A 114,424-nucleotide genomic window follows, 5' to 3' on the forward strand; every position below is an offset into this window, starting at 1 on the left:
ATCGTTGTTCCCTTTCCTTTGGTAGATATCGCTAGATTCAAACGAAAAACTCGTGAGCGCTTGAGATTTCCTGCAATCCTCAGCGAGTTCAAATGATGCCGCTGGCGTCAGCGACTGTTAATGGGCCAATGCCCAAAATGAATGAACTCATGACACTGAGTCGATGCAGATGCGCTGAGCGGCACGCTTGCAGAGTCTTCGCAAAGAAGAGCTTGATGTCGGCTGGAGAAAGCGACAATGAACCTGGTGCGTCTACGCCAATCCCAAGCAAATGTGGCGGAGCAATTCAACTGTCGTGGACACGTGCGGAGGCGACGGTCGCATTGTCAATGGTCTGGCACGCAGCCTGGATCGCAGCCACGGAGCCGATGAGTAGGGAGTGTGTGTTGAGCGTCAATCTGTCAAAAAGGACGCCACGCCTGCAAACCGTCAGGCGGAGGCGAAACACCTGGAATGTTTCGCTTGACGGGAATTAGTTCACATTCCACTCGCGCATGATCAAGGCGAGTTCAACATCGTTTTTTGCACCGAGCTTCTTCATGCCGGCGTTCTTTTGATTGCTCACTGTCTTTGGACTACGCCTCAAACGCCTTGCCACCTCTCTAATCGACATTCCGTCGCAGATCATCCTCACGACGGTTGATTCCCGTTCGGACAGGACTCCGGGGTGGCTGCCGGTTTCCTTCGGGCGCCCCGTCGTGGCCAGCATCTTGCTCGCGAGCGACTCGGACAGGTAAATGCCTTCGCTTTTCACGACACGAATGGCACCGGCCAGATTCAGGAAGTCCGGCCCTCTCTTGCTAATGAAACCGGCCGCCCCGGCGCCGAGGGCCGCAGAAACGATATACACGGACGAATGAGAACTCAGGAAAATCACCCGGGTCAGCGGCGCCATGCGCCGAATCCGGTCGAGCAGAATCAGACCATCCGCATAGGAATCGTCTTCGAATTCGTAATCGCAAAGAAGGACGTCAACGGGAGTATCGACTAGCTGGACAAGCAAATGACCGATACTCTCGCTTTTAAAACAGATCTCTATGTCTGCGAGGGACAGAAGATAGTGCTCAAGTCCCCGCAGAGTCAGTGGATGATCATCCGCGATACCTATCCTGATTTTTCTCATACGTTCCATGCAAGCAAAGCCGGACAAATATTGCGCGCGCTGAAACGCGCTGTACGCTGCCACGGAACGACGCTCTTTCAGGTCCTTCAGGTGACACACGATCACTTCGATCTCTGCGCCAACCGATTTGCATACGACAGATTTTCTATCCAGAATCGGCAAAATGCAGACGCGTAAATAGTCTTCCGGTAACGGGGCGATACCCGATCCAGACCCACCTGCGGAATAGATCAATGCAGATGTAACTTTTTACTATAGTTCTTTCTCACCGTGTGCTTTGGGAAGAGAAATTGAGGAATTTTCTGACCAGTCTCACTCGTTCCCCTAATGAGGACATTGCGGTATTTGCAAAGAAATGGCGCAGATCTCATCGACACTCCGACGACTTCGCGGCCGAGGGAAATTCTGTCAGAACTATCCGGCGTGAATTGATCGATTGCTATGCTTCGCTGGCGTGATGCACTCAAATAATGGTTGTTCTGTCATCCAACCAGCTTGTGATCATGATCTGCCCACAGTCTGGATTTTTTTCAATATTTCAGGTCTTTGAACAAAAAATTGACTATAACGAGATAAGGATTTCCAGAGCGTTGCCGCAATACCATTCATGGTAGCCGGATGCCAAAGAAGCCGGCGTTATCGTTCACTCCGGAGGTCGTCGTGAAAGTTCGAATGCGGCAAAGGATCCGTCTCGCTCGCATGGCGGGACTGATCGCTCTGGCAAGCGGGTATGCAGTCCCTGGGTATTCCCAACCCGGGGGAACTATCACCTTTACCGGTGCGATCGTCGCTCCCGCGTTCGAGATCGCGGTAGCACAAGCTCGCGCGGCAACCCCGACGACGAGCCTCGCGTACGATTCAAGCGGAGAAGCAGGCCCAACCGTCAGGTTGACTGCGCCATACGGCAGCACACCCGTCGCCGATATCGCATTGGTGGCTGCCAATCCCGCGCGGCAGAACAACGCGGGCGTTGCCCGAGGGGTTGATGTCAAACTCACGAACCAGGCGGGCAGACAGATCGCCGCCGATGCGACTGGGCATTACAGGCTCGATGGGCAAGGCGCGGTGATGGCCCTAAGGCCGATGCACGAGTCCGGCTCACCAAAGGACAAGCTGCTTGTCGTCGTGCTGAGCTACAACTGACGGCGTTTCCGGATCACTCGCCGCGGCACTGTCACCTTGCTGACCGTCTGAAGAGAAAAGCATCGCACCGTCACGCATTACGTCATGCTCCTACCTTTTGAATGAAACCTTTTCAGCGCTCTCGTCGAGACCACCCCACTCCGCAATGAATCTTCTGCGCCGTTGCGGCGAGCAAACAAGAAATTCATTGAGCGACGAGAGAAATATCCCTCGATTCTTTTGCGTCAGTCCGGCAAAGCCAAGAAGCAGTTCGCACACGGTCAACTCGACAAGGAGTCCTTCGAGCGACGGCACAGCGAGATCCCGCTCCGACTGCATGCCTTCGACGTTCTTTTCCATCATCAGCGTGTCCCCTTAACAACTCGTTGAACCGCATCCAGACTGATATGAGGTATTTTGCGGACCCCGATGCGGTAGGGACATTCGACCAGTCAGATAATTAAGTCAGACTTGCCCGAAGATTGGCTCAACGCAACCGGCTCGGGAGGTCAACGAACTAAGTCAGGGCACGCACGTCTGCAGCGAACGCCGCAAATTCGGCCAGGTCTATCTGATCGGCGCGCTGCTTTTCTATCGAGAGTTCAAAACGCTCGCATCGCCGCGCAAGTTCTTGCGCCCTGAACACCCCAAGCATCCCCCTGAGCGCGTGCAACTCGGCCAGCAGGCGTTCCATCTCGCCACATCGCAGTACCTTTTCGATCGCAGCCAACGACGCCCCGCTCGCTTCCCGGAACGCCTCCACCAGATGCGCCGGCAACGGCCGGCCGCCCAGTACGCCCGCCGCTTCGTCAGACGCGTGGGGCGCCGCCAGACCGCCCCCGGCGACATCCTCCAGCACCGCCCGCAACGCGCCCAGCGACAGCGGCTTTGTCACCATCCGCGCCAGCCCCGCCGTCTCGCAGCGCTGACGCTCCTCCAGCGTCGCCTGCGCGGTTACCGCTACCACCGGCATCTCCCCGTGTCGCGCGTGGATTCGTGCTGCCAGTTCATAACCGCTCATACCGGGCATATGCAGGTCCGTCAGCACCACGTCCCAGTGCCGGTCGCCCAATGCCTTCAGCGCTGCCTCGCCGCTACCCACCACTCGCGCGTCGCATCCCAGCAACGCCAGTTGCTCCACAAACAGTTCGCGGTTCACCACGTTGTCCTCCGCCACCAGCACCGACAGCGAACACGAAAAACCCTGCGTCACGGACGAAGCCTGCGGCACGCCCGGCGTCCCGACCTCGCCCAGCACGGCCATGCGCATTGCGCGCGCCAGCGCCACGATCGAGTAGCCCGTCACGTCGATCACCCGACCAAAACGCCGCGGCTCCCACGGCCCTTCCGCGCTGGCCGTCACCACCCACAGGCCCGACTCCACCAGCCGGTTCTCCGCCTGTGCCGCGTCGCCCGTTGCACCTTCACCGCACAGCACGATGCCGCACGCCGATTCGACCACCTGCGGCTCCACCTCCCGCGCCTGCCTGTACGCCCGGACGCCCAGCCCCCACGCCCGCAGATGCGGCACCACCGCCTCATGCCACTCGCACTCCCCCGACACGAAGATCACCGGGCGACTCTCGTGCGCAAACGTCCTTTCCGCAAACCGCTGCGGCTGACCGGCGGCCAGGTGCAGCGTGAAGCGGCTACCCGCGCCATGCTCGCTTTCGACGCCGATACGCCCGCCCATCGCCTGCGCTAGGCGCTGGCATAGCGCAAGGCCCAGCCCCGTGCCGCCGAAGCGCCGACTGATCGTGCGGTCCGCCTGCGCGAATGCCTGAAAGAGGCCCGCCTGCTGCTCCTCCGTCAGACCGATGCCCGTGTCCTCCACCGACACCACCAGATCGCCATCGGCCATCGACGCCCGCAGCGTTACCTTGCCCGCCGCGGTGAACTTGATTGCGTTGCCCAGCAGGTTGTTCACGATCTGGCCGAGGCGCGTCGGGTCGCCCATCACCGTCTGACCCGGCTCGCAGGCCAGCACCGCATGGAGCCTGAGCCCCTTCGCGCGCGCCATCGGGGCGAACAGTCCCAGCGCACGCTCCAGCACCGGCACCACCTCGAACACCAGGCGCTCCAGTGCCATCTCCCCAGCTTCGATCTTCGAAAAGTCCAGCACGTCGCTGATCACCGCCAGCAGGCCCTCCGAAGACTGCCGGATCGTCGACAGGCGATCGTGCTGCTTCGCGCTCAGCCCCGAGTGGCCCAGCAGTTCCAGGTTGCCCATCACCGCGTTCAGCGGCGTGCGGATCTCGTGACTCATCGTCGCGAGAAACGCCGACTTCGCTGCGTTCGCCTCGTCGGCCGCCTGCCTTGCCTCGCGCAGACGCCGCTCGAGATGCTTGCGCGCCGTCACGTCCGTGAACGCCGTCACCAGCACCGCGCGCCCCTGATAGCGCGCCTGCGCCATGCTCACCGAGAGGTCTACCGCCGGATCTTGCGCCGTGTTCACCGACAGATCGAACTGCACCACGCCCTGCTGCGCCTGCCGGTCATGCAGGCGCACCAGTTCGGCGGCCAGCGTAGTGCCCTCGAACTGCGCCTGCGACGCCATCGACTCCATCAGAGGACTACTGAGCAGCGGCCTGGCATCGTCGTGCGTAATCAGCCCAAGCCCGACGGGCGCCATCTCGATCAGCGTGCGGCTCAGTTGCTCGCTGTCGAACACCCGCTGCGACTGCTCGTACACCGGCCGGAACACGCGGCGGTTGAACAGCAAAAGCGTGACCCATAGCGCAGCAATGGTCGCGAGGGCCGCGACCGTGGCAGTCAGGAGTTGCGTAGCCAAACCCGACAGCACGTCGTACCAGGAGAACGCGAAGACGAGCGTCCAGCCCGTGTCGCCGAGCTTGTCGCCGATCACGAAAATACCCGGGCTGCCTTTGAGCAACCCGGGGCGCACGGAGACGTCGGACTTCGGATACTCCGCCACGCGAAGGATCCGCTCGACCACTGCACCATCGACATCGCCGCCCTCCCGCACCGCCAAAACACTGCGATCGTCCGACAGAATCAGAAAAGAACCGTTCATCGCGTTGAGCGCAACGGGCAACAGCAAGGACTGCGGCGTGTATTCGGTTACGAAGACGGCGAACGGATCGTTGCCGTCCAGCGCCGCCGCCGCGAGGCGCACGACGGGCTGCCCGCTCAACGGGCTCGTGGAAGGCGCAAGCCAGCGCAGCACAGGCGCATCGGGGTGGCTGGAAGTGCTCAGTCGCTCGGGCTCGATCCCGGCTTCGAGCGCACGGATCAGCGCATCGCGATCGGACAATACGGAGCGCGTCCGCGCATCGGCACGTTCCGGCGCGGGAGTCAGCGCGGCAAAATCACGGCGCGCACTATAGTAGTAGCCGGTCAGAGTCTCTCCGCGCAACAGCGAACTTTCCTTGGTCGTATGGGCGAGTTGCGCTGCTATGCCGAGATAGCGCCGGATCTCGCTATCGGTGGCATGAGAATGTCCAGTCACGAACACGAACTGAGGCGTGAGCGCCCGACTGGGCTGAAAGGTCATCTCCCCGCCACTCGCGCGAAACCGCGCGACGTCGGCGCGATCGATCTCCACCTTTTCCTGCCACGCGAGCTCCGCGCTCACTACCGCGTGACGCAGCGCCGCCTCTCTCGAACCGATCTCGCCCAGCACGAGGCTCTTGTCGACGATGAAGTCTTTCTGCCGCTCGAGCAACGCCGCGCGCACCTGCGAGCGCACTTCGAGCTGCAGCGCGAACAGGATCAACACCGTGATCGCCACGCCCGCGCCATAGGCCAGCAGGCGCTGATAGCGCCTGAAGCGAATGAGCAGGGTCTCGTGGAGAAACGGCATGAAATGCGGAAGTCCGGACTGGAGGCAAGAGTCCATCCGGACAGAACGCAATTCGCCCGGATCGGAAAACAACGAGGCGGATTATCGTCAGACCATGTCGGCCGGTGTGAAGAAGCACTGATTTTTCAGACAAGTCATATAGATGAGAGAGCTCTTTATGACGAATCTGATCATCGACGGCATGCGGCCCCATGTTTGCCTTGCTATTCAGGCTGCATCGAAAGCGAGCGGGGTGCCGCGCCATGCCCGCGCACTGCGGATTCGGACTAGTAAGACCCATATTGCCCAGTATCCGCACCAATCCGATTTTGAATAAGGATAAATCCCATAGAATCGACAGCGCTTCCCGACCATCAGGCTCGCTGAGGAAAGGACACGCGAAAGGACACGCAGCCATGGCCATAGCAAAAATCAACGTGGTGCTCGTGGACGATCACCCGCTGCTGCTCAGCGGCATCAAGCACGAAATTGCCAATGTGGGGACCATTAAACTGGTGGGCATGACGCACAATTCGACCGAACTGATGGACATTCTGGACAGCATACGGATCGATGTGCTCGTGACCGACTACGCCATGCCCGGCGGCGAATATGGCGACGGCATGCACCTGCTTTCGTTTCTGCGCAGGCGCTATCCGGACCTGAAGATCATCGTGTTCACCGCCATCACGAATCCCGCCATCGCCAACGAAATGATGCGGATTGGCGTGCGCTCCGTGCTGAACAAGATCGACGATGCCGGGCGACTGATTTCCGCCATTCATGCCGTCTACACAGGCGCAAAATACATTTCGCCAAGCTACGACCTCGCTTCGAGAGTGCTGCTTCAGCAGAACAAGGAGGCCGCTTGCATCGGCGCACTTGATTCGCTGTCGAAGCGCGAAGCGGAGGTTGTCCGGCTCTATATTTCGGGGATGTGCATCGACAGCATCGCGGCCCACCTCCACCGCACGAAGCAGACCGTGAGCGCGCAAAAGATGTCGGCGCTGCGCAAGCTCGGTGTCGAGCGCGACGCGCAACTTTTTCAATGGGCGTTCGAGATGGGCCTCGGCACGCAGAACGCGGACTCGCCCGAGGTATCCGCGAGCAATCCGCAGTGAGCGGAGCAATCGTCCTGGTGGTGCGATCTGCGTGTCCCAGCCACGGCGCAACCCTGAAACGCCGGGACGCGCACAAGCGGGGAGCCTTGCAAAGGCTGGCCCCGCTCGTCGTAGTAGATGCCTGCCCAACTGGAGTCACCGATCACAACCTTGGCGATCGTGTGCGCGGATCGCTTTGGAGTACCCAGAATTTCCAAGTTAGATCTTGACGCCAGGCGATTGAGCGTCTTTCTCAGGAGCAGGCGCCACCGCCGGTGCGGGAGTCCGCACCGGCGCGCCAGCAGGTTCGAACACGAGAACCGGGCCGCCGCTCACTGCCCATGCGGGTGTCGCGAACATCACCGGCAGCGGCGCGGGAATAACCGTCCCGCCCGCCAGCGCGGCCTGTTGCAAGTGCTGGATCTGCGCCTGTGCCATACGCATCTGCGTTTGCATCAACTGCATCTGCGACTGCATCGCCAGCATCTGATGCTGCGCCCACCCGGGCTGCGCACCGCCCGTGCTGCTCGTCATCTGCACACTGGCACTGCCATCGGGACTATGCCAGCTCCAGCTACTGACGCGCGCCGGGCCTGCCGCCGTCTGGACGATATGGGTGCTCTCCTGAACCGGAATGCGCTGTCCGTTGACGCGCACCATGACGGGCTGGTCGGCCATCGCCAGCGCCGGGGCCAGCGCAATGGCGCCAGCGGTGAAAACCGTGCGGAATCGCATGTGCTTACCTCCTTTGATCCATCTCGCTTCGAAAGGACGTGACTCGCAACGGAGTCAAGCCTTACTGTGGCAAACGACACTTAAACGACCCTTAAAGGCCGGAAATCGGGCTCACTTGCACACTTCAGGTGTCCTCCTCTTCGTCGTGCGGCGCATGTGCCAGCAGCCACCAGACAGAGACAAGACAGAGGCCAGAACGAGCCAGAAAAAATGAGTCCCCATGCTTGCTGCCCACCTGCAGATTCGTGGGTCTAGCGTAACCAGCTTCATACCGCGTCAGGTTTCCGGTTTGTTTCGATTTTTTTCGACAAGCGGCAGCCGGGTTCTTCTTCGACGGCCCTCTCACGCCGAATAAAGCCCTTCCGGCCCATTGCGCAACGTCCGCGCGAGGTGCTCGAGCCCCTCGCGCAGGGCCTCATCGCTGCGCGCCCCGCTCAAGCTCAGGCGCACCGCATGCGGCGCCGATCCGCGCCCGATCACGAAGCTGTCCGCCGTCTTCACGAGCACGCCCGCGTGCCGCAAGGCCGTCGCGAATTCCGCCGCGCGCCAGGGCTCGGCGAGCGGCAGCCAGAGGTGCGGGCTGGCCGGATCGCTGCGATATGCCACCCCTCCCAGCACCTCGGCGGCCACGGCCTGACGGGCGTCGATACTCGTACGCTGCTGCGCGATCAGCCGGTCGATCTCGCCGCCCGCAATCCAGCGCGCGGCAATTTCCGCCGAAAGCGGCGCCGTCATCCAGCAGTCGCTGCGAATCACCGCGAGGATCTTGCCCACCCAGTCCTGCGGCGCCTGCACGTAGCCGATGCGCAACCCCGGAGCAACGGCCTTCGAAAGACTGCTGATCACGATGCCCTGCTCCGGCAGACGCGCCGCGACAGGCACGGGCGGCGCATCGAGCAGCGCGGCCGGCACGAGATCCTCGATCACCACGAGGTTATGACGCACGGCGATATCGGCAATCGCCACGCGGCGCGCCTCCGAAAGCGTCGCCGTGGTGGGGTTATGCAGCGTCGGCACGCAAAAGAGCGCGCGCGGCGCGAGCAACTGGCACGCACGTTCCAGCGCCGCCGGCACGATCCCTTCGTCGTCGATCTCGATGCCCACCAGATTCAGCCGCAATTGCCGCGCAAGCGCGACGATACCCGGGTAGCTGAGCGCCTCGGCAAAGATCGTATCGCCCGGGCGCAGCACGGCGCGCAGCACGCAGGCCAGTCCATGCTGGGCGCCCTGCGTGACGAGCACACGCTCGGCCGGCCCGGGCGCTCCCATGCGCGCGAGCCAGCGCGCACCGGCTTCGCGATGCGAACGCCGGCCGCCCTCGGGCTGGTAAAGCAGCAATTCGCCCGAGAGACGCTCGTCCGCCGCGAGATCGCGCAAGGTGGCGCTCAGCAAACGGGCCTCGTCGGTGGGAATCGGCACGTTCTGGCCGAGGTCGATCGGCCGGCTCGCGAGCATCACGCCTGCCACGTTCGCGGCGGTGCCGTTGCCCGCGGCGGCCGTCACCGCTTCCGGCCGGGGCGCGGCGAGGCGGCCCGGTTCGCCGGCGAGGCCGAGGCCGAGGCTTGCCCCGTCGGCATCGGGCTCCGCCACGTAGGTGCCGTCGCCCACGCGCGCGACCACCATGCCGCAGCGTTCGAGTTCCGCATAAGCGCGGCTGACCGTTCCCGTCGTGACCCTCAACTTCTTCGCCAGCAGCCGGTGCGCCGGCAGTTTTTCGCCCGGCAGCATCTGCCCGCCGCGGATGGCCTGCGCGTAGGCCTGCGCAATCGCCCGGTATTTGGGTGCGTTGCTGCGAGGCAAGGTGGGTAGCCAGCCGTTCATGGTGTTTTCCCGGAGTCTCGGAGGCGCCGCGCTCGCGCGCGCCAATGCCATCCATTATCGCGCCCAATCCGCGGAATTGAAGGCTGTCATTTACTTCAATTGACTTCATTGAGCCCCGCCAATCGACCCTCTAGCATGCCGTAACGCCTTGACCGGCCGTGGAGACATGGAGACAGATACGCAGTCCGGCGCACCCCAGCGCCAGGCCTGCGGCACACAATCATGACGAACCGCATCGCCCGCATCACCGTCAGCCATCACCGCCTGCCGCTCGTGCCGCCGTTCCCGGCCTCGTGGGACAGCCGCCCCCGCCACGCGTTTCCCGCCACCATCGTGCGCGTCGAAGACACCGAAGGCCGCACAGGCTTCGGCTCCGGCGACGCCATGTACGGCTTCGACGACTATCGCCACCTCTTCATCGGCACCGATCCCCTCGACCTCGCCCGCCACTCGGCCGTGATCGACAACGTGAGCTTTCACGCCGGGCGCCTGTGGCCGCTCGACGTCGCGCTCTGGGATCTCGCGGGCAAGATTCGCGGCGAAGCGTGCTGGCAGATGGCGGGCGGCCGCTCGCAGCGGGTGCGTGCCTATGCATCCTCGGGTGTGCATCGCTCGCTGGAGGGCATGGCGCAGTGGGCCAGGCATTGCGTGGCGCGCGGCTTTCCCGCGCTGAAAGTGCGCTTCGGCCGCCCGAGCCTCGCCGACGATCTCGCCGCGCTTGCCGCCGTGCGCGAAGCCGCGGGCGAGGACATCGAACTGATGGTCGATTGCAACCAGGGCTGGCGCATGCCGTGGGACACCCAGGCGCCCTGGAGCGCCGACGAAGCCCTCACCGTAATCCGCCAGCTCGAGCGCTACCGCGTCCACTGGGTCGAAGAGCCGCTGCACCGCGGCGACTATGCGGGCCACGCGCGCCTGCGCAAGGAAAGCGGCGTGCGCATTGCGGGCGGCGAAATGACACGCGATGCGCACGAGTTCCAGGCGCTGCTGGAACGCGATTGCCTCGACGTCTATCAACCCGACGTGGTGTGCACGCTCGGCATGGAAGGCGCGCGCCGCCTCGCCGCACAGGTGGAAGCCCGCGGCCGGATCTTCACGCCGCACACCTGGGGCAATGGCATCGGCCTCGCGGCGAACCTGCACGTCGTGGCCGGCGCCGCACAAGCGCCCTTCGTCGAATTCCCGTACGACCCGCCCGAGTGGACGCCCGAGCGCCGCGATTTCCCGCTCACGCATCCCATCGATATCGACAGCGATGGCTGGATCGACCTCGGCAGCGCCCCGGGCCTTGGCATCGAGCTGGACGAAGCCGTGCTCGCCGCCACCCTGGCGACCGACAGCCGCTACGACTGACGCCTTTCCCGGGCGCCGCCCGCACGCGGCACGCCCGCCCTTTCCTCGCAGTTGCTTGAGCGCGTGAACGATGAATTCAATAAAACGGAGACATGCAATGAAGACTTTTCATCCACTGAGCCACCTGCTTCGCGCAGCATGCCTTGCTGCGCCGCTGGCCGTGGCCGCCATGCCGGCCCACGCGGCGGGCAACTGGTGCAGCGCGGGCAAGCCCGTCCACTTCGCCGGCATCACGTGGGAAAGCGGCAGCTTCACGAGCGAGGTGCTGCGCTACGTGCTGAAGAACGGCTATGGCTGCCAGACCGACGTCGTGCCGGGCAGCACCGCTGCCACCGAAACGGCGCTCTCGCGCAACGACCTCCAGGTGTGGGCCGAGCAATGGACCGGCCGCTCGGAAATCATCGCGGGCGCCGAGAAGGCCGGCACGGTCAAGCTCGTCGGCGACACGCTGCCGGGCGGCACGAAGGAAGGCTGGTACGTGCCCGACTACGTGATCCACGGCGACCCCAGGCGCGGCATCAAGGCGAGCGCGCCGGACCTGCAGTCCGTGAGCGACCTGCCGAAGTACAAGGCGCTCTTTACCGACGACGAGGAACCGGATCGCGGCCGCTTCCTGAACTGCCCCTCGGGATGGGACTGCGAGCGCGTGAACACGCGCCTCCTGAAGCTGCTCAAGCTCGACGACAGCTACACGAACTTCCGTCCCGGCACGGGCGCGGCGCTCGATGCGGCGATCTCCTCGGCCTACGAGCGCGGCAAGCCGATCCTCACGTACTACTGGGAACCGGCCGCCCTGATGGCCCGGTACAAGTTCGTACAACTGAAGATGCCGCCGTTCAACGAAGCCTGCTGGAAGACGCTGCGCGAAGAGAACAGCCCGCAGCAATGCGCCTCGTCGTATCTGGTCTCGCATCTGAAGATCGGCGTTTCGACGCCGTTCTATCAGGCCGAGCCGGACGTGATGACGTTCTTCTCGAAGGTGAGTTTCCCCATCGACTTCCTCAACACGACCATTCTCGACATGACCGCGCATAAGGTCGATGCGCAGACCGAAGCGACGAAGTTCCTCAAGGAGCACCCGGAAATGTGGAAGTCGTGGGTGCCGGCCGACGTCGCTGCGAAGGTCCAGAAGTCGCTTGGCGCTTGATTCGGCGAGACCCGCTATCCCGTTCATAACCTGAAAAGAGAATGGGGCCGCCCCGTGCGGCCCCGCACAAGGAGACACACGTGAAGAAGAAGATCCTCGCGGCCATGCCGCTGGCCCTCTGCATGGCAGGCGCCCATGCGCAAAGCAGCGTCACGCTGTACGGCATCGTCGACCTGGGCGTGGACTACGCCAACAACGTCGTCAACGGCGCCAACGGCCAGTTCGTGCAGGGCAGCGGCGGCCATCTCGTGCAAATGCAAAGCGGCGTGCCGGCCGGCAGCCGCTGGGGCGTGCGCGGCACGGAAGACCTGGGCGGCGGACTCTCGGCGATCTTCCGGCTCGAAAGCGGCTTCAATGCCGCAACCGGCGGCCTCGGCGGCGGCCTCGCCTTTTCGCGTAACGCCTATGTCGGCCTGAAGTCGGAGCAGTACGGCCAGATCACGCTCGGCAAGCAATGGGACGCCTCCGTCGATCTGATCGAGCCGTATTCGCTGAACGGCAACTACGGCGGCTGGTACTTCTCGCACCCGAACGACATGGACAACCTCGACAACGGGTTCCCGGTCAACAACGCGGTCAAGTACGTGAGCCCCGTGATCGCGGGCCTGCAGGTCGAAGGCCACTATTCGTTCGGCGGCCAGGCCGGCCAGTTCTCGAACAACGCCTCCTATAGCGCGGCGGCCGCCTACACGCTCGGCTCCTTCAGCGCGGGCGTGGGCTACCTGCGCGTGAACGATCCGTTCACATCGGTGGCCGGCTACGGCAGCGGCGGCAGCTACGTCAACGCGGTCTACGGCAACGCGCTTGCGAACGCGCGCTACCAGGGCATCCTCTCGGCGGGCACCTCGTACACGCTCGGCAGCCTGAAGCTGATGTTCGACTACTCGAACGTCGACTTCTCCTCCGGCGACGGCAGCCACGACCTGCACTTCCAGAACTACGAAATCTCGGGTACGTACTTCATCACGCCCACGTTCAACGTGGGTGCCGGCTACACCTTCACGGACGGCCTCGACCACGCGAGCGACCAGTCGCCGAAGTACCATCAGGTCAACCTGATCACGCAATACGCGATCTCGAAGCGTACGTCGGTCTACGCGATGGGTTCGTACCAGCATGCGGCGGGCTCGGCCGAAAATGCGCAGATTGCGGGCTTCAACCCGTCGAGTTCGCAGAACCAGCTCGTTACGCGCGTGGGTATTACGCACTCGTTCTAAGCTCTGCTTCGCTGGCGCGGCAGTCCGCACAGGCTAGCCCTGCCTGTCCCGCCGCGCCGGCGTTTCTTTCGCATTACGAGGTTCCCTCCATGCGCCGCCTTCCGTCGCTCTCGGCCCTGCGTTCATTCGAGGAGGCAAGCCGGACGCTCAGCTTCACGAAAGCCGCCCAGAACCTGCACGTCACGCAGGGTGCGATCAGCCGCCAGATCCGCCTGCTCGAAGACTACCTGGGCACGCCGCTTTTCATGCGTCACCATCACCGGCTCGAAATCACCCCGGCGGGCAAGCGGCTTTTGCCCACGCTGCAAGCCGCGTTCGACAGCATCGCCCACACGCTCGACACGATTCGCTCCGATCCGTCCAACAGCCTCCTGAGCATCAACGCCGCGCCGACACTCGCCACGCGCTGGCTCACGCCGCGCCTGCGCGATTTCCAGGCGCGCCACCCCGACCTGCGCATTTCCGTGACCAACGAATACGGCCCGCTGCACGGCACGGAGCGCAACGAGGACTGCCAGATCCGCTTCGGCATGGAACCGCTGCCGGGCGGCCAGAGCACGCTGCTCATGCGCGAGCGTCATGTGCTGGTAGGCTCGGCGCACCAGTTCGAAGGCCCCGCCGCGGACGAAGCTGCGCTGCGCGCCCTGCTGGCCGCACACCCGTGGCTGTATATCCTCGATATCGACCGGCGCCTGCTGGTATGGGAAGCCTGGCTCGAAGCAGCCGGGTTTGACGTAGCGATGGCGCCCGCCGGGGAGCTCGAATTCAGCACGCTCGACCAGGTGATTCACGCGGCGGTGGCAGGGCTCGGCATCGCGGTGGCGGACCGTAACATGATCGAACAGGAACTGGCAAACGGCACGCTCGTGCAACTGAGCCCCGTCGAGGTGACGGGGCCTTCGGGCTACTGGCTCGATGTGCGGCCGGAGGTACAGGAGACGCTGCGTGTGCGCAACTTCAGCGGCTGGCTGGTCGAGCACCACGCGGTGCGCGCGTGACGGACGGTGCCTGGGCCTATTTCGAAGGCCACGCCAGCAGCCTGAGCCCGGCCACGCCGAACACAACCGCAAGCCCCCCTTCCAGCGCGCGGCGCGTGCGGACGTAGAAGCGGCGTGCCGCGTCCATGGAAAACAGGAGCGCGTAGCCGCCGAACACTAGGCATCCAATCACCGCGCAGCCCGGAATCACGGCGCCGTGAGCCGATCCCGCGCCGTTCGCCGAAAGCGCGACGATCGACACCCACACCAGTATGGCCTTCGGGTTGGTGAGATGCAGCAGCGCGCCTCGCGCGTAAAGGCTCGACAGTTTTTCCGGCTGCACCGCCTTCGCCGCGGCCCCGGCAGCGGTGCCGAGCGCGTTGCGCCCCGACTTGAAAGCGAGCCACAGCAGATACACTCCGCCAAAAATCTTGATCGCCACGAGAAAGTGCGACCAGGCGACGAGCGCGGCCGATACGCCCACCGCCGCGATCACGGCCCAGCACATCGACCCCGAGATGACACCCAGCGCGAAGGCCAGCGCAGCCTTGCGCCCATGCTTCGCGGCAATCGACAGGATGGCGAGATTGCTGGGCCCGGGACTCGCCACGCCGACGAAGTACGCGGTGTAAGCGAGCAGCAGATTGGCCGAGAAAAAAGTATTGATCGACATATCGAACGCCTGAGTGTTCAACGCTGATCCGCTTTCTTCGCCGCTTCGGCCAGCATGGCGTCGCCCATCGCGAAGTTCTCGTTCGCCCTGAGTGCCTCGCCCGCGCCGCGAATGTCGCGTTCCTCCTTGTTCTGGCCCAGCTTGCTTTTGCCGACCAGCCGCGTGATGTCGATTTTCAGACCGACGATCGCCTTCACCATGGTATCGATGTAGTCCTGCGGCGCGTCGCCCATCTTCCACGGCTGGGGTTGCGAAGCCTCGTGCGTGCGGGTCAGGCGGCCCACCACGCCGCGCACGTAGCGTTCGTCGTCGAGTACGGTGATGCGGCCATACGCGTGGACCACGACATAGTTCCACGTGGGCACCTGCCTGTGCTGCTCGTGCTTGCTCGGATACCAGTTCGGCGAAATATAAGCATCGCCCGCGCGAAAAACAACGAGCACCTCGTCCCCATCGGCCACGTCCTCCCACACCGGGTTGGCGCGCGCGACGTGCGCGCGCAGCACGCCCATCTCGCCCTCGTCCGCCGCCAGTTCGAACGGCAGATGATTGGCGTCCAGCCCGCTTTTGCCGTTCGTCACCAGCATGCCGAACGGATGCGCGTTGATGTGCGCGTGCAGGACTTCGGGGCGCGATTCATTGAAGTGGGCGGGGATGTACATATCGGCCTGGGCAGAAAAGGGGACGAGCGGCGCCGGTTCGAATTCCGGATGGATACATTGAGATGCATTGTGACGGAAAACCGGTTTATGCTACAGGTCCAGTTTTCATCATTTTCGCTGAACCGGAATCATGGCAAGAACGGCACGCGATGCACACATTCCATCCATCGGCACGTTGGACCGGGGCGCCGGCAACCTGAGCCGCCAGTTGGCACAGGCGCTGCGGGAGGCCGTGCGCCAGGGCGATATCCAGCCCGGCGACGCGTTGCCGTCCACGCGCGTGCTGGCCGCTTCGCTGCAGATCGCACGCGGCACGGCGATCGAAGCCTACGAGCAACTGATTGCCGAGGGCTTTCTGGAATCGAAGGGGGGCGCCGGAACCCGCGTGGCCCAGGCGCTCGCAGAAGCGCCCGCCCCGGACCGACCCCGTGCCGCGCGCGGGGTTCGTCGGTGGCACGCGACCGAACCCGGCCTGCCCGAGCCCGCCGCGGCTTTCGCGCAGATCGCGCGCGAATTTAGACCCTTGCCGCCGGTGCCGTTCGCGATATCGGTGCCGGCAGGCATGACGGCACCGGGAGAAGCCTGGCGGCGCCTCGGCAATCGCCTGCGCGCGCGGGGCCCCGGGGCGCCCGCCGGGTACGCCGACCCGCTCGGCGCACTGCCGCTGCGCGAAGCGATTGCGGCTTACGTGCGCAAGTCGCGCTCGGTACGGTGCGAACCGGGCCAGGTCATCGTGACGAGCGGCACCCAGCAGGGCCTCTTTCTCGCCTGCCAGGTGCTGCTGGGGCCGCGCGACGAAGCCTGGGTGGAAAATCCCGCCTATCGCGGCGTCACCGCCCTGCTCGAAAGCACGGGACATCGCGATACCATCGCTCGCGTGCCGGTGGACGAAGAAGGCATCGACGTGGAGGCCGGCATCCGCATGGCGCCTCACGCGCGCGCGGCCTTCGTCACGCCATCGCACCAGTATCCGTTAGGCATGCCAATGAGCATGGCGCGGCGCAATGCGCTGCTCGCGTGGGCACGCAAAAGCAATGCATGGATTGTCGAAGACGACTACGACAGCGAACTGCGCTACCAGGGCTATCCGTTTCCCTCGCTACAGGGGCTTGCCCCTGAGCGGGTGGTGTATCTGGGCACCTTCAGCAAGATCCTGTTTCCCTCGTTGCGGCTTGGCTACGTCATCGCCCCGGACGATCTCGTCGATGCCTTTTGCGGCGCACGCGTGCTGATGGACCGCCATCCGCCCAACGCCGACCAGCACGTGCTGGCAGCGTTCATGACGGAGGGTCATCTGGAGCGCCACATCCGCAAGGTCCGCAACGTGTATGCCGACCATCGCGCCCACTTGATGACAACGCTCGACGCCCTGCTCCCCCGCGACCTCGCATGGCTCGAACCCGGCGATCAGGGCATGCACGTCGTGCTCTGGCTGGCCACCGGCATGGACGACCGCGCGCTGGTCGAGCAGGCGGCAAAGGCGGGCGTGGCCGTGCGTGCCGTTTCGCCGATGTATGCCCCCGGAACGGAGCGGCCTGGCTTGATTCTGGGATTCGGAGGCTTCAGCGAAGCGCAAATGACGGAGGCCACCCGGCGGCTCGCGGCCGTTATTGCAGAGGCAGCGAAGCTGCTGAAGCCGCCGAAGCCGCCAAGGCGAAAGCGCGCACTGGAATCCACCTGAGCGGCAAACAAATGCCGCCACGCGAAATCGGCGCGCGCCGTCGTCAATCAGAAGCTATGCCTCAAGCCCGCCATCGCACCCAGTTGCGTGGAACCGTCCGCCGCGCTCACGCCATTGAAGCCCTGCAATTGCGTGCCGATCAAACCGCCCCGATACAGCGAGTAATCGGCTTCGAGATAGACATCGGTGCGGCTCGACAGACCATATCGCGCCGCGCCTGGCGCAGTTATCCGAATTGCGCGCGCGGCGACGCGGCGCACCGGTTGACGGTGGCCTTCCAGGTGGTTATCGGAACGATGATCAATGCGGCACTCAACGACCCAGGCCCGCTCAGCATCGAGGACGATGCAATGACGGAGGCGCTGGCGCAAATGCTGACACTTTATGCCAGTCCTGGTTGACGAATCGCCATCACATCTGCATACCTAACTGATTTCATTCGTCAGGCATTGCCAATAGGTGCGGTGAATCCGCAAAGACACGCGCTATGCGATCGGCCGTCGGTTGGCCGATCGCTCGTACAGCGACCAGACATAGCCGTCGTCTTTCAGCCCCACGCGAATAAAGCCAAGCGACTCGTAGTACGCACAAAGTTTCGTATTTTGAATGGCACAGTCGAGTCGGACAAAACGCCGGTTCAAGTCGTTCGCACGGCCCGCGCACCCATCGAGAATGAAGCTGCCGACGCCCTGCCCGTTAAACCCCTTACGCACACAAAGCCCGTGCACATAAACGGCGATCGGTTCCTGGTGCCCCCAGTGCGGCTCGTCGTCCAGATCGAGTGAAAACGCTCCGACCGGCGTGCCGGCCTGCTCGACGACATACACTTCCTTTTGAGCGACGTTGTTTCGCACCCACTGCCCGGAAAATCCGTCGCCCTCCTTGCCCCACACGTAGTCGCCATATTCCACCTTCTTCGCATGCGCGTCGTTGCGGATCTGCGTGAGAACCGGCACATCCTCGTCCGTTGCCCTGCGAATGCTTTTCGACGTCATTGCACCGGTCTCCGTTGAGGCGTCTGCGTACAAACTGATCAAACCTTGCCGTCTTAATCACGTTACACTACGCGCCGAGAATACTGACCACATTAGATGTCAAATGGGCGAGATCGCAAACCGACCCACCCTGGCAAACAGAATAACTTCCAGATTGCTTGCATCCCGGCCGTTCGCGCATTCATCGTCCCATACCGGCGGCCTGGCCGGGACGGGGATTGCCGCGAATCGCCCAGGCGCGGGCAAACGAGTCAATACGCGCCCGAAACCGGCCTTGCCCGCGTCGCGACGCCTGCCGTTGACGACACTGGTGCTGCTCGGCTGCACGATGCTCACGTCGCGCGCCTTCGCGGCGGATACCGCGTGCGCGGTGACGGGCGGCGATCCCCATCGCCCTTCGATCGGACTCGTGCTTTCGGGCGGCGGCGCGCGGGGCTACGCGCACATCGGGGTGCTGAAGGTCCTGGAAGAAAATCGCATTCCGGTCGATTGCATTGCGGCAACCAGCATGGGCGCCGTCGTAGGCGGTCTGTATGCGAGCGGGATGAACGCGGATGAAATGCTGAACCGGCTCGAATCCGTCAATCTCGCCGATATCGCCTTCGACGTGACGGCGCGCCAGGACCTCCCGCAATCGCGCCGCGAGGACGAACGCCTCTACGTGGGCAGCCTGTCGTTCGGCTTCGGCCAGCACGGCTTCCGGCTTCCGGCCGGACTCGTCCAGGGCAACCGGCTGCAGGCGCTGCTGCAGGAATGGACGTCGGCCGTACCGGTCAGCCAGCCGTTCGACCGGCTCCCCATTCCCTTTCGCGCGATTGCCACCGATCTTCGCACCGGCCAGGAGGTCGTGCTTCAACAGGGCTCGCTGCCGCTGGCCATTCGCGCCAGCATGGCGCTGCCGGGCCTGTTCGCGCCGGCGGAAGTGGATGGCCGCACGCTCGTCGATGGGGGGCTCGTCAGCAACCTGCCGATCGAAACGGCGCGCGACATGGGCGCCAACGTGGTCATTGCCGTGGACATCGGCTCCCCGCTGCGTCCGCTCGATGCCCTCGCCTCGCCCGCGGATGTCGCGCAGCAGATGATCGGCATCCTGATCCACCAGAACGTCGCCCTGCAACGCAAGCAGCTCGAACCGGGCGACGTGCTGATCGAGCCCGCGCTCGGCTCGCTCAGCTTCACCGATTTCGCCAACGCGAATCAGGCGATCGCAGCGGGAGAAGCCGCCGCGCGCGCGGCGCTGCCGGCGCTGCGCCATCTGGCGCTGCCGCCCGACCAGTATGCGGCGTACCGGGCCGCCCACAGCGCGCACGACACGGCGCCGGTTCGCGTTACGCGCATCGTCGTTACGGCGCCGGGGCGCATGCCGGAAAAGCGCATTCTGGACGCGCTGCACGTGCATGCCGGCGACATCTACGATCCGGCCGCGGTGAATCGCGACCTGATGTCGCTCACAACCGCCGGCGACTTCGAAAGCGTCACGCAGCAACTGATCGGCGACGGCGATGCCCACACCCTCGTGATCGATGCGCGGGAGAAGTCGTGGGGGCCGAATTTCCTGCTGTTCGGCCTCGGGCTGTCGAGCAGTTCCGCCGACGAGGGCAACTTCCGCATGCACGTGGGCTATCGCCGCCCCTGGCTGACCGATTCCGGGCTCGAAGGCCGCATCGACAGCACGATCGGCAGCGACCTCATCAGCCTGTACGGCGAACTGCGGCAACCGCTCTCGGACAAGTTTGGCTACTACATCGCGCCGTTCGTCGATTACGAACGCCGCTATGTGAACATCTACCTTCCCGACACCAACTATCGGCTCACGCAGTATCACCTGCAGACGGAGCGCGCCGGCGTCGATCTGGGCGTGCCGCTCTCGCACTACGGCGATTTCCGTGTCGGTGTGGCGTATGAGCACGGTTATGCGTCGCCCGTCTACAACTTCCCGTTCGACGACGGAACCAACCTGTTCGATAGCTTCTACGGGCGGCAGATCAGCGCGCACGCGCGTCTCGTCGTCGACCAGCTCGACGATCCGCTCTTTCCGCGCAAAGGCTATTTCGCCGACCTGCGTGTCGATCGCTCGCTGTTCGCCGGCAGCGACTACTTCACGGAGGTTTATGGCAAGGGGCTCGTTGCGGCCAGTTTCGGCCGGCACACGCTGAGTGCGAGCATCGAGGCCGGCAACGACTTCGGCGGAACCAACTATGTCGATCCGTTCGGCTTCACGCTGGGCGGATTCCAGCATTTGTCGGCCTATGCCGAGGACGAACTGGCCGGCAATACGCTGCTCTACGGCCAGGTCACCTACATGAACCAGCTCGCGACATTCGACGCGTCGGTCATTCACGGCCTTTTTGCCGGCGTCAGCCTTGAAGTGGGCAACGTCTGGAACAGCGATCTGCTGCCTGCCACGAAGGGGCCGCTCAAGCGCAGCATTACCTTCTTCAGCAGCGTGACTACGTCGTTCGGCCCGGTCTATCTCGGCGCGGCATTTGCACCCGGTGGTCGTTACAACCTCTACTTCCAGCTAGGTCACACTTATTGAGCGGCGCTCGCGGCTGGCGCGACGTTACCCCGCTTTTTACCCCATCGGCCAGCTGATTTCGAAGCGGGCCCCGCTTAGCGACGTGGGGTCCATCACGACGATCCGGCCGTTGTGCGCACGCAGGACCTGACGCGTGATCGCAAGCCCGAGCCCATACCCGCCGGTATTGCGGTCGAGCCGCACGAACGCTTCGAAGATGCGCTCCCGCTCGTCGGGCGGCACACCCGGCCCATCGTCCTCGACGAAAATCTGCACGTTCCCATGCCGTATCGCGAGGCCGACCACGATCCGCTCGCGCGCGTACTTGCTGGCATTGCGCAGCAGATTGCGCATGGCGTACGACATCAGGCGCCGGTCCATCGTCACGCGCAAGGTCCGGTCGATCTCGACCGTCGAAACGATGTCGTGGTTCGCGTAGAGCAGCGTCGCGTCCTTCACCTGGCTGTCGAACCATGTGGCGAGCACCGTGGGCTCGAGGTTCGACTGGAGCGAGCTGTATTCGAGCCGCGCATAGGTCAGGCTCATGTCGATCAGTTCGTCCAGTTCCGTGACGTCCTGATCGATGCCGGCAAGCGCGCCTTCATATTCGGTGGCCGAATCAGGCGCGCGCAGAATCTCCAGCGCGAAGCGCACGCGCGCAAGCGGCGTGCGAAGCTCGTGCGAGATGCCGTTGGTCAGTTCGCGCTGCGCCGCAATCAAACGCTCCATTCTTTCGGCCAGCGCATTGAGCGTGCGCGCGAGCGGCCCGATGATGACGCTGTGCGATTCGCGTGCGCGCGTGTTGAAGCGGCCGCCCGTGAAATCAATCGCGCGTTCGCGGACCATCACGAGGTCCAGCCAGATGGGCCTGATCCACGTGTAAGCCGCCAGCGCCGGTATCCCGAACAGGGCCAGCGCGACAAGGAAGAATCCGCCAGGCAGCGCATGGAGTGCGTGCCAGACCGTGTGCGCCCCAAGCGTAAAAGCAATGACCAGCAGCGGCACCGCGACCACCATCAACACGAGCACGAGCAGGCGAAGATAGAAACGCAGATAGAGACGCGACCAGCTTGGCGCCCGGTCTGCGCGTGTGTCGGTCCACGAACGCCTGAAGAGGAGCAGGCGGCGTTTGCAGTAGCGGTAGCAGGTCAGTTTTCGCATGGCTGGCTGGAAGATCGAACACCCTGGCCGACCGGCGTCCCCCGCACGATCGCTACATCGAACCTGCCGGAGCCGGAGCGGACTCGACCCGGGCGGTGGCATCCGCGCATCGCCGTGCAACGAATTCGAGCGTCTGGGCGGCCACGGTGTCGCGCTCGTTGTCGAGCGTAATCATATGATAGCTGTCGGTGAGGCGCACCAAGGTCACGTCGGGCGTGCCGATGTGTTCGCAGATGAATTCGGCGGAACGAATGCTCGTCACTTCGTCGTATTCCGAATGCACCACGAGAGTCGGACAGGCAATCCGGTGCAGCATGTTCTTCACCTTGACACGCATCCGGTCGACCTGGGCGATCGCCGCAAGCGGCACGTACGGGTAGTGCACGGCACTGCCCTTGCCCAGGTGCCGCCGTATCAGGTTGCGGATGCGCGCGTTCTTGATGCCGAACGGCTCGCGCTCGGGCACGCGGATCAGCCGGCGCAGCACGGGAATGCGGTAGAGCAGATGGCGCAGCGGCTGCAAAGGCGAACCGGCCCAGCCGTCAAGGAAGAGCGGCGGGGACAGCAGGATCAGCGAGCCGTTCGTCATCCGCTTGCGCGCGCAGAGCATGAGCGCGAGCAGCGCCCCCATCGAAATACCGGCGACGTCCACGCGGGCATAGCGCCCCGCCAGTTCGCGGTAGGTGCGCTCGAGCGCCTGCATGTAGTCGGCAAGGCTCACGCTGTTCAGTTCGTCCGGCGTGGAGCCGTGGCCCGGCAGCGAAGGCAGGTAGACATCGTAGCCGCTGTCTTCCAGCTTTTTGCCGAGCGATCCGAAGTCGTGGCGCGTGCCGCCGAGGCCGTGGATCATCAGCACTGCATGGCGGTGAGTGGCGTCGGTGGCGATGTGCATGAAACGGGTAACCGCGGCGATAAAGCCCGCATGGTACCCAGCTCATGCGCTGCCGGCTGTCGCGTTTCGGCCGGAAATGTAGCGTTTTGTGCGCGAGAAAAAGCGCTGAGCCGGATCATTGCGTGGCAAAAATCCGACGCCCGCCCTCGGCTCACTCCCAGCCGATCTTGCTGAACTGATATCCCTTGCCGCGCACGGTCTTGATCCGCTGGGGGTGCCCCGCATCATCCTGCAGCTTGCGGCGCAGCTTCGAAATCCCGGCGTCGATCGTGCGGTCCATCCCGTCGAACTCCACGCCGCGGAGCTCGCGCATCAGGTCGTCGCGGCTCACCACTTCGCCGGCGTGACGCGCGAGTATCCAGAGCAGGTCGAACTCGGCCGACGTGAGTTCCGGCACGCTGCCGTCCGGCAAGCTGACCGACCGGCTCGTGCGGTTTATCGCAAACCTTCCGAACGCGTAGCTTTCCGGCGGACTCGAAGTTTCCCCGTTGCGCCCGGTCACGCGGCGCAGTTGCGCCCGGATCCGCGCCAGCAGGATGCGCGGCTCGACGGGCTTGTGCACGTAATCGTCCGCGCCAAATTCCAGACCCAGCAACTCGTCGAACGGCTCGTCGCGCGCCGTCACCATGATGACCACGCCATCGTAGTGCTCGCGCGCTTCGCGGCAGATCTGGAAGCCATCCTTGTCCGGCAGGTTGACGTCGAGAATCACGAGATCCGGCCGGCGCTGCAGGATGGCCGGCACCGCATCGCCGCCGCGCAGCACGACATCGACATCGTAGCCGTGCTTGCGAAGATAGCCCGCTACGAGGGCGGACAGGCGGTTGTCGTCTTCGACGAGCAGGATCCGGGAAGCCATGGGTGAATCGTTCAGCGTTGAGAGGGTTTCGGGCGCGGCGCCTGGGGCGTGCGCAGCCGCCATCATACCCGCTGCGTTGCCCGAATCCATCGCCATGCGATGGGGCCTCCACCGTATCGCCCCGGGAATGCGGCGCCGCGCTACAAAATTGCACAAATCAGCACCGAACTCGACAATCGCCCGCCGTCCCGAGCGCTAGCATCCGGCCCGTTGCAACATTGCAAGGGACGACGCCCCATGACCCAGATCATCGGTAAACTCGGCATACGGCTTCCGTGGCTCGCGGACTTCTTCCTGTCGCTTTCGATGATCCGCCGGGCCGCGCTGACCCTCTATCCGGGCGATACGCTTTTTCATCGATGGCGCCGCACGCGGCTGTGGCTGCGCTCGCTCGTCTGCTGGCACCCTACCATCGTCTGGCTGCGGCGCTGTTCGAATTCGCCGCTGCGGGAGATCGTCATGCGCCATCCGCGCGCGCTCGAACGGCCGCATCGGCCTTTCCTGCACAAAGCCTTCGGTTCGTACGACCGGATTGCCGTGAGTCTCTACCATCAGGCGTGGAGCCTCCGGTACGCGCCCAACATCACGCAACGCATTGCCCGCGAAGGCTCCACGGTGATCGCCCGTTTCGCCGTGGGCGCCGAGCAATGGCAGGTCACGCTCGAATCGCTCGACCAGTTTCAGATGGAAGGCGACTGGACGCTCTGCATACGCGACATGGCGGGGCGGCGCGTGGTGTCCTGCACGTTCAGCGTGGCGTGCCTCGGCGGCAAGATCGAGCGGGCGCGCCTGTGCGTGGGATCGGTCCAGGGGCCGGACTCGCCGTCCAACGGACGCGAACTGTTTCGCGCCCTGACCAAACGCTGGCACGGCTTGCGGCCGAAGGTCCTGGCGGTCTATCTCGCACAATGCGTAGCGGCCGGAATGGGCGCGCACGGGACGGTCATCATCGCGAAGCGCAGCCACATCTACGAAAGCTGGCGCTATTGCCTGCGCAGACGCCGCGTCTCTGCCGACTACGATGCATTGTCCCGCGAATGCGGGGCGGCCGCGCGCTGGAACGGCTGGTTCCTGCTGCCGCGTCCGCCCGCCTATGGCTGGAGCGATAGCGGCAACGCGATACGGCGCCGGCGCAATGCGCTGCGTGCGAGCCTCGCCGCGCAGATTGGCGGCAGCTTTGCGCATTGAGGGCGTTGCACTTGAGTCTGAAAAGCCGGCCAGGTGTGAATGCGGCCTGGCGCTAACCGGGCCCCCTGGTGCACAACGAAAACAAGAGGCTCCGGCGCTCAGCTGGCGCCGCGCTTCGGCGCACCGTGGCGGGCGAGAAACCGGTCGAGTTCGCCAGCGAATGTCTTGCTGTCGCGCGGGCTGAAGGGAGCCGGCCCACCCGTATCGACGCCGGCATTGCGAAGCTGATCCATGACGTCGCGTACCGTCAGGCGCTCCTGGATATTGTCTTTCGTGAGCCAGTTGCCGCGCGGATCGAGCACATGGGCGCCCTTTTCGATTACCGCGGCGGCCAGCGGGATATCCGCGGTAATCACCAGGTCGCCCGACACGGCCAGTTCGACAATGCGGGCATCCGCCACGTCGAAACCCGCCGGCACCTGAATCGACTTGATGAAGGGCGACGGCGGCGTGCGCAAATACTGGTTCGCAACCAGCGTCACCGATACCTCGGTACGCCGCGCGGCCCGAAACAACATGTCCTTGATGACGACGGGGCAAGCATCGGCGTCGACTAGCACTTGCATGGAGGCAATTCCGCTACGTTAAACGGCCATGATATAGGAAGGTCGGCTGGAATCCGGCTTTATCGAACAGCTCGCAGCTGCCGTAGCAATGGTGTGAAGTATGATGCCCACTGCGTTCAATATCCGAAACGAGGCAGCGCAATGACCGCCAATGGAAACGACGGGAACAATCGTACCGCCGCGCAGATGCCCGCCATCGTGCCGGCACGAACCGCGCTGGTCGTCATGCACTACCAGACCGATATACTCGGGCTCTTTCCATCGGTTGCACCGGCCCTGCTCGCCAATACACGCAAGCTCTGCGATGCGGCACGGGACAAGGGCATCGGCGTCTTGTTCGCCAACCTGCGCTTCCGTCCGGGCTATCCGGAAGTCAGCCCGTTGAACAAGAACGGCCAGGGCATCAAGCAACTCGGCCTCTTCACCGATGACCGCGTCGCGCCCGAGTTGGGCCAGCGGGCCGATGAACCGCTGATCGTCGCCCATCGCGCGAGCGTGTTCTTCGGCACCGACCTGGCGGTGCGGCTTTCCGCGCAAGGCATCGATACGCTGATTCTGGTGGGCATTGCCTCGACCGGCGTCGTGCTGTCGTCGGTTGCGTATGCGAGCGATGCCGACTTCCGGCTCTATACGGTCAAGGACTGCTGCTACGACCCGGACCCCGTGGTCCATGAGCATCTGTTCTCTACGGCATTCGATTCGCGCACGACGGTGCTGTCGCTCGCGGAGGCGTTGCGGCTGCTTGCGTAGCAGGCTGCTGAAATACACCTCGCCGGCGCGCGGAGTCGCGTTCCAAAGAACTGCTGCGTCGGTTTGGCCGGTGTCGAATTGATATTGAGCGCCCTTAATTCAGACGGAGGCAATACCGTCTGCTCGCGGATTGGCGAGTTTACGCGGCTCTGGCTGCGAGCGTACGCATGCACAGGAGGTTGTAGGCCGCCTGAATTACTGCTTGACCCGCTCGCGGCCGCGATACATCGCCTGACGAGTCCGGCCGACCGTTTTGCCCCAACCGAAGACCTACTCGATACATTTGCGTTTGCGCTGGCTGCTGGCGTAGCCGGTCCAATTGGGACTGTGATATGACCTCAGCCGTACTGTATCTTTCGACGGGGCAACCCGATCGTAACTGCGCACGATGTATACAGACCGGCATAAACCAAACTGGGAAAAGGCTGCCGGTTCTACACAGGCCCTTCGTTTAACTCACTTCACGATGAAGCGCTCAATCAACTCATGGCGCATAAAATAACCTATAATTCCCTCATTCAAAAATGGAAATTTTGAATTTCTTAATAAATTCCTGGATTATGCTTCTTTAGCCACATTATATAGTCCGCAATTTTCTTGACATCCAGATACAAATCACTGTAATCTATTTTTCAGACATGAACTCAATCGGAATCCGGGATATCCCGATCGAATTGGATTGAGGTCATCTCAATTTTAAATAACAAGGAAAACGCATTTCATAAAAATATATTCCTTCTGGGTTAACAATGAATCAACGACGAAGATTTTTGAAGTCTATTGCTTCTTTTATTGTTTCCGTCTCGGTTGCACCGGTGATTCGCGCAGCACCATTCAAGCCTGAAATTACACGCTCAGACAACCAGTACGTCCTGACAAATGGAAATCGTGCCATGAAGATGCCGGACGGATCGTGGCGATTTTGGATCAGAGTCATCAAGATAGGCGATAGAAAAACCCCTATTTTGATAACTATTCAGCTTGCGACAGACCGCTCATTCTCACAAGTGGTTGACACCATCGACGTCAAGCTAGATGCAAGCCATTCGTTCATCGCTATGCCCCGCTACAAACCGACGCTCCATAGTTCGACTCTCTACTACCGGTATATTTTGGTGCAGAGTTCGTCGAACAGTTTATCGCAACAGATTGTTGGCCCTGTCGCCTCTATATCCCCCTGGAGCAATATCTCTCAGCCGGAGCAATGATGTCTCTCACCGTTGAATTTGCTTTAAAGTGGGTCGAAGATGGTTCGAATAGTATGCAGTTGTATTCGAGCATAATGAGTGAGATTACCGATGGAAAAACATTAAACATAGTTTCCGATACGGGCATCCTGATTGCGACGGTTGTCAACATTACCCCGATGCTGGAACCAATTCGAATACAAGCCAATACGTTCGCCGCAACCTCGATTCTGCTCAAGGTCGTGTCAGATTGGCAAGATCCGAATAAGAAAATTGAGGCAAACGACATAATAAATCTAATCAGCTCTGCTGGAACCCTCGTTGCGACAATTGTTGTCATTGCAGAGATTGCACCTGAGGCCGCAATCGCGGGCATTGCTATCGCACTCGCAGCTGACGTTGCATCTACGATCAATAGTTATCTAGGATATCTGAAAATATTCTGGAATTATCTTTATAAGAGCCTTCTCTCGTTTGAAGTGCCCCTCGCGACCGATACATCATCGCTTTACGTAATAGAAGGAACCAATACCACAAATAGCCATTCCTCATTAGCAACATACGATGAAATAATGGACTTATCAAACAATTTACTTTTTGCCAAATTTTCAGACGGTGCTACATACGGCGCACCGAATACCCTAATACTAGCACCGTCCGCAATTCCCGGGAGCGTTACTCCAGTCGATGACGCATCGTATCTCCAGCATTTCTGCCAGAATGCAGGGGCAGATAAAGCGCAATGCATGTCCAACTACAACTAGTTTAGAAATGTTCCAGCAACCCTTCCGTTTCGTTAAGACTCTGAAAGTTATAAGTGGGATTTTTCTCGCCATTGGTTGCGTCTTTTTGCTTGGTGCCCGAAAGAATGCGATGGCCTGGTTGCTCGGCCCGATCTTCCTGGGCATCGGTGCAGCAACGACATTCTGGGCGGCTGTACTTGAGAGACATCAGCGACGCAAGGATGCTGAGAAACTAGCCGAGTTTCGCGCTCCTGAAGACTAATTGATTTCACCCAACCCTCATCGTAGTTGGGCGCAACTAAGGCAGTCCAGGAGGCTCACTGGATACCGCATGGGTGTCGCTGATCCAGACCACTCTCTCGATTGGCTACAACTGTCCGGCCAGCGCCGGACGGCCGAGCGTGATCCCTTGCTCGCACGATTGACGCGGAAGGCATATCAGGACGCTCGGAATCAATTCAACACGGACCAAACCGACGCAGCGGCACTTTGGGAAAGGGATTTCGCGCGCCGACGAACTGTATTTCAACAGCTTTATAGACTTTCCGTCCCGGCGACTGTGGATACGTCACTCACCGCCCTCAAAACCCGCGCACAAAAAAGCCGCCACGCTTTCGCGCGGCGGCCTCAACCCACTCTGCAACCTTCCAGCAAGACAACGCGATCAGCCAAGACCGCCCATCATCATGTACTTCGTTTCCAGGTATTCGTCGAGCCCGTACTTCGAACCTTCGCGGCCCAGGCCCGATTCTTTGACGCCACCGAATGGCGCGACCTCGGTCGAAATAATGCCCTCGTTGATACCCACCATGCCGCTTTCCAGCGCAGTGGCCACACGCCAGACCCGGCCGATGTCGCGCGCGTAGAAGTACGCGGAGAGACCGAAGTCCGTATCGTTGGCCGCGCGGATCGCTTCCTCTTCCGTTTCGAAGCGGAACACCGCCGCCACCGGACCGAAGGTTTCCTCGTGCGCGAGCATCATGCCGCCATGCGCGCCGGTAATCACCGTGGGCTCGTAGAACGTGCCCCCCAGCGCATGCGGACGGCCGCCGCACACCACCGTGCCGCCCTTGTCCTTCGCGTCGCTCACGTGGGCTTCCACCTTGTGCAGCGCGGCGCGATTGATGAGCGGCCCCTGCGTTGCGCCCGCCTCCATGCCGTTCGAAACGCGCAGTCCCTCCACGGCCTTCACGAGCCTGGCGACGAACGCATCGTGCACCGCCGCCTGCACGTAGAAGCGGTTCACGCACACGCAGGTCTGGCCCGTGTTGCGGAACTTCGAGGCCATCGCGCCCTCCACGGCCGCGTCGAGATCCGCGTCGTCGAACACGATGAACGGCGCATTGCCGCCCAGCTCTAGCGAAACCTTCTTGACGCTGTCCGCCGCCGCGCGCATGAGCAGTTTGCCCACGCGCGTCGAACCCGTGAACGAGATCTTGCGCACGGCCTTCGAAGCCATCAGCGTGTCGCCAATCGCCGGTGCATCGCCCGACACCACGTTGAACACGCCGCGCGCAATGCCGGCACGTTCCGCCAGCACCGCGAGAGCGAAGGCGGAAAGCGGCGTCTCCTCGGAAGGCTTGAGCACCATCGTGCAGCCTGCGGCGAGCGCGGGGCCGGCCTTGCGCGTGACCATTGCAAGCGGGAAATTCCATGGCGTGATCGCGCCGACCACGCCCACGGGCTCCTTCGTCACGACCACGCGGGTGCCCTTCTTCGGCGCCGGAATCACGTCGCCATAGGCGCGCTTCGCTTCTTCGGCAAACCACGTGAGGAAGCTCGCCGCATAGGCCACTTCGCCCAGCGCCTCCGCATAGGGCTTGCCCTGCTCGGCCGTCATGATGCGCGCGAGGTCCTCGCGGTGCTCCAGCATCAGTTCGCCCCAGCGCCGCACCTTCGCGCTGCGTTCGCCAGCGGTAGCATCGCGCCACGCGGGAAACGCGTGCGACGCAGCGGCCACGGCCTGCAGCGTTTCACGCCCGCCCGCGCGGGCAACCTGCGCGAGCGGTTCGCCGTTCGCCGGATCAACCACGGGATAGGTTGCATCGCTGCCGACCCATTCGCCGTCGATAGAGTTCGATGTGCGCCAGAGCGCACTGTCCTTGAGTCCCTGGATCATGCTGCGATCTCCAGACGGCGTGCCGGGCGCGGCACACGCGGTATACGTGCGCTCACGTAGTCGTTGATGACGTCGCACGGCGTGTAGTTGCGCTCGAGTTCGTGCAGTTCGTCGGCGTCGAGCTTCGTCTCCAGTGCGGCGAGCGCGCCTTCGAACTGCGCAACCGTGTCCGCGCCCACCAGCATCGACGAAACGCCGCTGCGCCCCAGCACCCAGGCCTGGGCGATCTGCGCGCTCGACACGCCGCGCGCGTTCGCCACTTCGGCCACCGATCGCGCGATATCGCGCGAGACCTCATCGTCGTACATCTGCACGGTGAAGAAGTCGGTCTGGTTGCGCACGGACTTCGCGTCGCCGGAGAGCAGGCCGCGCGCGAGCGGGCTGAACACCGAAACGCCAATGCCCTGGTCGAGACAGAACGGGATCATTTCGCGCTCTTCTTCGCGGTACGCGCAGTTCAGTTGCAACTGCATGTTGATGGGCCGCGCGAAGCCGTGACGCTCGCAGGCCTGCAGGATCTTCGCGAACTGCCACGTGAACATCGTCGAAACGCCGATATAGCGCGCCTTGCCTGCGCGCACGATGTCGTTCAGCGCATCCATCGTTTCTTCGACGGGCGTGTTCACGTCGAAGTAATGCAGCATGTAGATATCGACGTAGTCCGTCTGCAGGCGGCGCAGCGATCCGTCGATGCCGTCCATGATGTGCTTGCGCGAATGCCCCTGGTTGTTCACGCCGTTGCCGATGGGGTAGCCCACCTTGGTCGTGAGCACGAGTTCGTCGCGCTTCGCGATCCGGCGCACGATGCGCCCGACCACTTCCTCACCCACGCCCGTCGAGTAAAAATCGGCGAGGTCGATGAAGTTCACACCCGCTTCGAGCGCGCGGCGCACGATGGGCTCGCTCTGCTCTTCGTTGTAGATCCACGGCTTCCAGTCCGGCGTGCCCATGTTCATCGTGCCGAGGCACAGACGCGACACTTTCAGGCCGGAGCGTCCCAGTTGTACGTATTGCATGGCGGTCACCTGTCGGGAGGTCTGGGTCAAGCCGCGCGGGCCTTGGGGGTATAGAAAGGATTGCTGATCTGGTCGCGCACTTCGGCCAGCTTGTCGAGCTTCGGCAGGCCGTTCATCGCGGCGTGGATCGCCGTCTTGCAGGCCGTGTAGTTGTTCTCGTACACCGCGTCGAGATCGTCGCAGGCCCAGTTCACCCAGTTCGCCGTGACGATGCACCATTCGTTTTCCGCTTCGGGAGGCAGCGTGCCGTCCAGCATCGCCTCGGTCACGGCCTTCGCGATGGCGGCCTGCGAGGCGCCCCACGTGGCGTTGCCGTGCAGGTCGCCGCGAATGTCCGCCTTGTTCGCGTAGAGCGTGACGGGCTTGACGGGCACGTTGGGCTGCGCGACCACCATGAAAGGTACGTGGCCTTGCGAGGGCGAGGACAGGCTGTTCGTGAACGCCTGGCCCACCGGGCCGTTGCGCGGGCCGATCATGATGTTGATATGGGCAGCGTTTACGCCTGGTCCCGCGAAACCCTCGCCGATATAGACTTCCAAAGCTTTCATGTCTGACTCCGTCTCCTGGAATTGCCGGGTTGTTGTGCACTGCAACGCCTCAGGGGGGAACCACAGAAAGCTGCAGATTCGCCGCTGTGGCGTGCGCGTCGAGACGAATTCCAGCACAAGCGCCACACACACAAAAGCTACGAAATCTCATGGGGGCATGAGGCGCATTCATCGCCGCGGGAGGCGATCTGCGTGGCATGAGAACAGGTAATGCTTCAATGACTATTCGTGGCTTCGCAACCCGAAACCCTGCCGCTAGACTCTGTTCGCGTGAATTGAACGACGGGCTCAGCCAAGACCTGACGACCCGGCGCAAGACATCCGTAACGGAGGAGACAACATGCAAGGTATCAAGCTGGCAGGCGCCCGCCTCGCCGCTGCGCTCGCACTCGCCTGCGCCGCAACCGGCAGTTTTGCCGCCGCGCCCGGTTGGTGCGGCGCAGGCAAGACCGTGAAGCTCGCCCAGATCACCTGGGAAAGCGGCGCGCTGATGACCGAGATGGTCCGCACCGTGCTCGAAAAGGGCTACGGCTGCAAAACCGAGGTCGTGCCGGGCGCCACCGCCGCCACCGAAACCGCACTCGCCAACGGCGACCTGCAAGTCTGGGCCGAACACTGGACCGGCCGCAGCCCCATCATCGCGCGCGGCATGAAAGACGGCAGCGTGAAGCTCGTGGGCGAACTGATCCCCGGCGGCGACCGCGAAGGCTGGTATGTCCCCGACTACGTGATCCACGGCGACCCCGCGCGCGGCATCAAGCCGCTCGCGCCGCAACTGCGCTCGATCTCGCAGTTGCCGGAGTACAAAAACCTCTTCGCCGACGACGAAGAACCGGGCAAGGGCCGCTTCTACAACTGCCCCTCGGGCTGGGACTGCGAGCGCTTCAACAACCGCCTGCTCGACGCCTACAAGCTCGGCGACGACTACACGAACTTCCGCCCCGGCACCGGCGCGGGTCTCGACGCCGCCGTGGCTTCCGCCTACGAGCGCGGCAAGCCCATTCTCTTCTACTACTGGCAGCCCGCGGGCCTGATGGCGAAGTACCATTTCGTGCAACTGGAAGGCGCGCCGTACAGCGACGCCTGCTGGAGCACCATCGCCGATCCGAAGGGCACGCCCTGCGCGTCCGCGTTCAAGGTCTCACACCTCACGGTGGCGGTCTCCACGCCGTTCTACGAAGCGCAGCCCGACGCCGTGGCGTTCTTCGACAAGATCAGCCTGCCGCTCACGCTCGACGAGCAACTCGTCCAGCAGATGCACGACAAGAAGCTCGACGCTTCCACCGTTGCGCGCACCTTCTTCGAGCAGCACCCCGAAATCTGGAAGCAATGGGTGACGCCGGACGTCGCGGCGCGCGTGCAGGCGGGCCTGCGCACCTGACCGACGCTTGCCGGACCACGGCGGCAATCCCGCCACGCGGCACCTGACTTCCGCAGAATGAGGCACACCATGGGATCCCCCTTCCTTCACCTCTCCATCGCCGACTGGGTCAACGACCAGGTCACGACGTTCGTGCAGCAGTACGGCGACGCCTTCCACAACTTCAGCGTGCTGATGCTGCGCTACGTTCTCGTGCCGCTCGAAAGCCTGCTGCGCGCCACGCCCGTCTGGGCCGTGCTGCTCGCCGTCGGGCTGCTCGGCTGGCACGCCTCGCGGCGCATCGGCGTGGCACTCCTGTTCGTGGGCCTGCTCTACCTGATCGGCTGCTTCGGGCTGTGGGACAAGCTCATGCAGACCTTTGCGCTGATGCTCGTTTCCACGCTCATCTCCGTCGCACTGGGGGTTCCCATCGGCATTCTCGCGGCGTCCAGCGGCACGCTGCGGCGCATCCTGCTGCCGGTGCTCGACGTCATGCAAACGCTGCCGAGCTTCGTGTACCTGATCCCGGTGCTGATGCTGTTCGGGCTCGGCAAGGTGCCGGCGATTCTCGCCACGGTCGTCTATGCGCTGCCGCCGCTCATCCGCCTCACCGATCTCGGCATCCGTCATGTAGACGGCGAGATTGTCGAAGCGGCCCGCGCCTTCGGCACCACGCGCGCGCAGTTGCTGTTCCAGGTGCAGTTGCCGCTCGCGCGCCCGAGCATCATGGCCGGTATCAACCAGACCACGATGATGGCGCTCTCAATGGTCGTGATCGCTTCGATGATCGGCTCGCGCGGCCTGGGCGAAGACGTGCTTGCGGGCATCCAGACGCTCGACGTGGGCAAGGGCATGCAGGCCGGCATCGCCATCGTGATTCTCGCCATCGTGATCGACCGCATCAGCCAGGGCTATGGCCAGGGGCGCCGCACGCGGCGTCTCTCGCGCAGCCAGAAGCAGCCGTCGCGCATTCCGTTCCGGCGTGCCCGTGCCGAAAGCACGGACCAAACGAAGAGCGGCGAGCTGAGCGGCCAGCCCGCGAAGTAGGCGACCGTGCAAGCGGCAGAGCGAAATGTGAATGCGTCCGCGCGGGTGCGCACGGCGAAGCAGCGGACCCGCGCAGCACCGACAAAGCATCGAGGTAACGAACATGAGCGGCATCGAAGTCAAACACGTGTACAAGATCTTCGGCACGCGCGAAGCGGGCGAGCAGGCGCTCGCCATGCTGCGCGGCGGCGCCACCAAGGCCGAAGTGCTCGACAAAACGCGCTGCAACGTCGGCCTGAACGACGTGAGCCTGTCCATCGGCTCGGGCCAGATTTTTGTCATCATGGGCCTTTCGGGCTCGGGCAAATCCACGCTCGTGCGCCATTTCAACCGGCTCATCGAGCCGACCGTGGGCGAGATCCTGATCGACGGCAAGGACGTGCTCAAGCTCTCCGAAAGCGGGCTGCGCGAGCTGCGCCGCTATGGCGTGAGCATGGTGTTCCAGAGCTTCGGACTCCTGCCGCACCAGACCGTGCTCAACAATGCGGCCTACGCCCTCGTCACGCGCGGCGAGAAGAAGGACGTCGCGCATGAGAAGGCGCACGCATGGCTCGGCAAGGTGGGACTCGCGGGCTACGCGAACCACTATCCCGACGAGCTTTCGGGCGGCATGCGCCAGCGCGTCGGCCTCGCCCGCGCGCTCGCTGCGGATACCGACGTGCTGCTGATGGACGAGGCTTTTTCGGCGCTCGATCCGCTGATCCGCACGGAAATGCAGGACCAGTTGCTCGAACTGCAGACCACGTTGAAGAAAACGATCGTGTTCATCACGCACGACCTCGACGAGGCACTGCGCATCGGCAACCAGATCGCGATCCTGCGCGACGGCCGCCTGATCCAGTGCGGCACGCCCGACGACATCCTGCATCGCCCTGCCGACGACTACGTGAGCCGCTTCGTCGAACGCCGCGCCGGCGTGCCGCACTAACGCGTCGCGCATGCGGTCGCTGATCGGGCTGCTCAGCGGCTATACGCTCCTGATTTGCGGCAACAGCCTGCTCACCACGCTGGTGTCGTTGAGGATGCTGCACGTCGAGCGTTCCGCGCTCGACGTGGGCCTCGTGCAGTCCTGCTACTACGTCGGCTATATCGGTGGGGCGCTCGGTCTGGGCCCGCTCGTCGCACGCGTCGGGTCGCAGCGCGCATTCATCGGTTTTTCCGCACTCACCGCGCTTGCGGCGCTCGGCTATCTGTCGTTCGATACGCCTGGCGCCTGGGCGGTGCTGCGGCTCGTGACCGGCTTCAGCATGGTGGGCGTATTCACCTCGATCGAAAGCGGCGTGAACGGCGCGGTGCCGAACGCGCGCCGCGGCCAGGCATTCGCGGTCTATCTCGTGCTGACTTATCTGGGCGTGAGCGTCGGGCAGTTCCTGCTCGGGTTGACCACAACGGATGGCACGGGCGCCAGCGATTTCGAACGCATCTTCGTGAACGCCCTTTTCGTGGGGGCGCTCATTCCCGTCGCGCTGATCGGGGACTGGCAGGTGCCAGTCTCGTCGCCCTCCTGCGCACCCACTTCGCCGCTCGCGACGCCCAAGCGGCCCACGCTGCTCCTCGACGGCCTGAGCGAACTCAGGCGCGCCGCCCCGCGCAGCGTACCGGCCTGCATCGGCGCGGGTCTCCTCTCCAGTGCGTTCTACGCGCTCACGCCCGTTTATCTCGAGCGCATCGGGTTTCCGGCCGCCGATATTTCGCACGCCATGGGCATCGTGCTGATCGGCGCACTGCTCTCGCAGTGGCCGGTGGGCAAGCTCTCGGACCGGATGGGCCGGCGTGCCACGCTGGGCCTCGTATCGGCTGCCGCCGCGGTGCTCGCCGCCACGCTGATCGTGGTGCGCGCGCCGCTCCTCGTCGATTGCGTGCTGTTTCTTTACGTGGCGCTCACGTTCACGCTCTACGGCGTGATCGTCTCCGACGTGAACGACCGCGTCGATCAATCCGCGCGCGTAAAAACCAGCGCGACGCTATTGCTTGTTTTCTCCATCGGGGGTGCGGCCGGCCCCACGGTCGGCTCGCTCTTCATGCGCTTTCTGGGCGCGGGTGGCCTCTACGTGTTCGCGCTCGCCGTGACCGTGGGCCTGGCGGCGCTCTCGCGCACCAAAGCGAGCGCCTGAATGGCGCCTCGACCACGCCGTTTTGGGGCCGCGGTGATGCCTGGCTCTGTACCTGGCTCTGTGCCTGCTTCCATGCCTGAGGTGGTGCCTGCGGAGTCGCTTGCTCAGTTGCCTGCGCGTTTGCCTGTGCGTTTGCCTGTGCGTTTGCCTGTGCGTTTGCCTGTGCGTTTGCCTGTGCGTTTGCCTGTGCGTTTGCCTGCGTGTTTGCCTGCGTGTTTGCCTGGTATACTGCGCGCTTCCCACGAAGCGCCGTCTACAGTCGGCGCCATCCGCCGACAGGAGACGAAATTGAAGCGTAAGATGCCCGCGCTGAACGCCCTCAAGGCGTTCGAAGCCGCGGGCACGAGCGGCAGCTTCACCCGCGCCGCGGAACAACTAAACGTGACGCAGAGCGCCGTGAGCCGCCAGGTTCGCCAACTGGAGGAGCAACTGGGCGAAACGCTGCTCGAACGTCACCACCACCGGCTCGAACTGACCGAAGCGGGCCGCGCGCTGCTACGCACGCTCCAGCAGTCATTCGACCGTATCGAACTGACCGTGCGCACGATCCAGCAGAAGAGCGATATCAACCGCCTGCGGGTCAACGTGCCGCCGACCTTCGCGAGCCGCTGGCTGGTACCGCGCCTCGCGAAGCTTCACGCGCGGCACCCCGCGCTGGAATTGAGCGTGACCACCCGTTTGCAGGACAGCCTCGCCGATTCGACCGCGCTCGACTGCGCGATCCGCTTTGGCGACGGCGAATGGGAAGGACTGGAAAGCTCCTTGCTGATGCACGAGGAGCACATCGCGGTATGCGCGCCGGCGCTGCTCGCGCGCGGTCCGCTCGATCTCGCGGCGGAAACGCTGCTGCACGTGCTGGCCGGCGAGAATCAGCGCTATCTGACATGGCGCCACTGGCTGGATGCCGCCCGCATCGAGGGCGTGGATACTTCAGGCGGCTACGAGTTCGATCTGCTCGACCATGCGATCAACGCCGCCATCGAAGGACTGGGCGTGACGATTGCCGACCGCAACATGATCGGCCGCGAACTGGCCGAGGGCAAACTGGCGCCCGTCAACGCAGTGCACGTCGATGGACGCCAGTCGTACTGGTTCGTGGTGCGGCCGGAACAGAGAGCGTCGAAGCCGCTCCAGTTGTTCCGGCGGTGGCTTCAGGACGAAATCGCCGCCGCCCGCTGAGTGCCCGCGCGCACCGGCCGGTGCGAGAACGGGTCTTCACCGTGCCCGGCGTCTTCGAGGATCATCGCCGCGCCCTTTTCCGCCACCATCATCGCCGCCGCATTGGTGTTGCCCGAGGTGATGTTCGGGAAGATCGAAGCGTCCACCACGCGCAGTCCTTCGATGCCGTGCACGCGCAGGCGTGCATCGACCACCGCCGTCTGCGGGTCGGGCCCCATCGCACAGGTTCCGCACAGGTGGTAGATCGAGCCGCTCTGCTCGCGGAAGTATTGCAGCATGCTCGCGTCGTCGGTGACGGCCGCGGCGGGCGATACCTCTTCCACTGTGATGTCCTTGAGCGCCTTCGCCTGCATGAGCTGGCGCACGAGGCGGCCGCCCTGCATGACCTCGTCGCGATCCTTTTGCGTCGAGAGATAGTTGCCGCGAATGAGCGGCGCATCCTCCACACGCGCCGAGGCGATCTCGACCGACCCGCGGCTCGTGGGTCGGCACGGATTGCAGGCAATCAGGAAACCTGAGTAAGGCTCCGGCTCGAGCGAGGCACGGTTCGACTTCGGAATCCGGTACGACAGCGGATTGAAGTAGATCTGCATGTTCGGCTGTGTTTCGTCCGGATTCGTGCGGAAGAAGCCGCCGGACTGGTTCACGCTCATCGAAAGCGGGCCCTTGCGGGTCAGCAGATATTGCAGCCCGAACTGGAGCTTGCCCACCCAGCTACCGAACGCATCGTTGAGCGTCTTCACGCGTGCACGATAGTAGAAGCTCACGCACAGGTGGTCCTGCAGATTCTGCCCGACTGCCGGCAGTTCGTGCACGAGCCCGATGCCGTGCCGGTCCAGCAACGCACGCGGGCCGACGCCCGAGAGTTGCAGCAGCTTCGGCGAATCGACGGCACCCGCCGCAACGATCACTTCGCGGTTCGCATGGAACGTACGCTTCTTGCCCTGCTGCTCGATTTCCACACCCGTCGCGCGGCGCGCCGCGTCGAACAACACGCGCGTAGCCTGCGCATGATGTTCGATCGTGAGATTCGGGCGATGCCCCGCACGATGCAGATAGGCCACGCTGCTCGAATCGCGGCGGCCGTTACGCGTATTCACGTCGTAGATGCCCACGCCTTCCAGGCGCGCGCCGTTGAAGTCCTCGTTGCGTTCGTAGCCCAGTTGCTGCGCGCCTTCGATGAAGGTCTCGCAGATCGGATGCGCACCGTCTTTCATCGGTGTGATGCGCACGGGGCCATCCGCACCGTGCCATTGCGTATCGCCCAGCGGATGCGATTCGAGCTTGCGGAAATACGGCAGCACGTCGCGATACGACCAGCCCGGATTGCCCGCTGCGGCCCAGTCGTCGTAATCGCGCTGGGCGCCGCGCACGTAGATCATCGCGTTGATCGACCCGGAGCCGCCCTGCACCTTGCCGCGCGGGCAATAAATCTTGCGGTCCGCCAGCTCCGGCTCCGGCTCGCTGTAATACATCCAGTTATAGACGGTGTGGTAATACAGCTTCGCGAAGCCGATGGGGATCTTGAACCAGAACGATTTGTCCGGTCCGCCCGCTTCGAGCAGCAGCACGGAGTGCTTGCCCGAGGCCGAAAGCCGCTCGGCGAGAATGCAGCCCGCCGATCCGGCGCCGACGACGATGTAGTCGTAGTTCATCGCTGTGTTCCTTGCTTTAGCCGCGCGCGGGCGAGGTATCGCGCACGTCGGCCGGCCTGTCCGCCATCTGCAGATGCAGGCGCCTGGCCGTATAAGGCGTATGCGCGCGCACCACGTCCATATTGAGTTCGACGCCGAGGCCCGGTGCCTTCGAAGGAATGATGTAGCCCTCTTCCCAGCGGATCGGCTGCTTGAGCACCTGCGCGTGGAAACCGTCCCACGTGCCGATGCTTTCCTGAATCAGGAAGTTCGGCGTGCAGGCCGCAAGCTGGAGACTTGCCGCGGCGCCGACCGGGCCGTTGTAGAGATGCGGCGCGATCTGAGCGTAATGCACCTCGGCAAGGCTCGCGATCTTCTTCGCTTCCAGCAGCCCGCCCACGCGGCCCACGTTCATCTGCAGGATCGAGGCCGCACCCGCAGAGAGCAGTTTGTGGAACTCGTACTTGGTGGTGAGGCGCTCACCGGTTGCAATGGGGATCGACGTGTGACGCGCGACATTGGCCATCGCTTCTTCCTGCCCCGGCGGCACCGGCTCTTCGAACCAGAGCGGGTCGTACTGCTCCAGCCGCTTCGCCAGCCGGATTGCCGCAGACGGCACCATTTGCCCGTGCGTGCCGAACAGCAGGTCGGCCTTGCTGCCCACGGCCTCGCGCACCTTGCCGCAGAACGCTTCGCAGCGGTCAAGCACTTCGAGCGAAAGCTGGTGGCCCGAATAGGCGGTGTAGGGGCCCGCCGGGTCGAACTTCACGGCGGTAAAGCCCAGCTTCACGTTCTGCACCGCGCATTCGGCGGCGAGGTCGGGATCGTCGTAGTCGTACTCGCCCTTCGCGTTCTTCGGATAGAGATAGGTATACGAACGAAGCCGCTCGTTCACCATGCCGCCCAGCAGTTCGTACACCGGCTTGTTGGCCGCCTTGCCAATGATGTCCCAGCAGGCCATTTCGAGGCCGCTCACGACGCCCATCATCGTGAGGTCCGGGCGCTGCGTAAAGCCGCTCGAGTAGGCCTCGCGCCAGAAGCGCTCTACATGATGCGGATCTTTGTTGAGCAGATAGCGCTCGAATACGTCGGCAACGGCGGGCACCATCACGTCCGGGTGGAACGTGGCGGCATAGACTTCGCCCACGCCCTCGATGCCGCAATCGGTCTGCAGCGTGACGAAGATCCAGTACATGCCGCCGATGTGCGGCGGAGGCACCGCGACGACATGCGTTTGCATTGAGACGACTTTCATGGTTCAAACCGTTTTCGAGTGAGTCATGCGCTTGAGCGCGAGGGCTGCCACGCCGCCGAGCGCACCGATGGCCGCCACATAGGCGAAGTAAATCTGATAGCCGAGCATCCCGGCGTAGTGCTGCGTGATATAGCCATTCACGAGCGGCAGGAAAATGTCCGACGAGTAGCCGATCAGCGAGACCATGCCGATGGCGAGGCCCGTGATGCGCATGGGAATCGCACAATGGTCGAGGAGCGTCCAGTAGAGCCCGCGGATTGCGTAGGTCATGAGGCCGATGAAGAGCACGACGGCGCCGAGCAGTGCCATATTGCGCAACGCCGGCAGGAAGATGAGACCGATCAGCCCGAGCACCGCGAGGAACATTGCGACGATCAGCACGCGCACGTTCGAGAGCCGGTCGCCCAGATAGCCGCCGCCGATGCCACCGAGCGGGCGCATCCAGAGCTTGAGCGTGGTGACCATGCCGGCCGCGACGACGCTCATATGCAATTCGCCTTGCTGGAGATAGGCGGAGAAGCTGTAGGTGGCCCAGAAGATCTGGTAGCCGCAGAACACCACGGCTGCGACAAGCCACAGTTGCGGAATCGAAGCGAGCGCGGCGAGGTCGCGCCACGGCGAATTGCGCGTCTCGCCGTCTTGCCCCTGCGCCGCTTCGCTCGCAGCGGTCTGCCCGGCCTGGTCCTTGAAGAAGCTCATCAACGCGCCAAGCGCGATGCAGGTGAACGCATACAGATAGATCACATGACGCAGTGCCGTGGCCTCGCCGCGGCCGCCGCTCGTCGCTGCCGCGAAGAGCGCCAGCGCGATGGTGGCGAGCAGCGCTTCCACGAGTCCGCGACCGCCGTCGAGCAAGCCGAAGAAACGCCCCTGCTCGTGCGCGCCCGCGATCATGCGCACCCGCTTGAGCACCGAAGCCCAGAACGTGAGACCGGTCGTCAGGCCCCAGCAGCAGAAGATCACCATCAGCACCGGGAACGAGGGCGCCGTGGAGTACCACAGACCGAGCGCGCCCGTGCCGATCAGCGAAAAGCAGATCAACAGACGCGGCGCGATACGGTCGGCCAGCCAGCCGCTCGGCAGATAGCAGAGGAAGAACACCATGCCGAGCACCGAATACAGATAGCCCAGTTGCTCGTTGTCGATATGGAAGACATCGAGCATCGTGGTCTGATAGACCTGACGCAGGTAGAGGATCGGGTAGATCGCACCGGCGGCCAGCACCAGCAGAAACAACTGGCCGTAGCGTTGCGCCGCGCTCGCGGCAATGGGGGTGGATGCGGCGGCATCGGCCGCAAAGGGTTTGGCAACGGACTTCTGCAAGATTGTCTCCCTACTGCTCTTGCGGCACCGTCGCAGCGATCGCGTCGCTCTCACGGGCCGGTTTGAAGCTTTTTCTTCGTTTTCAATGACGGGCGCCGTTTCCGCCGGCACCCTTGCGGCTGGCGCGCAACAAGGCAGGTTGAGCGAACGGTCAGAAAGGCATCACGACAAGGCGGGTTTGCGTGAATTCGAGCATGCCGTGCTTACCGTCGTCGCCGCCGAGCCCCGAGCGCTTCCAGCCCGCGTGGAAGCCCTGGTAGGGGTCGGCCGGCGTGCGGTTCACGTAGAGTTCGCCCGCTTCGATCTCGTTGGCCACGCGCATCGCCGTGCGATAGCGTTCGGTGTACAGCACCGAAGAAAGGCCGAACTGGTGATCGTTCGCCATGCGAAGCGCGTCTTCGAGCGTGTCGTAGGCCAGCACCGGCAGCACCGGCCCGAAGATCTCTTCCTGCACGATCTCCATGTCCTGGCGGCAATGGCTCAGCAGCGTAGGCGGATAGAAGTGGCCCGGACCTTCGGGCAGTGTGCCGCCCGTTTCCAGCACGGCGCCCTCTGCCAGCGCGCGCTGCACCATCGCATGCACATTTGTGCGCGCCTGCGCGTTTACGAGCGGGCCCATGCGCGTTTCGTCCACCGCGCGGTCGCCGAAGCGCACGGCCGCCATCTTCTCGCGCAGCAGCGCGACGAAGCGCTCATGCACGTCGCGCTGCACATAGACGCGTTCGATGGCGGTGCAAAGCTGGCCGCAGTGCGTGGTCCTGGAGCGCACGATCGCGGTCGCGGCCGCTTCGAGGTCGGCGTCGGCCTCGATGATCGCGGGCGTCTTGCCGCCCAGTTCCAGCGAGGGCTTTGCGATATTTTCCTTGCAGTAGTCGAGCACCTTGCGGCCCGCGCCGACGCTGCCGGTGAGCGTAATCATGCCCACGCCGCGATGCGTGCACAGCACGGCCGCGGTCTCGTGATCCATCGCGAGGATGTTGACGAGCCCGGCCGGCAACGCGGCATCCACGGCGGCGCGCGCCACTTCGAACGCCGAGCACGGCGTGTTGTTGCTCGGCCGCACGACCACGGCGTTGCCCGCGATGAGCGCCGGCGCAATCTTGCGCAGCAGCGTGTAGATCGGGAAATTGAACGGAATCAGGCAGGCCGCCACGCCGATCGGCTCGCGCATCAGGATCAGGTTTTCGTTCGCGCTGTCGCTCGGGATCACTTCGCCTTCGATGCGGCGCGCCCACTGCGCGTGATAGCGCAGGATTTCGGCGGCATAGCGCGCCTCGGCCATGGCGTCGTTCACGCTCTTGCCCGATTCGAGGGCCAGCACCGCGCCGATGGCCGGCGCGCGCGCTTCGATCGTGTCCGCGAAGCGGTTGAGCACCGCGCCGCGCTCCGCCGCGGGCAGACGGCGCCACGCGCGCTGCGCCGCCGTGGCGGCCTCGACGGCGAGCGCAGCCTCGACCGCGCTCGCCGCGCTCACTTCGCCAACGCGTTCGCCCGTCGCCGGATTGTGGACGGCGATACGCTCGCTGGCTGAGGAAACGAATTGCCCGTCGATGAAGTTGAAATCTGATCGCATGGTGAGACGCCGGTTCGTTGCGTACGCGGCGGCGCTCGCGCCGCCAGAATTACGCGCAGTATCCGGGCGCCTCAAAAGGGCCACAAACGATTAATTGTCGAGCCGAGCATGCGAAAAACGCATGCTGGAAACGGCGTGAAAACGCCGCCTCATAGGGAATGCGGGTTTTCCCGAGGACTATATGGCAGAAGGAGGGAAGGATGGATTCTCTTGCGCGCCCCATTCCACAGTCAGATCGACTTCGTCACGCACCATGCGCCGCACGTGAAACGCTTCGTTCCGATCCATGAGAAAACCCGTCGATGGCCGCTCTTTCCTGTTCATTATTATGGAGTGCTTCTCATTACGTCGAGTGTCGTATCGAAGAACCTGACCGCTGCGCTGCCGATATGCTCGTGCCACTGCGCGCGGTCCACGCCAGCCGCATCGACGCAGGCTTCCGGCCACGTATCCCGGCCGTCCTGGTCGCACTCGTTCACGAAGATCTCGTGGTCAACGGCACCCGCCATGACGTCGAGCTGCGCGTGAAGCGCATAGCGTGCAGCGAATTCCGCATTTTCCGCGGGCGGCGCCTGCGTGTCCCGCGCGCCGACGATCACGTAGGTGGGCACACTCAGTTGCCTCAGGCCGGCTTCGTCCATCCCGAACCCCGGCAGGTCGCCGGGCGCCATCGCGAAGACGGCCTTGATGCGCGCGTCGTGAACATCGAGAGCCGGCGTCGGATCGAGCGGCAACTCCCGGCGCAACGACGCCGGGATCAGCGGATCGTTTTTCCAGCGTTGCAGGTAGGCACGAAACCGCGCCTCGTTGACCTTCGCCCCGCCTATCCACAATGCGGTGAAACCGCCTTGCGAATGGCCCGCCACGCCTATCTTCCGAGGATCGAGATGCGGCCCCCACGCGCTGTCACGCAGCAAGAACGTGATGTCTTTGCTGATATCGAGCGGTCGTTGCCACAGCATGCTCCTCGTGTACAGAACCGTTGCGTCGTAGGTGTTCGCGCGGTAGTGGTACAGCGTGGCTACGACGTACCCCCGCGCGGCCAGGTACTCGGCAAACCAGGCGTAATAGAGGCCGTTGCTGCCATGTCCGTGCGAAAACACGATGAGCGGACGCCGGATACCGTCCTGCACGATTGGCGCGTTCGGGTAGAGATGCAGATTCGTGAAGAACGGCATATGCAGTTCGCGCGCCCCTTCCGGAACCGTGGCCGGATAGAACAGCGTCAGCGCAAGCGTACGCGGCGTGGGGCTCGTGTCTTCGTACTCGAGCTGCGTCATGCCCACGCGATATTGCGGGGCAATGCCCCCACCTTGCGCGAACGCCGTAGATGACGCAACGATCGCGCACAGACCAACCCATCGCAAGATACGAAACATCGCCTCATGCTGTGTACACCGAAACGTATGCATTCTTTACGTCCTCCCGGTTGCCGGCAAGACACCCGATGAAACGAGCGCCCATGTGCGGTAGCACACACAACCTGATCGCTGCGGCCGCTCGGGTGGGTCAGAATGGATTCGAGCAAGCCTTGATCGAGTCTAGGCCGTGGCGCCGATCAACTCAATCCGGATTCGCCGGTATCGCGCCCGGTATCCCCACGAGAGGATTCGAGCCAGCCGGAATGTCCATCGACTTCTGTATCCGCTTACCGTTATCGCGCGTAGTGAAAAACAGGGAGAAGGCATGAAGCGGATCCTTGGCGGCATCCTCTCGATCGTCATTGCGGGCTACACCGTCGCACCGCTTCGCGCGGCTACCGACGCTGCCGAGGCGATTGCAATACGCATCACGCCGGTCGTCGCAAGCATCGACAACCTGCCGATACCCGTGAAAGGCTCCGACGGCCTCTTTCATTTGGTATACGAAGTCAATATCGTCAACGTCACGAACGAAACCGCTACGCTGAACCGCCTCGACGTCGTGGATGCCCGCAGCGGCCACACCCTGGCTTCGCTCGACGCCAGCCAGATCGCCCAGCGCCTGTCCGTCGCCTCGTCGCGGACCTCGACCACGGCAGACCTCGGCCCGTCGCAAATGGGCATTCTCTACCTGCATGTGCTCGTGCATGGCGCGCAGGCCATCCCGGCCAGCCTGAAGCACGAACTCACCGTCACGCTAAAAGGCCAGAGTCTGGCCGAAACGATTGCACCGGCCGCGGTAAGGCCGCCGACGACCCTCGTGCTCGCGCCGCCGCTCAAGGGCCGCCGCTACGTGGCGGGAGACGGCTGCTGCGACTCGATCCGCCATGTCCGCGCCACGTTGCCGATCAACGGCCAGCTCTTCGACGGACAGCGCTTCGCGATCGACTGGGAACAACTCGACGCGCAAGGCCGCATTCGCGTGGGCGACAGCAAAACGCCGGAAAGCTACGTGATTTACGGCCAGCCCGTGTATGCGGCTGCGAACGCCACCGTCGTCGCGGCCGTCGACGGCATGCCCAACAGCCCGCCGGGCGCCCTGCCCGCCAACATGCGCGCCGACGAGGCCGACGGCAATCATGTGGTGCTCGACCTGGGTCACGGCAACTACGCGCTCTACGCGCACCTCGCGCCGCACTCGCTGATGGTGAAGCCGGGTCAGCGCGTACGCGAGGGCCAGATGCTCGGGCGCGTGGGCACCTCGGGCAATTCGTCCGAGCCGCATCTGCATTTTCAGGTGAGCAACGGTCCGCTTCCGCTGGCGTCGAATGGCGTTCCTTATGTGCTCCGGCAGTTCACCGCGTCGCAACGCGTGACCTCGACCGCGGCCTTCGACAAGGCCACCGAGGACGGCCAGCCCATTGCCGTAGAGCCGCTGGACGGTCCATCGCGGCATGCCGATGTGCTGCCGCTCGATCTCTCGATCGTGGACTTTACGCACTGAGCGCGTTTCCCGCCGGGCCGACTACAATTGCGGCAACGCAAGCCGGTACGCGGCACTCGACCGCCGGAAAGCGCATTGCGCAACACACGCCAGCCCGTCCCCGGGGACCCTTTCGACACGAACGTTTTTTGTCGGGCGATACGATGGAAACGGCCAACTCTACGCACGAAACGGCACCGGTCGCACGGATGGCGCACGCGCTTTCGTTCGCCCTCTGGGTGTCCATCTGCTCCGTTGCACCGGAATTTATCTGGCAAGGACTGCTGGCCAATTCCCACAAGCTGGATTGGGCGGGCATCGGCTCCGTGATCGTGACCGGAGGCATCATCGCCTTCTTCGTGGAACCCCTGACCGAACGGCTGCGCGCATTTCGCTTCCGTCTCTCACACCCGCACGCGCCCACCACCCAGGCAACGCTGGTGGCGTTCGGCCTCGCCGTACTCGCCGTGTTCGTGCATGAGGCCATCGCCGCGTTCATCGATCACCCGCCGTCCGACTACGCGGACAAGAACAGCATGGCCTACGCCATTGCCGCCGTGATCCAGTGGGCGTGGATTCCCTTTACCACCACGCTCGCCTGGCTAGGCGCGAGGAAAGCCCTGTGGGCACGCGCGCCCCTGTTCATGATCGCGTTCGCTTCGATCGTGATGGTCGGTCCCGCCTACGATTGGGATTTCGCCGACAGCCTGACAACCGCACTGCCCTGCACGGCCATTCTCATTTACGGCTATCTCGTGGTGCGCAGGTACCGTGCCGAGCCGCCGTTCGTACGCTGTGCGAAGGCCACGGCGCTCGTCGCCGTTGTCTGGCTCGTGGTGGCGGGGTTGCTGCAACTCGTGCTGTCGCGCTTCGGTACGCACGGCTACAGCCTGTATTCGTGGCCCGAATACACGATCGATTTCCGTTTCTACGTGGGATGGGTGATCGGCCTCGCGGTGGCGCCGCAGCCCATTGCGCGTTGAACACACCGAACACGCCGAACCCGCTCAATGCGCTCAATGCGCTTCACCGCGTGCGGGAGCGCACGGTCCTTTCCCGGCATTGTGTTCTCATCCCGTCATGTGCTGCCGGCGCGGCGCGTCCGCGCTGGTACGCGCCATGCTACACAGAGGTGTAAGGGACTGCGGGTTTCCCCGAGGCGTTGCGAGGCGCGGATTTGGCCGTTATAGCAGGCATGCGGGAAAAACGCGTAGCGAACGCAGGAACTGGCTGCGATATCGGTGTCTCATCGAGACATCGCGCCAGGGTCTCGCACCATAGACTGGCTTCGAGACCGGATGACACAACCGGGCGCCACAACCCGGACAGAAGTAATGGGGGCTGCAATGCGAGTGACCAACTGGATCGTTGTACTGGACTGCGCTTACATGGAGTACACAAGCTGGCGCGGCAAGAATGTGTATCGGCGCACCGTAGCGTATGACCGTGTGGTGTGGTGCTGAGGCGCGACGCTGCAGACGCCGGGTTAGCGTGCCGTATCGGCGGGCGCGAACAGGTCTAGCGTTTCGCCGCCTGCGCGCTCTTCGCCGGCCTCTGCTGCGCGCGGCTTGCGCGTGCCTCGCGCGGCGCCTTTTGCGCCCACGCCATTCTTCTTTGTGCCCTTGCCGAACAGATCCTCCGGCGTGAAACCGAATTCGGCAATCGCGGCGCGCGCCGCAGCGAGCGCATCGGCCGCCGCTTCGGCGCGGGCCTCTTCAATTCGGGCGTCGAGTACCCGCTTTTGGGCGAGCAGTTCAAGGTAGGTCGGCATCGGGTAATCGTCGAACGAAACAGCGAACCCGGATTGTACCTGCCCGCTCGCGCTGTGTGCTGCGGCACCGACGCCGGCACGAACGTCCGGACAAACATCGGCCGTTATCGGTCCCGCGGCGAGCAAATACCGCCGCATGAAAATCAGGCCGCACGAAAGCCCGCGCGGGAAACCTGATCAAACCGCCGATCAAACCGATTTGGCAGGACGGCCCGTCTTGACCGTTTCGACTGCAGCGATGGCGGCAAGCAGACGCTTTCCCGAAATCGAATCGAGCAGCAGAAGACCTGCGCGCAGCAGTTCGCTCTTCTTCACCATCACACCGGCGTCGAGACACTTCTTCTTGAGCACCGCGATCTTTTCGTAATCGGCCTTCGGCATCGTGAAGCTGTCGCGCACGACCTTGTCCTTCTTCGCGGCTTCTTTCGCTTCTTTCGCTTCTTTCTTCATGCTGTCTTTTGTTGCCGCGTCCTTCTTCACGCCCGCTTTCTTCGAGCCCGTCGCCTTCGCTTTCTCCGCCACTTCCGCAACGACGGCTTCAGCCTTCTTCATGGTCTGCGCGGACTTCCGAGCAACAGCCGCGCGCTTGCCGCGCGCAGCCTCAGTCGCGGACGCGGTTGCAGCCTCGGCCACCGCCTTCTTCGTGACAGGCTTCGCGACCTTCTTTGCAGGCTTCGCGTTCTTCGCGACTTTCACGCTCTTTACGCTTTTCGCCACACCTTTCGCCGCACCTTTTGCCGCGCTCTTTACCGCGCCTTTTGCTGCTTTACTGGCCCTGGCCGGCGCCGGATCGGCGGGCGCTTCGACGGAAGTCGTCGGGAAATAGAAAGCCCTCTTCGTAGGCTTGCGCAGAGTAGGTTCAGTCATCCTGTTTCTACTAGTCGATCGAAAAAAAACAGTATATACCGTTTCACACACCTTTCCATGACAGCGGCACGCGCGAGGGTTGACCGACGGGCGAAGAAGCCGTTACGATCAATGCCATGCTCCGTTACGCCAACCACACCGCCCTCTCCGTTCGCGCATGTTGTCAAACCATGCCGGGGGGACGGTGCGCCTCGCGCACGCCGTAGCAATCGCATTCGCAAGTCCCACTGGCCGCCCGTTGCAAAACCGGCGGCCTTTTTGTTTTGTCCGCGCTTTTTCTCAACCTTCGTCGCAACGGAACGTTCGATGTCACTCGTCTTGTATGACACCTGGTCGCGCAGCGTGCGCCCCTTCTCCCCCATACAGCCCGGGCACGTCGGCATGTATTGCTGCGGGCCGACCGTCTACGACCACGCGCACATCGGCAATCTGCGCACCTATGTGTTCGAGGACGTCCTGCGCCGCGCACTCGAACTCAACGGCTATGCGGTTCGCCATGTCGTGAACATCACCGACGTGGGCCACCTCACGTCCGATGCCGACGAAGGCGAGGACAAGATGGAAAAAGGCAGCCGCCGCACGGGAGAGTCGGCGTGGGCCCTCGCGGCACGCTACACCGGGGCGTTCATGGACGACTGGCGCGCGCTCAATCTTCTGCCGCCCACGGTATGGTGCCGCGCGACCGATCACATTGCCGAGCAGATCGATTTCGTCGCCGCCATCGAGCGCGCCGGCTACACGTACGCGACCTCGGACGGCGTGTACTTCGACACCAGCAAGCAGGACGACTACGGCTTTCTCGCGCGGCTCGACCGCGCGGGCCTGCAGGCAGGCAAGCGCGTCGCGCTGGGCGAGAAGCGCAGCGCCACCGACTTCGCGCTCTGGAAGTTCAGCCCGCCAGGAGCCAGGCGCCAGATGGAGTGGGACAGCCCCTGGGGACGCGGCTTTCCGGGCTGGCATATCGAATGCTCGGCCATGTCGGCGAGGCACCTCGGCGTGTGGTTCGACATTCATTGCGGCGGCGAGGACCATGTCGCGGTCCACCACAGCAACGAAATCGCGCAGACCGCCGCCGCACACGGCACGCGGCTCGCCAACTTCTGGATGCACGGCCACTTCCTGACGATGGACGCCGCGAAGATGTCGAAGTCGAGCGGCGATTTCGTGCGGCTCGCGACGTTGCGCGAACGGAACGTCGATCCGCTCGCCTACCGCTATCTGTGCCTCACGGCCCACTATCGAAGCAAGCTGCGCTTCGACTGGGACGCGCTCGATGCCGCGCAAACCGCGCTGAACCGGCTGCGTCATCTCTATGTGGCGTGGCCTGCGGGCGGCACCGCGGAACCGGCCTTCGTCGAACGCTTCGAAACGCAGATCAACGACGACCTGAACCTGCCGCGCGCGCTGGCCGTGCTCTGGGCGCTCGTGAAGAGCGGGCTACCGCCGGCGGTGCTGAAGGCAACCGTCGATCGTTTCGACGCGGTGCTGGGCCTCGGGCTGCGCGAATGGCAGCGCCCGGAACAGGCGCTTCCGGAAGACCTCCGCCTGCTCCTTGCCGAACGCGACGAAGCGCGCGCGCAAAAGGACTGGGCCAAGGCCGATGCGATCCGCGAGCAACTGCTCGCGCGCGGCTGGCAGGTGGCGGACGGCAAGAGCCGCTAGCGCGCCTTGATGCCGCACGGCGGCACTGCCGGGCTGCACTGCTGGACCGCATGCTGGGCGGCACTGTTGGGCAGCACTACCCGGCGGCGCTGCCCGGCTCGTGCCTCGCCATGTCGTACGGGTCGCGCAGATGCCGCGCGTACTGCTTGGGCGCCATGCCCGACCAGCGCCGGAACGCCCGGATAAAGGCTTTTTCGGAGGCATAGCCGACGCTTTCCGCAATCTCGATGAGCCGGCGCCGCGTATCGCGCAGCGCGCCGCTGGCGAGATACATGCGGTAGGAAGTGAGATGGCCGATCGGCGTTTCGTCCACGAGTTCGACGAAGCGCGCCGAAAAGCGCGAGCGCGACATGCCCGCGGCCGCCGCAAGCGCCTCCACGGTCCAGTCGCGCTCCGGGTGGCGATGCACGAGCGCGATGGCGCGGCCGATCTGCGGGTCCATCAGGCCGCGCAGCCAGCCAGTGTGGCTGACCGCCGAAGCCAGGTGCGCGCGCAGCAGCTGCACGAACAGCACGTCGGCGAGGCGCGCTGCCGCCACGGCCCAGCCCGGCTGGCAGGCCATGGATTCGCGGATGAACGCCGCCAGCGTGCTCGCGAGCCACGGGCCCACGGCCGGGTCGTTCGCGCGCACGTGGATGAACGGCGGCAGCACGGTGAAGAGCGGGCTGCGCACGGCCTCGCGATAGACCACGATGCCCGTGTAAAGCTCGCTCATCGCCCCGCCGCCGCCCGCCGCGAAGCGCAGCGGCGTATCGAAGCTCGGCTGCAGCCCCAGTTCGGCCACCATGTCGTCGAAGAGCATGGGCTCGACTTCGGGCGCGGAAGCGAGCACATGCGCGTGGCCGTGCGGCAGCAGCACGAAGTCGCCCGCTTCCACCCGCACGGGCGCCATGCCTTCCACCGCGACATAGAACGGTTGGCCGAAACCGGTTCTGAACACCGCACCGTCCACGGCCGGCTTCACGAACGCCCACGGTGCCGTGAGCGAGAAGTGGCCCGTCACGACGGCGTCGGCGCGCAGGTCCGCCAGGGTGTCGCTCAACAGGTCCGTCGCCATGCTTTTCTCCTCATCGACCGCTTCCGCGGTGTGCCTTAGAAGCGCTGCTGTATGCCCACCATCACGCCAAGCTGGTTCGCGCCCGGAGTCACCGTGCCGGCGGCGGCCACCGCATTCGCGGCAAGCGGGCTGTTCAGCATGTAGCCCACCGACGAGTAGAGCGTCGTGCGTTTGGAGAGCGCATAGTTGGCGCGCCCGATCAGCATCGTCGAACTGGACTGCTCGCGCAGTATGTAGCGCAGCGCCTGCGCATCGAACCAGAGCGTGGGCAGCACGTAGTAGTTCGCCCCGAGGAAGAAGATATCCGATTGCGCGTGGACCTGCGCGGCGGTATTGCGGCGAATCCAGCCGCCGCCCACCTTGCCGTTGGGGAATTTCACGTAGCCATCCACGATCACGCGCTTGTCCGTATCGGCACTGCTCACGAGCGGGGCCGAAGCACCCGGGCCGCCGTACATCACGTCGTAGGACGCCGCAGCGCCGCCCCACCCGCCGTCATACGCCGCGAGAGCCGTGTACTGGCGGCACGCCACGGCGTCGCCGGGAATCTGACCCGCGCAGTTCGTGGCCGAGGGCCCCGCGGGGCCGGCCGCGTCGCGCCCGAAGCTGTACGTGCCGCCCAGCGTGAAGCCGTGGAAGTGCCCCATATAGCCGATCGCATTGTCGCTGCGGGCATTCGGCAGGTAGCTGTCGAAGCTCGCCATCGAATGCATCGAGGGGCCGATCACGTCCGCGTTGAGCAGCACGTACATCGACATGTCCATCTGCCGCCCGAGTGTGAGCGTACCGTAGTCGCTGCTGATGCCCACGTTCGCCTGGCGGCCGAACAGGCGGCCGCCGTAATTCAGCGCGCCGGTATTGGGTGCAAAGCCGTTTTCCAGCACGAAGAATGCCTGGTAGCCGTTGCCCAGGTCTTCGGTGCCGCGCAGGCCGAAACGCGAGGGCACCTCGCCCGTGAGCGGCGACATGCCGACGAACGAACCGCCCTTCGCGGCATTGTTGTAGTACTCGACACCCGTATCGACGATGCCGTACAGCGTCACGCTGCTCTGCGCCGATGCCGCAGCGGCCGCGCACAGCATTGCAACGGTCGCGCATAATTTTTTCATGTCCATCTCCAGCCACCTTTATTGTGGAATGCTTATTAAAATGAAATCACGCTGGAGCGCATGTGCGCTCCTTCCTGCCCGCTACGACAGGGCCGCTTCAGTCGGCCTTGCAGCCCGCCAGAATCCACTGCACGACGGTTTTGGCATCGGCGGTGCTAATGGCGTTCGGCGGCATAGGCACGGCGCCCCACACGCCGGAGCTGCCGTTCTGCACGTGCGCGACGAGCGTGGCCGCCGCGCCGGGCTTGCCCGCATAGCGCGCGCCCACGTCGCGCCAGGCCGGGCCCACGAGCTTTTTGTCGATGGCGTGGCAGCCCATGCACGCGTGTTGCGTGGCGAGCTGCTGCGCGTTGCCGGCATCGACTCCGGATGCGGCATGAGCCAATGGAGTCGCGGTGGCCGCCGCGGCGGCGGCGAGAGAAACGATCAGTTTGCGAATCATGGGAACTCTTCTTCGGGTTGAGAAAAAGCGATGAAACATGCTCATGCGAGAGGCTGTTCGAGCGGCATGGTGCGCAGGCGCGTGCCAGTCGCCTGATAGAGCGCTTCGGCCACCGCGGGCGCGACCGGCGGCAGCGCCACCTCGCCGCAGCCCTGCGGGGCGCGGTCGCTCGCCACGATCACCACTTCGATCTTCGGCATTTGCGCGAGGTACAGCAGCGGGTAGTCGGAGAAGTTGGACTGCACCACCGCGCCATCCTTGAACGTGATCTCGCTCTTGAACGTGTTGGTGAGCGCAAAGCCAATCCCGCCCTCCACCATCTGCCGGATCAGCATGGGATTGATCGCGCGCCCGCACTCGATGCCGCACACCACGCGTTCGAGCTTCGCCTGGCCATCAATCACGCGCAGTTCGGCAATCGTCGCGACATAGGTGGTGAACGCGCCGCCGCGCCCCGTGTAGAGACAGTAAGCAAGGCCGCGATACACCCCGGCAGCGGGTTTGCGCGACCAGCCCGCCTTCGCGGCGGTTTCGTCGAGCACGCGCACGGCGAGGGGATCGTCGCGCAGCATCGTGCGCCGGTACTGCAATGCGTCGATATTCGCGGCGCGCGCCAGTTCGTTCACGAAGCTTTCGAGAAAGAACACGCTGGAGGTGCTCCCCACGCTGCGCATGAAACTCACGGGAATCGGCTGCGTCACGTTGACCGAATCGACGAGCAGGTTCGGCACGCGGTAGCAAAGATCGTAGAGACCGTCGAGCATGGTCTCGTCCCAGCCGCCGGCCTTTTCGAAGTAATCGCGCTTGATGGACCAGTAGAGCGACTGCCCCGCCACGCGAATGTGCATGGCCTGCGGATAGCCGTCCTCGCCCAGCACCGCGCGCAGGCGCGCCGAGGCGCAAGGGCGATAGAAGCCGTGGCGGATATCGTCTTCGCGCGAGCGGATCACCTTCACGGGCCGCCCCACCGCCTTCGAGGCCACAGCCGCATGGATCACGAAGTCGGGCACGTACTTGCGCCCGAAGCTGCCGCCCAGAAACGTGGTGTGCACGCTCACCTTCTCGCCGGGCACCTTGAAGATCGCGGCAAGCGTCCAGCGCACCTTGTCCTGCCCCTGGATGGGGCCCCACACGTCGATCTCGTGCTCGCGCACGTGCACCGTCGCGTTGACGGGCTCCATCGTCGCGTGGACGATGTACGGCGTGTGGTAGTCGGCTTCGATCACGGCGTGCGCGGCCGCAAGACGTTCCGCAGCATTGCCGATGCGCGTGGCCACCACCGCCTGCTCCGTCATGAGCGCGGCCTTGCGCTGCGCGAGTATGGCTTCGCTGTCGAACGGGGCCGCGCCGCCATCGTCCCATTGCACATCGAGCGCGTCGCAGCCCTGCTTCGCCTGCCACCACGACGCGGCCACCACGATCACGGCGTCCTTCGCCGGCACCACCTCGACCACGCCCGGCATCCTGCGCACGGCGTCGCGATTGCGCACGGCCACGGGCTTGCCATTGAGCGTGGGCGCCATTTTGATGGCGCCGTACAGCATGCCCGGCACCTTCACGTCCACGCCGAACTCCGCGCGGCCGCTCACCTTGGCGGGCGCGTCGAGCTTGTGCAGCGGCTCGCCGATCAACGTATGCGCGGATTCGGGCTTCAGACGCGGCTGTGGATCGAGCGGCAGCTTCGCGACCTCGGCCAGCAAATCGCCATAAGCGACCGAGCGCCCCGTCTGCCGGTGAATCACCCGGCCGCTCTGCGTCGTGCACTGCGTGGAGCGCACGCCCAGACGAGCGGCACCGGCCTTGAGGAAAGCTTCGCGTGCCTGGGCGCCCGCCGTGCGCAGCCGCGCATAAAACATCGTCACCGACATCGACGCGCCCACGAACTGCTGCGGCATCTCGTTCGCAGCGGAGATGCGATAGGCGTCGCGGCCGGTCACGAATTCCACGCTCACGCGGCGCCAGTCGGCATCCATCTCGTCCGCCAGCACCTGAGGCAGTCCGGTATAGACACCCTGACCCACTTCGCACTGCGAAAGACCCAGGATCGTGCGGCCATCCGGGTCCACGCGTACCCAGTCGTTGATTTCGTGAAAGCCTTCGCCGTCGATGGCGAGGCCGGTGGCGTCGCCTGTCGCATCGCCTGCAGCGTCTCCAGCCGCTTGCGCATGCGTGCTCCACGCGAGCGGCAGCACGAGACTGCCCGCCAGCACGAAGCCCGCCTTGAGGAAATCGCGCCGGCTCTCGCCACCCTGCGCCGGGGCACGCTCAGGAACCGGCAGCGACATGGACCGCCTCCCGGATACGGTGATAGGTCGCACAGCGGCACAGGTTCGTCACGGCCTGATCGATCTGCGCGTCGGTGGGATGCGGATGCTGCGCGAGCAGCGCGGCCACGGCCATCACCATGCCCGACTGGCAGTAGCCGCATTGCGGCACATCCTCGCGAATCCAGGCCCGCTGCACGGGGTGCGTGACGTCGGGCGACAGCCCCTCGATAGTCGTGATCCGGCGCCCCGCCACCGCCGAAACGGGCAGCACGCACGAGCGCGTGGCCCCGCCCTCCAGATGCACGGTGCACGCGCCGCAGGCTCCGATGCCGCAACCGTATTTGGTGCCCGTGAGCCCGGCGGCATCGCGGATCACCCACAGCAAGGGCGTGCCGGGATCGCCGTCGAAATCGAACGGGACTCCGTTGAGTGTGAATTGCATGGTCCGTCTCCTTGAATTCGCCGTCGTGAACGTTGCCTCGACGACGCCTGCCATGGTGACAATTCTTGGCCCGGACAAAATGAGCGGCAATGACACCCCCACCCGATTAGGTTGCCGATCGTCCCGCAATGCGCTAATCGACCTTTCAAAATGAAAAACCGCTCGTTTTCCCTGGAATGCCCGTCATAGCGAGAAGACAGACCTAAATGAGAGACCGGATCGTGCCGTTATATCGTTCATACATGGCAATGTGTTCCTCTTATGAAACAAATAGAAAATCCCGGCAACCTGATCCCCTCCGGCTCACGATGAAGAACCTCACGCTCAACGCGCGGATTGCGGCCACGATCGCCTTCCTCGCCCTGCTGCTGATCGCCACCGGTACGATCGGCATTGTCGGCATGGCCGAAAGCGACCGCGCCCAGCACGAGACCTACGGGGTTCACTACGCGTCCGTGGTCGCGCTGGGCAAGTCGGGCACGGCTATGTCGCGCGCGCGCTTCGGGCTGGACTGGGCCATCGCCAATCCGCACTCGCCGCAACTCGCGATGCAACTGGATCGCGCCAACGGCCTGCTCGCGGAATCGGAGCAGCACTGGGCCGACTTCCGCGCGCTGCCCAAAACGCCGGAACTCGCCGTCCTCACCGACGACCTCGACGCGAAGCGCAGCGCCGTGCGCCACGACGGGATCGACCGCCTGATCGCGGCGATCCGCAGCGGCGACACCGGCTGGATGAACGAAAACCGCGCCCAGCATCTGATCGCGCTCTACACGGCGATGAACACGAGCCAGGGCGCGCTGGAGCACTACCTGGACACCGAGGCGAGCGCTGCGGCCGAGCACTCCACACGGCTCTTTCACGCGATGGTCGCTATCTGCGCCGCGAGCATCGTGCTCGCGCTCGCCGTGGCCTTCGTCAGCGGACGCGCCCTGCGCCGGGCGATCATGACGCCGCTCGCGAGCGCGCTGGGCCAGTTCGATGCGATCGCCGCGGGCGATCTCAGCACGCGCGTAGCGGTGCGCTCGAACGACGAAATGGGCACGCTGCTCACCGCGCTGGATGCGATGCAAGGGCGCCTGCTGGGCACGGTGGCATCCGTGCGCACCGGCTCGCAGGCCATCGCCTCAGCCACGCAGCAGATCGCCGCCGGCAATCAGGATCTCTCGCAGCGCACCGAGGAGCAGGCGGCGTCGCTAGGCGAAACCGCCTCGGCGATGGAGGAACTCACGGCCACGGTCCAGTTGAACGCGGCCAACGCCGAAGAGGCGAGCGGCCTCGCGCGCGACGCGTCGAGCCTTGCGGCGCACGGCCGCGACGCCATGGGCGGCGTGATCGAGACCATACGCGCGATCCATACGGGTTCGGCGCAGATGACGGGCATCATCGGCACGATCGAGAGCATTGCCTTTCAGACCAACATCCTCGCGCTCAACGCAGCGGTCGAAGCGGCGCGCGCGGGCGACGAGGGCCGCGGCTTCGCCGTGGTGGCCGGCGAAGTGCGCAGCCTCGCGCAGCGCTCGGCCACGGCGGCGCGCGAGATCGGCGCGCTGATTGCCGAATCCACCTCGCGCGTGGAACGCGGCGCGCATCTCGTGGAGGACACGGGCGACACGATGCAGCGGGTCGAAGCGGCGATTGCGCGCGTGACGGCCATCGTCGGCGAGATCGCGCAGGCCTCGCGCGAGCAGAGCGAAGGAATCCAGCAAGTGGGCCTCGCGATCACGCAGATGGACGAAGTGACCCAGCAGAACGCCGCGCTCGTGGAGCAATGCGCGGCGGCTGCGTCTTCGCTGGCCGATCAGGCGCAGACGCTGCGGGAATTGACAGCGGCCTTCAAGGTGGCCTGATCGCCGGCCGCTCGCCGGGCCTGCCATGGGTGTACCACCCTCGCACCGCCTCTGGCCAAAAGCCCCTAGAATCGCGGCATGCAAACCTACGTCGCTTTTCTGCGCGCCGTGAATGTCGGCGGCACCGGCAAGCTGCCCATGGCTGAGCTGCGCGCCATGGCCGAAGCTATTGGCTTTGCGAACGTGCGCACCTATATCGCGAGCGGCAACGTGGTGTTCCAGAGCGCGCTTTCCGAAGCGAAGGTCAAGGCGGCCTTCGAGGAACGCCTGGCGGATTACGCAGGCAAGCCCGTGGGCGTGCTGGTGCGAACCGGCCGCGAACTCGCCGCGGTGCTGCGCGCCAACCCGTTCGCCGACGCCGCGCCCGAGCGCACGGCCGCCATCTTCCTCGACACTCCGCCGCCCGCGGATACGCTTGCGAACGTAAGCGGCCTCGGCAGCGAGACCATCGCGCTGGGCAAACGGGAGATTTACGTGCACTACAAGGACGGCATGGGGCGCTCGAAGCTGCGGATTGCCGCGGCCAAGGCAGGCACCGCGCGGAACATGAACACCGTCGCTACGCTGGTCGAGTGGGCCGCCGGGGGCGGCTAGTAGTGGTGAGGCAGGCGACCAGGCTGCCGCAAAAAATCCCTCGCGCCTCGCCCCCACACTCAGAACTTGTGCTGCACAGAAACGGTGGCTCCCGTGTCGTGCTCGTGTCCGAGCATCGGGAAATGCGCACTCGCCGAAACACGCCAGTCGTCGATCAGCATGGCCAGGCGCCGCGGCGGATGCGCTGCCGTCCCCGTACCGTCGTCCATCAGTTGAAACATATCGACGAGATCGACATTGGGAGCAATGGAATTGAAGCGCCCCGAAGCCTGCGCCTGCGGCAGGGTCTGCATCTGCAGATGCAGGGGATCGGGCGCCAGCGCCGCGGCACGCCCGGTAGCGGTGACCGGCGCGGCATAGAAGTCGCCGGGCTTGAGCCCATCCGTGGCGGCCTGATAAGACGAATACTGCATCTCGTAGTGGAAGACGTACTGGCCCGCGTCTGGAATCGGCATCACCGTTTCGACGGGCAGCGGTGCGACGGCGGCAAGCAGCAGGCCGGCCGATGCCCCATCGTCCGCCCCCTGGGCGAAGGCGCTGCCGCCAAGGACAAGACAGATCACGCCGGCAGCCCAGCGCGGTTCGCGACGGCCTATCGAGAGCATGATTTTCATCCCATGAGGATTAAAAACATCGCACTTCGGCCCTTCCAGCAACATGCCCACCCACCCAACTCGATCGGGGGAACGAGGCAGGCACCGCGATAAATACCAGGGGATCCTTTTCTTTATAGTCGAATCCGGCACGCTCACCAAGCTGCCGCGTACGGAAGTCATTCGTTGAGCATGGCGAACGACTTCGCTCGCTCGTTCAGCCGAAACAGGCAGCCATTTGATTGCCTCAGCAATAAAAATGGCGCGCCCGCGGGCGCGCCATTTGCTGCGGCACTGGAAACGTTACCGCTCGTCAGGCTTCGAGTTGCTCCAGCACCTTGCCCTTGGTCTCGATGCCGAGCCGGTGCACCGCAAACGCCGCGAGCAACGGCACGGCGGCGAGGATGTAGAACGCCACGTCCAGATTGCCGCCGATCATCGTCTTCGAAACGATGGTGGGCGCAAAGATCGCCGCTACCTTGAGCCACGCGCCGCCCATGCCGCAACCCATTGCGCGGATGCTGGTGGGATAGAGCTCCGGGGTATACACGTAGGCGGTAATGAACCCGCACGCGAGGAAGCCCAGCGCAAAAGCACAGAACGTCGCGACCACGTAGACCGACATCGCGTGGCACACCCCGGCCAGCGCGAGCGACAGCCCGCACAGCACGAACGAGACGTTGATGATGGGCTTGCGGCCCACCTTGTCCACGAGCAGCGCGCAGGTCAAGGAGCCCAGCACGCCCAGCACCGAAGCCGCCACCGCCAGGTCCAGCGCCAGTTGCAGCGGCGCGTGATAGACCGTGCGGTAGATCGTGGGCAGCCAGGTGGAGAGGCCGTACTGGATGAAGCCGCAGGTCATCCACAGCATGGCCACGGCAATCGAGCGCTTCAGATACACCGGTCCATAAAGATCCTTCACGCGGCGTTCGGGATGGCGGTTCACCAGCGCATCGAACTCCGCCGCCTGCGAAATCGGCTCGAGCACGCCCTTCACCTTGCGCTCGAACGCGCTCACGGCCAGATGCGCGTCGTCCAGTCGATGGTGCTCGGCAAGCCAGCGCGGCGACTCGGGCACGAGCCGGCGCAGCGTGAAGAACAGGATGAGCGGCACGCCGCCGATAAAGTACATGACCTCCCAGCCGAAGCGCGGCACGATCCAGGCACCCAGCGCGTTGGAAGCGAGCAGGCCGATCGGGAACACGATTTCGTAGAGCAGCACGAAGCGCCCGCGCCCATGCGCGCGGCTGATCTCGTTGATGTAGGTGGCCGCCACCGGCAGCTCGCCGCCCAGACCGAAGCCCTGCACCACGCGCAGCGCGGCGAACACGAGGAAGCCGGGCGCGAAGCCGCACGCAATGCTCGTCACGCCGATGATCCCCGAACTCCACGCAATGGCGCGCACGCGGCCGTGCCGCTCGGCCAGCCACGGGAAGAGGAACGCGCCGAACAATTGTCCGACCGAGCCGGAGGCGATCAGAAAGCCGATCTCCCACGGCGTGAGGTGCCACTTCTGAATGAGGATCGGCAGCGTCGCGGCAATCGCGATCACGTCGAAGCCATCGAAGAACGTGGCAAGGCCGATGAGGATGCGGGCGCGCACCTGCATCGCGTTGGTCGGCAGGCGCTCCAGCCGCGCGATGATCGATCCGCGCGTATGCGGCTCGCTCCCGGCCGCGGCGGCACCCTGCCGGCCGATGATGTTATCGATGGTTCCCATGCGTCTCATCCATTCCCGTAGGGTTGATCTAGGCAAGCGCCTTGCTGGTGTCGGTCAAGGTCGAGAGATCGACCACACGGCCCTGGCTCATCCATTTGCGCGCGAGCTTCAGATCGCGCGCCGCGTTAATCGCAATCACGCCGCGCAGGTTGTCCTCTTGCACGAAGAAGAGCGTCGCGCGCTTTTCTTCCAGGCTGCCGCGCACCGCAAGCTCGGCGTCGGCCGGCAGGTCGCCGAGGATCTGCAGGTTCACGTCGTACTGATCGGACCAGAACCACGGAATCTCGGCATACGGCACCTTCACGCCGAGCACGGCCTTGGCCGCCGCAATCGCCTGGTTCTGCGCGTTGGCCCACGATTCCAGCCGCACGCGGCGCTTGAGCCACGCGTTCGGATGATTCGCCACGTCGCCGCAGGCGAACACGTTGGGGTCGGCGGTGGCGCCGAACTCGTCCACCACGATGCCGTCCGCGACCGCCAGTCCCGCGCTTTCCGCCAGCGCCGTGTGCGGCGCGAGACCAATGCCGGCGACGGCGAAATCGGCGTCGAGCGTCGAGCCGTCCGCAAACGTCGCGCGTACGCGGCCTGCGTCTTCCGGGTGATCTTCGAGCGAGACGAGCGCCGCGTTCAGACGCACGTCCACGCCGTTCGCGCGGTGCAGGTCCAGCAGGAACCCGGAAACGAGCGGCGGCAGCGAGCGCGCGCACAGGCGCGGCGCACCCTCCACCACGGTCGCTTCCACGCCGAGCTTGCGCGCCGTGGCCGCCACTTCGAGCCCGATCCAGCCGCCGCCCACCACCAGCACGCGCTGGCTCGCACGCAGGCGCTCGCCCAGCGCCACGGCTTCGTCGAGCGTGCGCAGGTAGGTGATGTGCGCCGTCTTCGCGACGCTCGCCGGCAGCCGGCGCGCCGCGCCGCCCGTGGCGATCACGAGGCGGTCGTACTGCACCTCGCGGCCCGTGCAGGTCGTCACGACGCGCGCGGCGCGGTCGATCTTCGTGGCACAGTCGGGCTGCCACGCCTCCACGTTCAGCGCCGCGAATTCGTCGGGCTTCACGATGCGCACGGTATCGATATCCGCATCGCCCGAAAGCACCGCCTTCGAAAGCGGCGGGCGCTCGTACGGCAAGTGGCTTTCGTCGGCGATCATCACGAGGCGGCCGTCGAAGCCCTCCTTGCGCAGCGTCTTGACGACCCAGCCCGCCGCCTGGCCTCCGCCGATCACGACAACCGTGCGCGGCGCATCTTGCGCTTGCTGCGCCTCCTGCGTGCCTTCGGTGTTCATTGCTTGCGCTCCGTCATGAACTTGCCTTCCGGCGCCTGCGCGTTCTTCTGGCGGCGCGTGTTGCCGTCGAGCCCGCCATCCACGGCCCACTCGGCGAACACGGTCGGGCCCGGCTCGAAATCACGCGGCTGCCACTCCGGCGTGAGCACGTCTTCGTCGGCGTAATACTCGATCAGGGCGCCCGCCGGGTTCTTGAAGTACCAGAAGTACGCGGACGAAACCGGATGCCGGCCCGGGCCCAGTTGCGTGGTCCAGCCGCAGCGGCTGATATGCAGGCCGCCGCCAAAGACTTCGTGAATGTCGCGCACCGTGAACGCCACGTGGTTCAGCCCTTTCTTGCCGTCGGGCAGTGCGAGCAGGAACAGGTCGTGGTGGCCGCCGTGCGGCGCGCAGCGCATGAACGCGCCGCGGTTCGGATAGCGGTCCGAAGTTTCGAAGCCCAGCAGGTCGTGATAGAACGCTTCCTGCTCGGCGAGGCAGTTCGTGAAGAACACCACGTGGCCCACTTCCACCGGCTCGGCGCGCTCGTAGATGGGCGAAGGCTGATCGACGCGCAGCGTCTGCCCCCACACGTTCGAAGGCGAGCCCTTTACGTCGATCTCGCGCCGACGCGTGACTTCCACGCGAATCGCCATGCCCGCGGGGTCGTAGCAGCCCACGGCTTCGTCGTTCGCGTAATAGCCGGGCTGGCCCTTCAGGCGCTCGCGCAAGACGTCCAGTTCTTCGCGCGCGGCCACGCCCCAGGTCACTTCGCGAAGCGTCGGGCCGGCTTCGAAGGCGACGGGCAGCGAGGGGTCGCTCGCATCGGCCACGAGCACGGTGCAACCATTCAGCGTTTCGAAACGCGCGCGCGTTTCGTCGTGTGCGACTTCTTTCATGCCCCAGTCCGCGAAAAAGCGGCGGCAGGTTTCGAGGTCGGTCACGCCGTAGGTAATCTGTTCGATGCCAAGTATCGTCATGATGGAAACTCTCTAATAGCGCGGGCCGTCAGGCCCTGGCCCACGGCAGCGGTGCGTCGTTCAAGCCCCAGTAGAGGCTTTTCTGCTGCATGTATTCGCGAATGCCGAGCCGCCCTTTCTCGCGGCCCATGCCGCTGTCCTTCCAGCCCGAAAACGGCGTGGAGATCGAGAACAGCTTGTACGTATTGATCCAGACCGTGCCCGCTTCCAGCGCGCGCGCGATGCGCCATGCGCGCTTGTAGTCGCGCGTCCAGATGCCGGCGGCGAGGCCGAACACGCTGTCGTTGGCTTCCTTGATGAGCGCGGCTTCGTCGTCGAACGGCATGGCCACCAGCACCGGCCCGAAGATTTCCTCCTGGCAGATGCGTGCATTGTTCTGGAGTCCTTCGAGAATGGTCGGCTGATAGAAGAAGCCGTTTTCGCGCGCCTCGCCCACCGGACGCTCGCCGCCGCACAGAAGGCGTCCGCCCTCTTCGAGCCCGAGCGCCACGTAGCGCTCCACCGTTTCGCGGTGCTTCGCCGTGATGAGCGGGCCCATTTGCGTGTCGGCCTGTTCGGGGTCGCCCACGCGCAGCTTGCGCGCGCCTTCCACCAGGCGCTTCATGAACGCGTCGTAGATACCGCGCTGCACGAACAGGCGCGAGCCCGCAATGCACGCCTCGCCCGACGAACTGAAGATGCCGTACAGCACGCCGTTCACGGCATGGTCGATGTCGGCGTCGTCGAATACGATGGTGGGGGACTTGCCGCCCAGCTCCAGCGAGACCGGCATGAGCTTTTCCGCCGCGATGCGCGCGATGCCGCGGCCCACGTCCGTGCCGCCCGTAAACGACACTTTCTTCACGAGCGGATGGCGCACCAGCACGTCGCCGATCACCGAGCCCTTGCCCGGCAGCACGCTCAGCACGCCCTTGGGCACGCCGGCCTCTTCGCAGATGCGCGCGAGCGCGAGCGAAGCGAGCGGCGTGACTTCGGCGGGCTTGAGCACCACCGCGTTGCCGCCCGCCAGCGCCGGGGCGAGCTTCTGTGCGTCGGAGGCGATCGGCGAATTCCACGGCGTGATCGCCGCGATCACGCCGATGGGCTCATAGACGCTCATCGTCAGATAGTCGCCGCGCGAAGGCGTGAGCTCTTCGTCGAGCGTTTCGAGGCACGCCGCGTAGTAGCGGAACGTGTTCGCCGCGCTCGCCACGAGCGCGCGCGTCTCGCCGATGGGCTTGCCGTTGTCGCGCCGCTGCAGGTGCGCCAGCGCTTCGTGGCGTTGCGTGATAAGGTCGGCGATGCGGTACAGCACGAGCGCGCGCTGATGCGGCTTGAGCCCGGCCCAGTCGGCGCGGCGCCAGGCGGCGTCGGCGGCCACGATGGCCTCGTCGGCGTCTTCGGCGCTTGCCTGCGAGACTTCCAGGTTCAGCGACTGGTCGGCCGGATAGACGCTCGCGTAAGGCGCGGCGCGCCCGCGGCACCATTCGCCGCCGATCAGGATGTCGCCGTTGGGCACCAGGTCACGCAAAAAGCTCGTATCGAAAGCAGTCATTTCACAGTTCCTCATGTGGGGGGCGGCGCATGCGCCCCGCCACTCCTTCGTCAGATCACGCAGCGCGCGGCCCGGTTGCGCAGCGCGCGAATCGCGCTATACGCGGTGAGCGCCGAGGTCTTCGGGTTGTCCGGCAGTGGCTTGCCGCACATCTCCAGCGACATCTCGCCGAATGCCCCGCGCGCGACGATGCGGTGCACATTGCGCTCGACGGCCGGATCGGCGATCAGGCGCACCGTTGTCTGGTCGAGCCCGAGGCCCGCCAGCGCGATGGTGGCCGCCACGTTCGCGTTCTTCGGAAAGAGACGCGCCGCTTCGCGCGCGCTGCCTTCGAAGATCACGCGCTCGCTCGTGAGCGCCCGCAGGTCGCACACTTCTTCGGCCGGCGTATCGAGCCAGCCGAGCGGCGGCTTGCGGCCCACGTACAGCACCTCGTCGAGGCCGCCGAGCTTGGCGGCCGAAAGCGCGTCGATCCCGCCGATCGCACCCGGAAGCAGCGTGAGCGTGGCATGGCCTTCGTCGGCCGCGAGCGAGAGGCGCTCGAGCAGATCGACGTCGGAGAGCGCGCCGATGGAAGCCACCGCGCAGTCCGTGCCCGCCTTCAAGAGCGGCACGACGTGATCGACGAGCGCGCCGTGGCCCGCGCATTCGAGCGCGAACTGCGGGCGGCTGCAGAGCGCCGCAACCGAGGACACCACTTCCACCGAGGCGCCCACCACGTCGCGCACCTGGCGCGCGTGCTGCTCGGGCACGATCACGTGCGAAACGTGCACCAGCGGATCGGCCGCGACGGCGCGATAGACCGTCTGCCCGATCGCACCGAAGCCGATCATCGCGATATCGACCGGCGCCTGCGTCGCGCCTGGGGTCGCGCCCGCTCTCCCCGCTATCATCCCGTTAGGCATGTTGCGGCTCCTCCTTGCGCACCGGCGGCCCCGCGAAGACAGTCTCGAAGCTGCCCACCGACTTCATGTCCACTTCCAGCAGCACCGGGCCTTCGAACGCGAGACCTTCGCGGATCGTGGCGTCCGCGTCGTCCAGCGACGAAAGGCGGTAGTGCTTGAGGCCCAGGCTCGCGCAGAACTGCGCGAAGTCCGGCTGGTGCAGATCGACGAACATGCGGCGGCCGCCGTACTGCGCGTCCTGAATGTTGCGGATCACGCCGTAGCACTGGTCGTTCATCAGCACGATCATCACGTTGGCCTTTTCCTGCACGGCCGTGGCGAGTTCGCCCACGTTGACCATCAGGCCGCCGTCGCCCACGAGGCACACGGTCTTCGCAGCGGACCCGGCCAGCGCCGCGCCAATCGCCATCTGCATGCCCTGGCCGATACCGCCGCCCAGTGCGTGAACGCCGGCACGCGGGCTGAAGATCTTCAGGAGACGGTTGCCCCAGGTGCTGTTCGAGATCGTCACATCGCGCACCCAGTTGTAGTCGCGGCCCACGGCACGCTGCAGCGACTCCACGAGGCGGCGATACGGGCCGAGGCCCCTGGCCGTTTCCGCAATCGCGGTTTCGCGCGCGGCAGCGAGATCCGCCGTGAACTGCGGATCGACCTTCAGCTTGCCTTCGAGCTTCGTGGCCAGTGCGTCGAGCACCGCCGCCGAATCGCCGTGCACGAAGAGCGCGTTGCGATAGCCGCGGTTGTCCGCCAGCGCGTCCGCATCCACGCGGTAGAGCGGCTGCGGCAGTGCGAGCTTGTACTTCAGCGTTTCGTTGCCGCGCAGACGCGAGCCCACCACCAGCAGCGCGTCGCAGGTCTTGTAGAAGTGCTCGACCGGCGCGCTCACGTTAAAGGCGCCCAGCGTCGCCGGATGATCTTCCGGCAGCACGCCGCGGCCCTGCACGCTCGTCACCACGCCGAAGCCCAGCGCCACGAGACGCTCGACTGCCGCCCTGGCATGACGCGCCCCGCCGCCGAGCCACAGCAGCGGACGCTTCGCATTCGCGAGTGCAGCCGCGAGTTCTTCCACGCGTGCGTCGTCGTGCGTGAGCGCCGTGAGGTGGGGTGCGCCGAGATCGGAAGGCCACTCGGTCAGCGCAGCCTGGATGTCGATGGGGATCTCCACGCTGACGGGGCCGCTCGGCGCCGTGCGCGCCACGCGCACCGCTTCGCGGATCGTGGGCAGCGCGGTTTCGACCGAACGTACCCGGAACGCCGCCTTCGAGATCGACGAGAGCATCGTCAACTGGTCCGGTGCCTCGTGGATGTACGCGAGGTCCTGATCGAGGTATTCGGTTTCGATCTGGCCGGTGATGTGCAGGAGTGCCGTGCCCGCGGTCAGCGCTTCGACCATCGCGCCCGCCGCGTTGCCCGCCGCCGTGCCCGTGCTGGTGAAGGCCACGCCGAGGCCGCCCGAGACGCGCGCCAGTCCATCCGCCATGTTGACCGCGCCCGCTTCGCCGCGCGCGCCCACGTAGCGGATCTTGCCGCGGCGGCCAATGGCGTCGAGGATCGGCATGTTATGAATCGAGATCACGCCGAAGGTGGTCTCAACGCCGCATTGTTCGAGAAAAGCGGCAATCAGTTCGCCGACGGTGGTTGTGTTAGACATGACGTGCTACGCCTCCAGATACATCGATATGACTGCCCGTCGTATAGGACGACAGGGACGTGGCCAGATAAAACAGCGCCTGGGCCGCTTCTTCGGGACGGCCGAAACGGCCAAGCGGAATGTGTTTCTTGCGGGCGAGCTCGCTCGTCCAGTCTTGCCAGCTTTGACCGGGCGCGGCCTGCGTTTCGTAGCGGCGGCGCCATTGACCCGACTCCACGATGCCGATCAGGATGGAGTTCACGCGGATCGGGTCCGGCGCGAACTCGCCCGCCAGCGACTTGATGAGGCTCAGCACCCCCGCGCGCGCCGACGACGTCGCCACCATGTGCGGCTCCGGTTGCAGCGCGAGCAGCGAGTTCACGCAGACAATGGCGGCATTGCCCAGCTTCGCCGAGCTGCGCAGCATCGGCAAGAACGCGCGCGTCGGGCGGATGATGCTGAAGTACTTGAGGTCGAGTTCCTCGCGCCACGCTTCGTCGGTGGTATCGGCGAAGGTGGACACGCGGCCCTGGCCTGCATTGTTCACCAGCATGTCGGTACGGCCAAAGCGCGCCTGCACCTCGGCCGCGAAGGCCGCCACTTCGGCGGCGTCCAGCACGTCGCAGCGCGCGGCGAGCAACTGCGCCTGCGGGAAGCGTTCGCGCAGGTCGCGCTCGGCGCGGGCAAGGCGCTCCGCATCGCGGCCGCAGATCGCCACCGAGGCCCCGGCCCGCAAAAAGAGTTCGGCTGCCGCGAGCCCGATGCCGGACGAACCGCCCGTCACCACCGCGACCTGGCCGGTCAAGTCGATTTGAATCATCTGATCCCCAATGCCTTCATGTACGGGTTGGCGGGCTGTGCGCCGCTTCCGGGCCGATAATTGAGCCGCTTCGAAAGTTCGGTCGCCGCGCGGCGGACCTTGTCGATCAGGCCGCCGCCCAGCAGTTGGGCATCGATGGCGGGATGCGGGATCGTGGTGGTGATCACGGCGACGATGCGGCCCGTGTCATTGCGCACCGGCGCCGACACTACCGAAATACCGCGCTCGAACGACGACTCGCTCACGGCGTAGCCTCGTTCGGCATCCTCACGGATGCGGGCAAAGAGTTCCTCCACGGTATCGGGCGTCTGCGGCGTGAAGCGTTCGAGCGCCGGTTCCGGGTAGAGCGCGCGCAACTCGTCGAGCGTGAAGTCGCTCATCAGCACCTGGCCGTGCGTGGTGGCGTGCGCCGGCAGGCGCGTGCCCACGTTCACCTTCACCGAACTGAAGATCGGCGCATGGCTTTGCGCCTTCGCCACGAACACGATGTCGCGGCCGTCGCGAATCACGATGTGCGAAGTGAGACCGGTTTCGTCGCGCAGCGCCTCGATGAGCGGCAGCCCGAGATCGGTCAACTCCAGCGAGCTCAGGTACTCGAAGCCAAGACGCAGCACGGCCACGCCCAGGCGATAGTTGCGGTCGCGGTCTGCGCGTTCGAGAAAACCGAGCGATTCGAGCGTCTGCAGCAGACGGAACACCGTCGTGCGCGGAATGCCCAGGCGCCGCGACAATTCGGGTGCGTCCAGCACCGGCTCGCGCGGCGAGAATTCGGTGAGAATGCGCAGGCCCCGTTCCAGACCCGGCACGCGATAGTTCGTGTCGCTGCGGTCTTCGTCGGCTTCGGGAGCCACGCGGGCGAGATCGGCCGTCATTCAGAAACTCCGTTGTTCTTCTGCTGCGCGGCAGAACGCGTCGATCAACGCGCTATAGGCCGCGGGTGCTTCGATATAGCCGGCATGCCCCGCACCCGGCACGACCTCGAACGGCGCGTGCGCCGCCGCGGCCAGCCGCTCGCAGGCGGCGGGTGGCGTAATCGTGTCGTCTGCGCCCGCCGCCACGCTGACCTTGCCCTGAAACGCTGCGAGGTCGGCCGCGAGATCGGCGTTGGCGAGCAGATGCGTCGCCTGCGCGTAACCGTGCGGCAGCACGCGCGCCATGTTCCAGCGCACCCAGGCGCGCGCCGCATCGTCCGCATGCGGCGAAAGCATGTTGGCGCTGCGCTTTGCCGCGAGCCCGGCCGGGCCGAGTTCCGCCAGCATGGCAAGGCGCGTATCGCGCTTCTCCGCGCGTAATGCCTCGCTCGACGCGCCATAGCCGCCCGCAGGCGAAATCAGCAGCAGCCCCGCCAGCCGCTGCGGATTCGCCACGGCGAAAGCACCGGCCATGATCGCGCCGAGCGAATGCCCCACCAGCACGCAGCGTGCAATACCGAGTGTGTCGAGCCAGCCGGCCAGCCGTGCGGCATAGTCGGCGGCAGCGGGCGAAGCGGCCGCAACCGGCGTGGAATCGCCATACCCCGGCGCATCCCATGCCAGCACGCGGCGCGTGCCGCCCAGCGTTTCCAGTTGCTGGACCCAGGAAGCCGCCCCGGAACCGATGCCGTGCAGCAGCACGAGCGGCAGCGTATCGCTGCGCAACGCGTGCAACTGGGCCGCTTCGCGATACCCTACCCGCACGTCGCCCGCCTCGTCCGCTTTGGCGACCTGGGCCGGGAAGCACGCAAGGCGCGCTTCGAAGGCCGCGGCGGCATCGTCGGTCGGGGTGGAGATGGCGAGGGTATTCACGGTCATGGTTCCGGTGACAGTCAATCTGGAATCCTTACTTCTGCAGATCGCGCTTGATCTTCGCGAGCGGCGAATCCGGCGGATAGGTCGGCGTGATGGGCTTGGGCGAACCCAGCATCACGCACATCAGCGCGTCTTCCTCGCCGATGTTGATTTCCGTGCGGTACACGCCGGGCGGCACCGAGATCAGGTCGCGCTCGCCGAGCACGGCTTCCCAGGTCTCGCCGTCCTTCTCGCAGATCACTTTCATCTTCCCGCGCAGCACGAAGAAGATTTCCTCCACGTCCATATGGATGTGGCTCGGGCCGATGTTGCCGGCCGGAATCACCATGGTCGAGAACGTGAAACCGCCCGCGGGCACCGTGTTCACGTCCTTCGCCACGCCCGTGCCGCCCGTGCCCACATAGCGCATCTGCGCGCGGCGGTATTTCGGGTCGTAGTCGGCCTGGAACTTCAGCGCGTCCCAGTCGTAGCGGCGCGTTGCGTAGCGCGCCACGCGGCTGTCCATCCACTGCTCGAAACTGGCTTCGTCGGGACGCTCCCACGATTTGCGCTCGAGATCGGCATCGGCCATCGCTTTCTCCTTTAAGTTCAACACTGTCGATTAGACAAGATCAATTCATCACGAAGCCGCCGTTCACCGGCAGCAACTGGCCCGTCACGAAGCGCGCGGCCCCGGAGAGCAGGAACAGCACCGGGCCCGTTACGTCGTCGGGCACCTGCGGGCGGCGCAGCGCGCGGCCTTCGAGGTAGTACGCGTGGCGATCGGCCGGCACGTAGGCTGTCGCCTCCACTTCCGTGAGTCCGGGCGCGATGGCGTTGACGGTGATGCCATCCGCGCCGAACTCGCGTGCGAGCGAATGCGTCATGGCAATCACGGCGCCCTTGCTAGCCACATAGGCGAGCAGCCTGGGCGCACCCCACAGTGCCGTGTCCGAAGCGATGTTGACGATCGAGCCGTGACCCGACTCCGCAAGCCAGCGCTGCGCCGCGGCGCACATGAGCCAGGTGCCGCGCACGTTGACGTTCATGACGGCGTCCCACGTTTGCACGCTCAATTCGTGCGCGAGCTTGCCGCCCGAGTTCGTGATCGCCGCGTTGTTGATGAGGCCGTCGATGCCGCCCATGCGTTGCGCGGCGCTTTCGACGAACGCGTGGATGCTCTCCGGCTGCGCGAGATCGAGCGGCACATAGCCCACGTCGTGCCCCTGCGCGGCAAGCGAGGCCGTGAGCGCCGCGCCGGCGTCGTGCAGCACGTCGCCGAAGGTCACGCGCGCACCGGCCGCGGCCAGCGCCGCGACGAACGCGGCGCCCAGACCGCGCGCGCCGCCCGTCACGACAACGCGCCGGCCCGCGAGGCTCGCCTGCGTCGCAGCGTTATGCATGGCTGTGGCCCGCAGCGGCTTGCTCCGCCTGCGCGCCATGCTGTGCGCGCCAGGCGTCCAGTTCGGCGAAGTCCTGCTGCGCGCGCTGGCGCAGCATGCGGCGCACGCGCGTCATGCCCACGTCGTGCTGATAGAGGAATTCGTGATCGCGCGCATTGGGTGCGAGGCTTTCGAGTACGTAGCGGTCCTGTTCCAGCACCGCCCAATGCAGCCCTTCCAGGCGATTGCGATAGAGGAAGCGCCACGCGTCGCGCTGCCAGCCCTGCACCTTGCGCGTGCGCCAGAAATAAACCTGGCAGTTCTTTTCATCCACCGGCACGGAGAAGCCGATGATGCCGAAGTTGCCGCCCGGGCCGAACTTCTTCTTGTACGGAATCGCGAGGCGCATCCACAGGCAACCCGTCTCGCCCAGCTCCACCCAGTCGAAGTTCACGTCGCGCTGGCCCACTTTCTCGAACATGAGGCCGGTGTCGGTTTTGCGCACGCGCATGTCGGCCTGCTTGTCGCCTTCGGCCATCGAGTGCGAAGTGGCATGCAGATAGGCGCCGTGCATCGGGTCCATCACGTTGTCGATCGCGTACTGGTAATTGCACTTCCAGTTCGAAACGCAGAGGAACTGCGCATAGTCCGCGCCGACCAGTTCTTCCGGCAGCACGAGCGGCGCGGGTTCCTTGTGCGCGTCGTCGCCGAACCACAGGAACACCGCGCCCGCATGCTCCTGCGCGGGATAGGACTTCACGCACTTCTGCCCTTCCAGCGGGCACGACGCCACGGCCGGCACGCTCTGCACGGTGCCGCCGCCATCGACTTCGATGCCGTGATACCAGCACGCCACGCGGTCGCCGAGGTTCCAGCCGAGCGAGAGGCGCGCGCCGCGGTGCGGGCAGCGGTCTTCCAGCGCGTGGACGTTGCCGTCCTGGTCGCGCCACAGCACGATCTGGTCGCCAAGGCGCGTAATGCCGATGGGCGCGCTGCCCACCTGCCAGCTCGGCACGACGGGATACCAGTAATTACGCAGGCCGCGGTCGAGATAGGCGCGGATCGGATCGGCGGCGCCGGCCGCTTCGAGAGTGGGGGACGTCATCTGGGGCTCCGGGTACTGATTCGGTGAGACGGTGGGGGCGGCGTGAAAGGCGCGCCCGCTTATTCGGCGAGCAGGCGGAATTCGGCGGCCAGTCGCTCCGCGGTCCACGGCGCGCCTTCGGGCGTGCGAAAGCCCGCGCCGTTCAGCCCTGCCACCACCTCGTCGAGTTCGACGGCACCGGCTTCGAACACCTTTTCGAGCGCGTCGCCAAAGTCGTTTTCATATTGCGTGGGCTCGGCCTTGCGCGTTTGCCACACGAGGTTCTGCGCCTCGCCCGGCTGCTCGATCACGCCCTTGCCTGCCACGTTGTTCGGTTGCGGCGCAAGCCAGGGCTTGAGCCACGGATTGAAGTTCACGGGGATTTCACGCATGTCATTCCACCTTGATCTGGATTTCTTCACCGGCGAGACGGACCGCATACATTTTCAGATCGCGGCCACCGGGCTCCTTGAGGCACTTGCCGGTCGGGATATGGAACACGGCTTCGTGCAGCGGGCATTCGACGGTGTCGCCATCGACGAAACCCTGCGTCAGCAACGCGTACGCATGGGGGCAGACGTTTTCGAGCGCATAGATCTCGTCGCCCACCTTGTAGATGCCGATTTCGGTGCCGTCGAGCTTGTACTCGAGCGGTGCGTCGTCGGACAGATCGCCGGCATGTCCGGCACAGCGCCATTCTTCAGCCATTTCTCACCTTTCCAGGGGACTTATGTTCCATACAAGGAACATTAGTTTATGTATGGTCATTATAGGAGCCGTCTTACGCCATGAAAATAAAATTCGTGCACGCCTGGGGAAAACACCGATCAATCCCCGGAAGGTGCGAGAAAGGTGCGCGAACAACCTTTATGGATCGCTCTCGGACGGTTGCGGCAACGGCCGCCGGAACAGGCTTTCCGCAGACTAATGGACGCGTCGTTGCAGCCGCGACACAGGGTATTCACCGTCCAAAAAAAGTATTTTGGCCTCCCCGGAGAAACTCTATACTTTCCATAGGCGTTACGTTTGTCCATATATGGAACACTCAACGCCAGTGTAGCTCGCCAAAAAAGAAGAAGCGGCGAGCACGCCAGAGGGTTTCAAGAGGTTGAGCAGGCCGATGCAAACATCCGGCCATTCGTCATACGTTGAGGAGTCCAAAGTTGAAGCACGTCATTGTCGCGGGACTGACCGGAATCTGCGCCGTCTCGAGCGCATGGGCACAAAGCAGCGTCACGCTGTACGGCAGCCTCGATGCCGGTGTCGCCTATATCAGCAACGTCGGGGGCAGCACCAGGTGGATGGAAGAACAGGGCAACACGCAGCCGGACCGCTGGGGCCTGCGCGGCGCCGAGGATCTGGGCGGCGGCCTGAAGGCGATCTTCCAGCTTGAAAACGGCTTCTACACGAACACGGGCGCCATGGCGAAATCGGGCGTGCTCTTCAACCGCCAGGCCTTCGTGGGCCTCAGTTCCGACCAGGTCGGCTCGCTGACGCTCGGCCATCAAACGCCGTTCGCGTTCGACGTTCTCGATCCGTTCAGTACTGCCTACGTTTCCGGCAACTGGTTTGCGTTCCACCCCGGCAACATCGACGAGCTTGCCGATACGGGTGTCGTGCCGTTCGACAACTCCGTGAAGTTCCGCTCGGCGAACTGGTATGGCTTCACGGCGGGCGCCATGCTCGGCTTTGGCAACACCACGAACTTCTCGACCGGCCGCACGATGAGCTACGCGCTCACGTATTCGAGCGGCCCGTTCAAGGCCGGCGCGACGTGGTCCAACGAGCACGACCGCTCGGTATCGATCGCGACCATCGGCCTCGCCACGTTCCAGGGCCAGCCTGCCACGACCTACGTGGCCGACAAGGTGGAGAACATGGGCATCGGCGCCTCGTACGATTTCGGCAAGCTGCTGCTGCACGGCCTCTACACGCGCACGAAGCTGCAGTCGGCCGGCTATTCGGATACGTTCCAGAGCTACGATGCCGGCGCGAACTACCAGGTCACCGTCGCCAATGCGATTGTGAGCGGTGCGTCCACCTCAACGCTGTCGGGCCGCCGCTGGACCCAGTTCGTGATCGGCGACATGTACTCGCTTTCGAAAGCGACGCAGGTGTACGTGGACGTGCTGTACGAGCGCGCGAACTCGGAAGCGCAGGCGGCGCTCTTCACCGCGGGCGTTTCGAGCGGACGCAATCAGACGAGCGTGGTCACGGGTATCCACCACTCGTTCTAATGCCTCGATGTGAGGGCAACGCGCGGAGGGTGGCCCCTCCGCGCAGCAGTATCGCCCGGGTCAAAACCCGGTAGTCAGAAGAAGCCTGCAGGCAGCGAGCGGCTGCGCGCCGCGCGGGCGGCCGTAGGGTCGCTGGCGCGGGGCCGGTAGCTCAGGCGCATGGAGAGGTCGATGGCCGCGCCGCATACGGCTGCGACCAGAGGCGCGCGCTCGGCGTCGCCGCCAATATCGGAGCGCGGCACCGTGGCCGTGATGGCCGCCACGATCCTGCCCGACTGATCGCGCACCGGCGCGCTCACCACCGAAATCCCCGTTTCGAACGAAGCCTCCGAGAGCGCGTAGCCCTGCTCGGCACTCTCGCGCACGCGCGCATAGAGGTCGGCCACGGTGGCCGGCGTGCGGTCCGTGAAGCGTTCGAGCTGCTTCTCCGGGTAGAGCGCGCGCAGTTCGGCCAGCGTGAGATCGCCCATCAGCACCTGGCCGTGTACCGTGGCATGCGCAGGCAAACGCGTGCCCACATGCACCTTCACCGAGCTGAACATGGGGTCGCGCGTCTGCGCTTTGGCGACAAAGACGATATCGCGGCCATCGCGGATCAGCAGATGCGTGCTCAGGCCCGTCGAATCGCGCAGGCGTTCCAGCACAGGTTGACCGAAATCCGTGAGTTCGAGCGAGCTCAGATACTCGAAGCCGAGCCGCAGCACGGCCACGCCCAGGCGAAACTGCTTGTCGCCATTCACGCGTTCGAGAAAGCCGAGCGCTTCGAGCGTCTGCAGCAGGCGGAACGTGGTCGTGCGCGGAATGCCGATGCGCCGCGAGAGTTCGGGGGCGCCCAGCACCGGCTCGCGCGCCGAAAATTCCGTGAGGATGCGCAGGCCCCGTTCGAGGCCGGGCACGAGGTAGGTGGACGTGCCCGCGCCTTCTTCGTCGGCGCCTTCCTGCGCGCACACGGACAAGGCTGCGGATTCCGGCACGACGCTCTCATCGTCGTTGCCGGGGGGCGTCTCGCTCCTGTGCGGCCCGCTGCCGCGGCGGGCGGCGCCGGTCGTGTTCTGTTTGGCCATTGGCGGCTAGTGTCTGCTTGTCTCTGCTTGTTTCGGTGGAACGTCTCGTTGACCTTCGAATGATAGCGCGAAGCGTGCCCTCCACTGGAGGCTTGCGGTGCCTGTGCACCCGATGCGGGCGCCCCGATTCCTCAAACCTTCGCGAGCATGGGCGGAATTCGGGCAACGAACGCGTCCACGGCCACCCGCACCTTGGGCGGCGTATGGCGCGCTTTCTGCCGCACCACATGCACCTCGGCGCCCAGCACGCTGCGGCTGTCCAGCACGAGCGCGAGACGCCCGTCGCGCAGATACGGGCCCATCAGCCAGCACGGCAGCCACGCGAGTCCCGCGCCGGCCGCGGCCGCATCGGCAATGGCCTGCAGATCGTCGAAATGGAGGCGCGCCGCGGGGCGCCATTCCTGGGTCTTGCCGTCCGGACCGAGCACCCGCCACGGCGCGCTTTGTCCCGCACGGCCATAGGCAATGCTGGTGTGCGCGGCCAGGTCGGCGAAATCGGCCGGCTTGCCGTGCTGCGCGAGATACGCGGGCGACGCGCAGATGCCCATGCCCTGCACGCCCAGCCGCCGCGCGACGAGCGTGGCGTGGTCGGCCAGCGTGCCGATGCGCACGGCCAGATCGAAGCCGTCCTCCACCAGATCGGTCACGCGGTCGCTGAACGACAGTTCGACGTCGAGCCGCGGATATTCCTCCACCAGCGCGCGCACGACGGGCGCCACGCACTGCCGCCCGAACAGCACGGGCGCCGTAATGCGCAGGCGCCCGGCCGGCTCGCGTCGGCCGTGATCGAGCGCGGCCTCGGCGGCACCGAGGTCGGCCAGCACGCGGCGGCACTGCTCGTAATAGGCGTGGCCTTCGTCGGTAAGGCTCAGGCTGCGCGTGGTGCGCTGCAAGAGCCGCACGCCGAGGCGCTGCTCCAGCCGCGCGACCACTTTCGCCACGGCCGAACGCGTCACGCCCAGCCGCTCCCCGGCGGCGGCAAAGCTGCCGGCCTCCACCACGTCGACGAACTCCTCGACACCCCTCAACCGTTCGGTCATCGCCTGGCCTCGTATTTGGTTCCTCACAGGAAACAGTAAGTGGCTTTAATCTCGCCAATGTTTCCCTGTACGCAACATTATCATAGCTGCTCCAACCGAACGGGAGCAGCCATGAATGCATGGAAACTGAAGGCGGGTGCGGGCATCGACGCACTCAAGCGCGCCGATATCGCGCCCCGCCAGCCGGGGCCGCACGACGTCGTCGTGAAGATTCACGCGGCGGGGCTCAACTATCGCGACCTGATGTTCGCGCGCGGCGACTATCTGGGCCTGGGCGACACGCCGCTCGTGCCCGTTGCCGACGGCGCCGGCGAAGTGGTGGAAGTGGGCAGCGCGGTCACCCGCTTCAAACCGGGCGACCGTGTCATCAACACCTACTTCCCGCACTGGATCGACGGCGCCCCGGCCCCGCGCAAGATCGATGTCTCCCCGGGCGCGCAGGCAGACGGCGTGCTGGCCGAGCGCTTCGTCGAAAACGAAGAGGCATTCGTCGCGATTCCGGCTCACCTCAGCTATGAAGAAGCCGCCACGATCTCGTGCGCGGGCATCACCGCCTGGAACGCGCTCTTCGCCGACAGCGGCGCGCAGCCGGGCTCGACCGTCGTACTGCTGGGCACGGGCGGCGTGTCGATCTGGGCACTCCAGCTCGCGCACGCAGCCGGCTTGCGCACGCTCATCACGTCGTCCAGCGACGAGAAGCTCGCACGCGCCCGGCAACTGGGCGCCGACGAAACGATCAACTACGCCGCCACGCCCGAATGGCAGAACGAAGTCTTGCGTCTCACGGGCGGCGCGGGCGCCGATATCGTGGTGGAAGTGGGCGGCCGCGATACGCTGCCGCGCTCGATCGCCGCCGCGAAGCTGGGCGGCACCGTGTCGATCATCGGCGGCGTGAGCGGGTTCGCCGGGCCCGAGCTCCCGCTGCTGCCAGTGATCGGCGGCATACGGCGGCTGCAGGGTGTCATGGTGGGCAGCCGCGCGATGCTCGAAGACGTGACCCGGCTCGTTGCTGCGCGGCAGATCCGGCCGGTGGTGGACCGCGTGTTCGGTTTCAACGAGGCGCCCGAGGCTTATGCGTGGCTTCAAAGCGGCCAGCACTTCGGCAAGGTGGTGATTCGCGGCGCGCAATAGTCGGCCTGGAGTCGGCCCGGGGCGCGGCAGCCGCCTCGAGTATCAAGCAGCAATCCTGTATGTCCGGGCGATGCGCGGCGATTATTGCCGCCCTCGCCCCATCCCGCCCGCCCCATCCTCACCTCGCCAGCACGCCGCCCCCCTCCCACGCACGGGATTTCCCCAGGCTGACAGACTCGCGTTTCCGTCATTAAATAAATCAACATGATTTAATTAATGACGGCCTCACCGCCGTCGCCCTCGCTGGAGGAGACACGTGAGAAGTCCGCATGTCGGGCAAGGCAGCAATTCGGCCAATGTCCGCCGCTTCAACGAGCGCCTCGTGCTGCAGGCGCTGCGCCGCGCCGGCGAGGCTTCGAAGGCGGATCTCGCGCGGCTTGCGAACCTCACGAGCACGGCGGTGGGCAGCATCATCACGTCGCTGATCGAGAACGGCCTGATCGAAGTCACGGGCCGCCGCCTCGACGGCCAGCGCGGCCAGCCGGCCTCCCTGCTGCGCCTCGACCCGCGCGGCGCGTTCGCCATCGGCGTGCGGCTCGACCGCACCAGCATCGAAACCGTGCTCGTCAATTTCGCGGGCCAGATGATCGCGCGGCGCTCGCACGATCTGCTGCTGCCGCAGCCGCCCGTGGCCCAGGAGATCGTGCAGCGCGACATCCGCGATCTGCTGTCACGGCTCGACGCCCGCGAGCGCAGCCGCATCGCCGGCATCGGCGTGGCACAGCCGTACAACCTCGGGAGCTGGCTGCGCGAGCTGGGCCTGCCCGCCGATACTTTCCGCGTGTGGAACGACGTCGATTTCGCGGGCGAACTGGGCCGCGCGCTCGCGCTGCCCGTTTTCAGCGAAAACGACGGCAACGCCGCCGCCATTGCCGAGCTGTTCTATGGCTGCGGGCGTCAGCGCGACGACTTCATCTACCTGTTCCTCGGCCCGGCCATCGGCGGCGGCATCGCCATCGACGGCGACTGCGTGCGCGGCCTCACCGGCAATGCGGGCGATTTCGCCGTGATGCCGGTGCCGCCCAGCCGCCTGCCCTCCGCGGCGCAGCCGCCGGGCAAATGGGACATCCTGCTTTCGCGGGCATCGCTCATTTCGCTGCGGCGGCACTTGCGTCACTATGGCGAGACCGTGGACAGCCGCGCCGATCTCGAAGCCTGCATCGCCCGCGGCCATCCCGCCGTGGAGGAATGGCTCGACGATTGCGTGGATGCGCTCGCGCCCGCGCTGCGCGCCTCGCTGTGCGTGCTGGACCTGCGCGCCGTGGTGCTGGACGCGGACGTGGACGCCGGCCTCGTCGACACGCTCATGAAGCGCCTGCGCGTGGCGGTGGCCGCCACGGCCCCCGAAGCCAGCATCACGCCCGAACTCGTGCGCGGCACGTTCGGCCCCGACGCGGGCGCGCTAGGCGCCGCCACGCTCCCCATGTTCTTCAATTTTTCGCCGCGCGCGGGCATCCTCATGGGAGCCGGCGCGCAAACGCAGGAGGTGAGTCATGCCGCAAACTGAATCGCCGGGCCCGCTGCTGGAAATGCGCGGCATCAGCAAGACCTTTCCCGGCGTGCGCGCGCTGGACAACGTGAGCCTTTCGGTACGCGCCGGCGAAGTGCATTCGCTGATGGGCGAGAACGGCGCGGGCAAATCCACGCTCATGAAGATTCTTTCGGGCGCCTACGAAGCCGATGCGGGCGGCGAGATCCTCGTCGAGGGCAAGGTCGTGCAGATCGACGGCCCCCTCGCCGCGCGCGAACTGGGCGTTGCGGTCATCTATCAGGAACTGAGCCTCGCGCCCAACCTGAGCGTGGCCGAAAACATCTACGCGGGCCGCGAACTGCGCAAGGGCGGCCGCCGCTTCGGCATGGTGGACCGCAAGGCCATGGAGCGCGACTGCGAAGACGTGCTCACGCGCCTCGGAGCGAGCTTCGGCCCCGCCACGCTGGTCGGCACGCTCTCGATCGCGGAACGCCAGCTCGTGGAGATCGCCCGCGCCGTGCATGCGCAGGCCCGCATCCTCGTGATGGACGAACCCACCACGCCGCTCTCCTCGCGCGAAACGGAACGTCTTTTCAAGCTCATTCTCCAGTTGCGCGAAGAAGGGCTCGCGATCATCTACATCAGCCATCGCATGGCCGAAATCTACGAGCTTTCGGACCGCGTTTCCGTGCTGCGCGACGGCACCTACGTCGGCACGCTGGAGCGCGAGGCGCTCAATGCCGACAGCCTCGTGAGCATGATGGTGGGCCGCGACATTTCGGGCTTCTACAAGAAAGCGCACGCGCCCTACGATCCGGGCAAGGTGGTGCTCACCGTGCGCGACGTGGCCGACGGCCGCCGCGTGCGCGGCTGCAGCCTCGACCTGCATGCGGGCGAAGTGCTCGGCATTGCGGGACTCGTGGGCGCGGGGCGCACCGAACTCGCGCGCCTCATCTTCGGCGCGGAGCCGCGCACGAGCGGCGAGATCGCCATCGACGGCCACACGCTTCACGTGCACACGCCGCGCGACGCGATCAACGCCGGCCTCGTCTACCTGACCGAAGACCGCAAGCATCAGGGCCTCTTTCTGGACATGAGCGTGCGCGACAACATCAACGTGGCCGTGTGCGGGCGCGACGCGCACTTCGGCGTGCTCGACCGCGCGCGCGGCGCCGAACGCGCGAAGGAAGCGATCCGCTCGCTCTCGATCCGCGTGCCGAGCGCCCGCGTGAACGTGGGCGCGCTTTCGGGCGGCAACCAGCAGAAGGTGCTGCTCTCGCGCCTGCTCGAAACGCAGCCGCGCGTGCTGATTCTCGACGAGCCCACGCGCGGCGTGGACATCGGCGCGAAGTCGGAGATCTACCGCATCATCAACGAGCTCGCGAAGACCGGCGTGGGGATCATCGTGATTTCGAGCGAACTGCCCGAGATCATCGGCGTGGCCGACCGGGTGCTCGTGATGCGCGAAGGCGTATTCGCGGGCGAGGTCGGCGGCTATACCGGCAAGCCCATCACGCAGGAAGCCATCATCGAACTGGCCACCGGCTCGCAGTCCGCGCTGGACGAAGCGGCCTGACCTTATCCGAACACGAGAGACGTTACATCAGGAGTACGACATGAGAAACATTCTTCCCCGCCACGGCGCCGCTGCCGCACAGGCGCAAGCGGGCGCCGGCGCCCGGGACGGCCACCGCGCCCGCATGAAGTCGCTCATGCGCACGGCCGGCATGCTCCCGGTTCTCGTGCTGCTGTGCGCGGGCTTCGGCTTCCTGACCGACGGCTTCTTCACGCTCGAAAACCTCTCGATCGTCACGCAGCAGGCCTCCATCAATATCGTGCTGGCCGCGGGCATGACCTTCGTGATCCTTACGGGCGGCATCGACCTCTCGGTGGGCTCGATCCTTTCCGCGGGCGCCGTGGCCGCGATGCTGGCGTCGAACATTCCCGGCTGGGGGTGGCTCGGCGTGCCCGCCGCACTGGCCGTGGGGCTCGGATTCGGCATCGTCAACGGCGCGCTGATCTCGTTCCTGCGCCTGCCGCCCTTCATCGTGACGCTCGGTTCGCTCACCGCCGTGCGCGGCATCGCGCGGCTCATGGGCCACGACACCACCATCTTCAACCCGCAACTGTCGTTCGCCTTCATCGGCAACGGCACGGTGCTCGGCATTCCCTGGCTCGTCATCATCGCGCTCGCCGTGGTGGCCGTTTCGTGGTTCGTCCTGCGCCGCACCGTGCTTGGCCTGCATATCTATTCGGTGGGCGGCAACCCGGAAGCCGCACGCCTCTCGGGCATCAAGGTGTGGGGCATCGAACTCTTCGTCTATGCGATCTCCGGCCTGCTCGCGGGGCTCGGCGCCGTGATGTCCGCCGCGCGCCTCTACGCCGCCAACGGCCTGCAGCTCGGCCAGTCGTACGAGCTCGACGCCATCGCGGCCGTGATCCTGGGCGGCACGAGTTTCGTGGGCGGCGTGGGCTCGATCGTCGGCACGCTCATCGGCGCGCTCATCATCGCCGTGCTGTCCAACGGCCTCGTGCTGCTGGGCGTTTCGGACATCTGGCAATACATCATCAAGGGCCTCGTGATCGTGGGCGCCGTGGCGCTCGACCGCTATCGTCAGCGCGGCTCGGCCCGCACGTAACGTCACGCGAACCCTCTCCTCATACAGCACCATCGGGCGCGAGCGGTCCTCTCGCGCCCGAGCCAGACAACAGGACCTTTCTGGAGGCAACCCATGTTCAAGAAGAAAGCGGTCATCGCCGCTGCCGCCGTGACCCTCGGCTTCGCCCTGCAGGGCGCGCATGCCGCGGACAAGCAGATCAAGTCGATCGGCGTGACGGTCGGTTCGCTCGGCAATCCTTACTTTGTGACGATCGTCAACGGCGCCGAGGCCAAGGCAAAGCAGCTCAACCCCAATGCCAAGGTGACAGCCGTTTCCGCCGACTACGACCTGAACAAGCAGTTCACGCAGATCGACAACTTCATTTCCGCGCACGTGGACATGATCCTCCTGAACGCCGTCGATCCGAAAGCCATCCTGCCCGCCGTGCAGAAGGCGCGCGCCGCGGGCATCGTGGTGGTGGCCGTGGACGTGAGCGCCGCCGGTGCGGACGCAACGGTACAGACCGACAACGTGAAGGCCGGCGAGCTCTCCTGCGACTACATCGTGAAGAAGCTCAACGGCAAGGGCAACGTGATCATCGAAAACGGCCCGCAAGTCTCGGCCGTGATCGACCGCGTGAACGGCTGCAAGTCGGTGCTCTCGAAGGCGCCGGGCATCAAGGTCCTCTCCGACGACCAGGACGGCAAGGGTTCGCGCGACGGCGGCATGAACGCCATGCTCGGCTATCTCACGCGCTTTCCGAAGCTCGATGCGGTCTTCACGATCAACGACCCGCAGGCGATCGGCAGCGACCTGGCCGCGAAGCAGCTGCATCGCAGCAATATCGTGATCACCTCGGTGGACGGCGCGCCCGATATCGAAACCGCGCTCAAGACCGATACGCTCGTGCAGGCTTCCGCCAGCCAGGACCCGTGGAAGATGGCGCAGACGGCAGTGGACGTGGGTTACGGCATCATGAACGGCAAGAAGCCAGCGAACCCGCTGATCGAGATGATGCCGCAACTCATTACGCGGGATAACGTGGGCAGCTACAAGGGGTGGTCGTCGCCGCATTAATGGCGCGCTGCGCAATTTTGACCAAGACGGGGCCGTTCGCGCCCCGTTAGAGTGGCGGCAACCGGGGGTTCATCCTGAAACTTCATCCCGGATTCCACGAGGTTGCCGCCATGCCCCACTATCTCTGCCACGACCACCCCGAGCTGCTCGACTTCGAAGCAAGCGTGGTCGATGCCCGCCCCGGCGCCGTGCTGCTCTCGCGCTCCGCCCTGCATCCGGGCGGCGGCGGCCAGGTCTGCGATACGGCCACCCTCACGCATGCCCAGGGTGTGGCGCGCATCGTCGGCATTTCGGTGGAAGGCTGGCGCTGCTGGCATCTGCTCGATGCCCCGCTCGAACTCGCGGGCGACGTGCAGGTCAGCATCGACGCAGCACGCCGCGCAACCCTGGCGCAACTCCATACGGCCACACACATACTCAACGCCCTCGTCTATCAGGCGTTCGACGGCGCACTCGTAACCGGCGCGCAGATCAACGCGGACGGCATCGCCCGCATGGACTTCGATCTCCCCGAAGCGCCGAACGACGCCCTGCGCGCACTCGAAGCCCCGCTGAACGACGTGATTCTCCGCGGGCTGGACGTGCGCACGTATCACCTGCCCTTGCGCGAAGCCGAGGCTACGCCCGGGCTGATCCGCAGCCGCTCGGTAGCGCCGCCGCCCACGCCGGACGGCACCGTGCGCATCGTCGAGATTGGCGACCTGGACCGCCAGGCGTGCGGCGGCACCCATCTCTCGAACACGGCGCAGTCGCGGCCGGTACGCATCACCAAGGTCGAGAACAAGGGCCGCAGCAACCGGCGCGTGCGGATCAAGCTAACATGACGAACATAGCGAACATGGCGAACGCGGCGAAAGCGAAAGCAATGACGAAGCTCGCCCCGCCACGCCCTGCCTGAAGATTTCGAGCGCCATGGAAGACACCTCCTCACCCGGAAACGCGGTCCTGTACCGGCGCGACGCCGCGCTTGCGGGCGCCGCGCTGGCCACGGCCCGCTACGGGGCGCACGAGTTCGACCGGCACGTGCACGACGAACTCGTGATCGTGATGACCGAATTCGGCGCCGGCGAATGCCGCACGCGCGCGGGCGCGGACGTTTCCGGTCCGGGAACGGTGCGGGTGTTCGGTCCTGGCGAATACCACTCGGGCCACGTATGGGAAGACAAGGCGTGGCACTACCGCGCGATCTATCTCGACCACGCCGGTCTTGCCGCGCTCTCTTCGGTGTTCAGCGAGGACAGCCGCAGCGAACGCCTGCTCGCCGTGCCGCCCGGCCAATACCACGACGAAGTGCTGTGCCGGCTACTGCTGAAGGCCCACGCGAGCCTCGACGACAATGGCCCGATGCCGCTCATGGAGCGCCAGGCGAACTGGTGGGCCGCCATGGGCATGCTGTTCGGCCGCTACGGGCAACCGAAGCCCGAGGTGGACGAAGCCGCCGCCGCGGGACGCGAAACGCAGAAAATGGCGCGGGTGCGCGACTATATTGCCGCCCATCACGACCTCGACATTGCCGTAGACGAACTGGCCGCGCTCGTCGATCTGAGCCGCTACCACCTGATCCGCGCGTTCTCGAAGGAGTACGGCCTACCGCCGCACGCCTACGCGAACCAGTTGCGCCTCATTGCCGCCAAACGCCTGCTGGCAGCGGGCCAGAGCCCGGCCGACGCGGCCGCGAGCGCGGGCTTCTACGATCAGAGCCATTTAAATCGCGCATTCAAACGCGCCTATGGCATCACGCCGGGCACCTACGCGGCGCTCAAGCCTGCGCCATGAGATGTGCCGATGCCGCTGCGCTCAGTATGCGAGCGCAGCGGCATCGGCAGGAAAGGCCTTCGCACCGGCGAGACGATACCACTGCGCGAACGCCTCGGGCGTCATCGGCGTTGCGTAACGACAGCCCTCTTCGAGCGAATGATGGAAGCCGGAGGCAATGCGCCCTCAGGCGCATTCGATGCGGTTGCGGCCGTTCGTCTTCGCGCGGTAGAGCGCGAGGTCGCTGCGCGAGAGTGCCGCTTCGGCGATGGCGTCGCCGGCGCACATTTCGGTGATGCCGATGCTGACCGTGAGCGCAACGGTCTCGCCCGCCGAAACGAGCGGCTGCTGCGCAATGCGCGCCTGAATGCGCTGCGCAAGAGCTTGCGCGTCTGCGAGACTGGACGCCCCCAGCAGAATGGCGAACTCCTCGCCGCCAATGCGCCCCGCCACGTCCGTCCCGAGCAGGTCCGCGCGCAGGATATCGGCGAAATGGCGCAGTGCGCGATCGCCCACGGCATGCCCCCAGCGGTCGTTGATCGACTTGAAGTGGTCGAGATCGCACATCAGCACCGCGGCCACGCCCCCGCCCGCACGATGCAGGCGCGCGAGATGCGCGTCGAGGCGCGCCATGAAGTGGCGCCGGTTCGCAAGGCGCGTGAGTCCGTCGGTTGTTGCGAACTCCTGCAACTCCGCTTCGATGCGCTTGCGCTCCGTCACGTCGGTAATGAAGCCGTGCCACACCGTTACACCGCCCGCGAGCCGCTGCGGCTTCGCATCGCCCTGCCGCCAGCGCAGCCCCTGAACCGGCAATCGCACGCGGTATTCGAGGTGCCATGGCGAAAGGCACGCCGCCGACTCCGCAAACGAGGCACGATACGCCTCCTGATCGTCGGGATGGATCAGCGCGTCGATGCACGCGGCGTTCTGTGCGACCGCCTCCGGCGTGAGTTCGTAGATTTCGGCAATGCCCGCGCTCGCGTACGGAAACGACACGCGCCCGTCCGGCAGGCTGCGGCGCTGGAACACGAGGCCCGGCACTTCGTTGGTGAGATTGGTGATGAGGTTGGCCGACTCGCGCAGCCGCTCGGACATTTCGCGCATCGAAGTAATATCCGTAGTGGTGCCGATCATGCGCAGCGCGCGGCCCGCGTCGTCGCGGCTCACCACCTTGCCGCGGCTGCAGATCCACTTGTAGCGCCCGTCCTTGCAGCGGATGCGGTGCTCCACCTCGTAGCTCTCGGTACGGCCCTCGAAGTGGGCCTGCATCGTGGCCTGCACATAGGGCAGATCGTCGGGATGCAGGCGCTGGTAGCTGTCTTCGATGCGGCTCGTCACCTCGTCGTCGGCGTAGCCCAGCATAGCCTTCCATCCCGCGGAATAGCGAATCTCGCCCGTGACGATATCGCGGTCCCAGATGCCCGTACCGCTGCCCGCAATGGCGAGCGAAAAGAGGCGCTCGCGGGCGCGCAGCGCTTCGACCTCTTCGCGCCGCGCGATGTCGTCTGCCGGCTGGCTGGCCAGCACCGCGGCCACGCGCGCGAAATCTCCAAGACTCACGCGTTCGGCTTCGGTCAGTTCGCGGGGTGCGGGGTCGATCAGGCAGAGGCTGCCGATAAGCTCGCCGCCCGGACCCTGTAGCGGCCATGCCGCCACGAAACGAAACGGCAGTTCATGGGTGGCACGCAGGCCGGCGCGCCATGCGGGATCGGCCCCCGCGTCCGCCACGACGAGCGGCTTGCCCGTTCCCGGTTCGCCGCCCGCTTCGCGCAAGGCGTCGAGCGCTTCGCGCAGCGGCGCATCGAGCGCCGCGCCGGCCCAGTTGCCACCGGGCTCGCCCGGTATCGCACAGGCCGCGCGCACCCCGAAATGACTTTCGATGAGCCGCATGAGGGCGTCGAGCAGCACTTGCGCCCCGAGGCTCTCGGGACCGACGGAGTGCGGGACAGCCTGAGCTTGAGCTGCGGGCGGCGTGTCGGGCATGGGCGTTCGAAGCGGTTCGGAAAAAGTCGGAGGAATGCAGGAGCAAAAAAGCCAGCGGCTAGTATATAGCGCGGCGGTGATACCCCTATGGCACGTCTCTCCGTTCCCCGGCCGCGCCTCACACCATTAAGCCTCGAAACCCAGTTGCGAGCGGCCGAGCGCCGTGAGGTCGTTCGGGCCGCCGCGCCCCACAAAATCGACTTCGAAATGATCCGCCGGAAAGTCGGGCGGGCTCGTTCCCTCGATAAAGCCAGGCAACTGGCGCGCGAGATAGGCGTCGTTCTTCGCGCAGCCCGGCGCCGCGGCAATGTACATCACGTTGCTGTAGCCCGCGCCGCGGTGTTCGTCCTCCACCGCGTGAATCACGTCGCTATGCCAGAACGCCGTGTCGCCGGCCTCCATCTTCGGTATCGACGAAAGCGCTTCGAAGAGCGGCGCATGCCATCGGGGATCGATCGAGAGCGCGCGGCCCGGCATCGCGCCACACAGATCGTCTTCGGCCACGTCGTCCTGCAGTGCGCGCAGCAGGATATAGGCCATTGCGTTCGCGACCGGCACAAGCTGCAAGGTGCCGTCGCCCGGCCCCTGGGGCGTGAGCGCGGTCCAGCCCTGGAACGTGCGGAACATCGAGCACACCGCGGGCGACGGAATCTCGCCCGCATCGGGGCGATATGCGGCATCGAACGGATCGTAGCGCCGCCAGTCCCCGGCGAAGACATGGCGATACACCTTGCGGAAATTCACGTCGATCCAGCGCTCCACGGACCCGCCGTCGCAATGCGCCGAAAGCCCGAGCGATGCCGAACCCGGCGGCCGGCGGCGCAGACGGTCCGCATAAACCGGCACGCGTTCAGGATCGAAATGCACGCGGCCCTCGCTTTCGCTGCGCCAGAGCCGGTTGAGAAAGATACGCGCGGTGGTGAGCTCGACGGACTCGCGTGCGAGCACCTGCGGGCGCGACCAGTAAATACCGTAGATCTGCGGCCGGCTTGATTTCAGTTCTCCGAAGTAATGATCCTCGGCACGGTTTTTCAGGTGCGCGTCGAGATCGTTACGCTCTACGTAGTGCGCGATCTCCTCGTCCCATTGAGCAACGAGCGCCGGGTCGAACACCTTGCGGATCACACAGGCGCCACGCCGTTTTATGTGTTCGATCTGGGCAGCGCTCACGCGTTGCGCTGCAATATCGGCAAAGTCGAGTTCGGGAATCACGGGTTCGCCACGACTGCGCCTCGCTGCAATCCCGGCCGCCTCGGCCCGGATGGCCGCTTCCACTTCGGCAAAGACCTCGCGATAGTTCGGCAATTGCGCGCGCAGTTCGCGCTTCGCCTGGCGGATCGCCGCCGGAAGGTCGTCGATTTGCAGTGCTGCCATGCCTGTCTCCATGAATAGGTGTGTTGGGGTAAGTCAGAGCATAGAAGCGGAACGGCACCGGCGGTGATACTATTCGGCCAATGACTTTGCGCTTTCGGCCATGAAACCTGCTTACGAACACGTCGAATTCGGCGATCAATGTTCCGTGCGCATCTATCACCGGCGTCTGCCGCGCATACCGTTCGAGTGGCATCACCACCCGGAGTACGAACTCACGCTCACTCTGAACAGCCATGGCAAGCGCTATATCGGCGACACGGTGACGCGCTACGAAGCCGACGATCTCGTACTCGTGCCACCCGACCTGCCGCATACCTGGGCTTCGAATCGCTCGATCGATGCCGGAGAGCCCCAGGTGGCCATCGTCGTGTGGTTCGATGGGGAGTGGGCGCGGCGCCTTGCCGACTGCTGCCCCGAATATGCGCCGCTGCGCAAGCTGCTGCGCCGCGCGGCCTGCGGACTCGCGTTCGATGCGGCGGCAGGCGCTGCGATGCGGGCGCGGCTCGACGCACTGCTTGCCGAAGCGCCGCGCACCCGGCTCGCTGCGACGCTGGAGATTCTGTGCGCATTGGCCGAAGCGCCGGGCACGCCGCTCGCGTCGCCCAGTGCGTTCGGTGCGCGTCAATCCGGTCCTTCGGGGTACGAACCAGAACGGCTGAACCGCGTGCTTGCCATGATCGACGCGCAATTCGCGCAACCGTTGCGGCTTGCCGATCTCTGCTCTGCTGCGGGGCTTTCGGAACGCACGCTCGCGCGCCAGTTTGCGCGGCACATCGGCGAAAGCGTGGGGCGCTACCTTGTGCGCGTGCGTCTGGGCCATGCCTGCAGACTACTCGCGGACACCTCGTTGCCGGTCTCGGTGATCGCCACGCGCTCCGGGTTCGCCAGCGTGGCGAATTTCAACCGGCAGTTCAGGACTGCAAAAGGAACCACGCCAGTTGAATGGCGCAGCCAATACGCCCGCGCGGAGCGCGCGACGGTGGAAACCACGCCGCGGCTCACGGAACGCTCGCCTTCGCTGGTGCGACGCCCCAGTGACGCAAAGGGCACAAAAACTTCGGCATGATCCCGACTCAGCCCGCCTTCTCCACCGTCAATTGCGAATACACATCGTGCGCCAGTTCCAGCAGCACCTGACGGTCGATCCCGCCCGATAGCGCATAGCCGAAATCGCCGTCGACCCAGTAGAACACGCTCACCGGCCCGTCCTGGTACAGCTTGAATGCCGTGGTGTTCGAGCTGACCTTGCGATGCGAGATGCAAAGCGTCACGCGCTCGCCCTGTGCGTTGTGATACATGAACTGCGCAACCTGGCCACCGTCGTCGCCGGGCAGGAGGCGGCCACCCGCGAGTTCGAAGCCGCTCTTCTCCAGCATGGGCGGGTGCACGTTGGTGCCCAGACGGTTCGCGAGCCATTGCACGAAGTCCTGCTCCTGCGTACTGCTCATGTTGTCCGGCCGCTCCACCTCGGGCATATAGACGACATGCGCCAGCGCCGCCTGGCGCGCGAACAGTTCGCTGCCATCCGCACTCGCCGCACGGATATCGGAGCCGTTCGACGCACCGGAAGGCGCCATGACATTTGCGCCGAAGTGCGTGCCCCAGCCGATGCCGACACCCAGCACCAGCGCCGCCGCCATGCCGCCGAAGCGCATGGCAAAACGCGGCCAGTTCGCGGCCTCGCGCTTGCGCGCGAGCCCGGCCCCTGCCTCGACCTCGGCGGCCTCGGGCGTCACGCGCAGGCTCGCGGGCAGCGGTTCGCTCAGCACGCGATCGTAGCGGTCGTGCAGCAGGCTGTTGAGCGAAAAATAGTCGCTTACGCGCGCGGCGAGTTCGGGGTTGCGCTCCAGTTCGCGCTCCACGTCCGCCCTGCGCGCTTCGGGCAGCGTGCCGTCCACATAGGCGTGGATTTCGTCTTCCGTGACGGGATTCATTGGCTCGCTCATCGCACCACCTTCAGGTTCGCACGCGGGGCTGTCCCGGCCATGAGCGCACGCAACCGCTCGCGGCCGCGAGAAAGACGCGACATGACCGTGCCGATGGGAATGTCGAGCGCCAGCGCCACATCGGCATAACTCATTTCCTCGAGACCCACCAGCAGCACCACTTCGCGCTGCTCGGCCGGCAGGCGCTGCAGCGCGTAGTCGAGATCGCGCACCTCCAGGGTGCCCAACTGGCTCGCGGGCACGGCGTAATCGGTCTCGGGCACGGTCTCGTCATCCACCGAAACGTGCGCGCCGCGCGCCGACGACTTGCGCACCTGGTTCACGAACAGGTTATGCATGATCGTGAAAAGCCACGCGCGCAGGTCGGTGCCGGTGCGGAACAGTTCGGTGCGCACGAGCGCGCGCTCCAGCGTGTCCTGCACGAGGTCGTCGGCCAGTTCGCGGTTGTGGATCAGCGCCCGCGCGTAGCGTCTCAAACGCGGCACGTGGTCTATCAGTTCGTCGCGGATGCCCATGTCCCATCCTTGTGCGCTTGCTCAATCTCGTTGCCTTCCGCGCGACGGCTGCCGGCAGGCAGCATTGTCGCGATATCCGCCGCGCGCATCAGGCCACGCGTTTCCGCACTTCCCGCCAGCACCCAGCGCATGCCGTGCGCCGTCCAGCCGATCAGGCGCAGCCTGCCGACCCGCCGCGCGCTCCACTGGGGCTCGTCCTTCGCCAGCCACGCGCGCGCGCCGAGCAGCACCAGCCGCTTGCCCTCCGCGTTTTCGTAGACGTAGCGGTTCGCGCTCGCGAACGGACCCAGATCGAGCGTGCTCGCGCTCACGAGCCGCAGACCCGCTGCTTTCAGGTCGAAAGGTTCGGCGACGTTCGCGCTGGGGGCTTCGGTTCCTGCGCTCGCCGCCTCCATGACGGCCATCACGGCGGCATCGTCCAGGACCTGCCGGCTCGGCTCGGCCAAGGCAAGCCCTCCCGCCGCCGCTCCGGCCAGTGCGGCCCCGAGCGCGAATGCAGCCCAGACGGGCCATAGACGCCATAGACGCAACAAGGCGCCGGTGCGCCCGCGCGGCACCGCTGTGCCCGCCGCAGCATACGCTGGCTGAGGAAACGAGTGCCGGATCTGCGCGTTCAGCCGCCGGTAAAACAGCACACGCCGCCACTCAGCGGGACGCGCTGCCAGATAGCGCCGCACCTGCGCGGCACGCTCGCCGGCGATCGAGCCATCAGTGTATGCCTGGATATCCGCCTCGGACACGGGCGAAACTTCCATCGGCCCCTTGAAAATCATGATCTTTCGACTGCGCAAGATGGTTGGGTCGATGGGCTAACACAGGCAGTGCGGGATTTATTCCGGCGGCACGACATGCTTTTTTTCATCAGCTTTTTCGTGCGGACCGGGGAAGTTGCAGAGCAGCAAACCGGTCTCTTGCGTTCGCGGCCTCGCGCATCAACCTGGCAACACCGGAAGCGGTTCGCAACAGAGCAATCCGTATTCCTCTATTTTTCGCATACCTTATTATTTTCGAAGACGGATCGACCATGCCTCCGGCATAAAAATATTCCCGTTACCCACGTTGAATATTGTGCGAATTATTTCGCCCGCAGCCCATGCGAGCATGGCAGCCACTTGCCGCTGCATGGCATACACGCTCTGTTCTTCCGGGGGAACACGTCATGAAACTGCCTCGCCGCCTGCTGGTGGCTTCGCTCGCGTTGCAGGTTCTCTGCACCGGCCCGGCCATCGCGCAATCATCGCTCAACTACACCACGTCCTGGATCGGCAACAGCTTCGGCTTTGGCGACGGCAAATGGATGCAGCTCGACGTGGAAGCGATCGCCGTCGCACCCGACGGCACCGTCTACGCCAACGCCCCATGGGATGAAAGCGGCAGCGAAATCGGCGTGTATCGTGCCGGCGACAAGCTCGCCGTGGGCGGCAACACGCACGGCTGGGGCAACGCGGGCGGCGACGCCATCGCCGCGAACAGCACCTACCTCTATGCCGCGATGTCGATCGGTAATGAGAGCAACGCGCTATCGGGCGCCGACTATCCGCCGGCCAACCAGACCTGGTGGGGCGTGACACGCCGCCTGCGTTCCAACGTCGCGCAAGGCGCGCCGTTCGCGAGCGGCATCGGCAACAGTGCGAACACAACAAAGGACAGCTTTCTGCGCGTGCGCGACGCGGCCACCGGCATCGACGCCGCCGTGCGCGGCCTCGCCGCCTCGGATACCGAACTCTACGTTTCCGACACCTACGGCAACCGCATCGTCGTCTATGACGCGCAAACGATGCGCCAGTTGCGGTCCTGGACCGTGCCCACGCCGGGCCGCATCGCGCTCGCGAACGATTCGACGCTCTGGGTGATCGACGACCTGCAGGCCGCGGGCGGCCCGCGCATCGCCCACTATCGCGCGGACGGCACCGCGCTCAACGACGCCCCCGTGCTGCCCGAGGGCACGCTGCCGACCGATCTCGCGTTTGCCCCGTCGGGCCAGTTGACGATTGCCGACAACGGCCCGGCGCAGCAGATCCTGCTCTACAGCCGCGCAGCCAACGGCACGATGGCGCTTTCGGCCACGCTCGGCGCGCGCGAGGGCATCTTTCATTCCGTGAAGGGCACACCCGGCGACTGGCGCTTTAACGGCATCACCGGCATCGGCTACGACTCGGCGGGCAATCTGTACGTTGCGCAGAACGGCCAGGGGCCGCGCCCGTTCGGCTCAACGCTGGTGGGTCAGGGCGCCGTGCTGGAGAGCTATACGATGAGCACGCGCACGGCGGCGTGGCGGCTCTACGGTGTGTTGTTCGTCGATGCCGGCGCGTTCGATCCTGCCTCGACCAACAACATCTACACCGGTTCGAAGCGCTTCACGATGGACTACACGCAAGCACCCGGCAAGCAGTGGACCTATGCGGCCTTCACGCTCGACCGCTTCGACTACCCGAACGATCCGGCCTTCCACCTCGCACGCGGCGTGCGCGGCTCGCCGATGGTACGGCGCTTCAACGGCCAGGTCTTCCTCTATACGCTCGACGAATACGCGCACTATCTGAGCGTCTACCGTTTCGCCCCGGCCACCGAGGGCCAGGTGGCGATCCCCTCCGGCTTCTTCGCCGAGAACCCTCTGCCGGGCGGCTGGCCCGCCGGCCAGCCCGGCTACGGGGAATGGATGTGGCGCGACGCGAACGGCGACGGCCAGGTGAGCGCCGACGAAATCACCGCCAACCCCGCCACGGGCTCGACCGTGGGCGACGGCTACTGGTGGGTGGACGAGCCCGGCAACGTGTGGCTCGCCACGCCCACCTCGGGCATCCGCGAAATGCCGCTGCTCGGTCTCGACGGGCACGGCAACCCTATGTATTCCTACGCATCGGCGAAGACGTACAAGATGCCGGCGCCGTTCGCACGCATCGCCCGCATGGTCTATCGCGCCGCGACCGACACGATGTACGTCACGGGCTATACGGACGCCAGTCAGTACAACGCCACGCTATGGAAGGAGGCCGGCCCCGTGCTGGCGCGCTACGACAACTGGTCGAGCGGCTCACCCGTGCTCGCCTACACGGCGAACCTGCCCTGGAACACCCAGGGCAACCCGCAGGTGACGACGGTAGGCATTGCCGTGGCGGGCAACTATGTGTTCATCGCGGAACTCTATACGCAGCGCGTCGATATCTACGACACGCGCAGCGGCCAGTTCGTCGGTGCCTTGACGCCGGGTGCGGACGTGGGCAGCACCTCGGGATGGGTGGACATCTACATGGGCGTCAGCGCCGCACAGCGGCCCGACGGCAGCTACGTCGTGCTCGTGGAAGACGACGCACGCGCGAAGCTGCTTATGTATCAGTGGACGCCGGGCTGAACGCCAGGCTCAAGAGCGGACCCGGCCATATGCCCTCAGCCGCGCGTGCCGATCTGCATGGAGAACGCCACGCGGTTGCGCCCATCGCGCTTCGCGCGATAGAGCGCCGCGTCGGCCTCCTCGACCAGCGCCGTTTCGGCAATGCCCTCGGCCGGCGTGAGCGTGGCAACGCCGATGCTGATGGTGAGATGCTCGCTCACCGCCGACCCCGCGTGCGGCAGCGCCAGCGCCGCCACGTCGCGGCGCATCTTCTCCGCAAGCAGGCGCGCCCCGCCGCTGCCGATGCCCGGCAACACCACCGCGAACTCCTCGCCGCCGAAGCGCGCGACCAGGTCGCGCGGCTGGCTGATCTCGCGGCGGATGGTGGCGGCCACGGAGCGCAGCACGTTGTCACCCGACACGTGCCCATACGTATCGTTATAGGGTTTGAAGTAATCCACGTCGATCATCAGGAACGAGATCTCGGTGTTCTCGCGCAGCGCCCGGCGCCATTCGGCGCCGAGGAATTCGTCCAGATAACGGCGGTTCGAGAGGCCCGTGAGGCCGTCCGAGTGCGTGAGGCGCCGCAACTCCAGGTTCGCGCGCAGCAGCTCCTGCTGGGAGCGGCGCAGCGCGCGATAGGCTTCGTCGCGCTGAAGCAGGTTCATATAGGAGCGCGAATGATATTTGACTCGCGCAATCAGCTCCACGCTGTCCGGCAGCTTGACGAGGTAATCGTCCGCCCCCGAGGCAAAGGCCGCGCTCTTGATCGCCGGCTCCTCTTTCGTGGACAGCACGATGATCGGCACGTCGCGCGTCGCATCGTTGGCCCGGTAGGCCTTTACGAGCGTGAGCCCGTCGGTGCCCGGCATCACGAGGTCCTGGAGGATCACGGTGGGCCGCACTTCCTGGGCCGTATGCACCGCGTCTTCCGGGTGCGAGCAATAGTGGAAGTCGATGTCGCGTTCGCTCGCGAGGGCGCGGCGCACGGCCTCGGCAACGATCGCCTGATCGTCCACCAGCAGCACCATCATCGGCAGTTCGGAAGCGGGCAGCGGTTGTTCGAGCGCGGCTCGCGCGGCCTCAAGCGAGGCTTCGAGCACGGCATCCTCGGTGCCGCCGGTCGCTGGCGCGGCTGGCTCGCTTGCGGGGAGGTTGGGCTTCTCGGTGGTCATGATGATCGGTCGCTATCGGTATATCGGTAATGAATCAATGCAGGTCACGCAGCCCGCTTGATGCGGCTTTGCAGGTCGGCGGCAATGGCGCCCAGCGGCAGGATCGCACGCGCGGCGCCCAGCGCGGCGGCGGCCTTGGGCATGCCGTAAACGGCGCACGACGCCTGATCCTGGGCGATCGTGAAGTAGCCCTTCGCGCGCATCGCCTTCAGGCCGATTGCCCCGTCGCGCCCCATGCCGGTGAGCAGCACGCCAATGGCTTCGCCGCGCCAGTGCTCGACCACGCTGTGAAAGAAGGTATCGACGGAGGGCCGGTAGGGCGTGTCCGCCGGCTCGCGCGTGTAGGCCAACTGGCCGCTGGCCGTCATGCGCAGGTGATCGTTGGTCCCCGCGAGCAGCGCGATGCCCGGCTGCGGCCGGTCGCCTTCCTGCGCCACGCGCACGGCAAGCGGCGTCTGCCCGTCGAGCCATTGCGCCATGCCCTCGGCAAAGGACTGGTCCACGTGCTGCACGATCACGATGCCCGCGGCAAAGTCCGCGGCCAGGCCGCCCAGCACTGCCACGAGCGCGGTGGGGCCGCCCGCCGATGCGCCGATCGCCACGAGCGGCGCGCGGCCCGGCGCCGCGTTGGCGGCCACCGCCGACGTGCGCACGGTTTCCGGCGCGCGATGCAGCCGGCCGATCTGCTCGATCTTCGCGAGCAGCAGATCCATCGTGCCGCGCGCCTCGGGGCCGGCGAGCGTGGGCGTATCCACGGCATCGAGCGCGCCCGCGCCCATCGCTTCGTACACGCGCCAGGCGTTTGCGCCCACGCTGCTCGTCACGATCAGAATGGGGCACGGCGAGCCCGCCATGATGCGCCGCGTGGCCTCGACCCCGTCGAGCTTGGGCATCACGAGGTCCATCAGCACGACGTCGGGCTGCTGGGCGGCGCAGAACTCCACCGCCTCCTCGCCATCCGCCGCCACCCACAGCACGCGGTGCTCGGGCCGGCGCGCGACGGCATGGCGCAGTGCCTCCACTGCAAGCGGCATATCGTTAGCAATGCCGATGTTCATCAGGTCGCCTCTCCGATCAAATCGTTGACCGCGTCGAGCAGCGCTTCGTCGTGGAAGCTGCCCTTGGTGAGATAGTAGTCCGCGCCCGCATCGAGCCCGCGCCGCCGGTCGTCCTCGCGATCCTTGTACGAGACGATCATCACCGGCACGTTCCTCAGTTGCGGATCGCTCTTGATCATCGTGACGAGTTCGATGCCGTCCATGCGCGGCATGTCCACGTCGGTAATGACCAGGTCGTAGCGCGCGTGGCGCAAGGTGGTCCAGCCGTCCATGCCGTCCACGGCCACCGTGACCGCGTAGCCGCGCTTCTCGAGCAGCTTGCGCTCCAGCTCGCGCACGGTCAAGGAATCCTCCACCACCAGCACCCGCTTGCGCTCGCGCGTGGCGCCTTCGCGCCCGCGCGCCACACCGGCAAGCTGCCCCTCGCGCACGAGCCGCGCCACGGAGGCCACGATGTCCTCCACGTCGATCAGCAGCACCACCTGGCCGTCGTCGAGAAGCGCCGCCGCGGAAACGTTGCGCACTTTCCCAAGGCGGCTGTCGAGCGGCTGCACGGCCAGCGTATGTTCGCCGATGAAGCCGTCCACCGCGATGCCGTAGAGCCCCGCTTCGTCGCCCACCAGCACCACGCACACGTCGCCGTCCGCCTCCTGCACGCCGTTCGCGCCCAGCAACTGGCGCGCCGTTACGAGACCCACCGGCCGCCCTTCCCACGCAATGTGCTGCTGGCCTTCGAGCGTTTCGATGGCGCTGCGCGGCACCCGCAGCGCGCGGCGCACGCGCGCAAGCGGAAACGCATAGGCTTCGCCGGCCACATCGACAATCAGGCTGCGCACCACCGAAAGCGTCAGCGGCAACTGCAGCACGAAGCGCGTGCCGCGCCCTTCGCCGCTTTCGATGCGCACCGTGCCGCGCACCGCTTTCACGAAGTCCTGCACCGCGTCGAGACCCACGCCGCGCCCGGAAACATCGGTGACGGTCTCGCGCAGCGAAAAACCCGGCAACAGCAGAAAGTCGTGCAGTTCGGCGTCGGACATCGCCTCGACCGCATCGCGCGAGGCATGCCCGCGCGTCACGATGGCGGCGCGCAGCGCGTCGAGATCGACGCCCGGGCCGTCGTCGGCCACGCTGATGAGCAGCTTGCCCGCGCTGTGGTGGGCTTCGAGCGTGAGGTGCGCTTCCTCGGGCTTGCCGCGCGCGAGCCGCGTGACAGGATCCTCCACGCCGTGATCGAGCGCGTTGCGCAGCAGGTGGCCGAGCGGCGCGTCGAGCAGGTCGAGGATGTCGCGGTCCACCTGGGTCGCCTCGCCCTCGATCGTGAAGCGCACACGCTTGCCGAGCGAACGCGCGAGATCGCGCACGATGCGCGGGTACGCATGCGCGATCTCGCCGAACGGCCGCATGCGGCATTGCAGCGCTTCGTCGTAGAGCCGCTGTGCGAGACGCGTGCCGCGCCGGTCGAGCCGGTCCAGTTCGTCGAAGCGCTCGGCCAGTTGCCGCTGCAGCGCGCCGAGCGACGTGCGGATCTGCGCGAGCGCGGCGCGAGCCTCGACATCGAGCGCGTCGGCATGGCGGTCCTCGAACTGGCCGAGCGCGCCCAGCACGTCGCCCTGTGCGTAGCGCACGCGCAGGAAGGCATCGGCAAACGGACGCATGCGGCGCGATTCGACCAGCGTTTCGCCGGCGAGACCCACGAGGCGGTCCAGCGTGGCCGCGCGCACGCGCAGCATGCGGTGGGTGTCGGCGGGGGCGGCTTGGCGTTCGAGCGCGGGTCCGGTTTCCTCCGCGCTCGCCGCGGCGGGCTGCGGCTGCGCAGGCGTGACAGGGGCAAGAGCAGGGGCAACAACAGGGGCAACCGGGGCGGCAGGCTCGACGGGAGCGGGCGCTTCTTCGGGCGGTGGCGCCACGGCGTTCTGCCTCGCATCCTGGCCGTGCCCTTGCCCCGCCAGTTGCGCGACGAACGCCTCGACCGCCTCGCGCGCGAGCGGCGGCGCATCTGCGTCCCCCGCCGCCAGCAGCAAGTCGATGCCCACGAGCAGCGCATCGATGCGCAGCGCGTCGATCCGCAATTCGCCGCGCTGCGCGGCGACGAAGCAGTCCTCCATCGCGCTCGCCACGTCCACCGCTTCGGGCAGCCCGACGATGCGCGCCGCGCCCTTGAGCGAATGCGTCGCGCGCATGCACGATTCGAGCGTCGCCGCGTCCGCCGGCGATCCTTCGAGCGCGAGGAGACCCGCGGAAAGCGTGCGCGTCTGCGTCTGCGCTTCCTCGCGGAACAGGTCGAGCAGCGAGCGGCGGCTCAGTTCGTCGTCGCTCATCGCACGCTCCTCCCCAGTACCTCGAACAGGGCGTGCACGTCGAGCACACCCACCGAGCGGCCGCGCGAGGCGTACACGCCGCGCACCAGCCGCCCCGCACCCTGCGCCAACGTAGCCGGCGCGGCCAGCATCTCGTCCTGGCCGAAGTAGGCCACGCCCTCCACGTCGTCCACCGGGAATGCCGTCGTTTCGCCGTGCCGCTCCGCCACGAGCAGGCGGCGCCGGCCGGGCCGCGCGGCGGCGGTGTCCGGCACGGCGTCGACATGCAGCAGCGCGGCGAGCGATACGGCGAGCGTCAGCACGCCGCGCACGTTCACGATGCCGAGCACAGCCGGACTGTGCCGGTGCGGCAGCGAGTGAATGGCGCGCGCCTCGCCCACGTGCTGCAATACGACGGCCGGCAGCGCGAGCCATTCGGCCCCCACGCGGAAGACGAACGATCCCTCGCGTTTGGCGGCACCATTTCTTGCGGCGTCCGGCTGCGTAGTGGATTCGCGGTTCAGGAGGACGGCGGCGGGCAGCGCTTGCGGGTCGCCCTCCACCGGCCGGTCGAGCATGCGCGCCGCGGCCTGTTCGAACACGGGGCAATTCAGGCAACGCAGATATTGTTCGAGGCGCGCGCACGATTTGTCGCCGCGTGTGCCGATGCGGTTCCAGCAGTCGTCCTGCGGCATACGGGCCAGCACGGCCGGTTCGCGGTCAGGCATCGGCGCCTCCCTGGTCAGGCGCCGGCGGCGCGGCGCGGCGGGCGCGGCGCATCAGGCGGTGCGCGCCGTCGCTGTCGCCCTGCACTTCAAGCAGCGCCGCGAGATGGGTGAGCGCTTCATAGTGGGCCGGTTCGAGGTAGAGCGCCTTGCGGTAGTGGTCGCGCGCCTCGGCCGGATGGCCCTGGGCATCGGCGATCAGGCCGAGCAGATACCACGCGTCCGCATCCGGCACCGCCGCCTGGGTCGCATCCTGTGCCGCTTGCAGCGCGAGACGATGCGCGCCGTCCAGATCGCCGGCGTCGGCGAGGCTGCGCGCTTTGGCGAGCGTTTCGCGGGGCGGCGTGGCGGGCATGGCGGTGGCAGGCCCGGCCGCCACGCCGGCGCCCGTCATGGCGCGAGGCGCTCGCGGCGCGCGGGCCGGCGCGGCGGGGATGGCGTGCTTCATCCAGGAGACATTCGGCGAAGGTTGCGAAAGCAACGAAGGCGTCACGCTCGCCGCGCTCGTCATCGCCAGCGAAGGCGCGGTCTGCAGCGCGCGCAGTGCCGCAGGCGCAGGCGTGAAGTTCGATGCGAGGCTTGGAGAGAAACCCGGCAAAACCGCGCGCCGTCGCCCCTCTTCTTCATTAGGCAAGCGAAAACCGAACGCGAGCGGTATATACGCGGACGCCATCTCGTGCCGCATCATGAGCCCCGTTTCGGCGGGGCCGACGAAAATCATGCCATCGTCCGCGAGACACGCGCGCAGGAGATTCATGGCGCGGTCCTGGGCGGCGCGGTCGAAATAGATCAGCACGTTGCGGCAGAAAATGAAGTCGTAGCGCACGGGATGGGCCGCGAGCCATTCGAACAGGTTGGCGCGCTCGAACGTCACCGGTGCACGCACATGCATGCCCACGCGCCAGCCGTCCCCGGTCGCCTCGAAATGACGTTCGCGAAACGCGAGACCGTCGCCGCGAAACGCATTGCGCCCATATACGCCGCGCTTTGCCGCGGCGATCGAGGCCGAGCTGATGTCGATGGCGTCGATGCCGAACTGCTCCGCCGCGAGGCCCGCGTCCAGCAGCGCCATCGCCGCGGAATAAGGCTCTTCGCCGCTCGAGCACGGCACGCTCAACACGCGCAATACGTCGCCGGGCCGCCGCGCGAGCCGCTCCGTGCCGAGGCGCGCGAGTGCTGCAAAGGCCTCGCGCTCGCGGAAAAACCAGGTCTCCGGCACCACCAGCGCGTCGATCAGCGCCTGGCGTTCCGCCGCTTCCGACGTGAGGTGCAGCCAGTACGCGTCGAGCACGAGACCCGGCACGGCCGAACCCGCTTCCCAGGCGGGCGGTATGCCGGCCTGCTTCTCGCCGGCTATCGTCACCGCCGCACGCTGCGCGACCGCGCGGACCAGCGCATTTGCGCCGAGCGCCTGGGCGTCGATGCCCGTTTCGTCGAGCAGCCACGACGCGAAGCGCGGATCGCCGCCGTTCACGATACCGCTCCCTGTGCCTGCCACGAGGGCGGATCCGGAAAGAGCAACGCGCGCACGCGCGCGTCGAGCAACTGATCGGCCTTCACCCACTGCACGAAGCCCTGCTCGTCGCGCGCAACGGGACCCAGCCAGCGCGCTTCGGGCGTGGCGATGCCGCCTTCGGTAAAGGCCGTGGCGGCGAATACCGCCGTACGCGTCGCACATTCGAGCAGGAGTGCGATGTAACGATGCGGGCCTTCGCCCGGCGCCCCCGCAGCAGCCGGCGCACCCCGGTCGTGCACGAGCACGAGCCGCGTGGACATGAGCGCGCGCGCGGGGCGACCGAGCGCCAGCATGGCGAGATCGATCACCGGCACCGGTACGCCCGCGTGCTCGATCAGCCCGGCGATCCACGGCGGCGTGCCGGGATGCGCCCGCACCGGCACGAGCGGCAGCACATGCGCGATCTCGCGCGCATCGAGTGCATAGCGTTCGCCGTCTAGCTCGAACAACAGGAAAAGCATCGCCAGTTCCCCGCGGCGGCCAGACTGCGCGCGCCGGTTGCATCCACCGGTTTGCCTGCCGCCGGTGTCCGCCGTTTATATCCGCCGTCTCTATCTTGCTTCGGATTCCGAATCAGGCTTCGATCCTGAAACGCGAGACACCCGTGCGCAGTTCGTTGGCCACCAGCGTCAGGTTGTCGATGGCCTGCGAAGACTGGCGCAGCGACTCGGCCGTCTGCTGCGCGGCCTCCGAAAGCTGCGTGAGCGCCTGGGTGATCTGCTCGGCGCTCGTGGCCTGGGCCTGCATGCCGTCGTTCACCATCTGGAAGCGCGGCGCGAGCGTCTGCACCGCGCCGATGATCTGCGAAAGCTGCACGCCCACGGCCTGCACGTCGTGCATGCCGCGGCGCACTTCCTCCGCGAACTTGTCCATGCCCATCACGCCCGCCGACACCGCCGACTGGATTTCCTTCACGGTCTGCTCGATGTCGTAGGTGGCCACGGCCGTCTGGTCGGCGAGACGCCGGATCTCGGTCGCGACCACCGAAAAGCCGCGGCCGTACTCGCCGGCCTTTTCCGCTTCGATGGCGGCGTTCAACGAAAGCAGGTTGGTCTGGTCGGCCACCTTCGTGATGGTAGCCACCACCTGGTTGATGCTCACGGCCTTCTCGTTGAGGATCGCGAGCTTCGCGTTCACCGATCCCGCCGCCTCCATCACGCTGCGCATGGTGTCTTCCATGTGCGTGAGGCCGCTCTGGCTCGTGGTGGCAAGGCCGGCCGACTGCTCGGCCACCGTGGCGACTTCGCTCATCGTGCGCACGAGATCGCGCGCGGTGGCAAAGATCTCGCGCGAGGTTGCGCCGATTTCGGTGGTCGTGGCTGCCGTTTCGCTCGCGGTGGCCTGCTGCTCCTTCGAGGTGGCGGCCACTTCCGCCACCGAGGTCGAAACCTGCAGCGACGACTTCTGCGCCTGCGCCACGAGGCTCGCGAGTTCGTCGCTCATGCGGTTGAAGCCGTCCTCCAGCACGCCGAACTCGTCGGTGCGGCCAAGCCGCAGGCGCTGCGTCAGGTCGCCGGTGCGCATGGAATCGTGCACGTCCACGAGCCGCGCCATCGGCACGGTAATCGCGCGATAGAGCGCATAGCCGGTCGCGAGCGCGGCGAGCAGCACCACGCCCAGCGCCGCGGCCAGCGTAATCTCCGTGCCCGTGACCGAGCTGCGGATGGTCTGCGCCGAGTCGTCGGCCTGCGCGCGGTTCTCGTCCACGATCCCGTTCGCCGACTCCACCACATCTCGCCACGAGGCATCGAGCTGCACGAACGCCGTCTGCGCGGCGGCGCGCGAGGCGGGCAACTGGCGTGCGATGGCTGTGATCTGCGGCAGGTAACGGCCGTAGGCGTCGCGAAAGCGCTGGAAGCGCTCGCGGTCGTCGGCGCGGAACACGGTGCCTTCGTACTGCTTCATCAGGCGGTCCACCTGGGCCATCGCGGCCGGCAGGCCGGCGATGTCGCGGGCGGTGGCATCCGCATCGGAATCCACGAAGGCCGCGCGCTCGGTGAGCGCATAGGTCTGGTTCGCCGCCGCACGCAGCGAGGTGGCGTAGAAGAGCCCCGGCACCGAATCGCGCGTGAGGCTCAGCGCTTCGTCGTCGATGGCGCGCAGGCGGCTATAGGAAATCACCGCGGTGGCGAGCATCAACACGAACAGCAATCCGAAGCTGAGAACGATGCGGGTGCCGAGGGTATATCGGCCCTCGGTCTGGCGCGGCAGGCCGGCTTGGCCGGCTCGGGGCATGGCGGTGCTCATGGGCGTCTGGGCTTTTCCGGTGGCTGGGCCAGGGCTTGCCGTGCCGCGCCTTTTTGCGCGCCGCGACCGCCGCTGGATAAAAGGCCCGTCATGCGGCCCTCACGGTCGGTAGTGTAATGGGTTTGCGCACTTTTATGGGACGGCGCCCAGGTCTTGGGGCCAGAGCAGGCAGGCTTTTGCGGCTTTTTGGGTAAAACGGCGGAAGCGTCTGCCCGCGGGCGGCGGCCCGCCAGCCCTACCCGCGTTGCTAATTGCGTTAGTTGTGCACGAACCGCAGCACGGCGTCCACCACCATCGCGCGATGCCGGGCGCGCAGCCGCGGATGCGAGGGGTCGCGCCCGAACGCGGCGCCGAACGTGTGGCGGTTGCTCACGCGGTGAAAGCACATCGAACTGATCATGAGGTGCAGATCGATCGGGTCGATATCGTCGCGGAACGCGCCCGCCGCCACGCCGCGCGCGAGCAGGTCTTCGATGGTGTGGATCGCGCTGGCATTACGGTTGCGAAACGTCTTGAGCCGCTCCAGGTAGCGCGCGCCATGAATGTTCTCGATGGTCACGAGCCGCACGAAGTCGCGATGGCGGTCGTGGTAATCGAAAGTGAATTCGACGAGCCGGCGCAGGCCCTCCTCGGGATCGAGTTCGTCGATATGAAGATCCTGCTCCAGCGCGCGAATGTCACCGTAGACCTTGTCGAGCACCGCTTCGTACAGCCCTTCCTTGCTGCCGAAGTAGTAATAGAGCATGCGCTTGGTGGTGTGCGTGCGCTCCGCGATCTGGTCGACGCGCGCGCCGGCAAGCCCCATGGCCGAGAACTCGGCGGTGGCGACTTCGAGGATGTTGCGCTTCGTCTGTTCCGGGTCGTACTTGCGCCGGCTTTCGGACTGCGCGTCGTTGTTCTCGGGCGAAGCCGCCGGTCTTGCCATTGTCGTTGCCGCACGCATGATAGGAAAGAATGCGGGCGATTCTAGCATGGGGCCCGGTTCGGTCCGGCGGCGCTGGAAGCCGCCGCCGGCCGTATCAGAGCTCGATCCGCCGGATGTCGCCGACCACGAAAATATAGGCGGCCGCGCCGATCAGCGCGATCACGCCGATGAACGCGAGGGCCCACACGAACGACCCCGTCGCCGCCACGATCAGGCCCACCACGAGCGGCGTGACGATGCCGGCCAGATTGGCCGCGAGGTTGAAGATGCCGCCGGTGAGGCCCAGCATGCCGGCCGGCGCGATATCGGAAACCAGCGTCCAGCCGAGCGCCGCCATGCCCTGCGCGAAAAACGCGAGCGACAGGATGGCGATCACGGCCACGTTGCTCGCCACGAAGTTGGCCAGCACGATGGTCGAAGCGAGCAGCAGGCCCGCGATGATCGGCAGCTTGCGCGCCACGTTGGCCGATTTGCCGCGCCGCAGGAGCCAGTCCGAGAACGCACCGCCGAAGAGCACGCCCACCGAGGCGGCAATGAACGGCATGATCGCGAAGAAGCCGATCTTGAGCCAGGCCATGTGGCGCTCGGTGGCGAGATAGGTGGGAAACCACGTGAGGAAAAAGACCAGCGTGGAATTGCCCGCGAACTGGCCGATGCAGATGCCGGCCAACTGGCGGCGGCGCAACAGCCTGCCCGCCATGCGCCAGTCGAAGCCATGCTTTTTGTTGGCGTTTTTATCGGCAATGTCGCCGCCCTTTGCTTCGCTCTTCGCCTCGCGCGCGCCATGCACGACGAGCCCGCCGCCCGCCTCGATGTAGTCGAGCTCCGCGCGATTGGCCGCGGGGTGGTCCTGCGGTTCGCGATAGAGGCGCCACCACACGAGGCCGAACACCAACCCCACGGCGCCCACCACATAAAACAGCGAGCGCCAGCCGAACGCACCCATCAACGCGAAGAGAAACGGGCTGAAGAACGCGAGGCCGATGTACTCGCCCACCGTATAGGTGCCGGTCGCAAACGCGCGCTCGCTCTGCGGGAACCACGTGGCCACCACGCGGCTGTTGGTGGGAAAGCACGGCGACTCGGCCGCGCCCAGGCCCAGGCGGCACGCGAAGAGCGCGCCCACGCCCGTCACGAAGCCCTGCACGAAGGTGCAGAGCGACCACAGCGTCATCGAAAGCCAGTAGGTGAACTTGCTGCCGAAGCGGTCGAGAAACAGGCCCCCCGGCACCTGCGCGAGCACGTAACTCCACGAGAACGCGGAGAACACGAGCCCCATGAGTGCGGCATCGATGCCCAACTCCTTCGTCAACTGCGGCGCGGCGATGCCGAGCACGGTACGGTCGAGATAGTTGATCATCGTGCCCACCGCGAGCAGCCCGAGGACGCGATAACGCGCCCGCGAGCGCCGCAGCGAGCCCTCGGCGGCGCCCGCGGAACGGGCCGGCGTGTCCGCGTGCCCCGCAGATAAGGGTGGTGCCATGTCTCTCTCCTTGTTCCTTCAGCTCTCTCAGGTTCTGGTGCGGCGCCTGTTGTCCGGCGTCCTGCAATTCGGTGTCCTGCCTATTGCGCGCCCTGCGCAAGCAGCGACTCGAGGTGGGCGTACATGCGCTCGGCGTCCGGTTCGATGCCGGTAAAAAGCCGCAATGCCTCGGCCGCCTGGTACACCGCCATGCCACCGCCCGGCAGCGTGCGGCAGCCGATCGCCTCGGCCGCTTCGAGCAGCGCCGTGCGGATCGGGAAGTACACGATGTCCGCCACCCACAGATGCGGTTGCAGATACGCAGCCGGCAACGGCATGCCGGGCAGTTTGGCCATGCCCGTGGGCGTGGCATGGATCAGGCCGCTCGCACTGCGCAGCGCCCCGGCGAGATCGGTGCCCGCCGTCACGCGCGCCTCTTCAAAGCGCGCCTGCAATTCGCGGGCGAGCGCTTCGGCGCGCGCGGCATCGACGTCGAACAGCGTCAGCGCGCGTGCGCCCATCATGAGCGCCGCATGCGCGACCGCAGCGCCCGCCCCGCCTGCGCCCAGTTGAACCACGGATTCGAGCGACACGTCCGGCAGCCCGCGCTTGAACGAACGCGCGAAACCGGACCAGTCGGTGTTGTGCCCGATGCGCTGGCCGTCGCGAAAGAGCACCGTATTCACGGCGCCCAGCGCGCGCGCATCGTCGGAAAGCTCGTCCAGCAGGGCGATGACGGCCTGCTTGCAGGGATAGGTGATGTTGAGCCCGTCGAAGCCCATGCGCTGCGCCGCGAGCAGCAGCTCCGGCAGCGCGGCGGGCGCGAGACCGAGCGCTTCGAGGTCAATGCGGCGGTACACGTAGTTCAGGCCCAGTTCGCGCCCTTCACGCTCGTGCATGGCCGGGCTCAGCGAGCCGCCGATGCCCGAGCCGATCAGGCCGGTGAGGATGGATCGCGGGTGGGCCGTCGCGGAGTTAGTCGCCGCATTAGCTGTCGCATTCGTCGCTGCATTCGTCGTCGCATTCATGCGGCCACCTCGCTCGCGAGCAGCACGGCCATGCGTTCGAGCGCCAGCACGTAGCCCTGGATACCGCAGCCCACGATGATGCCCGAGGCCACCGGCGAGACGAACGAATGGTGGCGAAACGCCTCGCGCTTGTGCACGTTCGAGATATGCACCTCGATCACCGGCTTCGCGATCGCGCTCAACGCATCGGCCAGCGCCACCGAGGTGTGCGTATAGGCCGCCGGATTGATGACGATGCCGTCCACCCGCTCGCGCGCTTCGTGCAGCCAGTCGATCAACTGGTGCTCCGCATTCGACTGCCGGAATTCGAGCGCAAGCCCGAGCCGGCCCGCCGCTTCGCGGCACAGCCGCCCCACGTCCTCCAACGTTTCTGAACCATAGATCGCGGGCTCCCGCGTACCCAGCAGATTCAGGTTCGGCCCGTTCAGGACCAGCACAGACGGCATTTCCATCCCTCACACTCCACGACGCAACCACAGATAGCGATTTGAAAGCCGAAGCGGCTTGCCATGGCCGGCACCCGCATCGCATGGCCGCAGTGTGCTTCACAATGCGTCAGGGGTCACCCTGGGGTTTTCGAGAATTTGTACTAACTAGTTAGTTTTATTATTCTGTGAATACTCCGGCGGCGCGCTGTGCGTGCCGCTTTTGTTCTGCTGCCTCGCTCTCCTGCCGCCACGCCATGCCTCCTGTCGCCCTTGCCCCCATGCCCTTGCGCCGCTCCATTGCCACGGTCTCGATCAGCGGCACGCTCGCCGAAAAGCTCGCGGCGATCCGCGCCGCGGGCTTCGACGCAGTCGAGATCTTCGAAAACGACCTGCTCTTTTTCGACGGCTCGCCCGCCGACGTGCGCCGCATGACGGCCGATCTGGGGCTCGATATCGTCCTGTATCAGCCGTTTCGCGATTTCGAGGGGGTGAGTGCCGAGCGCCTCGCGCGCAATCTGGAGCGCGTGAAGCGCAAGTTCGACGTCATGCAGCAGCTCGGCACGGATCGCCTGCTGGTGTGCAGCAACGTCGCGCCGGACACGCTCCGCGACGACGCACTCTGCGCGGACCAGCTCGCCCGGCTCGCCGAAACCGCGGCCGCCGCCGGGGTGACGGTGTGCTACGAAGCGCTCGCGTGGGGGCGCCACGTGCGCACGTATGGCCATGCCTGGCAACTCGTCGAGGCCGTGAACCACCCGCATCTCACGCTCGCGCTCGACAGTTTCCACACGCTTTCGCTGGGCGACACGCCCGAGGCCATCGCGGCGATTCCGGGCGAGCGCATCGGCTTCGTCCAGATTGCCGACGCGCCCCGGATGAACATGGACGTGCTCGAATGGAGCCGCCATTACCGTTGCTTTCCGGGCCAGGGGGACTTCGCGCTCGCGGACTTCACCGCGCAGGTGGTGAAAAGCGGCTACCGCGGGCCGCTGTCGCTGGAAATCTTCAACGATGGTTTTCGCGGCGCGCCGCCCGCCGCCACGGCGGCCGATGGACACCGCTCGCTGCTGCTGCTCGAAGAAGCAACGCGTGAGGTGCTGGGCGACACGGCGAACAAAGCCGGGTCTGCGCTCTTTGCGCCGCCCGCTGCCCCCGCGCACGCCCAGTGGCAGTTCCTCGAATTCGCCGTCGATGGCGAGTCGCGCGCACACGTGGCCGACTGGCTCGGCAAGCTCGATTTCCGCCGCGCGGGCCAGCACCGCTCCAAAGACGTGACGCTCTACCAGCACGGCTCGGCCGCCATCGTGCTCAACGCCGAACCCGATTCGTTCGCCAACGCGTTTTTCCAGCGCCACGGGCTTTCGCTCTGCGCTTCGGCGTTCCGCGTAGACAACGCCCAGCTCGCCCGCGAACGCGCGGCGCGCTTCGGCTACGCGCCGTTCTCGAGCCGCGTGGGGCCGAACGAGCGCGTGGTGCCGGCCATCCAGGCACCCGACGGCAGTCTTAACTATTTCGTTAACGAAACGCCGGACGAGCCCACGCTCTTCGAAGCCGATTTCGCGCTCACCGATATCGACGGCCCGTCCGAGGTCGGCCCGCTCACCGGCATCGACCACGTCTGCCTCTCGCTGCCGGCCGGATCGTTCGATGCCTGGGTGCTGTTCCTCAAAAGCGTGTTCGGCCTCGAAGCGAACGAAGCGGTGCTCGTGCCCGATCCGTACGGGCTCGTGCGCAGCCGCGCGCTCCATAGCCGCGACCGGGCGCTGCGCATCGTGCTCAATGCGTCGGTGGACCAGCACACGGCCGCGGCCGAAACGGTGCGCGCCTATCACGGCTCGGGGCTGAACCACGTGGCGTTCGGCACGGGCGACATCTTCCGCGCGGTCTCGGCATTCGAAGCCTCGGGCATGCCGCTCCTGCGCATTCCGGCGAACTACTACGACGACCTCGAAGCCCGTCACGCGCTGGCGCCCGACTTTCTCGACACGCTCAAGCAGCACAACCTCCTCTACGACCGCGACGAACGGGGCGGCGAGTTTCTGCACGCGTACACCGAAACGCTCGATCAGCGCTTCTTCCTCGAAGTGGTGGAGCGCCGCGGGGGCTATGACGGCTACGGCGCGGCGAACGCCGCCGTGCGCCTCGCCGCCCAGGCCCGGCGGCGCGCGGCCGCTTCCCGATGAGGCAATGACGCAAGGGCGCACCGCCAACACCGGTGCGCCCCTCCCTTGTGCGTTACCCCGGATCGACGGCCGCGCGCTTTCATGCGTACACTTTGCCGTTTTCCACCCTGGCGACCCGCGCGCCCGCTCCGACGTGCTGCCTCCCGTTCCCCGCATCAGCCCCCGCCTGCGCGCGAAACTCCAGCCGCTTGCCGGCGATCCGTCTAGCGCCGTCGAACGCACCTTCTCGGCGATGACCGCGCTCGAAGGCTATAGCCGGCTCACGCCCGCCGTGCGCAAGGACATCCTCGCCTCGATCGCGATGTCGGCCGAACTGTGGTTCGCCTGCCTGCTCGCGGGCAAGCCGCCCACGGACGAGGCGATGGAGCGCCTCCACGCATCGGCGCGACGCCGCGTGCATCAGAACGTGCCGTTGCAATCGCTGCTGCGCGCTTTTCAGTTAGGCGCGCGCGAGCTCTGGCGTATCTGCACGGACATCGCGCACGCCGACCGCACGCTCGAGCGCGAACTGCTGTTCGACATCTCGCCCTGGCTGCTGGACTACTTCGATGCGATGACCCAGCACATCACCCAGGCCTATCTCGCCGAGCAGTATCAGCAGGCGCGCTGGCGGGGTTCGCTGCTGCATCAACTGCATGGCCTCGTCTTTCACGCACCCGACGACACCGAACGTTTTCGCTCCACCGTCGAAGCGCTCGGCCTCGACGCCACGCTGCCGCGCGTGGCGCTCGCCATCGACCTCGACCTGCGCGACTACCCGCCTTCGGCGCACGACGACGCACTCGACCGCTTTGCGCTTACCGCCGCGCGTCACCTGGAGGTCAAGCCCGATACGCTGGTGCGGGTGTGGCATCGCGAACGGCTCGTGCTCTGGGTGCCGTGCGCGCGCGGCGACGCGCTCACGCGCAGCGACCAGGCCATCGCCGAACGCGCAGCCGCGCTGGTGCTGGCCGAACCGCGCGTGCGCAGCATCGGCATCGGTCTCATGAACGAAGGGGCGCACGGCTGGGCGGCTTCGGTCGATGAAGCCTTCAAGGCGGTCGATTTCGCACGGCGCGACGGCGACGTGCACCGCTACTCGTCGATCGCGATCGAGGAAAGCGTGCGCAACAGCGGCAACGTGCTGCGCTATCTGGCCTCGCTCGCCGAGCAACTGGCCGGCGAGTCCGATCTGCTCGCCACGCTGGAAGCCTATTTCGCGCATGGCCAGCGCCGCCGCCCCACCGCCGAGGCGCTGGGCGTGCATCCGAACACGCTCGACTACCGGCTCGAACGTATCGAAACGCTGCTGGGGGCGAAGCTGGACGATGCAGGCTGGATCGGCCGGCTGGACGTGGCGCTGAAACTGCGCGGCGCGGCGCAGACGGAGCGGCCCGCGCCGCGCACGAAGAAAGGGGCGGTGGCCCGCATGGCCGAAAAGAAGGCGAAGGCCGGAAAAGAGCCCAGGACGGCAAAAGCGGGAACGCGCGAGCCGGACGCTCCCGAACGCAAGAAACGTTAGTTGACCGTACGAAGCTCGCGGCGCAGGATCTTGCCGACCGTGGATTTCGGCAGCGACTCCACGAAGCGCACAACGCGCGGCACCTTGTAGGCGGCAAGCTGCGCGCGGCAATGCGCGATCACGGCCTCTTCGGTAAGCGCGGCGTCCAGGCGCATGACCACGAAGAGCTTCACGGCCTCGCCGGTGCGCTCGTCGGGCACGCCGATGCAGGCGCATTCGGCCACGCCGGCCAGCGCGGTCGCCACTTCCTCGACCTCGTTCGGATACACGTTGAAGCCCGAGACGAGAATCATGTCCTTCGACCGGTCGACGATGCGCAGGAAACCTTGCGCGTCGATTACGCCCACGTCGCCGGTGCGGAAGTAGCCATCGGGCGTGAACGCCGTGCGCGTCGCTTCGGCGTGGTTCCAGTAGCCCTTCATCACCTGCGGGCCCTTCACGCAGATCTCGCCGGCCTCGCCGGGCGCAGCCTCCACGCCATCGTTGATGAGCTTGATGTCGGTGGACGGCACCGGCAGGCCCGCCGAGCCCGTGAAGCGATGCACCGAACCCGGATTGAACGACACCACAGGGCTCGTTTCGGAGAGCCCGTAGCCCTCGCGGATGAAGGTGCCCGTCACGGCTTCCCAGCGCGCCGAAACGGCCGCCATGGTCGCCGATCCCCCGCCGCCCGCGAGCCGCAGGCGCGAGAAGTCCACCTCGCCAATGCGCGGATGCCCCGCGAGCCCCGCGTACAGCGTGTTCACGCCCATGAAGGTGGTGGGCTGCGCGGCCTTGAAGATATCGATGAGGCTGTCCAGATCGCGCGGATTCGCCACGAGCCAGTTTTCGGCGCCAATCGAGAAGCTCACGATCAGGTTCACGGTAAGCGCGAAGATGTGATAAAGCGGCAGCGCGGTGACGATCACCTCGTCGTCTTCGCCGAGCAGGCCCGGCATGAAGGCCTTGAACTGCACGACATTGGCCACCAGGTTGCGGTGCGTGAGCAACGCGCCTTTCGAAAGCCCCGTGGTGCCGCCCGTGTATTGCAGGAAGAGCGCATCGTCGCCCGTGAGCGCGACCGGTTCGAACGGCAGGCTCGCGCCGTCGGCCAGCGTCTGGGCGAAGGTGGCGGCCACGCCTGCGCGCTCGCCGGGCGCCGGTGCGGCTTCGGCCAGCCCGTCGAGCAGGCCGGTTGCGATCACCGTCTTCAGGCCGGTCTTCGCGCGCACGGCTTCCACGGTGGGCAGCGAGCCTTCGAAAACGACGATGGTCTCGACGCCCGCATCGTTCAACTGATGTTCGAGTTCGCGCGGCGTATAGAGCGGGTTGACGTTCACCTGCACGGCACCCGCCCGGACGATGCCGAGGAGCGCGATGGGAAACGCGGCCAGATTGGGCATCATCACGGCCACGCGGTCGCCGCGCTTCACGCCCAGGCGCTGCTGAAGGTAGGCGGCAAAGGCACGCGAGAGGCGGTCCACGTCGGCATAGCTCAGCGTGCGGCCGGCCGCGTGAAATGCGCTCCGTGTGGCGAAGCGGCGCATCGCGTCGTCGAACAGGTGGGCGAGCGACGGGTAGACGTCGGGATCGATCTGGGCAGGGATGCTGCCGTAACTGGCCAGCCAGGGTGCTTCGGACACGTGCTCCTCCATGTTTTTGCAAGGGCCGCAGGGAACGCGGCGCCGGGGCGGCGGCTCTGCGCCGCTCTCTGGCTCCCATGCTACGGCGCCAAAGACGCGGCGGGAACTGGGAAACCAGACAGCTCGATTGTGAGAAGTCACAAAGCGTGCGCGATCCCATCCGCATCGATGCTGCGCGACTGCACTCCCGCGCGCGTCCTTCTGTGAGACACTGGCGCGACTTCATCGACCCGTCCCATCTTCGGCAAGCCGGCGCGCCTGCCCATCGCTTACACTTTCCCTGCATTCGATAGTTTGCGAACGATGCGCGAAGGCGAAACGATGCGGCTCTTCCGTGCGCCGCTACCCGCCGCAAAGGCAACGCCATGCCCGACATACCCTATGCCACGCAGCATGCCTCGAACCGCCGCGGCCTCGCCGTCGGGCTCTTCGTCGCAATCATCGTGGTCGGCGTGGTCTATGTGGTCCAGCACCTCGTGGTCGATCTGAGCGCCGTGCGCGAAAGCTCCGCACTGCCCTTCGCGCTGCTCGGACTCGCGCTCCTCATCGCGCTCGGCTTCGAATTCGTCAACGGCTTTCACGATACTGCGAACGCGGTTGCCACCGTCATCTATACGAACTCGCTCGATCCGCATCTGGCCGTGGTGTGGTCGGGCGCGTGGAATTTCCTCGGCGTGCTCGTATCGAGCGGCGCGGTGGCGTTCGGCATCCTGCAACTGCTCCCCGTCGAACTCATTCTTCAGGTGGGCAGCCACGCGGGCTTTGCGATGGTCTTCGCACTGCTCATTGCCGCCATTCTCTGGAATCTCGGCACCTGGTACCTCGGCCTGCCCTCCTCCAGTTCGCACACGCTGGTGGGCTCGATCATCGGCGTGGGCATCATGAACCAGCTGATCAGCGGGCCCTCCGGCACGAGCGGGGTGGACTGGGGCCAGGCCGCGGGCGTGGGCAAGGCGCTGCTGTTCTCGCCTGTGGTGGGCTTCGTGCTCTCCGCCTTGCTGCTGATCGCGCTGAAATTCGTCGTGCGCGTGCCGAAGCTCTACAGCGAACCGGACGGCAACGAGCCGCCGCCGTTCTGGATACGCGCGCTGCTCATCGCGACCTGCACGGGCGTTTCGTTCGCGCACGGCTCGAACGACGGCCAGAAAGGCATGGGCCTCATCATGCTGATCCTGATCGGCGTGGTGCCCACGGCCTACGCGCTCAACAAGGCCGTCACGCCCGCCGAAACCGACACCTTCGTCGCCGTCGCGCGCCACGCGTCCACGACGCTTGCGAAATACACGCAGGCCACCCCACCCGACAATCCGCGCGCCGAAGTCGAAACCTATGTCCGCACGCATCGGCTGCAGCCGGCCACGCTGCCCGCGCTGCGCCAGCTCACCGACACCATCGCCGACCAGGTGAGCCTCTCGGGATCGATGGCCACGGTGCCGCAATCGATCGTCGATAACGTGCGCAACAACATGTACGTAGCATCCGAAGCGATTCGTCTGATGGAAAAGGCGAAGACGCCGCCCTTCGCGCCCGAAGATGCGGGCGCGATGGACGCCTTCCGGCTGCAGATGGATCACGCCACGAAGTTCATTCCGACCTGGGTGAAGGTGGCCGTGGCGATCGCGCTGGGCCTCGGCACCATGGTGGGGTGGAAACGCATTGTGGTGACGGTGGGCGAGAAAATCGGCAAGCAGCACCTTACCTACGGGCAGGGCGCCTCGGCCGAAGCCGTGGCCATGCTCACCATCGGCATGGCTGACGTGTACGGCCTGCCCGTCTCCACTACCCACGTGCTGGCCTCGGGCGTGGCGGGCACCATGACGGCCAACGGCTCCGGCCTTCAGCGGAGCACCGTGCGCAACCTCGTGCTGGCCTGGGTGCTGACGCTGCCCGCTTCGATTGCATTGTCGGCAGCGCTTTACTGGGTCTTCAGACAGGTGTTTTAAGAGCGGGCTTCAGGGGCCGCCATGGCGCGCGGCCGCCTCGCCCCGTCAATAGCCGGCTCAATGTTTCGAACGCCACGAGCGGCAGTTCGTGCAGCTTGCGCACGACCACGGCGTGCGGATAGAAGGCTTCGACGGCATCGTCCTGAATGCCGATCCCCACGAGTTCGACGCCTGCCTGCATCACGGCCTCGATGCGCGCATGCAGGTCGCTGCGCAGCACGGCCGGACTGCCGTCGCTCGTCGATGGATAGCCATCCGAAAGAACGAGCAGCAAATGCCGCCGCGCCTTGCGTTGCAGGAGCCGTTCGGCGGCCCAGGCCAGCGCTTCGCCATCGGGGTTTTCGTGCCCGCATTCGATGGCCGCAAGACCGCTCAAATCGCGCGCGCCAAAGCGCTTGAACACGCGCAGATCGAGCCGTTCGACGAAGCGGTTATAGGGACGCAGGTCGAGTCCCGCCGCCCGCGCGCGTTCATACTGCTGCCGCATCCCGGGCGATTCGACCGAGCTATAGCCCAGCACTTCGCAATCGAACGCAAGCTGCGCGAGCGCATCGCACAGCGCCGCCGCACAGAGCCTGGCGAGTTCGATCTTGCGGCCGGCCATCGAGCCGCTCAGGTCCAGCAGCAAGCTCACGACCGCGTCGCGCCCGCTCGCCTTGCTGCTCACGCGAAACGGACTGCGATAGCCGCGCGATGTCGCGAGGCGAGCCAGCGCGGCGCGATCGATCTCGCCGCGCTCCTGCTCGCGTTTCCAGTGCGTGAGTTCG

General features: G+C 65.6%; 100 protein-coding genes and 3 pseudogenes (2 of these 103 cut by a window edge). 38 read left to right on the forward strand and 65 right to left on the reverse strand.

From position 1 onward, the window contains the following. A protein-coding gene (locus BFE01S_RS11335) for a fimbrial protein (protein ID WP_028225590.1) crosses the window boundary here: on the reverse strand, positions 1-2 show a 2-nt sliver of it. 538 nt of this gene lie to the left of the window's left edge; a 2-nt sliver of its 540-nt coding sequence is all that appears in the window; the start codon is cut by the window's left edge — 2 of its three bases fall inside, at positions 1-2; the stop codon falls past the left edge of the window. Positions 3-472: 470 nt separating this feature from the next. Next, a complete protein-coding gene (locus BFE01S_RS11340; RefSeq protein WP_028225591.1) occupies positions 473-1,123 on the reverse strand; it encodes a response regulator transcription factor in 651 nt (216 codons plus the stop codon). Positions 1,124-1,783: 660 nt separating this feature from the next. Here BFE01S_RS11340 and BFE01S_RS11345 point away from each other — a divergent pair. After that, on the forward strand, positions 1,784-2,266 hold the full coding sequence (locus BFE01S_RS11345; RefSeq protein ID WP_156966978.1) for a hypothetical protein: 483 nt from the start codon (positions 1,784-1,786) through the stop codon (positions 2,264-2,266). A 90-nt stretch (positions 2,267-2,356) separates the two neighbouring features. Here the strand turns inward: BFE01S_RS11345 and BFE01S_RS38310 are convergent, their stop codons facing one another. Beyond that, the gene (locus tag BFE01S_RS38310; protein ID WP_042337507.1) at positions 2,357-2,608 is read right to left on the reverse strand and encodes a hypothetical protein; all 252 of its coding nucleotides are present in this window, start codon (positions 2,606-2,608) and stop codon (positions 2,357-2,359) included. A gap of 154 nt (positions 2,609-2,762) precedes the next feature. Continuing rightward, entirely contained in the window at positions 2,763-5,996 is a 3,234-nt protein-coding gene (locus BFE01S_RS11355; RefSeq protein WP_169742621.1) for a hybrid sensor histidine kinase/response regulator, read from the reverse strand. Between the two features lie 229 nt (positions 5,997-6,225). Between BFE01S_RS11355 and BFE01S_RS44195 the strand changes: the two genes are divergently transcribed. Continuing rightward, positions 6,226-6,384 carry a hypothetical protein gene (locus tag BFE01S_RS44195; RefSeq protein ID WP_156966980.1) on the forward strand — a complete coding sequence of 53 codons (159 nt, stop codon included), beginning with the start codon at positions 6,226-6,228 and terminating at the stop codon, positions 6,382-6,384. Positions 6,385-6,463: 79 nt separating this feature from the next. Further along, on the forward strand, positions 6,464-7,168 hold the full coding sequence (locus BFE01S_RS11365) for a response regulator transcription factor (RefSeq protein ID WP_028225594.1): 705 nt from the start codon (positions 6,464-6,466) through the stop codon (positions 7,166-7,168). Positions 7,169-7,366: 198 nt separating this feature from the next. Here the strand turns inward: BFE01S_RS11365 and BFE01S_RS11370 are convergent, their stop codons facing one another. After that, positions 7,367-7,882 (reverse strand): hypothetical protein, encoded by a 516-nt coding sequence (locus BFE01S_RS11370; RefSeq protein WP_028225595.1) that lies wholly within the window; start codon positions 7,880-7,882, stop codon positions 7,367-7,369. A gap of 342 nt (positions 7,883-8,224) precedes the next feature. Further along, positions 8,225-9,703 carry an aminotransferase-like domain-containing protein gene (locus BFE01S_RS11375; protein WP_028225596.1) on the reverse strand — a complete coding sequence of 493 codons (1,479 nt, stop codon included), beginning with the start codon at positions 9,701-9,703 and terminating at the stop codon, positions 8,225-8,227. Between the two features lie 222 nt (positions 9,704-9,925). Here BFE01S_RS11375 and BFE01S_RS11380 point away from each other — a divergent pair, with 222 nt between their 5' ends. The 4 genes from BFE01S_RS11380 (at position 9,926) to BFE01S_RS11395 (ending at position 14,418) form a co-directional block, all read left to right on the forward strand. Then, on the forward strand, positions 9,926-11,056 hold the full coding sequence (locus BFE01S_RS11380; protein WP_042337508.1) for a mandelate racemase/muconate lactonizing enzyme family protein: 1,131 nt from the start codon (positions 9,926-9,928) through the stop codon (positions 11,054-11,056). A gap of 97 nt (positions 11,057-11,153) precedes the next feature. Then, positions 11,154-12,203 carry an ABC transporter substrate-binding protein gene (locus BFE01S_RS11385; protein ID WP_042337509.1) on the forward strand — a complete coding sequence of 350 codons (1,050 nt, stop codon included), beginning with the start codon at positions 11,154-11,156 and terminating at the stop codon, positions 12,201-12,203. Between the two features lie 41 nt (positions 12,204-12,244). Further along, the gene (locus BFE01S_RS11390; protein WP_042337510.1) at positions 12,245-13,420 is read left to right on the forward strand and encodes a porin; all 1,176 of its coding nucleotides are present in this window, start codon (positions 12,245-12,247) and stop codon (positions 13,418-13,420) included. 89 nt (positions 13,421-13,509) lie between these two features. Next, positions 13,510-14,418, forward strand: a complete 909-nt coding sequence (locus BFE01S_RS11395; RefSeq protein ID WP_028225600.1) for a LysR substrate-binding domain-containing protein — start codon at positions 13,510-13,512, stop codon at positions 14,416-14,418. 16 nt (positions 14,419-14,434) lie between these two features. Here the strand turns inward: BFE01S_RS11395 and BFE01S_RS11400 are convergent, their stop codons facing one another. Beyond that, entirely contained in the window at positions 14,435-15,070 is a 636-nt protein-coding gene (locus BFE01S_RS11400) for a LysE family translocator (protein ID WP_028225601.1), read from the reverse strand. A 17-nt stretch (positions 15,071-15,087) separates the two neighbouring features. Continuing rightward, the gene (locus BFE01S_RS11405; protein WP_028225602.1) at positions 15,088-15,732 is read right to left on the reverse strand and encodes an FMN-binding negative transcriptional regulator; all 645 of its coding nucleotides are present in this window, start codon (positions 15,730-15,732) and stop codon (positions 15,088-15,090) included. Between the two features lie 130 nt (positions 15,733-15,862). Between BFE01S_RS11405 and pdxR the strand changes: the two genes are divergently transcribed. After that, positions 15,863-17,413, forward strand: a complete 1,551-nt coding sequence (gene pdxR, locus BFE01S_RS11410) for a MocR-like pyridoxine biosynthesis transcription factor PdxR (protein ID WP_028225603.1) — start codon at positions 15,863-15,865, stop codon at positions 17,411-17,413. Positions 17,414-17,424: 11 nt separating this feature from the next. Beyond that, the gene (locus BFE01S_RS46540; RefSeq protein WP_156966981.1) at positions 17,425-17,814 is read left to right on the forward strand and encodes a hypothetical protein; all 390 of its coding nucleotides are present in this window, start codon (positions 17,425-17,427) and stop codon (positions 17,812-17,814) included. An 84-nt stretch (positions 17,815-17,898) separates the two neighbouring features. On the opposite strand, the gene BFE01S_RS11425 is transcribed toward BFE01S_RS46540, so the two are convergent. After that, a complete protein-coding gene (locus BFE01S_RS11425; protein ID WP_028225605.1) occupies positions 17,899-18,408 on the reverse strand; it encodes a GNAT family N-acetyltransferase in 510 nt (169 codons plus the stop codon). Positions 18,409-18,511: 103 nt separating this feature from the next. Between BFE01S_RS11425 and BFE01S_RS11430 the strand changes: the two genes are divergently transcribed. After that, positions 18,512-20,947: a patatin-like phospholipase family protein gene (locus BFE01S_RS11430; protein WP_407668206.1), complete on the forward strand. Its 2,436-nt coding sequence runs from the start codon at positions 18,512-18,514 to the stop codon at positions 20,945-20,947. Positions 20,948-20,983: 36 nt separating this feature from the next. On the opposite strand, the gene BFE01S_RS11435 is transcribed toward BFE01S_RS11430, so the two are convergent. The 3 genes from BFE01S_RS11435 to BFE01S_RS11445 form a co-directional block, all read right to left on the reverse strand. Next, entirely contained in the window at positions 20,984-22,087 is a 1,104-nt protein-coding gene (locus tag BFE01S_RS11435) for an ATP-binding protein (protein ID WP_028225607.1), read from the reverse strand. Between the two features lie 52 nt (positions 22,088-22,139). Continuing rightward, on the reverse strand, positions 22,140-22,979 hold the full coding sequence (locus BFE01S_RS38315; protein WP_052420861.1) for an alpha/beta hydrolase: 840 nt from the start codon (positions 22,977-22,979) through the stop codon (positions 22,140-22,142). A gap of 151 nt (positions 22,980-23,130) precedes the next feature. Then, positions 23,131-23,838, reverse strand: a complete 708-nt coding sequence (locus tag BFE01S_RS11445) for a winged helix-turn-helix domain-containing protein (protein ID WP_028225608.1) — start codon at positions 23,836-23,838, stop codon at positions 23,131-23,133. A 237-nt stretch (positions 23,839-24,075) separates the two neighbouring features. On the opposite strand from BFE01S_RS11445, the gene BFE01S_RS11450 reads away from it, so the two are divergent. Beyond that, a complete protein-coding gene (locus BFE01S_RS11450) occupies positions 24,076-25,026 on the forward strand; it encodes a DUF535 family protein (protein WP_028225609.1) in 951 nt (316 codons plus the stop codon). A 98-nt stretch (positions 25,027-25,124) separates the two neighbouring features. On the opposite strand, the gene BFE01S_RS11455 is transcribed toward BFE01S_RS11450, so the two are convergent. Beyond that, positions 25,125-25,592: a YaiI/YqxD family protein gene (locus tag BFE01S_RS11455; RefSeq protein WP_028225610.1), complete on the reverse strand. Its 468-nt coding sequence runs from the start codon at positions 25,590-25,592 to the stop codon at positions 25,125-25,127. A gap of 141 nt (positions 25,593-25,733) precedes the next feature. Here BFE01S_RS11455 and BFE01S_RS11460 point away from each other — a divergent pair, with 141 nt between their 5' ends. Beyond that, entirely contained in the window at positions 25,734-26,342 is a 609-nt protein-coding gene (locus BFE01S_RS11460; protein ID WP_028225611.1) for an isochorismatase family cysteine hydrolase, read from the forward strand. A gap of 139 nt (positions 26,343-26,481) precedes the next feature. On the opposite strand, the pseudogene BFE01S_RS44205 reads toward BFE01S_RS11460, so the two are convergent. Then, positions 26,482-26,660 (reverse strand): annotated as a pseudogene (locus tag BFE01S_RS44205) (IS5/IS1182 family transposase); the annotation flags it as partial. Between the two features lie 431 nt (positions 26,661-27,091). Between BFE01S_RS44205 and BFE01S_RS11465 the strand changes: the two are divergent. From BFE01S_RS11465 to BFE01S_RS11470, 3 genes are read left to right on the forward strand one after another with little or no spacing between them, the layout of a single operon-like run. Further along, positions 27,092-27,550: a hypothetical protein gene (locus BFE01S_RS11465; protein ID WP_156966982.1), complete on the forward strand. Its 459-nt coding sequence runs from the start codon at positions 27,092-27,094 to the stop codon at positions 27,548-27,550. Further along, positions 27,547-28,293 (forward strand): hypothetical protein, encoded by a 747-nt coding sequence (locus tag BFE01S_RS44210; protein WP_169742622.1) that lies wholly within the window; start codon positions 27,547-27,549, stop codon positions 28,291-28,293. The genes BFE01S_RS11465 and BFE01S_RS44210 overlap by 4 nt, the downstream gene beginning before the upstream one ends. Positions 28,294-28,300: 7 nt before the next feature. Continuing rightward, positions 28,301-28,534, forward strand: a complete 234-nt coding sequence (locus tag BFE01S_RS11470; RefSeq protein WP_028225613.1) for a hypothetical protein — start codon at positions 28,301-28,303, stop codon at positions 28,532-28,534. Positions 28,535-28,936: 402 nt separating this feature from the next. Here BFE01S_RS11470 and BFE01S_RS11475 read toward each other — a convergent pair whose 3' ends face one another. Genes BFE01S_RS11475 through fae form a run of 3 tightly spaced genes read right to left on the reverse strand, consistent with a single transcriptional unit; the run spans position 28,937 to position 31,955 of the window. Then, positions 28,937-30,391 (reverse strand): NAD-dependent succinate-semialdehyde dehydrogenase, encoded by a 1,455-nt coding sequence (locus BFE01S_RS11475; RefSeq protein WP_028225614.1) that lies wholly within the window; start codon positions 30,389-30,391, stop codon positions 28,937-28,939. Next, positions 30,388-31,407: an aldo/keto reductase gene (locus tag BFE01S_RS11480; RefSeq protein ID WP_028225615.1), complete on the reverse strand. Its 1,020-nt coding sequence runs from the start codon at positions 31,405-31,407 to the stop codon at positions 30,388-30,390. Before BFE01S_RS11480 ends, BFE01S_RS11475 begins: the two co-directional genes overlap by 4 nt. Positions 31,408-31,433: 26 nt before the next feature. After that, entirely contained in the window at positions 31,434-31,955 is a 522-nt protein-coding gene (fae, locus tag BFE01S_RS11485) for a formaldehyde-activating enzyme (RefSeq protein ID WP_042337511.1), read from the reverse strand. Positions 31,956-32,295: 340 nt separating this feature from the next. On the opposite strand from fae, the gene BFE01S_RS11490 reads away from it, so the two are divergent. From BFE01S_RS11490 to BFE01S_RS11510, 5 genes are all read left to right on the forward strand, one after another. Further along, a complete protein-coding gene (locus tag BFE01S_RS11490) occupies positions 32,296-33,336 on the forward strand; it encodes an ABC transporter substrate-binding protein (RefSeq protein WP_028225617.1) in 1,041 nt (346 codons plus the stop codon). Positions 33,337-33,405: 69 nt separating this feature from the next. Then, positions 33,406-34,362, forward strand: coding sequence for an ABC transporter permease (locus BFE01S_RS38320; protein WP_042337512.1), 957 nt, complete (start codon positions 33,406-33,408; stop codon positions 34,360-34,362). Between the two features lie 103 nt (positions 34,363-34,465). After that, on the forward strand, positions 34,466-35,290 hold the full coding sequence (locus tag BFE01S_RS38325) for a quaternary amine ABC transporter ATP-binding protein (RefSeq protein ID WP_052420862.1): 825 nt from the start codon (positions 34,466-34,468) through the stop codon (positions 35,288-35,290). Positions 35,291-35,300: 10 nt separating this feature from the next. Beyond that, complete coding sequence (locus BFE01S_RS38330; protein WP_042337513.1) at positions 35,301-36,476, forward strand: MFS transporter; 1,176 nt, start codon at positions 35,301-35,303, stop codon at positions 36,474-36,476. A 300-nt stretch (positions 36,477-36,776) separates the two neighbouring features. Further along, positions 36,777-37,655, forward strand: coding sequence for a LysR substrate-binding domain-containing protein (locus BFE01S_RS11510; RefSeq protein ID WP_042337558.1), 879 nt, complete (start codon positions 36,777-36,779; stop codon positions 37,653-37,655). On the opposite strand, the gene BFE01S_RS11515 is transcribed toward BFE01S_RS11510, so the two are convergent. The 5 genes from BFE01S_RS11515 to BFE01S_RS11535 all read right to left on the reverse strand — a co-directional run bounded on the left by BFE01S_RS11515 (position 37,628) and on the right by BFE01S_RS11535 (position 44,819). Continuing rightward, positions 37,628-39,310, reverse strand: coding sequence for a GMC family oxidoreductase (locus BFE01S_RS11515; RefSeq protein ID WP_028225619.1), 1,683 nt, complete (start codon positions 39,308-39,310; stop codon positions 37,628-37,630). The genes BFE01S_RS11510 and BFE01S_RS11515 overlap by 28 nt on opposite strands. A 16-nt stretch (positions 39,311-39,326) precedes the next feature. Beyond that, positions 39,327-40,544, reverse strand: a complete 1,218-nt coding sequence (locus BFE01S_RS11520; protein ID WP_028225620.1) for a mandelate racemase/muconate lactonizing enzyme family protein — start codon at positions 40,542-40,544, stop codon at positions 39,327-39,329. 3 nt (positions 40,545-40,547) lie between these two features. Beyond that, positions 40,548-41,867: an MFS transporter gene (locus tag BFE01S_RS11525; protein WP_407668202.1), complete on the reverse strand. Its 1,320-nt coding sequence runs from the start codon at positions 41,865-41,867 to the stop codon at positions 40,548-40,550. Positions 41,868-42,018: 151 nt separating this feature from the next. Beyond that, entirely contained in the window at positions 42,019-43,440 is a 1,422-nt protein-coding gene (gene aldA / locus BFE01S_RS11530; RefSeq protein ID WP_028225622.1) for an aldehyde dehydrogenase, read from the reverse strand. A gap of 326 nt (positions 43,441-43,766) precedes the next feature. After that, on the reverse strand, positions 43,767-44,819 hold the full coding sequence (locus BFE01S_RS11535; RefSeq protein WP_028225623.1) for an alpha/beta hydrolase family protein: 1,053 nt from the start codon (positions 44,817-44,819) through the stop codon (positions 43,767-43,769). A 307-nt stretch (positions 44,820-45,126) separates the two neighbouring features. Here BFE01S_RS11535 and BFE01S_RS11540 point away from each other — a divergent pair, with 307 nt between their 5' ends. Together BFE01S_RS11540 and BFE01S_RS11545 are read left to right on the forward strand one after the other, a co-directional pair. Further along, the gene (locus BFE01S_RS11540) at positions 45,127-46,305 is read left to right on the forward strand and encodes a peptidoglycan DD-metalloendopeptidase family protein (protein WP_028225624.1); all 1,179 of its coding nucleotides are present in this window, start codon (positions 45,127-45,129) and stop codon (positions 46,303-46,305) included. A gap of 143 nt (positions 46,306-46,448) precedes the next feature. Next, a complete protein-coding gene (locus tag BFE01S_RS11545) occupies positions 46,449-47,267 on the forward strand; it encodes a hypothetical protein (protein ID WP_156966984.1) in 819 nt (272 codons plus the stop codon). Positions 47,268-47,770: 503 nt separating this feature from the next. On the opposite strand, the gene BFE01S_RS41875 is transcribed toward BFE01S_RS11545, so the two are convergent. Continuing rightward, the gene (locus BFE01S_RS41875) at positions 47,771-48,055 is read right to left on the reverse strand and encodes an H-NS family nucleoid-associated regulatory protein (protein WP_052420863.1); all 285 of its coding nucleotides are present in this window, start codon (positions 48,053-48,055) and stop codon (positions 47,771-47,773) included. 189 nt (positions 48,056-48,244) lie between these two features. Beyond that, entirely contained in the window at positions 48,245-48,973 is a 729-nt protein-coding gene (locus tag BFE01S_RS38340; RefSeq protein ID WP_245621084.1) for a hypothetical protein, read from the reverse strand. Between the two features lie 255 nt (positions 48,974-49,228). Here BFE01S_RS38340 and cysS point away from each other — a divergent pair, with 255 nt between their 5' ends. Further along, complete coding sequence (gene cysS / locus BFE01S_RS11560) at positions 49,229-50,584, forward strand: cysteine--tRNA ligase (RefSeq protein ID WP_028225627.1); 1,356 nt, start codon at positions 49,229-49,231, stop codon at positions 50,582-50,584. 76 nt (positions 50,585-50,660) lie between these two features. Here cysS and BFE01S_RS11565 read toward each other — a convergent pair whose 3' ends face one another. From BFE01S_RS11565 to BFE01S_RS11585, 5 genes are all read right to left on the reverse strand, one after another. Beyond that, a complete protein-coding gene (locus tag BFE01S_RS11565) occupies positions 50,661-51,641 on the reverse strand; it encodes an AraC family transcriptional regulator (RefSeq protein WP_028225628.1) in 981 nt (326 codons plus the stop codon). Between the two features lie 35 nt (positions 51,642-51,676). Continuing rightward, a complete protein-coding gene (locus BFE01S_RS11570) occupies positions 51,677-52,750 on the reverse strand; it encodes a porin (RefSeq protein ID WP_042337562.1) in 1,074 nt (357 codons plus the stop codon). A 97-nt stretch (positions 52,751-52,847) separates the two neighbouring features. Beyond that, a complete protein-coding gene (locus BFE01S_RS11575; RefSeq protein WP_028225630.1) occupies positions 52,848-53,189 on the reverse strand; it encodes a c-type cytochrome in 342 nt (113 codons plus the stop codon). A 44-nt stretch (positions 53,190-53,233) separates the two neighbouring features. After that, positions 53,234-55,477: a xanthine dehydrogenase family protein molybdopterin-binding subunit gene (locus tag BFE01S_RS11580; protein ID WP_028225631.1), complete on the reverse strand. Its 2,244-nt coding sequence runs from the start codon at positions 55,475-55,477 to the stop codon at positions 53,234-53,236. Next, complete coding sequence (locus tag BFE01S_RS11585; protein WP_028225632.1) at positions 55,458-55,901, reverse strand: (2Fe-2S)-binding protein; 444 nt, start codon at positions 55,899-55,901, stop codon at positions 55,458-55,460. Before BFE01S_RS11585 ends, BFE01S_RS11580 begins: the two co-directional genes overlap by 20 nt. A 308-nt stretch (positions 55,902-56,209) precedes the next feature. On the opposite strand from BFE01S_RS11585, the gene BFE01S_RS11590 reads away from it, so the two are divergent. Both BFE01S_RS11590 and BFE01S_RS11595 read left to right on the forward strand, forming a co-directional pair. Continuing rightward, positions 56,210-57,751: a methyl-accepting chemotaxis protein gene (locus BFE01S_RS11590; protein WP_028225633.1), complete on the forward strand. Its 1,542-nt coding sequence runs from the start codon at positions 56,210-56,212 to the stop codon at positions 57,749-57,751. A gap of 78 nt (positions 57,752-57,829) precedes the next feature. Further along, a complete protein-coding gene (locus tag BFE01S_RS11595) occupies positions 57,830-58,345 on the forward strand; it encodes a DUF1697 domain-containing protein (protein ID WP_028225634.1) in 516 nt (171 codons plus the stop codon). Positions 58,346-58,404: 59 nt separating this feature from the next. Here the strand turns inward: BFE01S_RS11595 and BFE01S_RS11600 are convergent, their stop codons facing one another. The 15 genes from BFE01S_RS11600 to BFE01S_RS11670 form a co-directional block, all read right to left on the reverse strand. Then, positions 58,405-58,950, reverse strand: a complete 546-nt coding sequence (locus BFE01S_RS11600; protein WP_156966985.1) for a hypothetical protein — start codon at positions 58,948-58,950, stop codon at positions 58,405-58,407. A 301-nt stretch (positions 58,951-59,251) separates the two neighbouring features. Then, positions 59,252-60,658, reverse strand: coding sequence for an MFS transporter (locus BFE01S_RS11605; protein WP_028225636.1), 1,407 nt, complete (start codon positions 60,656-60,658; stop codon positions 59,252-59,254). A 28-nt stretch (positions 60,659-60,686) separates the two neighbouring features. Continuing rightward, entirely contained in the window at positions 60,687-61,943 is a 1,257-nt protein-coding gene (locus tag BFE01S_RS11610) for an NAD(P)/FAD-dependent oxidoreductase (protein WP_028225637.1), read from the reverse strand. Further along, positions 61,940-62,902: a VOC family protein gene (locus BFE01S_RS11615; RefSeq protein WP_028225638.1), complete on the reverse strand. Its 963-nt coding sequence runs from the start codon at positions 62,900-62,902 to the stop codon at positions 61,940-61,942. The genes BFE01S_RS11610 and BFE01S_RS11615 overlap by 4 nt, the downstream gene beginning before the upstream one ends. A gap of 28 nt (positions 62,903-62,930) precedes the next feature. Then, the gene (locus BFE01S_RS11620) at positions 62,931-64,436 is read right to left on the reverse strand and encodes an aldehyde dehydrogenase (RefSeq protein ID WP_028225639.1); all 1,506 of its coding nucleotides are present in this window, start codon (positions 64,434-64,436) and stop codon (positions 62,931-62,933) included. A 50-nt stretch (positions 64,437-64,486) separates the two neighbouring features. Then, a complete protein-coding gene (locus BFE01S_RS11625; protein ID WP_028225640.1) occupies positions 64,487-65,341 on the reverse strand; it encodes an aspartate dehydrogenase in 855 nt (284 codons plus the stop codon). Further along, positions 65,334-66,992 (reverse strand): thiamine pyrophosphate-binding protein, encoded by a 1,659-nt coding sequence (locus BFE01S_RS11630; protein WP_028225641.1) that lies wholly within the window; start codon positions 66,990-66,992, stop codon positions 65,334-65,336. Before BFE01S_RS11630 ends, BFE01S_RS11625 begins: the two co-directional genes overlap by 8 nt. Beyond that, positions 66,985-67,791, reverse strand: coding sequence for an SDR family oxidoreductase (locus BFE01S_RS11635; RefSeq protein ID WP_028225642.1), 807 nt, complete (start codon positions 67,789-67,791; stop codon positions 66,985-66,987). Before BFE01S_RS11635 ends, BFE01S_RS11630 begins: the two co-directional genes overlap by 8 nt. Beyond that, a complete protein-coding gene (locus BFE01S_RS11640; RefSeq protein ID WP_028225643.1) occupies positions 67,788-68,663 on the reverse strand; it encodes an IclR family transcriptional regulator in 876 nt (291 codons plus the stop codon). Before BFE01S_RS11640 ends, BFE01S_RS11635 begins: the two co-directional genes overlap by 4 nt. Further along, positions 68,664-69,581: an alpha/beta fold hydrolase gene (locus BFE01S_RS11645; RefSeq protein ID WP_042337515.1), complete on the reverse strand. Its 918-nt coding sequence runs from the start codon at positions 69,579-69,581 to the stop codon at positions 68,664-68,666. A gap of 28 nt (positions 69,582-69,609) precedes the next feature. Next, a complete protein-coding gene (locus tag BFE01S_RS11650; protein ID WP_028225645.1) occupies positions 69,610-70,149 on the reverse strand; it encodes a cupin domain-containing protein in 540 nt (179 codons plus the stop codon). A gap of 40 nt (positions 70,150-70,189) precedes the next feature. Then, positions 70,190-70,960: an SDR family oxidoreductase gene (locus tag BFE01S_RS11655; RefSeq protein ID WP_028225646.1), complete on the reverse strand. Its 771-nt coding sequence runs from the start codon at positions 70,958-70,960 to the stop codon at positions 70,190-70,192. Further along, positions 70,953-72,044: an aromatic ring-hydroxylating oxygenase subunit alpha gene (locus tag BFE01S_RS11660; RefSeq protein WP_028225647.1), complete on the reverse strand. Its 1,092-nt coding sequence runs from the start codon at positions 72,042-72,044 to the stop codon at positions 70,953-70,955. The genes BFE01S_RS11655 and BFE01S_RS11660 overlap by 8 nt, the downstream gene beginning before the upstream one ends. Before the next feature lie 59 nt (positions 72,045-72,103). Beyond that, positions 72,104-72,415, reverse strand: a complete 312-nt coding sequence (locus BFE01S_RS11665; protein WP_028225648.1) for a recombinase-like helix-turn-helix domain-containing protein — start codon at positions 72,413-72,415, stop codon at positions 72,104-72,106. A gap of 1 nt (position 72,416) precedes the next feature. Then, complete coding sequence (locus BFE01S_RS11670; protein WP_028225649.1) at positions 72,417-72,731, reverse strand: non-heme iron oxygenase ferredoxin subunit; 315 nt, start codon at positions 72,729-72,731, stop codon at positions 72,417-72,419. Positions 72,732-73,186: 455 nt separating this feature from the next. On the opposite strand from BFE01S_RS11670, the gene BFE01S_RS11675 reads away from it, so the two are divergent. Continuing rightward, positions 73,187-74,260: a porin gene (locus BFE01S_RS11675; RefSeq protein WP_028225650.1), complete on the forward strand. Its 1,074-nt coding sequence runs from the start codon at positions 73,187-73,189 to the stop codon at positions 74,258-74,260. A 74-nt stretch (positions 74,261-74,334) separates the two neighbouring features. Here BFE01S_RS11675 and BFE01S_RS11680 read toward each other — a convergent pair whose 3' ends face one another. Both BFE01S_RS11680 and BFE01S_RS11685 read right to left on the reverse strand, forming a co-directional pair. Continuing rightward, entirely contained in the window at positions 74,335-75,324 is a 990-nt protein-coding gene (locus BFE01S_RS11680; RefSeq protein ID WP_028225651.1) for an IclR family transcriptional regulator, read from the reverse strand. A 131-nt stretch (positions 75,325-75,455) separates the two neighbouring features. Continuing rightward, positions 75,456-76,364 (reverse strand): LysR family transcriptional regulator, encoded by a 909-nt coding sequence (locus BFE01S_RS11685; protein ID WP_028225652.1) that lies wholly within the window; start codon positions 76,362-76,364, stop codon positions 75,456-75,458. Positions 76,365-76,475: 111 nt separating this feature from the next. On the opposite strand from BFE01S_RS11685, the gene BFE01S_RS11690 reads away from it, so the two are divergent. The 7 genes from BFE01S_RS11690 to BFE01S_RS11720 all read left to right on the forward strand — a co-directional run bounded on the left by BFE01S_RS11690 (position 76,476) and on the right by BFE01S_RS11720 (position 84,419). Beyond that, a complete protein-coding gene (locus BFE01S_RS11690) occupies positions 76,476-77,495 on the forward strand; it encodes a zinc-dependent alcohol dehydrogenase family protein (protein WP_028225653.1) in 1,020 nt (339 codons plus the stop codon). Between the two features lie 256 nt (positions 77,496-77,751). Next, positions 77,752-79,002 (forward strand): ROK family transcriptional regulator, encoded by a 1,251-nt coding sequence (locus tag BFE01S_RS11695; RefSeq protein WP_028225654.1) that lies wholly within the window; start codon positions 77,752-77,754, stop codon positions 79,000-79,002. Next, the gene (locus tag BFE01S_RS11700; RefSeq protein WP_028225655.1) at positions 78,989-80,542 is read left to right on the forward strand and encodes a sugar ABC transporter ATP-binding protein; all 1,554 of its coding nucleotides are present in this window, start codon (positions 78,989-78,991) and stop codon (positions 80,540-80,542) included. The genes BFE01S_RS11695 and BFE01S_RS11700 overlap by 14 nt, the downstream gene beginning before the upstream one ends. 40 nt (positions 80,543-80,582) lie before the next feature. Next, positions 80,583-81,605, forward strand: coding sequence for an ABC transporter permease subunit (locus BFE01S_RS11705; RefSeq protein WP_042337517.1), 1,023 nt, complete (start codon positions 80,583-80,585; stop codon positions 81,603-81,605). Between the two features lie 93 nt (positions 81,606-81,698). Beyond that, a complete protein-coding gene (locus BFE01S_RS11710; protein WP_028225657.1) occupies positions 81,699-82,643 on the forward strand; it encodes an ABC transporter substrate-binding protein in 945 nt (314 codons plus the stop codon). Positions 82,644-82,753: 110 nt separating this feature from the next. After that, on the forward strand, positions 82,754-83,467 hold the full coding sequence (locus BFE01S_RS11715) for an alanyl-tRNA editing protein (RefSeq protein WP_028225658.1): 714 nt from the start codon (positions 82,754-82,756) through the stop codon (positions 83,465-83,467). Positions 83,468-83,555: 88 nt separating this feature from the next. Continuing rightward, entirely contained in the window at positions 83,556-84,419 is an 864-nt protein-coding gene (locus BFE01S_RS11720; protein ID WP_028225659.1) for a helix-turn-helix transcriptional regulator, read from the forward strand. A gap of 165 nt (positions 84,420-84,584) precedes the next feature. Here the strand turns inward: BFE01S_RS11720 and BFE01S_RS38345 are convergent, their stop codons facing one another. Together BFE01S_RS38345 and BFE01S_RS11735 are read right to left on the reverse strand one after the other, a co-directional pair. Beyond that, positions 84,585-86,381, reverse strand: a complete 1,797-nt coding sequence (locus BFE01S_RS38345) for a sensor domain-containing diguanylate cyclase (protein WP_084169744.1) — start codon at positions 86,379-86,381, stop codon at positions 84,585-84,587. 126 nt (positions 86,382-86,507) lie between these two features. After that, positions 86,508-87,755, reverse strand: coding sequence for a DUF1479 domain-containing protein (locus BFE01S_RS11735; RefSeq protein ID WP_028225660.1), 1,248 nt, complete (start codon positions 87,753-87,755; stop codon positions 86,508-86,510). A 100-nt stretch (positions 87,756-87,855) separates the two neighbouring features. Between BFE01S_RS11735 and BFE01S_RS11740 the strand changes: the two genes are divergently transcribed. After that, entirely contained in the window at positions 87,856-88,821 is a 966-nt protein-coding gene (locus tag BFE01S_RS11740; RefSeq protein WP_028225661.1) for a helix-turn-helix domain-containing protein, read from the forward strand. Positions 88,822-88,828: 7 nt separating this feature from the next. Here BFE01S_RS11740 and BFE01S_RS11745 read toward each other — a convergent pair whose 3' ends face one another. Genes BFE01S_RS11745 through BFE01S_RS38350 form a run of 3 tightly spaced genes read right to left on the reverse strand, consistent with a single transcriptional unit; the run spans position 88,829 to position 90,956 of the window. Continuing rightward, positions 88,829-89,701, reverse strand: coding sequence for an anti-sigma factor family protein (locus tag BFE01S_RS11745; protein WP_028225662.1), 873 nt, complete (start codon positions 89,699-89,701; stop codon positions 88,829-88,831). Then, positions 89,698-90,216, reverse strand: a complete 519-nt coding sequence (locus BFE01S_RS11750) for a sigma-70 family RNA polymerase sigma factor (protein WP_028225663.1) — start codon at positions 90,214-90,216, stop codon at positions 89,698-89,700. The genes BFE01S_RS11745 and BFE01S_RS11750 overlap by 4 nt, the downstream gene beginning before the upstream one ends. Continuing rightward, complete coding sequence (locus BFE01S_RS38350) at positions 90,195-90,956, reverse strand: anti-sigma factor (protein WP_156966986.1); 762 nt, start codon at positions 90,954-90,956, stop codon at positions 90,195-90,197. Before BFE01S_RS38350 ends, BFE01S_RS11750 begins: the two co-directional genes overlap by 22 nt. Positions 90,957-91,375: 419 nt before the next feature. Here BFE01S_RS38350 and BFE01S_RS11760 point away from each other — a divergent pair, with 419 nt between their 5' ends. After that, positions 91,376-93,568: an NHL repeat-containing protein gene (locus BFE01S_RS11760; protein WP_028225664.1), complete on the forward strand. Its 2,193-nt coding sequence runs from the start codon at positions 91,376-91,378 to the stop codon at positions 93,566-93,568. 35 nt (positions 93,569-93,603) lie between these two features. Here BFE01S_RS11760 and BFE01S_RS11765 read toward each other — a convergent pair whose 3' ends face one another. From BFE01S_RS11765 to aroQ, 12 genes and pseudogenes are all read right to left on the reverse strand, one after another. Further along, on the reverse strand, positions 93,604-94,581 hold the full coding sequence (locus BFE01S_RS11765; RefSeq protein ID WP_218002911.1) for a diguanylate cyclase domain-containing protein: 978 nt from the start codon (positions 94,579-94,581) through the stop codon (positions 93,604-93,606). A 185-nt stretch (positions 94,582-94,766) separates the two neighbouring features. After that, the gene (gene cheB / locus BFE01S_RS11770; RefSeq protein ID WP_028225666.1) at positions 94,767-95,780 is read right to left on the reverse strand and encodes a chemotaxis response regulator protein-glutamate methylesterase; all 1,014 of its coding nucleotides are present in this window, start codon (positions 95,778-95,780) and stop codon (positions 94,767-94,769) included. Further along, positions 95,780-98,098 (reverse strand): hybrid sensor histidine kinase/response regulator, encoded by a 2,319-nt coding sequence (locus BFE01S_RS11775; RefSeq protein WP_028225667.1) that lies wholly within the window; start codon positions 98,096-98,098, stop codon positions 95,780-95,782. The genes cheB and BFE01S_RS11775 overlap by 1 nt, the downstream gene beginning before the upstream one ends. After that, entirely contained in the window at positions 98,095-98,805 is a 711-nt protein-coding gene (locus BFE01S_RS11780) for a chemotaxis protein CheW (RefSeq protein WP_042337519.1), read from the reverse strand. The genes BFE01S_RS11775 and BFE01S_RS11780 overlap by 4 nt, the downstream gene beginning before the upstream one ends. Further along, positions 98,798-100,300 (reverse strand): CheR family methyltransferase, encoded by a 1,503-nt coding sequence (locus BFE01S_RS38355; protein ID WP_245621085.1) that lies wholly within the window; start codon positions 100,298-100,300, stop codon positions 98,798-98,800. Before BFE01S_RS38355 ends, BFE01S_RS11780 begins: the two co-directional genes overlap by 8 nt. Continuing rightward, positions 100,273-100,779: a chemotaxis protein CheW gene (locus BFE01S_RS11790; protein ID WP_028225669.1), complete on the reverse strand. Its 507-nt coding sequence runs from the start codon at positions 100,777-100,779 to the stop codon at positions 100,273-100,275. The genes BFE01S_RS38355 and BFE01S_RS11790 overlap by 28 nt, the downstream gene beginning before the upstream one ends. 112 nt (positions 100,780-100,891) lie before the next feature. After that, positions 100,892-102,037 (reverse strand): annotated as a pseudogene (locus BFE01S_RS11795) (methyl-accepting chemotaxis protein); the annotation flags it as partial. Positions 102,038-102,043: 6 nt separating this feature from the next. After that, positions 102,044-102,565: pseudogene (locus BFE01S_RS46545) on the reverse strand (MCP four helix bundle domain-containing protein); the annotation flags it as partial. Positions 102,566-102,821: 256 nt separating this feature from the next. Further along, positions 102,822-103,490 (reverse strand): TetR family transcriptional regulator, encoded by a 669-nt coding sequence (locus tag BFE01S_RS11800; RefSeq protein WP_245621086.1) that lies wholly within the window; start codon positions 103,488-103,490, stop codon positions 102,822-102,824. Positions 103,491-103,584: 94 nt separating this feature from the next. Continuing rightward, positions 103,585-104,973, reverse strand: coding sequence for an MFS transporter (locus BFE01S_RS11805; protein ID WP_028225672.1), 1,389 nt, complete (start codon positions 104,971-104,973; stop codon positions 103,585-103,587). Positions 104,974-105,053: 80 nt separating this feature from the next. Then, positions 105,054-105,980, reverse strand: a complete 927-nt coding sequence (locus BFE01S_RS11810; RefSeq protein ID WP_028225673.1) for a shikimate dehydrogenase — start codon at positions 105,978-105,980, stop codon at positions 105,054-105,056. Continuing rightward, the gene (aroQ, locus tag BFE01S_RS11815) at positions 105,977-106,432 is read right to left on the reverse strand and encodes a type II 3-dehydroquinate dehydratase (protein ID WP_028225674.1); all 456 of its coding nucleotides are present in this window, start codon (positions 106,430-106,432) and stop codon (positions 105,977-105,979) included. The genes BFE01S_RS11810 and aroQ overlap by 4 nt, the downstream gene beginning before the upstream one ends. A gap of 260 nt (positions 106,433-106,692) precedes the next feature. Between aroQ and BFE01S_RS11820 the strand changes: the two genes are divergently transcribed. Then, positions 106,693-108,591 carry a bifunctional sugar phosphate isomerase/epimerase/4-hydroxyphenylpyruvate dioxygenase family protein gene (locus tag BFE01S_RS11820; protein WP_028225675.1) on the forward strand — a complete coding sequence of 633 codons (1,899 nt, stop codon included), beginning with the start codon at positions 106,693-106,695 and terminating at the stop codon, positions 108,589-108,591. A gap of 133 nt (positions 108,592-108,724) precedes the next feature. Continuing rightward, positions 108,725-110,092: a PucR family transcriptional regulator gene (locus BFE01S_RS38360; RefSeq protein ID WP_245621087.1), complete on the forward strand. Its 1,368-nt coding sequence runs from the start codon at positions 108,725-108,727 to the stop codon at positions 110,090-110,092. Here the strand turns inward: BFE01S_RS38360 and BFE01S_RS11830 are convergent. After that, on the reverse strand, positions 110,089-111,714 hold the full coding sequence (locus BFE01S_RS11830; protein WP_028225676.1) for an AMP-binding protein: 1,626 nt from the start codon (positions 111,712-111,714) through the stop codon (positions 110,089-110,091). The genes BFE01S_RS38360 and BFE01S_RS11830 overlap by 4 nt on opposite strands. Before the next feature lie 365 nt (positions 111,715-112,079). Between BFE01S_RS11830 and BFE01S_RS11835 the strand changes: the two genes are divergently transcribed. After that, positions 112,080-113,657 carry an inorganic phosphate transporter gene (locus BFE01S_RS11835; RefSeq protein ID WP_028225677.1) on the forward strand — a complete coding sequence of 526 codons (1,578 nt, stop codon included), beginning with the start codon at positions 112,080-112,082 and terminating at the stop codon, positions 113,655-113,657. Here the strand turns inward: BFE01S_RS11835 and BFE01S_RS11840 are convergent. Then, a protein-coding gene (locus tag BFE01S_RS11840; protein ID WP_042337521.1) for a cobaltochelatase CobT-related protein crosses the window boundary here: on the reverse strand, positions 113,641-114,424 show its final stretch. Its footprint extends 1,043 nt past the window's final position; the window shows 784 of its 1,827 coding nt (coding positions 1,044-1,827); the start codon falls outside the window, past its right edge; it ends in the stop codon at positions 113,641-113,643. The two genes, BFE01S_RS11835 and BFE01S_RS11840, sit on opposite strands and share 17 nt — an antisense overlap.

This window comes from Paraburkholderia ferrariae NBRC 106233 (assembly GCF_000685035.1).
Classification (GTDB): Bacteria; Pseudomonadota; Gammaproteobacteria; order Burkholderiales; family Burkholderiaceae; genus Paraburkholderia; species Paraburkholderia ferrariae.

Excerpts from the sequence above, each read along its gene's own strand:
- BFE01S_RS11705 (WP_042337517.1), top strand. The coding sequence starts at position 80,583 with ATGAGAAACATTCTTCCCCGCCACGGCGCCGCTGCCGCACAGGCGCAA.
- BFE01S_RS11400 (WP_028225601.1), bottom strand. The coding sequence starts at position 15,070 with ATGTCGATCAATACTTTTTTCTCGGCCAATCTGCTGCTCGCTTACACC.
- BFE01S_RS44210 (WP_169742622.1), top strand. The coding sequence starts at position 27,547 with ATGATGTCTCTCACCGTTGAATTTGCTTTAAAGTGGGTCGAAGATGGT.
- BFE01S_RS38315 (WP_052420861.1), bottom strand. The coding sequence starts at position 22,979 with ATGCACATCGCCACCGACGCCACTCACCGCCATGCAGTGCTGATGATC.
- BFE01S_RS11665 (WP_028225648.1), bottom strand. The coding sequence starts at position 72,415 with ATGCGTGAAATCCCCGTGAACTTCAATCCGTGGCTCAAGCCCTGGCTT.
- BFE01S_RS11465 (WP_156966982.1), top strand. The coding sequence starts at position 27,092 with ATGAATCAACGACGAAGATTTTTGAAGTCTATTGCTTCTTTTATTGTT.
- BFE01S_RS11650 (WP_028225645.1), bottom strand. The coding sequence starts at position 70,149 with ATGGCCGATGCCGATCTCGAGCGCAAATCGTGGGAGCGTCCCGACGAA.
- BFE01S_RS11605 (WP_028225636.1), bottom strand. The coding sequence starts at position 60,658 with ATGGGAACCATCGATAACATCATCGGCCGGCAGGGTGCCGCCGCGGCC.
- BFE01S_RS11765 (WP_218002911.1), bottom strand. The coding sequence starts at position 94,581 with ATGATGGTGCTGCTGGTGGACGATCAGGCGATCGTTGCCGAGGCCGTG.
- BFE01S_RS11620 (WP_028225639.1), bottom strand. The coding sequence starts at position 64,436 with ATGACTGCTTTCGATACGAGCTTTTTGCGTGACCTGGTGCCCAACGGC.
- BFE01S_RS11535 (WP_028225623.1), bottom strand. The coding sequence starts at position 44,819 with ATGTTTCGTATCTTGCGATGGGTTGGTCTGTGCGCGATCGTTGCGTCA.
- BFE01S_RS11760 (WP_028225664.1), top strand. The coding sequence starts at position 91,376 with ATGAAACTGCCTCGCCGCCTGCTGGTGGCTTCGCTCGCGTTGCAGGTT.
- BFE01S_RS11625 (WP_028225640.1), bottom strand. The coding sequence starts at position 65,341 with ATGCCTAACGGGATGATAGCGGGGAGAGCGGGCGCGACCCCAGGCGCG.
- BFE01S_RS11380 (WP_042337508.1), top strand. The coding sequence starts at position 9,926 with ATGACGAACCGCATCGCCCGCATCACCGTCAGCCATCACCGCCTGCCG.
- BFE01S_RS11710 (WP_028225657.1), top strand. The coding sequence starts at position 81,699 with ATGTTCAAGAAGAAAGCGGTCATCGCCGCTGCCGCCGTGACCCTCGGC.
- BFE01S_RS11480 (WP_028225615.1), bottom strand. The coding sequence starts at position 31,407 with ATGCAATACGTACAACTGGGACGCTCCGGCCTGAAAGTGTCGCGTCTG.
- BFE01S_RS11780 (WP_042337519.1), bottom strand. The coding sequence starts at position 98,805 with ATGCCTGACCGCGAACCGGCCGTGCTGGCCCGTATGCCGCAGGACGAC.
- BFE01S_RS38320 (WP_042337512.1), top strand. The coding sequence starts at position 33,406 with ATGGGATCCCCCTTCCTTCACCTCTCCATCGCCGACTGGGTCAACGAC.
- BFE01S_RS11520 (WP_028225620.1), bottom strand. The coding sequence starts at position 40,544 with ATGAAAGTCGTCTCAATGCAAACGCATGTCGTCGCGGTGCCTCCGCCG.
- BFE01S_RS11395 (WP_028225600.1), top strand. The coding sequence starts at position 13,510 with ATGCGCCGCCTTCCGTCGCTCTCGGCCCTGCGTTCATTCGAGGAGGCA.
- BFE01S_RS11660 (WP_028225647.1), bottom strand. The coding sequence starts at position 72,044 with ATGACGTCCCCCACTCTCGAAGCGGCCGGCGCCGCCGATCCGATCCGC.
- BFE01S_RS11690 (WP_028225653.1), top strand. The coding sequence starts at position 76,476 with ATGAATGCATGGAAACTGAAGGCGGGTGCGGGCATCGACGCACTCAAG.
- BFE01S_RS38310 (WP_042337507.1), bottom strand. The coding sequence starts at position 2,608 with ATGATGGAAAAGAACGTCGAAGGCATGCAGTCGGAGCGGGATCTCGCT.
- BFE01S_RS11745 (WP_028225662.1), bottom strand. The coding sequence starts at position 89,701 with ATGAGCGAGCCAATGAATCCCGTCACGGAAGACGAAATCCACGCCTAT.
- BFE01S_RS11490 (WP_028225617.1), top strand. The coding sequence starts at position 32,296 with ATGCAAGGTATCAAGCTGGCAGGCGCCCGCCTCGCCGCTGCGCTCGCA.
- BFE01S_RS11580 (WP_028225631.1), bottom strand. The coding sequence starts at position 55,477 with ATGTCGCTGCCGGTTCCTGAGCGTGCCCCGGCGCAGGGTGGCGAGAGC.
- BFE01S_RS11545 (WP_156966984.1), top strand. The coding sequence starts at position 46,449 with ATGGAAACGGCCAACTCTACGCACGAAACGGCACCGGTCGCACGGATG.
- BFE01S_RS11735 (WP_028225660.1), bottom strand. The coding sequence starts at position 87,755 with ATGGCAGCACTGCAAATCGACGACCTTCCGGCGGCGATCCGCCAGGCG.
- BFE01S_RS38345 (WP_084169744.1), bottom strand. The coding sequence starts at position 86,381 with ATGCCCGACACGCCGCCCGCAGCTCAAGCTCAGGCTGTCCCGCACTCC.
- BFE01S_RS11600 (WP_156966985.1), bottom strand. The coding sequence starts at position 58,950 with ATGCTCTCGATAGGCCGTCGCGAACCGCGCTGGGCTGCCGGCGTGATC.
- BFE01S_RS11645 (WP_042337515.1), bottom strand. The coding sequence starts at position 69,581 with ATGACCGTGAATACCCTCGCCATCTCCACCCCGACCGACGATGCCGCC.
- BFE01S_RS11670 (WP_028225649.1), bottom strand. The coding sequence starts at position 72,731 with ATGGCTGAAGAATGGCGCTGTGCCGGACATGCCGGCGATCTGTCCGAC.
- BFE01S_RS41875 (WP_052420863.1), bottom strand. The coding sequence starts at position 48,055 with ATGCCGACCTACCTTGAACTGCTCGCCCAAAAGCGGGTACTCGACGCC.
- BFE01S_RS11390 (WP_042337510.1), top strand. The coding sequence starts at position 12,245 with ATGGGGCCGCCCCGTGCGGCCCCGCACAAGGAGACACACGTGAAGAAG.
- BFE01S_RS11570 (WP_042337562.1), bottom strand. The coding sequence starts at position 52,750 with ATGAAAAAATTATGCGCGACCGTTGCAATGCTGTGCGCGGCCGCTGCG.
- BFE01S_RS11810 (WP_028225673.1), bottom strand. The coding sequence starts at position 105,980 with ATGAATGCGACGACGAATGCAGCGACGAATGCGACAGCTAATGCGGCG.
- BFE01S_RS11475 (WP_028225614.1), bottom strand. The coding sequence starts at position 30,391 with ATGATCCAGGGACTCAAGGACAGTGCGCTCTGGCGCACATCGAACTCT.
- BFE01S_RS11540 (WP_028225624.1), top strand. The coding sequence starts at position 45,127 with ATGAAGCGGATCCTTGGCGGCATCCTCTCGATCGTCATTGCGGGCTAC.
- BFE01S_RS11835 (WP_028225677.1), top strand. The coding sequence starts at position 112,080 with ATGCCCGACATACCCTATGCCACGCAGCATGCCTCGAACCGCCGCGGC.
- BFE01S_RS11470 (WP_028225613.1), top strand. The coding sequence starts at position 28,301 with ATGTTCCAGCAACCCTTCCGTTTCGTTAAGACTCTGAAAGTTATAAGT.
- cysS (WP_028225627.1), top strand. The coding sequence starts at position 49,229 with ATGTCACTCGTCTTGTATGACACCTGGTCGCGCAGCGTGCGCCCCTTC.
- BFE01S_RS11635 (WP_028225642.1), bottom strand. The coding sequence starts at position 67,791 with ATGATTCAAATCGACTTGACCGGCCAGGTCGCGGTGGTGACGGGCGGT.
- BFE01S_RS11405 (WP_028225602.1), bottom strand. The coding sequence starts at position 15,732 with ATGTACATCCCCGCCCACTTCAATGAATCGCGCCCCGAAGTCCTGCAC.
- pdxR (WP_028225603.1), top strand. The coding sequence starts at position 15,863 with ATGGCAAGAACGGCACGCGATGCACACATTCCATCCATCGGCACGTTG.
- BFE01S_RS11700 (WP_028225655.1), top strand. The coding sequence starts at position 78,989 with ATGCCGCAAACTGAATCGCCGGGCCCGCTGCTGGAAATGCGCGGCATC.
- BFE01S_RS11340 (WP_028225591.1), bottom strand. The coding sequence starts at position 1,123 with ATGAGAAAAATCAGGATAGGTATCGCGGATGATCATCCACTGACTCTG.
- BFE01S_RS11685 (WP_028225652.1), bottom strand. The coding sequence starts at position 76,364 with ATGACCGAACGGTTGAGGGGTGTCGAGGAGTTCGTCGACGTGGTGGAG.
- BFE01S_RS11365 (WP_028225594.1), top strand. The coding sequence starts at position 6,464 with ATGGCCATAGCAAAAATCAACGTGGTGCTCGTGGACGATCACCCGCTG.
- BFE01S_RS11720 (WP_028225659.1), top strand. The coding sequence starts at position 83,556 with ATGGAAGACACCTCCTCACCCGGAAACGCGGTCCTGTACCGGCGCGAC.
- BFE01S_RS11585 (WP_028225632.1), bottom strand. The coding sequence starts at position 55,901 with ATGCAATTCACACTCAACGGAGTCCCGTTCGATTTCGACGGCGATCCC.
- aldA (WP_028225622.1), bottom strand. The coding sequence starts at position 43,440 with ATGCGATCAGATTTCAACTTCATCGACGGGCAATTCGTTTCCTCAGCC.
- BFE01S_RS11445 (WP_028225608.1), bottom strand. The coding sequence starts at position 23,838 with ATGGCTTCCCGGATCCTGCTCGTCGAAGACGACAACCGCCTGTCCGCC.
- BFE01S_RS11610 (WP_028225637.1), bottom strand. The coding sequence starts at position 61,943 with ATGAACACCGAAGGCACGCAGGAGGCGCAGCAAGCGCAAGATGCGCCG.
- BFE01S_RS11435 (WP_028225607.1), bottom strand. The coding sequence starts at position 22,087 with ATGCGAAAACTGACCTGCTACCGCTACTGCAAACGCCGCCTGCTCCTC.
- BFE01S_RS11790 (WP_028225669.1), bottom strand. The coding sequence starts at position 100,779 with ATGCTTTTCCTGTTGTTCGAGCTAGACGGCGAACGCTATGCACTCGAT.
- BFE01S_RS11750 (WP_028225663.1), bottom strand. The coding sequence starts at position 90,216 with ATGGGCATCCGCGACGAACTGATAGACCACGTGCCGCGTTTGAGACGC.
- BFE01S_RS46540 (WP_156966981.1), top strand. The coding sequence starts at position 17,425 with ATGCCGCCACGCGAAATCGGCGCGCGCCGTCGTCAATCAGAAGCTATG.
- BFE01S_RS11615 (WP_028225638.1), bottom strand. The coding sequence starts at position 62,902 with ATGACGATACTTGGCATCGAACAGATTACCTACGGCGTGACCGACCTC.
- BFE01S_RS11430 (WP_407668206.1), top strand. The coding sequence starts at position 18,512 with ATGGGCGAGATCGCAAACCGACCCACCCTGGCAAACAGAATAACTTCC.
- BFE01S_RS11640 (WP_028225643.1), bottom strand. The coding sequence starts at position 68,663 with ATGACGGCCGATCTCGCCCGCGTGGCTCCCGAAGCCGACGAAGACCGC.
- BFE01S_RS11375 (WP_028225596.1), bottom strand. The coding sequence starts at position 9,703 with ATGAACGGCTGGCTACCCACCTTGCCTCGCAGCAACGCACCCAAATAC.
- BFE01S_RS11715 (WP_028225658.1), top strand. The coding sequence starts at position 82,754 with ATGCCCCACTATCTCTGCCACGACCACCCCGAGCTGCTCGACTTCGAA.
- BFE01S_RS11775 (WP_028225667.1), bottom strand. The coding sequence starts at position 98,098 with ATGAGCGACGACGAACTGAGCCGCCGCTCGCTGCTCGACCTGTTCCGC.
- BFE01S_RS11805 (WP_028225672.1), bottom strand. The coding sequence starts at position 104,973 with ATGGCACCACCCTTATCTGCGGGGCACGCGGACACGCCGGCCCGTTCC.
- fae (WP_042337511.1), bottom strand. The coding sequence starts at position 31,955 with ATGAAAGCTTTGGAAGTCTATATCGGCGAGGGTTTCGCGGGACCAGGC.
- BFE01S_RS11455 (WP_028225610.1), bottom strand. The coding sequence starts at position 25,592 with ATGCAAGTGCTAGTCGACGCCGATGCTTGCCCCGTCGTCATCAAGGAC.
- BFE01S_RS11450 (WP_028225609.1), top strand. The coding sequence starts at position 24,076 with ATGACCCAGATCATCGGTAAACTCGGCATACGGCTTCCGTGGCTCGCG.
- BFE01S_RS11655 (WP_028225646.1), bottom strand. The coding sequence starts at position 70,960 with ATGCATAACGCTGCGACGCAGGCGAGCCTCGCGGGCCGGCGCGTTGTC.
- cheB (WP_028225666.1), bottom strand. The coding sequence starts at position 95,780 with ATGAACATCGGCATTGCTAACGATATGCCGCTTGCAGTGGAGGCACTG.
- BFE01S_RS38330 (WP_042337513.1), top strand. The coding sequence starts at position 35,301 with ATGCGGTCGCTGATCGGGCTGCTCAGCGGCTATACGCTCCTGATTTGC.
- BFE01S_RS11630 (WP_028225641.1), bottom strand. The coding sequence starts at position 66,992 with ATGTCTAACACAACCACCGTCGGCGAACTGATTGCCGCTTTTCTCGAA.
- BFE01S_RS11385 (WP_042337509.1), top strand. The coding sequence starts at position 11,154 with ATGAAGACTTTTCATCCACTGAGCCACCTGCTTCGCGCAGCATGCCTT.
- BFE01S_RS44195 (WP_156966980.1), top strand. The coding sequence starts at position 6,226 with ATGACGAATCTGATCATCGACGGCATGCGGCCCCATGTTTGCCTTGCT.
- BFE01S_RS11370 (WP_028225595.1), bottom strand. The coding sequence starts at position 7,882 with ATGCGATTCCGCACGGTTTTCACCGCTGGCGCCATTGCGCTGGCCCCG.
- BFE01S_RS11740 (WP_028225661.1), top strand. The coding sequence starts at position 87,856 with ATGAAACCTGCTTACGAACACGTCGAATTCGGCGATCAATGTTCCGTG.
- BFE01S_RS11680 (WP_028225651.1), bottom strand. The coding sequence starts at position 75,324 with ATGGCCAAACAGAACACGACCGGCGCCGCCCGCCGCGGCAGCGGGCCG.
- BFE01S_RS11595 (WP_028225634.1), top strand. The coding sequence starts at position 57,830 with ATGCAAACCTACGTCGCTTTTCTGCGCGCCGTGAATGTCGGCGGCACC.
- BFE01S_RS11565 (WP_028225628.1), bottom strand. The coding sequence starts at position 51,641 with ATGGCGACGGACCTGTTGAGCGACACCCTGGCGGACCTGCGCGCCGAC.
- BFE01S_RS11515 (WP_028225619.1), bottom strand. The coding sequence starts at position 39,310 with ATGAACTACGACTACATCGTCGTCGGCGCCGGATCGGCGGGCTGCATT.
- BFE01S_RS38325 (WP_052420862.1), top strand. The coding sequence starts at position 34,466 with ATGAGCGGCATCGAAGTCAAACACGTGTACAAGATCTTCGGCACGCGC.
- BFE01S_RS11460 (WP_028225611.1), top strand. The coding sequence starts at position 25,734 with ATGACCGCCAATGGAAACGACGGGAACAATCGTACCGCCGCGCAGATG.
- BFE01S_RS11510 (WP_042337558.1), top strand. The coding sequence starts at position 36,777 with ATGCCCGCGCTGAACGCCCTCAAGGCGTTCGAAGCCGCGGGCACGAGC.
- BFE01S_RS11590 (WP_028225633.1), top strand. The coding sequence starts at position 56,210 with ATGAAGAACCTCACGCTCAACGCGCGGATTGCGGCCACGATCGCCTTC.
- BFE01S_RS11425 (WP_028225605.1), bottom strand. The coding sequence starts at position 18,408 with ATGACGTCGAAAAGCATTCGCAGGGCAACGGACGAGGATGTGCCGGTT.
- BFE01S_RS11800 (WP_245621086.1), bottom strand. The coding sequence starts at position 103,490 with ATGGCAAGACCGGCGGCTTCGCCCGAGAACAACGACGCGCAGTCCGAA.
- aroQ (WP_028225674.1), bottom strand. The coding sequence starts at position 106,432 with ATGGAAATGCCGTCTGTGCTGGTCCTGAACGGGCCGAACCTGAATCTG.